General features: G+C 70.9%; 77 protein-coding genes, 1 tRNA gene and 2 pseudogenes. 30 read left to right on the top strand and 50 right to left on the bottom strand.

Features of this window, described 5'->3' with window-relative positions; all coding sequences use genetic code 11:
- Window positions 1-114: 114 nt before the first annotated feature.
- From ACFWP3_RS16740 to ACFWP3_RS16725, 4 genes are all read right to left on the bottom strand, one after another.
- Window positions 115-1815, bottom strand: coding sequence for a methylmalonyl-CoA mutase (locus ACFWP3_RS16740; RefSeq protein WP_384221221.1), 1701 nt, complete (start codon window positions 1813-1815; stop codon window positions 115-117).
- Between the two features lie 97 nt (window positions 1816-1912).
- The gene (locus tag ACFWP3_RS16735) at window positions 1913-2242 is read right to left on the bottom strand and encodes a DUF3817 domain-containing protein (protein WP_384221219.1); all 330 of its coding nucleotides are present in this window, start codon (window positions 2240-2242) and stop codon (window positions 1913-1915) included.
- A gap of 130 nt (window positions 2243-2372) precedes the next feature.
- Entirely contained in the window at window positions 2373-2882 is a 510-nt protein-coding gene (locus tag ACFWP3_RS16730) for a MarR family winged helix-turn-helix transcriptional regulator (protein WP_384221217.1), read from the bottom strand.
- 21 nt (window positions 2883-2903) lie between these two features.
- Entirely contained in the window at window positions 2904-4145 is a 1242-nt protein-coding gene (locus ACFWP3_RS16725) for an MFS transporter (protein ID WP_384221214.1), read from the bottom strand.
- Between the two features lie 147 nt (window positions 4146-4292).
- Between ACFWP3_RS16725 and ACFWP3_RS16720 the strand changes: the two genes are divergently transcribed.
- Together ACFWP3_RS16720 and ACFWP3_RS16715 are read left to right on the top strand one after the other, a co-directional pair.
- Complete coding sequence (locus tag ACFWP3_RS16720; RefSeq protein ID WP_384221212.1) at window positions 4293-5291, top strand: DUF5937 family protein; 999 nt, start codon at window positions 4293-4295, stop codon at window positions 5289-5291.
- A 71-nt stretch (window positions 5292-5362) separates the two neighbouring features.
- A complete protein-coding gene (locus ACFWP3_RS16715; RefSeq protein WP_384221209.1) occupies window positions 5363-6412 on the top strand; it encodes a glycoside hydrolase family 6 protein in 1050 nt (349 codons plus the stop codon).
- Between the two features lie 75 nt (window positions 6413-6487).
- On the opposite strand, the gene ACFWP3_RS16710 is transcribed toward ACFWP3_RS16715, so the two are convergent.
- Together ACFWP3_RS16710 and ACFWP3_RS16705 are read right to left on the bottom strand one after the other, a co-directional pair.
- Window positions 6488-6784, bottom strand: coding sequence for an MTH1187 family thiamine-binding protein (locus ACFWP3_RS16710; RefSeq protein WP_361754958.1), 297 nt, complete (start codon window positions 6782-6784; stop codon window positions 6488-6490).
- A complete protein-coding gene (locus ACFWP3_RS16705; RefSeq protein ID WP_384221207.1) occupies window positions 6781-7125 on the bottom strand; it encodes a DUF3817 domain-containing protein in 345 nt (114 codons plus the stop codon). The genes ACFWP3_RS16710 and ACFWP3_RS16705 overlap by 4 nt, the downstream gene beginning before the upstream one ends.
- Before the next feature lie 226 nt (window positions 7126-7351).
- Here ACFWP3_RS16705 and ACFWP3_RS16700 point away from each other — a divergent pair, with 226 nt between their 5' ends.
- The 5 genes from ACFWP3_RS16700 (at window position 7352) to ACFWP3_RS16680 (ending at window position 10682) form a co-directional block, all read left to right on the top strand.
- On the top strand, window positions 7352-7990 hold the full coding sequence (locus tag ACFWP3_RS16700) for an AIM24 family protein (RefSeq protein ID WP_384221204.1): 639 nt from the start codon (window positions 7352-7354) through the stop codon (window positions 7988-7990).
- Entirely contained in the window at window positions 7990-8640 is a 651-nt protein-coding gene (locus ACFWP3_RS16695; RefSeq protein ID WP_384221202.1) for an AIM24 family protein, read from the top strand. Before ACFWP3_RS16700 ends, ACFWP3_RS16695 begins: the two co-directional genes overlap by 1 nt.
- Window positions 8641-8654: 14 nt before the next feature.
- Window positions 8655-9446, top strand: coding sequence for an AIM24 family protein (locus tag ACFWP3_RS16690; RefSeq protein ID WP_384221230.1), 792 nt, complete (start codon window positions 8655-8657; stop codon window positions 9444-9446).
- 69 nt (window positions 9447-9515) lie between these two features.
- Window positions 9516-9992, top strand: a complete 477-nt coding sequence (locus ACFWP3_RS16685) for a MarR family winged helix-turn-helix transcriptional regulator (protein WP_384221228.1) — start codon at window positions 9516-9518, stop codon at window positions 9990-9992.
- Between the two features lie 132 nt (window positions 9993-10124).
- Window positions 10125-10682 (top strand): PepSY domain-containing protein, encoded by a 558-nt coding sequence (locus ACFWP3_RS16680; RefSeq protein WP_384221200.1) that lies wholly within the window; start codon window positions 10125-10127, stop codon window positions 10680-10682.
- A 70-nt stretch (window positions 10683-10752) separates the two neighbouring features.
- Here ACFWP3_RS16680 and ACFWP3_RS16675 read toward each other — a convergent pair whose 3' ends face one another.
- From ACFWP3_RS16675 to ACFWP3_RS16665, 3 genes are all read right to left on the bottom strand, one after another.
- Complete coding sequence (locus ACFWP3_RS16675) at window positions 10753-10827, bottom strand: 50S ribosomal protein bL37 (RefSeq protein ID WP_099895366.1); 75 nt, start codon at window positions 10825-10827, stop codon at window positions 10753-10755.
- A 66-nt stretch (window positions 10828-10893) separates the two neighbouring features.
- Window positions 10894-11856: a methylmalonyl Co-A mutase-associated GTPase MeaB gene (gene meaB / locus ACFWP3_RS16670; protein WP_384221197.1), complete on the bottom strand. Its 963-nt coding sequence runs from the start codon at window positions 11854-11856 to the stop codon at window positions 10894-10896.
- Window positions 11857-11908: 52 nt separating this feature from the next.
- Window positions 11909-13111 (bottom strand): acetyl-CoA C-acetyltransferase, encoded by a 1203-nt coding sequence (locus ACFWP3_RS16665; protein ID WP_384221195.1) that lies wholly within the window; start codon window positions 13109-13111, stop codon window positions 11909-11911.
- Window positions 13112-13248: 137 nt separating this feature from the next.
- Here ACFWP3_RS16665 and mce point away from each other — a divergent pair, with 137 nt between their 5' ends.
- Window positions 13249-13692: a methylmalonyl-CoA epimerase gene (mce, locus tag ACFWP3_RS16660; RefSeq protein ID WP_384221194.1), complete on the top strand. Its 444-nt coding sequence runs from the start codon at window positions 13249-13251 to the stop codon at window positions 13690-13692.
- A 15-nt stretch (window positions 13693-13707) separates the two neighbouring features.
- Here the strand turns inward: mce and ACFWP3_RS16655 are convergent, their stop codons facing one another.
- On the bottom strand, window positions 13708-14934 hold the full coding sequence (locus tag ACFWP3_RS16655) for an RNA-guided endonuclease InsQ/TnpB family protein (protein ID WP_384221192.1): 1227 nt from the start codon (window positions 14932-14934) through the stop codon (window positions 13708-13710).
- Window positions 14935-15234: 300 nt separating this feature from the next.
- Here ACFWP3_RS16655 and scy point away from each other — a divergent pair, with 300 nt between their 5' ends.
- The 6 genes from scy to ACFWP3_RS16625 all read left to right on the top strand — a co-directional run bounded on the left by scy (window position 15235) and on the right by ACFWP3_RS16625 (window position 24868).
- Entirely contained in the window at window positions 15235-19671 is a 4437-nt protein-coding gene (gene scy, locus ACFWP3_RS16650) for a polarized growth protein Scy (RefSeq protein WP_384221189.1), read from the top strand.
- A 194-nt stretch (window positions 19672-19865) separates the two neighbouring features.
- Window positions 19866-20804: a cellulose-binding protein gene (locus ACFWP3_RS16645; RefSeq protein WP_030386920.1), complete on the top strand. Its 939-nt coding sequence runs from the start codon at window positions 19866-19868 to the stop codon at window positions 20802-20804.
- A 102-nt stretch (window positions 20805-20906) separates the two neighbouring features.
- Window positions 20907-21947, top strand: a complete 1041-nt coding sequence (locus tag ACFWP3_RS16640) for an ABC transporter ATP-binding protein (protein ID WP_384221187.1) — start codon at window positions 20907-20909, stop codon at window positions 21945-21947.
- A 2-nt stretch (window positions 21948-21949) separates the two neighbouring features.
- Entirely contained in the window at window positions 21950-22729 is a 780-nt protein-coding gene (locus ACFWP3_RS16635) for an ABC transporter permease subunit (RefSeq protein WP_384221184.1), read from the top strand.
- Window positions 22730-22874: 145 nt separating this feature from the next.
- Window positions 22875-24002 carry an ABC transporter ATP-binding protein gene (locus ACFWP3_RS16630; RefSeq protein ID WP_384221182.1) on the top strand — a complete coding sequence of 376 codons (1128 nt, stop codon included), beginning with the start codon at window positions 22875-22877 and terminating at the stop codon, window positions 24000-24002.
- Window positions 23999-24868 carry an ABC transporter permease gene (locus tag ACFWP3_RS16625; protein ID WP_384221179.1) on the top strand — a complete coding sequence of 290 codons (870 nt, stop codon included), beginning with the start codon at window positions 23999-24001 and terminating at the stop codon, window positions 24866-24868. The genes ACFWP3_RS16630 and ACFWP3_RS16625 overlap by 4 nt, the downstream gene beginning before the upstream one ends.
- Window positions 24869-24899: 31 nt before the next feature.
- Here the strand turns inward: ACFWP3_RS16625 and ACFWP3_RS16620 are convergent, their stop codons facing one another.
- Window positions 24900-25226: an ATP/GTP-binding protein gene (locus ACFWP3_RS16620; RefSeq protein ID WP_384221177.1), complete on the bottom strand. Its 327-nt coding sequence runs from the start codon at window positions 25224-25226 to the stop codon at window positions 24900-24902.
- A 252-nt stretch (window positions 25227-25478) separates the two neighbouring features.
- Here ACFWP3_RS16620 and ACFWP3_RS16615 point away from each other — a divergent pair, with 252 nt between their 5' ends.
- Window positions 25479-26510: an LLM class flavin-dependent oxidoreductase gene (locus ACFWP3_RS16615; RefSeq protein WP_384221174.1), complete on the top strand. Its 1032-nt coding sequence runs from the start codon at window positions 25479-25481 to the stop codon at window positions 26508-26510.
- 56 nt (window positions 26511-26566) lie between these two features.
- On the opposite strand, the gene ACFWP3_RS16610 is transcribed toward ACFWP3_RS16615, so the two are convergent.
- Window positions 26567-26959, bottom strand: coding sequence for an SCO5389 family protein (locus ACFWP3_RS16610; protein ID WP_069921977.1), 393 nt, complete (start codon window positions 26957-26959; stop codon window positions 26567-26569).
- 220 nt (window positions 26960-27179) lie between these two features.
- Between ACFWP3_RS16610 and nucS the strand changes: the two genes are divergently transcribed.
- Window positions 27180-27851, top strand: coding sequence for an endonuclease NucS (gene nucS / locus ACFWP3_RS16605; protein ID WP_384221172.1), 672 nt, complete (start codon window positions 27180-27182; stop codon window positions 27849-27851).
- Between the two features lie 67 nt (window positions 27852-27918).
- Here the strand turns inward: nucS and ACFWP3_RS16600 are convergent, their stop codons facing one another.
- The 3 genes from ACFWP3_RS16600 to ACFWP3_RS16590 all read right to left on the bottom strand — a co-directional run bounded on the left by ACFWP3_RS16600 (window position 27919) and on the right by ACFWP3_RS16590 (window position 32308).
- Complete coding sequence (locus ACFWP3_RS16600) at window positions 27919-30768, bottom strand: ATP-binding protein (protein WP_384221170.1); 2850 nt, start codon at window positions 30766-30768, stop codon at window positions 27919-27921.
- A gap of 182 nt (window positions 30769-30950) precedes the next feature.
- Window positions 30951-31274 (bottom strand): STAS domain-containing protein, encoded by a 324-nt coding sequence (locus ACFWP3_RS16595; protein ID WP_384221167.1) that lies wholly within the window; start codon window positions 31272-31274, stop codon window positions 30951-30953.
- A 185-nt stretch (window positions 31275-31459) separates the two neighbouring features.
- The gene (locus ACFWP3_RS16590; protein WP_384221164.1) at window positions 31460-32308 is read right to left on the bottom strand and encodes a 3-hydroxyacyl-CoA dehydrogenase family protein; all 849 of its coding nucleotides are present in this window, start codon (window positions 32306-32308) and stop codon (window positions 31460-31462) included.
- A gap of 210 nt (window positions 32309-32518) precedes the next feature.
- Here ACFWP3_RS16590 and ACFWP3_RS16585 point away from each other — a divergent pair, with 210 nt between their 5' ends.
- On the top strand, window positions 32519-33091 hold the full coding sequence (locus ACFWP3_RS16585) for a cob(I)yrinic acid a,c-diamide adenosyltransferase (protein WP_384221162.1): 573 nt from the start codon (window positions 32519-32521) through the stop codon (window positions 33089-33091).
- Here the strand turns inward: ACFWP3_RS16585 and ACFWP3_RS16580 are convergent.
- Window positions 33088-33633, bottom strand: a complete 546-nt coding sequence (locus ACFWP3_RS16580; protein ID WP_384221160.1) for a hypothetical protein — start codon at window positions 33631-33633, stop codon at window positions 33088-33090. The two genes, ACFWP3_RS16585 and ACFWP3_RS16580, sit on opposite strands and share 4 nt — an antisense overlap.
- A 102-nt stretch (window positions 33634-33735) precedes the next feature.
- Between ACFWP3_RS16580 and ACFWP3_RS16575 the strand changes: the two genes are divergently transcribed.
- The 3 genes from ACFWP3_RS16575 to ACFWP3_RS16565 all read left to right on the top strand — a co-directional run bounded on the left by ACFWP3_RS16575 (window position 33736) and on the right by ACFWP3_RS16565 (window position 37678).
- On the top strand, window positions 33736-34986 hold the full coding sequence (locus ACFWP3_RS16575) for a sensor histidine kinase (protein WP_384221157.1): 1251 nt from the start codon (window positions 33736-33738) through the stop codon (window positions 34984-34986).
- On the top strand, window positions 34983-35639 hold the full coding sequence (locus ACFWP3_RS16570; RefSeq protein WP_384221155.1) for a response regulator: 657 nt from the start codon (window positions 34983-34985) through the stop codon (window positions 35637-35639). Before ACFWP3_RS16575 ends, ACFWP3_RS16570 begins: the two co-directional genes overlap by 4 nt.
- Before the next feature lie 185 nt (window positions 35640-35824).
- Window positions 35825-37678, top strand: coding sequence for a glycosyl hydrolase family 18 protein (locus tag ACFWP3_RS16565; RefSeq protein ID WP_384221152.1), 1854 nt, complete (start codon window positions 35825-35827; stop codon window positions 37676-37678).
- Window positions 37679-37753: 75 nt separating this feature from the next.
- On the opposite strand, the gene ACFWP3_RS16560 is transcribed toward ACFWP3_RS16565, so the two are convergent.
- The 26 genes from ACFWP3_RS16560 to ACFWP3_RS16435 form a co-directional block, all read right to left on the bottom strand.
- A complete protein-coding gene (locus ACFWP3_RS16560; protein WP_215148874.1) occupies window positions 37754-38200 on the bottom strand; it encodes a DUF2550 domain-containing protein in 447 nt (148 codons plus the stop codon).
- 164 nt (window positions 38201-38364) lie between these two features.
- The gene (locus ACFWP3_RS16555; RefSeq protein ID WP_030008701.1) at window positions 38365-38736 is read right to left on the bottom strand and encodes a F0F1 ATP synthase subunit epsilon; all 372 of its coding nucleotides are present in this window, start codon (window positions 38734-38736) and stop codon (window positions 38365-38367) included.
- Window positions 38737-38901: 165 nt separating this feature from the next.
- On the bottom strand, window positions 38902-40344 hold the full coding sequence (gene atpD / locus ACFWP3_RS16550; RefSeq protein WP_030008700.1) for a F0F1 ATP synthase subunit beta: 1443 nt from the start codon (window positions 40342-40344) through the stop codon (window positions 38902-38904).
- The gene (locus ACFWP3_RS16545; RefSeq protein ID WP_384221149.1) at window positions 40344-41261 is read right to left on the bottom strand and encodes a F0F1 ATP synthase subunit gamma; all 918 of its coding nucleotides are present in this window, start codon (window positions 41259-41261) and stop codon (window positions 40344-40346) included. The genes atpD and ACFWP3_RS16545 overlap by 1 nt, the downstream gene beginning before the upstream one ends.
- 20 nt (window positions 41262-41281) lie before the next feature.
- On the bottom strand, window positions 41282-42877 hold the full coding sequence (gene atpA / locus ACFWP3_RS16540) for a F0F1 ATP synthase subunit alpha (protein ID WP_266625406.1): 1596 nt from the start codon (window positions 42875-42877) through the stop codon (window positions 41282-41284).
- 129 nt (window positions 42878-43006) lie between these two features.
- A complete protein-coding gene (locus ACFWP3_RS16535; RefSeq protein WP_384221147.1) occupies window positions 43007-43822 on the bottom strand; it encodes a F0F1 ATP synthase subunit delta in 816 nt (271 codons plus the stop codon).
- Complete coding sequence (locus ACFWP3_RS16530; protein ID WP_384221144.1) at window positions 43819-44352, bottom strand: F0F1 ATP synthase subunit B; 534 nt, start codon at window positions 44350-44352, stop codon at window positions 43819-43821. The genes ACFWP3_RS16535 and ACFWP3_RS16530 overlap by 4 nt, the downstream gene beginning before the upstream one ends.
- A gap of 51 nt (window positions 44353-44403) precedes the next feature.
- Window positions 44404-44634 carry an ATP synthase F0 subunit C gene (atpE, locus tag ACFWP3_RS16525; protein ID WP_031039373.1) on the bottom strand — a complete coding sequence of 77 codons (231 nt, stop codon included), beginning with the start codon at window positions 44632-44634 and terminating at the stop codon, window positions 44404-44406.
- 77 nt (window positions 44635-44711) lie between these two features.
- Window positions 44712-45548: a F0F1 ATP synthase subunit A gene (atpB, locus tag ACFWP3_RS16520; protein WP_384221226.1), complete on the bottom strand. Its 837-nt coding sequence runs from the start codon at window positions 45546-45548 to the stop codon at window positions 44712-44714.
- 210 nt (window positions 45549-45758) lie between these two features.
- The gene (locus tag ACFWP3_RS16515) at window positions 45759-46196 is read right to left on the bottom strand and encodes a hypothetical protein (protein WP_384221142.1); all 438 of its coding nucleotides are present in this window, start codon (window positions 46194-46196) and stop codon (window positions 45759-45761) included.
- A gap of 376 nt (window positions 46197-46572) precedes the next feature.
- Window positions 46573-46911, bottom strand: coding sequence for a hypothetical protein (locus ACFWP3_RS16510; RefSeq protein ID WP_384221140.1), 339 nt, complete (start codon window positions 46909-46911; stop codon window positions 46573-46575).
- Between the two features lie 334 nt (window positions 46912-47245).
- Window positions 47246-48580, bottom strand: coding sequence for an MraY family glycosyltransferase (locus ACFWP3_RS16505; protein ID WP_384221138.1), 1335 nt, complete (start codon window positions 48578-48580; stop codon window positions 47246-47248).
- A gap of 116 nt (window positions 48581-48696) precedes the next feature.
- Window positions 48697-49926 carry a serine hydroxymethyltransferase gene (gene glyA, locus ACFWP3_RS16500; protein ID WP_384221136.1) on the bottom strand — a complete coding sequence of 410 codons (1230 nt, stop codon included), beginning with the start codon at window positions 49924-49926 and terminating at the stop codon, window positions 48697-48699.
- A gap of 124 nt (window positions 49927-50050) precedes the next feature.
- Complete coding sequence (locus ACFWP3_RS16495) at window positions 50051-50680, bottom strand: protein-tyrosine-phosphatase (protein WP_384221134.1); 630 nt, start codon at window positions 50678-50680, stop codon at window positions 50051-50053.
- The gene (locus ACFWP3_RS16490) at window positions 50677-51324 is read right to left on the bottom strand and encodes an L-threonylcarbamoyladenylate synthase (RefSeq protein WP_384221132.1); all 648 of its coding nucleotides are present in this window, start codon (window positions 51322-51324) and stop codon (window positions 50677-50679) included. The genes ACFWP3_RS16495 and ACFWP3_RS16490 overlap by 4 nt, the downstream gene beginning before the upstream one ends.
- A gap of 46 nt (window positions 51325-51370) precedes the next feature.
- Window positions 51371-52216, bottom strand: coding sequence for a peptide chain release factor N(5)-glutamine methyltransferase (gene prmC, locus ACFWP3_RS16485; protein WP_030008688.1), 846 nt, complete (start codon window positions 52214-52216; stop codon window positions 51371-51373).
- A 79-nt stretch (window positions 52217-52295) separates the two neighbouring features.
- Window positions 52296-53375, bottom strand: coding sequence for a peptide chain release factor 1 (gene prfA, locus ACFWP3_RS16480; protein WP_384221129.1), 1080 nt, complete (start codon window positions 53373-53375; stop codon window positions 52296-52298).
- A 120-nt stretch (window positions 53376-53495) separates the two neighbouring features.
- Window positions 53496-53714, bottom strand: coding sequence for a 50S ribosomal protein L31 (gene rpmE / locus ACFWP3_RS16475; RefSeq protein WP_362584353.1), 219 nt, complete (start codon window positions 53712-53714; stop codon window positions 53496-53498).
- A 193-nt stretch (window positions 53715-53907) separates the two neighbouring features.
- Window positions 53908-55008 (bottom strand): LCP family protein, encoded by a 1101-nt coding sequence (locus ACFWP3_RS16470; RefSeq protein ID WP_384221126.1) that lies wholly within the window; start codon window positions 55006-55008, stop codon window positions 53908-53910.
- 284 nt (window positions 55009-55292) lie between these two features.
- Window positions 55293-57458 (bottom strand): transcription termination factor Rho, encoded by a 2166-nt coding sequence (rho, locus tag ACFWP3_RS16465; RefSeq protein WP_384221123.1) that lies wholly within the window; start codon window positions 57456-57458, stop codon window positions 55293-55295.
- A gap of 426 nt (window positions 57459-57884) precedes the next feature.
- Complete coding sequence (gene thrB, locus ACFWP3_RS16460; protein ID WP_362584361.1) at window positions 57885-58811, bottom strand: homoserine kinase; 927 nt, start codon at window positions 58809-58811, stop codon at window positions 57885-57887.
- 325 nt (window positions 58812-59136) lie between these two features.
- Window positions 59137-60207, bottom strand: coding sequence for a threonine synthase (thrC, locus tag ACFWP3_RS16455; protein ID WP_384221121.1), 1071 nt, complete (start codon window positions 60205-60207; stop codon window positions 59137-59139).
- A 6-nt stretch (window positions 60208-60213) separates the two neighbouring features.
- The gene (locus ACFWP3_RS16450) at window positions 60214-61503 is read right to left on the bottom strand and encodes a homoserine dehydrogenase (RefSeq protein WP_384221223.1); all 1290 of its coding nucleotides are present in this window, start codon (window positions 61501-61503) and stop codon (window positions 60214-60216) included.
- A 160-nt stretch (window positions 61504-61663) separates the two neighbouring features.
- Window positions 61664-63055, bottom strand: coding sequence for a diaminopimelate decarboxylase (lysA, locus tag ACFWP3_RS16445; RefSeq protein WP_384221120.1), 1392 nt, complete (start codon window positions 63053-63055; stop codon window positions 61664-61666).
- A 19-nt stretch (window positions 63056-63074) separates the two neighbouring features.
- Window positions 63075-64034, bottom strand: coding sequence for an ArgS-related anticodon-binding protein NrtL (gene nrtL, locus ACFWP3_RS16440; RefSeq protein WP_384221118.1), 960 nt, complete (start codon window positions 64032-64034; stop codon window positions 63075-63077).
- A 116-nt stretch (window positions 64035-64150) separates the two neighbouring features.
- A complete protein-coding gene (locus ACFWP3_RS16435) occupies window positions 64151-64648 on the bottom strand; it encodes a response regulator (RefSeq protein WP_384221116.1) in 498 nt (165 codons plus the stop codon).
- A gap of 82 nt (window positions 64649-64730) precedes the next feature.
- Here ACFWP3_RS16435 and ACFWP3_RS16430 point away from each other — a divergent pair.
- The 3 genes and pseudogenes from ACFWP3_RS16430 to ACFWP3_RS16420 all read left to right on the top strand — a co-directional run.
- Window positions 64731-64802 (top strand) — tRNA-Arg (locus ACFWP3_RS16430).
- A 660-nt stretch (window positions 64803-65462) separates the two neighbouring features.
- Window positions 65463-66022 (top strand): annotated as a pseudogene (locus ACFWP3_RS16425) (carbonic anhydrase); the annotation flags it as partial.
- A gap of 74 nt (window positions 66023-66096) precedes the next feature.
- Window positions 66097-66355: pseudogene (locus ACFWP3_RS16420) on the top strand (L-threonylcarbamoyladenylate synthase); the annotation flags it as partial.
- A gap of 177 nt (window positions 66356-66532) precedes the next feature.
- Here the strand turns inward: ACFWP3_RS16420 and ACFWP3_RS16415 are convergent.
- Entirely contained in the window at window positions 66533-67252 is a 720-nt protein-coding gene (locus tag ACFWP3_RS16415) for an MBL fold metallo-hydrolase (RefSeq protein ID WP_384221114.1), read from the bottom strand.
- A gap of 743 nt (window positions 67253-67995) precedes the next feature.
- Here ACFWP3_RS16415 and ACFWP3_RS16410 point away from each other — a divergent pair.
- Window positions 67996-68304: a hypothetical protein gene (locus ACFWP3_RS16410; protein ID WP_384221112.1), complete on the top strand. Its 309-nt coding sequence runs from the start codon at window positions 67996-67998 to the stop codon at window positions 68302-68304.
- Between the two features lie 14 nt (window positions 68305-68318).
- Here ACFWP3_RS16410 and ACFWP3_RS16405 read toward each other — a convergent pair whose 3' ends face one another.
- The 4 genes from ACFWP3_RS16405 to ACFWP3_RS16390 are packed head-to-tail and all read right to left on the bottom strand — an operon-like array spanning window position 68319 to window position 69935.
- Window positions 68319-68729, bottom strand: a complete 411-nt coding sequence (locus tag ACFWP3_RS16405) for a DUF1801 domain-containing protein (protein ID WP_384221110.1) — start codon at window positions 68727-68729, stop codon at window positions 68319-68321.
- Between the two features lie 29 nt (window positions 68730-68758).
- Window positions 68759-69220, bottom strand: a complete 462-nt coding sequence (locus ACFWP3_RS16400) for an SRPBCC domain-containing protein (protein WP_384221108.1) — start codon at window positions 69218-69220, stop codon at window positions 68759-68761.
- Window positions 69217-69558, bottom strand: a complete 342-nt coding sequence (locus ACFWP3_RS16395) for an ArsR/SmtB family transcription factor (protein WP_384221104.1) — start codon at window positions 69556-69558, stop codon at window positions 69217-69219. Before ACFWP3_RS16395 ends, ACFWP3_RS16400 begins: the two co-directional genes overlap by 4 nt.
- Before the next feature lie 8 nt (window positions 69559-69566).
- Window positions 69567-69935, bottom strand: coding sequence for a VOC family protein (locus ACFWP3_RS16390; RefSeq protein ID WP_384221102.1), 369 nt, complete (start codon window positions 69933-69935; stop codon window positions 69567-69569).
- Between the two features lie 143 nt (window positions 69936-70078).
- On the opposite strand from ACFWP3_RS16390, the gene ACFWP3_RS16385 reads away from it, so the two are divergent.
- The 5 genes from ACFWP3_RS16385 to ACFWP3_RS16365 all read left to right on the top strand — a co-directional run bounded on the left by ACFWP3_RS16385 (window position 70079) and on the right by ACFWP3_RS16365 (window position 75378).
- Window positions 70079-70426, top strand: coding sequence for a VOC family protein (locus ACFWP3_RS16385; protein ID WP_384221100.1), 348 nt, complete (start codon window positions 70079-70081; stop codon window positions 70424-70426).
- 128 nt (window positions 70427-70554) lie between these two features.
- A complete protein-coding gene (locus ACFWP3_RS16380) occupies window positions 70555-70767 on the top strand; it encodes a hypothetical protein (protein WP_384221098.1) in 213 nt (70 codons plus the stop codon).
- 98 nt (window positions 70768-70865) lie between these two features.
- A complete protein-coding gene (locus ACFWP3_RS16375; RefSeq protein WP_384221096.1) occupies window positions 70866-72320 on the top strand; it encodes an MFS transporter in 1455 nt (484 codons plus the stop codon).
- Window positions 72317-74770 (top strand): PEP/pyruvate-binding domain-containing protein, encoded by a 2454-nt coding sequence (locus ACFWP3_RS16370; protein ID WP_384221094.1) that lies wholly within the window; start codon window positions 72317-72319, stop codon window positions 74768-74770. Before ACFWP3_RS16375 ends, ACFWP3_RS16370 begins: the two co-directional genes overlap by 4 nt.
- On the top strand, window positions 74767-75378 hold the full coding sequence (locus tag ACFWP3_RS16365) for a TetR/AcrR family transcriptional regulator (RefSeq protein WP_384221092.1): 612 nt from the start codon (window positions 74767-74769) through the stop codon (window positions 75376-75378). The genes ACFWP3_RS16370 and ACFWP3_RS16365 overlap by 4 nt, the downstream gene beginning before the upstream one ends.
- Window positions 75379-75466: 88 nt before the next feature.
- Here the strand turns inward: ACFWP3_RS16365 and ACFWP3_RS16360 are convergent, their stop codons facing one another.
- From ACFWP3_RS16360 to ACFWP3_RS16350, 3 genes are all read right to left on the bottom strand, one after another.
- Window positions 75467-76024 carry a TetR/AcrR family transcriptional regulator gene (locus tag ACFWP3_RS16360; RefSeq protein WP_384221090.1) on the bottom strand — a complete coding sequence of 186 codons (558 nt, stop codon included), beginning with the start codon at window positions 76022-76024 and terminating at the stop codon, window positions 75467-75469.
- A 107-nt stretch (window positions 76025-76131) separates the two neighbouring features.
- On the bottom strand, window positions 76132-77631 hold the full coding sequence (locus ACFWP3_RS16355) for an MFS transporter (RefSeq protein ID WP_384221087.1): 1500 nt from the start codon (window positions 77629-77631) through the stop codon (window positions 76132-76134).
- A 461-nt stretch (window positions 77632-78092) separates the two neighbouring features.
- A complete protein-coding gene (locus ACFWP3_RS16350) occupies window positions 78093-78692 on the bottom strand; it encodes a hypothetical protein (RefSeq protein ID WP_384221085.1) in 600 nt (199 codons plus the stop codon).
- A gap of 493 nt (window positions 78693-79185) precedes the next feature.
- Between ACFWP3_RS16350 and ACFWP3_RS16345 the strand changes: the two genes are divergently transcribed.
- Window positions 79186-81393, top strand: coding sequence for an MMPL family transporter (locus ACFWP3_RS16345; protein ID WP_384221083.1), 2208 nt, complete (start codon window positions 79186-79188; stop codon window positions 81391-81393).
- The last annotated feature ends 50 nt before the right edge of the window (window positions 81394-81443 follow it).

Raw genomic sequence — 81443 nt, 5'->3', positions numbered from 1 at the left:
CGTGCATCGCAAGGCGGAGGGGCGCCCGAGTACTGGACGTACTTGGGCGCCCCGACAACGCGGCGAGGCGCGGTGCCAGGCGGCGCGGGTCAGGCCAGATCCGGAAGAGACGGCCTAGAAGCCCGGCGGCTCGGTGTACGTACCCCACTCGTCGCGCAGGGCGTTGCAGATCTCGCCCAGCGTGGCCTCGGCCCGCACCGCCTCCAGCATGGCCGGGATCATGTTCGACCCGTCCCGGGCGGCGTCCAGCATGGCCTTCAGGGACGCGGTGACCCGGGCGTCGTCGCGCCGGCCCTTGCGGGCCGCGAGCTCCCGCACCTGGACGGTCTCGACCTCGTGGCTGACCCGCAGGATCTCCAGGTCCCCGGTGACCGAGCCGTGGTGGACGTTGACGCCGACGACCCGCTTGTCGCCCTTCTCCAGCGAGCGCTGGTACTGGAAGGCCGATTCGGCGATCTCCCCGGTGAACCAGCCGTCCTCGATGCCGCGCAGGATGCCCGAGGTGATCGGCCCGATCGGGTGCCGCCCGTCCGGGTGGGCGCGCAGTCCGCGCTCCTTGATCTGGTCGAAGATCTTCTCGGCGTCCGCCTCGATGCGGTCGGTGAGCTGCTCGACGAACCAGGAACCGCCCAGCGGGTCGGCCACGTTGGCGACGCCGGTCTCCTCCATCAGCACCTGCTGGGTGCGCAGGGCGATCTCGGCGGCCTGCTCGCTGGGCAGCGCGAGGGTCTCGTCGAGGGCGTTGGTGTGCAGGGAGTTCGTGCCGCCGAGGACGGCCGCGAGGGCCTCGACGGCGGTGCGCACGACGTTGTTGTACGGCTGCTGGGCGGTGAGGGAGACGCCGGCGGTCTGCGTGTGGAAGCGCAGCCACATCGACTTCTCGCTCTTGGCCCCGTAGACCTCCTTCATCCAGCGGGCCCAGATCCGGCGGGCGGCGCGGAACTTGGCGATCTCCTCGAAGAAGTCGAGGTGCGCGTCGAAGAAGAAGGAGAGGCCGGGCGCGAAGTGGTCCACGTCCATGCCGCGCGACAGGCCGAGCTCCACGTACCCGAATCCGTCGGCCAGGGTGTAGGCGAGCTCCTGCGCGGCCGTGGCCCCGGCCTCGCGGATGTGGTAGCCGGAGACGGAGAGCGGCTTGTAGGCCGGGATGCCCTTGGCGCAGTACTCCATGAGGTCGCCGATGAGGCGCAGGTGCGGCTCGGGTTCGAAGAGCCACTCCTTCTGGGCGATGTACTCCTTGAAGATGTCCGTCTGGAGCGTGCCGTTGAGCAGGCCCGGGTCCACGCCCTGCCGCTCGGCGGCGACCAGGTACATGCAGAAGGCGGGCACGGCGGGCCCCGAGATGGTCATCGACGTGGTGACGTCGCCGAGCGGGATGTCCTTGAAGAGGACCTCCATGTCGGCGGCGGAGTCGATGGCGACCCCGCAGTGGCCGACCTCGCCCAGGGAGCGGGGGTCGTCCGAGTCGCGCCCCATGAGGGTCGGCATGTCGAAGGCGACGGAGAGCCCGCCGCCGCCGGCGGCCAGGATCATCTTGTAGCGCTCGTTGGTCTGCTCGGCGTTCCCGAACCCGGCGAACTGCCGGATGGTCCAGGTCCGCCCCCGGTAGCCGGTGGCGTGCAGGCCGCGGGTGTACGGGTACTCACCCGGCCATCCGATGCGCTCGAATCCCTCGTACGCGTCGCCGGGCCGCGGCCCGTAGACCGGATCGACCTCATCGCCGGAGAGCGTGGTGAAGTCGGCGTCGCGCTTGCGGGCCTTGTCGTAACGGGCCTGCCAGCGACGGCGGCCCTCCTCGATGGCGTCTGCGTCCATACCCTCGAATTTACTAGGACGTCCTAGTAAATGTCGATGGGAAACCCGGGGAGATGTCGGCGCATGTCCCCGGGTCGTGGTGGGCGCGAGGCGCGCGCTAGGCCTTCGCGGCCGCGAGGGGGCCCTTGACCAGCGGCTCCACCTCGGCGCGGATCTTGCGCTCGACGAAGAAGGCGGCCAGCGGAATGGTTCCCGATGCCAGGACCCAGAGGAGCTTGCCGAACGGCCACCGCGCCTTGGAGCCGAGGTCGAAGGCGAAGACCAGATAGACCATGAAGAGGACGCCATGCGCCTGCGAGACCGCGAAGGTCAGGTCGGCACCGGTGCCGAAGCCGTACTTCGCCACCATGCAGGCACAAAGGATCAGGAGCATGACCGCGGTCACATAGGCCATGACGCGGTAGCGGGTCAGCACGCTTCGTTTCATGGACACGAGCGTAACCGCCCGAAAAATCCCCGCGGACGCGGGGAGCATGGCATGGTGCCGCTGATCATCACCCACAGCATCGGAGTACCCCCGCAGTGGCGGGGAGCACCATGCCGACCCGGCGCCGAGTCTACGACTCCTCGAAGTCCGCGGCGGCCACCCGCAGCGGGCGCAGCAGCGCGAAGATCTCCGCGCACTCCTCGGCGTCGTAGGCGCCGAGTCCGAAGTCGACCTCCATCAGGTCCTTGGTGGCCGCCTCGACGACCTCGCGGCCCTTGTCCGTGATGGAGGCCAGGGTGCCGCGGCCGTCGTTCGGGTTGGGCCGCTTGTCGACGAGCCCGGACCGCACCAGCCGGTCGACGGTGTTCGTCACCGAGGTCGGGTGGACCATCAGCCGCTCGCCGATCTTCGACATCGGCAGCTCGCCGGCCTTGGAGAAGGTGAGCAGCACCAGCGCCTCGTACCGCGCGAAGGTCAGACCGTACGGCTTGACCACGGCGTCGACCTCGCCGAGCAGGATCTGGTGCGCGCGCATGATCGAGGTGATGGCCGCCATCGCGGGCACCGGCCCCCAGCGCCGCTGCCAGAGCTCGTCGGCGCGGGCGATGGGGTCGAAGGGAAGGCTGAGCGGCTTGGACACGTAGCAGACCCTACCGGTCGGTCATTTGACGGCGAGCCCCGTCTCACTCCTCGGTTGTTCCCGTTCCGGGGCGGTGGCGCGGAGTTCGGCGAGGAGCACCAGGACGACGGCCGTGCCGATGATCCCCGAACCGGTGACGACGTGATGCACCGGCAGGAACTCGGCGGCGAGTCCGGCCAGCGCCATGCCGACGCCCTGCAAGGTCATCAGGCCGGTGCTGAGCAGGGTCATCGCCCGGCCGCGCAGCTCCTCGGGGACGGCCTCGAGGTACCACCGGTCGAGGCCGAGGGTGTAGGCCTGGGCCAGGCCGGCCAGCAGCAGCGCGGTGAGCGCGAGCGGTACGCCGGGGCGCAGGGCGAACAGCAGCAGCGGCAGCAGTCCGGCGGCGGCGAGCGGGACCGTGATCCGCGCCCGGCTCCGCGGGGTGAGCGCGGAGCCCGCCCAGAGCTCTCCGGCGATGGTGCCGACGGGCAGGGCGCACATCAGCAGCCCCAGCACGCCGGTGCCCGCGCCGAGCCCGTCGGTGTACGGCGCGAGCAGCGCCTCCGGTACGACGACGAAGACGGGCGGCAGCCAGAACATCAGGGTCAGCGCCCGGATCCGGCGGTCGCCGAAGACGGCGCGCAGCCCGGCGGCCGGCGAGCGGCGGGAGCCCGCCCGGGCCGGCCGGCGGCGGGTGCCGAGGCGCAGCAGCAGCGCCGAGCCGAGGAATCCGGCGGCGGTCAGGGCGATGGCCCCGCGCGGCGCGAGGACGGTGAGCAGCAGCCCGCCGAGGCCGAAGCCGACCAGCTGGGCGCTCTGGGCCACCATGCGCAGCAGCGAGCGGCCCAGTACGAGGGTGTCGCCGGTGCCGAGGATGTCGGCGAGGGAGGCGCTGCGGGCGCCCTGGAACAGCGGTGCCACGAAGGCCATGGCGCAGCGCAGGACGAGGAGCAGCGCGACGGGGGTGCCGGACAGGGCCATGGCGGCCGCGCAGGCGGCGCAGACGAGATCGCACGCGACGAGCACCCGCCGGGCGGGGTGCCGGTCGGCGGTCCCGGCGAGCAGGGTGCCGCCGAGGGCGTAGGGGAGGAAGCCGAGGGCGAAGGTGAGCGCGCTCATCAGCGGCGAGCCGGTGGCGCGGTAGACGAGGACGGTCAGGGCGATCTCGGCGACGACCACGCCGAGTACGGAGATCAGGTGCGCGGCGAAGACGGGCCGGAACTCCCGTGTCCGGAAGACGGCCCGGTAGCCGGTGGCGGGGGCCGGGATGGCGGTTGGCATGCCCGGCAGCTTCGCGGGAACTACCCTGGCGGCCGTAGAGATTCGGGCCTGGACGAATCCTGGGCGGGTGCGGGGCGGCCTGCGGGAGCGTCCCGGGCCGCTCCGGGGCCGGCGGCGGCCCCTGACGAGGGCGGGGAGGCGGGCGTCGTGGGGTTCCACTTCCGTTTCGGTCCGGGCGACCTGCTGCGGTGCCGGTTCGCGATCTCCCCGCGCTGGGAGACGCAGGAGGCGGTGCGCGCCCTGCTGCGCCCGCACCGCCACACCTACCACCTGCCCTGGCTCCGGCAGGTGCGGGCCGCGGCCGACGGGCTGGACCTGAGGCCCCTGTGGCTGCTGATGCCCCGCGCGGGGCACAATCCGGACTTCCTCAGCCCGCCGCCGCTCGGCCCGTCCGTCACCTTCGAGGAGGAGCTGGCGCGGGTGCGGGCCGCCGACCCGGAGGCGGCGCGCGAGGACCTGCGGCTCTCCCTGGCCTGTACGCCGGGCGCGGCGCGCAGCGCCGCCGGGCAGCGCATGCTGGCGGATCCGGCGCGGGCGGTGCGGGAGTTGGCGGACCTCACCGAGCGGGCCTGGGAGGCCCTGGTCGCCCCGCACTGGCCGCGGCTGCGCGGGCTGCTGGAGGCGGACATCCTGTTCCACTCGCGGCGGCTGGCGGCCGGCGGCCTGGAGGCCCTGTTCGACGGGCTCCACCCCGACCTGCGCTGGCACGGGGAGACGGACACGCTGACCATCAGCAAGACCGGGCACCACGACCGGGTGCTGGACGGGCAGGGGCTGCTGCTGATGCCGAGCGCCTTCGGCTGGCCGGACGTGGTCGGCGGCTACGACCCGCCCTGGCAGCCGACGCTGGTCTATCCGGCGCGCGGCATCGGCGCCCTGTGGACGGCGTCGGCGGGCCCGGCCCCCGAGGCGCTGGCCCGGCTGCTGGGCCGGGCCCGGGCCGAGGTGCTGTGCGCGCTCGACGAACCCGCCTCCACGACGGCGCTGGCCCACCGGCTGGGCCTCGCCCCGTCGACGGTCTCGGCGCACCTGGGGGTCCTGCGGGCGGCGGGCCTGCTCGTCTCGGGCCGCCACGGCCACCAGATCCTCTACGAACGCACCCCGCTGGCCATCGCCCTGACCACGGGTGAGCCCACGGTGTCGTAAGACGGCAGCAACTGACCGTTATGTCACGATATGCCGGTCCGCTGCCCGATCCTTCGTCCCGAGGAAGCCGGATGCGCCCCGCCCTTTCCCGACGCGCCGTCCCCCGACGCCCCGTCACCGTCCTCGGCCTCCTGCTGTGCCTCGCGGCGGCCGCCGCGTGCTCCGGGGAGCCCGAGCCCGAACGGGGCACTCCGGGCGCCCCGCCCTCCCCCTCCGCCACCGGGGCCGGCGCCGGGGCCGGCGAATCCCCGTACTGGGTGGACCCGCGGAGCAACGCCGCCCGGCAGGTCGCCGCCTGGGAGGCGGCGGGCCGCTACAGCGACGCCCAGGTGCTGCGCAGGATCGCGGAACGGCCGGCGGCCCTGTGGCCGCCGGGCGGCGATCCCGGCCCCGAGATCCGCCGGGCCGGGGCCGGCGCCAGGGCCGCCGGGCGGACCCTGGTGCTCGCCGCGCACAACCTCCCGGACCGCGACTGCGGCCTGCGGCCGGCCGGCGGCGCCAAGAGCGCCGCCGCCTACCGGAGCTGGATCGGCGCCTTCGCCGACGCCCTCGCGAAGACCGAGGCCGTCGTCGTCCTGGAGCCGGACGCGATCGGGCACATCGCCGACGGCTGCGTCCCGCCGGAGCGCCGCGCCGAGCGCTACGGGCTGCTCTCCGAGGCCGTCGACCGGCTGAAGCGCAACCCCCGCACCAAGGTCTACCTGGGCGCCGGGCACCCGGCCTGGATCACGGACCCGGCCGACCTGACCGAGCCGCTCCGCAAGGCCGGGCTCGCCCGCGCCGACGGCTTCGCGCTCAATGTCTCCGGCTTCCAGCCCGACGCCGCCACCCGGGCGTACGGCGCCAGGATCTCCAAGGCCGCCGGCGGCAAGCACTTCGTCGTCGACACCAGCCGCAACGGCGAGGGCCCGCTGCCCGGCGACCGCGCCCGGGCCGGCTGCAATCCGCCCGGCCGGGCGCTGGGGGCACCGCCGACGGACCGGACGGGCGACCCGCTCGTCGACGCGTACCTGTGGATCAAGCGGCCCGGCGAGTCCGACGGCCCCTGCCGCGGCGGCCCGCGGGCGGGCGCGTGGTGGCCCGACTACGCCCTGGGCCTGGCCCGCCGGGCGCGGGAGTGACCGTACGGGGAGCGCGCACGCGAAAGCGCCCCCGGCCGGCCGGGCCAGGGGCGCTCGAGGACGACGGCGGGGGCCTCAGCCCCCGGCGAGGTGGCGCTCCACCGTCTCGACCTTCGAGGTGATGCCGTCGCTGACCCCGGGGCGGATGTCGGCCTTGAGGATGAAGGAGACGCGCGGCGCCCGCTCCTCCACGGCCGCCACCGCGCGCCGGACCACGTCCATGACCTCGTCCCACTCGCCCTCGACGGTGGTGAACATCGCGTCGGTGCGGTTGGGCAGCCCCGACTCACGGACCACGCGGACGGCGTCGGCGACGTACTCCCCGACCTCTTCACCGACCCCCAGCGGGGTCACCGAGAACGCGACGATCACGCTTCGGCCGCCTGCCGGGCGCGGGCCGCGATCACGCTGTCGGACTCGTCCCGCTTGAGCAGCCGGTCGCCGTACAGGCCGCCGAAGGGCAGCAGCGCCAGCACGAAGAACAGCGCGACCTTCTTGACGGGCCACTTCGCCTTGTTCCAGACATCCAGCAGGAAGAGCGCGTAGAGGACGAAGAGAACCCCGTGGATGATGCCGAGCGGCATCATCAGGTAGTCGATGTCCGAGATCCGGCTCAGCAGCGAGCCGAAGATCAGCAGAGCCGGGAACGACAGCGCCTCCGGGACGGAGATGAGGCGCAGCCGGTGCAGGGCGGAGGCGGTCTTTATGTCCACGGGGAACCTTCGGGGTGGGCGGCCTGGGGCCGTTCCAGTGTCTCAGCCGCTTTGCGGGATCTTGACCCGGGCCCCCGTCCGCCGCGGCCCGCGGGCGGTGGCGGGTGGCCGGAGGCGTGCGCACATGCCCCGAGTCGTCCCGGATCGCGCCCGAATCCGCCCGGGTGTGGCGTATATCGGCCACGGGACTCTGTTCGGGTCCGCCCGCTGCCGATAACGTCATCCCGTGGCTCAGTTCCGACTCCAAGGCAGCAAGGTGCTCGCCGTCGACCTGACCGGGGACGCCGTGAAAGCGAAGAACGGCTCCATGGTCGCGTACGACGGTCAGATGACCTTCAAGAAGATGACCGGCGGCGGCGAAGGCATCCGCGGGATGGTGACCCGCCGGCTGACCGGCGAGCAGATGACCGTGATGGAAGTACAGGGACACGGCACCTGCTTCTTCGCCGACCGCGCGAGCGAGATCAACCTGGTCAGCCTGCGCGGCGAGAAGCTCTACGTCGAGTCCAGCAACCTGCTGTGCACCGACGGCGGGCTGCGCACCGGCACGACCTTCACCGGCCTGCGCGGGGCGACGACGGGCAACGGCCTGTTCACCACGACCGTGGAGGGCTCGGGCCAGGCGGCGATCACCTCCGACGGCCCGGCGGTGGTGCTGCGCGTCAGCGCCCAGTACCCGCTCTCCGTCGACCCGGGGGCCTACATCGCGCACACCGGCAACCTCCAGCAGTCCTTCCAGTCCGGGGTGAACTTCCGCACCCTGATCGGCGAGGGCTCCGGCGAGTCCTTCCAGATCCGCTTCGAGGGCGAGGGCCTGGTGTACGTGCAGCCCAGCGAGCGCAACACCATCGGGGGCGACGTCTGATGCCGTTCCGCGAGATCAACTCGAAGATGGTCGAGGCCCAGGTGGTGCCCGGGCAGAAGATGTACAGCCAGCGCGGCGCGATGCTCGCGTACCGCGGCGACGTCTCCTTCACCCCGAGCATCACCGGCGGCCAGGGCGGCGTCATGGGCATGATCGGGCGCCGGGTGGCCAACGAGCAGACCCCGCTGATGACGGTCGAGGGCAGCGGCACCGTGATGTTCGGCCACGGCGGCCACCACATCCAGGTGATCAGCCTGACCGGCGAGACCCTGTACGTCGAGGCCGACCGGCTGCTGGCCTTCGACGGAACGCTCCAGCAGGGCACGATGTTCATGGGCTCGCAGGGCGGGGTCATGGGCATGGTCCGCGGCCAGGTGACCGGCCAGGGCCTGTTCGCCACGACCCTCAAGGGCCACGGCTCGGTCGCGGTGATGGCGCACGGCGGGGTCATCGAACTCCCCATCCACCCGAACCGGCCGGTCCACGTGGACCCGCAGGCGTACGTCGCCCACCACGGCGACGTCCGCAACAAGCTCTCCGCCGCGCTCGGCTGGCGGGACATGGTGGGGCGCGGCTCGGGTGAGGCGTTCCAGCTGGAGCTGTCCGGCCAGGGCGCGGTGTACGTACAGGCCTCGGAGGAGAAGCTGTGAACTTTGGCCCCGTGATGGGCGGACCCGGCGGCCCGACGGTCTTCGACCCGTACACGCTGCCCTCCGACGACAACGTGAACGCGTACACCTTCTGCGTGGAGCTCAAGGGGAGCCAGTGGTTCCTGCAGAAGGGCAAGATGATCTCGTACTACGGGAGCATCGAGTTCAACGGCATCGGGCACGGCCGCTTCGACCGGCTGCTGCGCACCAGCTTCCACTCGCCGCTGCACGCGAGCGACTGGGTGGTGGCCGAGGGGCAGGGCAAGATGCTCCTCGCCGACCGGGCCTTCGACGTGAACTCGTACGACCTGGAAAACGGGAACCTGACGATCCGGTCAGGCAATCTGCTCGCCTACCAGCCCTCCCTCGCCCTCAAGCAGTCGATCGTCCCGGGCTTCCTGACGCTGATCGGCACCGGCAAGTTCGTCGCCGCCTCCAACGGGCCGGTGGTGTTCATGGAGCCGCCGCTGCGCGTGGACCCGCAGGCGCTGGTGGGCTGGGCCGACTGCCCCTCGCCGTGCCACCACTACGATCACGCCTACATGTCGGGCGTGATGGGCGGCCTGCGCTCGCTGACGGGCATCGGCGGCACGTCGGGCGAGGAGCACCAGTTCGAGTTCGTGGGCGCGGGCACGGTGCTGCTGCAGTCCTCGGAGATGCTCATGGCGGAGCAGACGGTCGGCACCGTCGGCGCCGGTGCGGCCACGGGCAACGCACAGGGCGTCCCGGGAGCCGGCCATGGTCCGCTGGGCGTACCGCGGATGCCGGGGCAGCTGGGTGATCTCCAGCGCCGCTTCGGACTGTGACGCCCCGAGACGCCCGTTCCGTTTTTGTACGTAATTCAACTTCTTAGGTAGAGTTCATTCATGGAGACCATGGAGACCGAGACGGCAACCCGGTGGCTGACCGACGCCGAGCAGTGTGCATGGCGCACCCATCTGGACGTCAGCAGATTGCTGATGCACCAGCTGGAAAAGGACCTCCAGCCCTTCGGACTCACCAACAACGACTACGAGATCCTCGTGAACCTCTCGGAGTCGCCGGACCTGCGGATGCGGATGAGCGATCTCGCGACCGCCACCCTGCAGTCCAAGAGCCGGCTGTCCCACCAGATCACGCGCATGGAGGCGGCGGGCCTGGTCCGCCGCGTGAACTGCGAGTCCGACCGCCGGGGCCTGTTCGCGGTCCTCACGGACGAGGGCATGGACACCATGCGCAAGGTCGCCCCGCACCACGTGGCGTCCGTCCGCCGGCACTTCATCGACCTGCTGCCGCCGCAGGCCCTGGCGGCGCTGCGCGAGTCGCTGAACCCGGTGGCGGAGCACCTGCGCGACAACCGCGGCAAGGGCTGACCGCCCCGGCAGGCGCCGCCCCGGGACGCGCCGGACCGCCATCGGCACGACAATGGCTGGGAACGCTCGCTGCCGGCCCGTCCGCCCGCCGGGCAACCGCAGTCGGTACGGCCGGCCTGAGGAGGTCAGCCCATGAAGCGCAACCTGTACGTCTCCGCGGCCGTGTCCGTGGTCCTGATGGCGGGAGGCCCGGTGGCGGCCGCGGCAGCGGCAGCCGCCGACACGGCGAGAACCGCCCCCGCGGCCGCGGCCCCGATGGTCGACGTCACCGCGGAGGCCGCGATCGCCGCGGCCCTGAAGAACTACCCCGGCGTGATCCAGTCCCTCGACCGGGACGGCAACACCTGGGACGTCGACGTGATCACCAAGGACGGCAAGGGCCACGCCGAGCTCCAGGTCGACGCCGCGACCGGAGCGGTCACCCGGCAGAACGTCGACACCGACGAGGACGCCGACAAGCACAAGGACCTGCTCGCCGCCAAGGTCACCGCCGAGCAGGCCGCGAAGGCCGCCGTCGCCGCCCATCCCGGGCAGGCCTGGACGGTCGAGTGGGACTCCCAGGACGACGGCAGGGCCGCGGCCTGGCACGTTGAGGTGAGGGGCGCCGACGGCAAGACCTGGGACGCCTCCGTGGACGCCACGACCGCCAAGGTCACCACGCAGTCCGACTCCGGCAACGACAGCGGCTGACCCGTACACGAGAGGAGCCGCGCCCCGTGCGGGGGGCGCGGCTCCTCTCGTCACTGCTCGGGCGGTCCGGTCAGGCGTTGGGACGCTTGCCGTGATTCGCCTTCTTCTTCTTGCGTGCTCGCTTCTTGTTGCCGCGCTTGGCCATGAGCCACTCCCTGAATCGGGGTAATCCGGGCGTTCGCCAGTCTAGGGTCGGCGGGCCCGTCGCGCATCAGGCTTCGGTCAGACCGTCCAGCAGGACATCGGCCGCCGCGTACGGATCCAGCTCGCCCCCGGCCACCCGGGCCGCCAGCGCATCCAGCCGGGAATCCCCGTGCAGATCGGCCATCCGGGTGCGCAGCGAGGTCACCGCGATCGTCTCCACCTCGCGCGCCGCCCGCGCCGTGCGCCGCTCCGCGAGCACCCCGCGCTCGTCCATCCACGCCCGGTGCTTCTCCAGCGCCTCGACGAGCTCGTCGATGCCCTGGGCCCGCGCCGCGACGGTCTTGATGATGGGCGGGCGCCAGTCTCCCGGCCCCCGGGACTCCCCCAGGCCCAGCATGTGGTTCAGCTCCCGGGCGGTGGCGTCCGCGCCGTCCCGGTCGGCCTTGTTCACGACGTACACGTCGCCGATCTCCAGGATCCCCGCCTTCGCGGCCTGGATCCCGTCGCCCATCCCCGGAGCGAGCAGCACCACCGAGGTGTCCGCCTGAGCGGCGATCTCCACCTCCGACTGGCCGACGCCGACCGTCTCGACCAGGACCACGTCGCAGCCGGCCGCGTCGAGCACGCGGATCGCCTGCGGGGCGGACCAGGCGAGACCGCCCAGGTGGCCGCGGGTGGCCATGGACCGGATGTAGACGCCCGGGTCGGAGGCGTGGTCCGACATGCGGACCCGGTCGCCGAGCAGCGCACCGCCGGAGAACGGCGAGGACGGGTCGACGGCGAGGACGCCGACCCGCTTGCCGGCCTTGCGGTACGCGGACACCAGCGCCGAGGTCGAGGTCGACTTGCCGACTCCCGGCGACCCCGTCAGCCCCACCACATACGCGTTGCCCGTCAGCGGGGCCAGCGCCGCCATCACCTCGCGCAACTGCGGGGACGCCCCCTCCACCAGCGAGATCAGCCGGGCCACCGCTCTCGGCCTGCCCTCACGTGCCTGGGCCACCAGCTGGGGGACGTCCACCGCCGTCATACGTGCTGCGCTCCTCGGTTCTCGTACGGCTACGGGCGGGTGCGGTACCCGGTCAGGCCTGGGGCACGCGGACGATCAGGGCGTCGCCCTGGCCGCCGCCGCCGCACAGCGCGGCCGCGCCGACCCCGCCGCCGCGGCGCTTCAGCTCCAGCGCCAGGTGCAGCACCACGCGGGCGCCGGACATGCCGATCGGGTGCCCCAGGGCAATGGCGCCGCCGTTGACGTTCACCTTTTCCGGGGTGACCCCGAGGTCCTTCATTGACTGCACGGCGACCGCCGCGAAGGCCTCGTTGATCTCGATGAGGTCCAGGTCGCCGACCTCCAGGCCCTCCTTCTTCAGGGCGTGCAGGATGGCGTTCGACGGCTGCGACTGCAGCGAGTTGTCGGGACCGGCCACGTTGCCGTGGGCGCCGATCTCGGCGATCCAGTCCAGGCCCAGCTCCTCGGCCTTGGCCTTGCTCATCACGACCACGGCGGCCGCGCCGTCGCTGATCTGCGAGGAGGTGCCCGCGGTGATCGTGCCGGCCTTGGCGAAGGCCGGGCGCAGCTTGCCGAGGGACTCCGCGGTGGTCTCCGGGCGGATGCCCTCGTCCTGGGAGAAGACGACCGGCTCGCCCTTGCGCTGCGGGATCTCGACCGGGGTGATCTCGGCCTCGAAGATCCCGTTCTTCTGCGCGGCCGCGGCCCGCTGGTGCGAGGCGGCGGCGAACTCGTCCTGCGGGGCGCGCTCGATGCCCAGGCGGGTGTTGTGCTTCTCCGTCGACTCGCCCATCGCGATGTTCTCGAAGGCGTCGGTGAGGCCGTCGTAGGCCATCGCGTCGAGCATCTCGACGGCGCCGTACTTGTAGCCCTCGCGGGACTTGGACAGCAGGTGCGGGGCGTTGGTCATGGACTCCTGGCCGCCGGCAACCACGATGTCGAACTCACCGGCGCGGATCAGCTGGTCGGCCAGCGCGATCGCGTCCAGACCCGAGAGGCACACCTTGTTGATCGTGAGCGCGGGGACGTTCATTGGAATTCCGGCCTTGACGGCGGCCTGACGCGCTGGAATCTGGCCCGCACCCGCCTGGAGCACCTGCCCCATGATCACGTACTGCACCTGGTCGCCGGAGATCCCGGCCCGGTCCAGCGCGGACTTGATGGCGAACCCGCCGAGGTCGGCACCCGAGAAGGACTTCAGCGATCCGAGCAGGCGCCCCATGGGCGTGCGGGCCCCGGCGACGATCACTGAGGTGGTGTTGTTCGTTCCGGACATGAGGCACAGCCCCTTGAGGATGAGGAGTGAACGAGGGTTTACCTGAATGTACTGAGCGGTACCGGTGGCGTCACCGGGCTGTAGGTGTGATCGCTGGCACGTTGCGTGACCACCCCTCCCGGCGGTGCACTGGTCCCATGCTGACAAGGATCGACCACATCGGAATCGCCTGCTTCGACCTCGACAAGACCGTCGAGTTCTACCGTGCCACGTACGGCTTCGAGGTCTTCCACACCGAGGTCAACGAGGAGCAGGGCGTCCGCGAGGCCATGCTCAAAATCAACGAGACGTCCGACGGCGGCGCCTCCTACCTCCAGCTCCTCGAGCCGACCCGCGAGGACTCGGCCGTGGGCAAGTGGCTGGCGAAGAACGGCGAGGGCGTCCACCACATCGCCTTCGGCACCGAGGACGTCGACGGCGACGCGGAAGCCATCCGCGGCAAGGGCGTCCGGGTCCTCTACGACCAGCCCCGCATCGGCTCGATGGGCTCCCGCATCACCTTCCTCCACCCCAAGGACTGCCACGGAGTCCTGACCGAGCTCGTCACCTCCAACCCCGACCAGTCAGCGGCCCATCACTGAATGGATGAGCTTGCGTTACGGCACACCACCGGCTGTGGTGTGCCGTCCGCGTCCGGCCACCCGCAGACGCGGGATGGCTGGGGCCGCTGACCGGGCCCCGCTACGCCACATCATCTGCGCGCGTGCGCGGATGATGCGGGAGCCGTTGCGGTCTGCGTGATCGACGAACCCGCAGGACCGGCACGCGAAACGGGCTTGCGACGCCCGGTTCGCCTTGTTCACGTGCCCGCACTGCGAACAGGTGCATGAGGTGTACGCCGGATCGACGTAGACCACTGGTACTCCTGCACGGCGGGCCTTGTAGGCGATGAACTCATTCAGCTGGGCAAACGCCCACGAATGCACCCTGGCCCGTTGGGGCTTCCTCAGCCGTACCCGCTCACGGATTCCGGTCAGGTTCTCCAGACCGATCCCGCGCCCGGTGCGTTCAGCCTCGGCCACGATGCGTTTGGCGATCTTGTGGTTGATGTCCCGGTTGCGCCGGGCCTCCTTGCGGCGATGGCGCTGAGCGCGCCGCTTCGCAGATTTCGTCCCCTTGCGTTGCAGCTTGGACCGCAACCTCAGGTCCCGTTCACGCAGGCGATTGAGCCGGCGCCCAGCCATGATCTCGCCGTCCGAGGTGGTCGCTACGTTGACGATCCCCAGGTCAACGCCGAGAAAGTCCACCGGATCGGCGTTCGGCTCTGCCTCGGGCACCTCGCAGGTCGCCAAGAGGAACCAAGCCCCGTCGCGCCACACCAGGTCCGACTCGCCCTTGCGGTACAGGGCAAGGGTGGCGAGCTGCTCCACACCCCCCGCGAAAGCGACGTCCTTCATGCGTCCACTGACGGTCCAGACGGAAACAGTAAGTGCTTCCATCTGCCACGACAGCATCCGATCGTCGTAGGGCTGCGCAGCAGCTGCACGAAAGAGGATCGGCTTCTCGGTCGCCAGGCGGTGCCGCTTCGAACCGGGCTTGCCCAGAGCCCCGGCACGAAGGTTCGCCTTCAGAGTCATGTATGCGTCGGACGTCTTCTTGATCACATGCTGGGCCGCCTGCGCGCCCAGTCCCCACCTGGTCTTGATCTCGGCATACGTGTGCTCGCGCAGCGCGAAGTTCCGGTGCACCCTCCGCGCGAACCCGACCCTGCTCACCCACGAAGCCGCTTGGTTGCAGGCCCGCAAAGTCGCTTCAAGGGCCTCCGCCTGCGCGGGCGTGGGCGTGGGCGTGGGCAGCAGCTTGACCTGCACCACCAGCTTCACGTCAACGACGCTACGCTCCACCGTCCACAGATGTATTCGAACACCGCAAATCTGCGCACGGGGGCCGAATGGGAATTCCCCGGGAGCCGAGACATGGGATCCCGGTAAGAGCGCACTGATGTCCCGTATCCCCGGCCGGTAGAGTGGCCATGGCTCGGCCGGGGTTCGGTGCGGAGACGGGGTCGGGGCCTGTGACCCCTGCCCCGGTATCTGACACCATTCCCCCGGGGGCGTCGTTCAGCGGGCGAGCGATGCTCATTGGGAGTGAGCTTGCGACCAGGGGACGGATGGGACCGCGCTGTGCGGGGCTACGAAAGCCAGGAGAGCCATCAGGCCGAGGCCGACCATCTCTCGCGCTTCGAGGCCGAGATGGAGCGGCTGAAGAAGGAGCGCGGGAAGGCCGTACAGCACGCTGAGGACCTGGGATACCAGGTCGAGGTGCTGCGGGCCAAGCTCCACGAGGTGCGCCGTTCTCTGGCGTCCCGGCCCGCCTACGACGGCGCGGACATGGGGTACCAGGCGGAGCAGCTGCTCCGCAATGCCCAGATCCAGGCCGACCAGATGCGCTCCGACGCCGAGCGCGAGCTGCGCGACGCCCGGGCGCAGACCCAGCGCATCCTCCAGGAGCACGCCGAGCACCAGGCGCGCCTCCAGGCGGAGCTGCACGCCGAGGCCGTCAACCGGCGCCAGCGCCTGGACCAGGAGCTGGGCGAGCGCCGGCAGACCGTCGAGGCGCACGTCAACGAGAACGTGGCCTGGGCCGAGCAGCTGCGCGCCCGTACGGAGTCCCAGGCGCGCCGGCTCATGGAGGAGTCCCGCGCCGAGGCCGAGCAGTCCCTGAACGCCGCCCGCGCCGAGGCCGCCCGGGTCGCCGAGGAGACCCGGCGCCGGATCGCCGCCGACGCGGAGGCCGCCCGTACCGAGGCCGAGTCCACCCTGCTGCGCGCCCGCAAGGAGGCCGAGCGGCTGCTGACCGCCGCCTCCGCGCAGGCCCAGGAGGCCACCGAGCACGCGGAGCGGCTGCGCTCCACCACCTCCGCCGAGGCGGAGCAGACCCGGCAGCAGACCCTCGACCTCGGCCGCGTCGCCGAGCAGCGGGTCCAGGAGGCCGACGGAGCCCTGCGCGAGGCGCGCGGCGCCGCCGAGAAGGTCCTCGCGGAGGCCAAGGAGAGCGCCGCCCGACAGCTCGCCTCGGCGGAGTCCGTGAACGAGCAGCGCACCCGTACCGCCAAGGAGCAGGTGGCGCGGCTGGTCGGCGAGGCGACCAAGGAGGCCGAGGCCCTCAAGGCGGAGGCCGAGCAGTCGCTGGCCGACGCCCGCGCCGAGGCCGAGCGGCTGCGCACCGAGGCCGGCGAGCAGGCCCGTACGGCCGCGGCCGAGGACACCGCGGCGCAGCTGGCGAAGGCGGCCCGCACCGCCGAGGACGTGCTGAACAAGGCCTCGGAGGACGCCCGGGCCACCACGAAGGCCGCGTCCGACGAGGCCGAGCGGATCCGCCGCGAGGCCGAGGCGGAGGCGGAGCGGCTGCGCGCCCAGGCGGCGGCGACGGCCGACGAGCTCAAGGGCGCGGCGAAGGACGACACCGAGGAGTACCGGGCCCGTACGGTCGAACTCCAGGAGGAGGCCCGGCGGCTGCGCGGGGAGGCCGAGCAGCTGCGCGCCGAGGCCGTCGCCGAGGGCGAGCGGATCCGCGGCGAGGCCCGCCGCGAGGCGGTCCAGCAGATCGAGGAGGCGGCCAAGACCGCCGAGGAGCTCCTCGGCAAGGCCAAGGCCGACGCGGACGAGCTGCGCGGCGGGGCCAGCGCCGAGAGCGAGCGGGTCCGCGCCGAGGCCGTGGAGCGGGCCACCACCCTGCGCCGGCAGGCCGAGGAGACCCTGGAGCGCACCCGCGCCGAGGCGGAGCGGCTGCGCGCCGACGCCGAGGAGCAGGCGGAGGCCGTACGGGCCGAGGCCGACGCGGCGGCGCTGGCCCGGCGCGAGGAGACCGAGCAGGCGCTGGCCGCCAAGCGCGCGGAGGCCGACGAGGAACTCGTACGCCTGCACACGGACGCCGAGAGCCGGCTGACCACGGCCGAGCAGACGCTGCGCGACGCCCGGTCGGCGGCCGAGAACATCCGCCGGGAGACCGGCGAGGAGACCGACCGGCTGCGCGCCGAGTCGGCGGAGCGGATCCGTACCCTCCAGACGCAGGCGGAGGCGGAGGCCGACCAGCTGCGCACCGACGCGGCCCAGGACTCCGGCCGGGTGCGCGCGGAGGCCGAGCAGGTCGCGGTGCGGCTGCGCGGCGAGGCCGAGGCCGAGGCGGAGCGGGTGCGCTCCGAGGCCCAGGAGACCGCGGACCGGCTGCGCGCCGAGGCGAAGGCGGCGGCCGAGCGGGTCGCCGAGGAGGCCGCGGAGGCGCTGGCCGCCGCGCAGGAGGAGGCCGCCCGGCGGCGCCGGGAGTCCGAGGAGACCCTGGCGTCGGCGCGGACGGACGCCGACAACGAGCGGGCGCAGGCCCGCGAGCAGAGCGAGGAGCTGCTGGCCGCGGCCCGCAAGCGCTCGGAGGAGGCCCAGGCCGAGGCGGCCCGGCTGACCGAGGAGGCCGAGCGGCGCGCCTCGGAGCTGGTGTCGGCGGCGGAGGCCACCGCCCAGCAGGTACGGGACTCCGTGGCGGGTCTGCACGAGCAGGCCGAGGAGGAGGTCGCCGGACTGCGCAGCGCGGCCGAGCACGCGGCGCAGCGCACCCGGACCGAGGCCGAGGAGGAGGCCGAGCGGGTCCGCGCCGACGCGTACGAGGAGCGGGAGCGGGCCACCGAGGACGCGAACCGGATCCGCAGCGAGGCGCGGGCCGAGACGGACGCGGCGAAGGCGCTGGCCGAGCGTACGGTCGGCGACGCGATCGCCGAGGCGGAGCAGCTGCGCAGCGACACGGCGGAGTACGCGCAGCGGGTGCGTACGGAGGCCACGGACGCGCTGGCGGCTTCGGAGCGGGACGCGGCCCGTACCCGGGCGGATGCCCGGGACGACGCGAACCGGATCCGCGGCGAGGCGGCGGCCGCGGCCGACGCCACCCGCGCGGAGGCCGCGGGCGCCCTGGACGAGGCCCGCGCCGAGGGCAACCGGCTGCGCACCGAGGCGGCCGAGCAGGCGGACCGGCTCATCACGGAGGCCGCGGCGGAAGCCGAGCGGCTCACCGAGGAGACCGCGGCCGCGAACGCGGCGACGGTCGGCGAGGCCGAGGCCGCCGCGGAGGCACTGCGCGCGAAGGCGGAGCGTCTGACGGCCCAGGCGGCCGAGACCCTGGTGGCGGCCGAGCGGGACGCGACGCGCGTGCTGGTCGACGCCCGCAACGAGGGCGACCGGCTGGTCGACGAGACCCGCGCGGCCAACGAGGCCACGGTCGGCGAGGCCGCGGCGGAGGCGGACCGGCTGCGCGCGGAGGCCGCGCAGGCACTGGACGAGGCCCGTGCGGAGGGCGGCCGGATCATCGGCGAGGCCACCGCGGAGGCGGAGCGCGTCACGGCCGCGGCGAGCGAAACGCTGGCGAGCGCCGAGCAGGAGTCCGCGAGGACGCTCGACGAGGCCCGCGAGGAGGCGAACAAGCGCCGCAGCGAGGCCGCGGAGCAGGTGGACCGGCTCATCACCGAGGCCGCGGCGGAGGCCGACCGGCTCACCGCCGAGACCGCGGCGGAGGCGGACCGGCTCACGGCGCAGACCCGCAAGGACAACGAGCGCACGGTCGGCGAGGCGGCGAACGAGGCGGAGCGGCTGCGCGCGGAGGCGTCGGAGGCGCTGTCCTCGGCGCAGGAGCACGCGACGCGTACCCGCTCGGAGGCCGAGCGGGTCAAGGCGGAGGCCGCGGGCGCGGCCGAGCGCGTGCGCGCGGAGGCCCGTACGGAGACCGAGCGGCTGCTGGACGAGGCGCGCGAGGAGGCCAACAAGCGCCGGACCGAGGCCGCCGAGCAGGTGGACCGGCTCATCACGGAGGCTTCGTCGGAGGCCGAGAAGCTCACCGCGGAGGCGCAGAAGCAGGCGCTGGCATCCACGACGGCGGCCGAGGAGCAGGCCGACGCGATGGTGGACGCGGCCCGCAAGGAGGCCGCGCGGATCACCTCGGAGGCGACCGTCGAGGGCAACTCCCTGGTGGAGAAGGCCCGTACGGACGCGGACGAGCTGCTGGTCGGGGCGCGTACGGACGCGTCGGCCATAAGGGAGCGGGCGGAGGAGCTGCGCGGCCGGGTCGAGGCCGAGGTCGAGGAGCTGCACGAGCGGGCCCGCAGGGAGTCGGCCGAGCAGATGAAGTCGGCCGGCGAGCGCGTGGACAAGCTGGTGCGCGCGGCGACCGAGCAGAGCGTCGAGGCCGAGGCGAAGGCCAAGGAGCTGGTGTCGGACGCGAGCAGCGAGGCGAGCAAGGTGCGCATCGCGGCGGTCCGCAAGGCCGAGGCGCTGCTCAAGGAGGCCGAGCAGAAGAAGGCGGAGCTGGCGCGGGAGGCCGAGAAGGCGCTCGCCGATGCGAAGGCGGAGGCCGAACGGCTCGTCGACGAGGGCCGCCGTGAGCTGGAGGTCCTGGTGCGCCGGCGCGAGGACATTCAGGCGGAGATCTCCCGTGTCCAGGACGTTCTTGAGGCGTTGGAATCATTCGAGGCGCCTTCGGGTGGCGGAAAGCCCGGGATCGGCGGCCAGGGCGCGGGGGGCGTGAAGGCCGGTGCGGCGGCGGGTTCAACTCGTTCGGGTGGCAAGTCGTCAGAGGGCTAGTCGGTGCACAGGACGTGTGCTCCTGATGGAGGTTCAGGCGAACGAGTGACAAGCAATCCGTCGCCTTGCCACTCAAAAGGGGTGTCATTGTCCAGATCAAACGTGGATTGACTCGATGACACGCCGCTCGGGCGCCTAGGATTCCCCTTAACACCTCACGTAGCACCTCATCGGTCTCATTCGACAGGAACCCCATGAGCGACACTTCCTCCCCCTTCGGCTTCGAGCTCGTGCGGCGTGGTTACGACCGCGGTCAGGTGGACGACCGCATTACCAAGCTGGTCTCCGACCGCGACAGCGCCCTTGGACGTATCAACTCTCTGGAAAAGCGGATCGAGGAGCTGCACCTCGAGACGCAGAACGCCCAGGCCCAGGTGAACGACGCCGAGCCGTCGTACGCCGGCCTCGGCGCCCGGGTCGAGAAGATCCTGCGGCTGGCCGAGGAGGAGGCGAAGGACCTGCGCGAGGAGGCCCGTCGCGCGGCCGAGCAGCACCGTGAGCTGGCCGAGTCGGCTGCCCAGCAGGTGCGCAACGACGCCGAGTCGTTCGCCGCCGACCGCAAGTCGAAGGCGGAGGACGAGGGCGTCCGCATCGTCGAGAAGGCCAAGGGCGACGCCTCCACCCTGCGCGCCGAGGCCCAGAAGGACGCGGCCTCCAAGCGCGAGGAGGCCGACGCGCTGTTCGAGGAGACCCGCGCCAAGGCCGCCCAGGCCGCCGCGGACTTCGAGACGAACCTGGCCAAGCGCCGCGAGCAGTCGGAGCGCGACCTGGCCTCGCGTCAGGCCAAGGCCGAGAAGCGCCTCGCGGAGATCGAGCACCGGGCGGAGCAGCTGCGCCTGGAGGCCGAGAAGCTCCGTACGGACGCGGAGCGCCGGGCCCGGCAGACCGTGGAGACCGCACAGCGCCAGGCCGAGGACATCGTGGCCGACGCCAACGCCAAGGCGGACCGTATCCGCAGCGAGTCGGAGCGCGAGCTGGCGGCGCTCACCAACCGCCGCGACTCCATCAACGCGCAACTGACCAACGTCCGCGAGATGCTGGCGACGCTGACCGGTGCGGCGGTCGCGGCCGCCAACCCGATCGTCGACGACGAGCCGGTCACCCGCGGCGTCCCGGCGCAGCAGAGCCGCTAGCCGGACCGCCGGGAGCCGCTCGCACCCGCGAGCTCCGTTCGAGGGCCGTATGTCACCTGTTTGAGGTGGCGTACGGCCCTTCGGCGCTCTAGCGTGGCCCGCATGATCGAGCTTGAGGGCCTTACCAAACGATTCGGCGCGAAGACCGCCGTGGACAACCTCAGCTTCCAGGTCAGACCGGGGGTGGTGACCGGCTTCCTCGGCCCCAACGGGGCGGGCAAGTCGACGACCATGCGCATGATGCTCGACCTCGACAATCCGACCAGCGGTACGGTCCGGATCGACGGGAAGCACTACCGGGACCTGCCGGAGCCACTGAAGTACATCGGAGCGCTGCTCGACGCCAAGTCCATGCACGGTGGACGCAGCGCCTACAACAACCTGCTCTGCCTCGCGGAGTCGAACCGGATCCCGAAGCACCGGGTCGGGGAGGTCCTGGACCTGGTCGGGCTGACGCCCGTCGCGAAGAAGAAGTCCAAAGGATTTTCCCTGGGGATGGGCCAGCGGCTGGGAATCGCCTCCGCGCTGCTCGGTGATCCGGAAATCCTGATGTTCGACGAACCCGTCAATGGTCTGGACCCCGAGGGAATTCTCTGGATCAGGAATTTGATGAAGGCGCTGGCGGCGGAGGGTCGGACGATCTTCGTCTCCTCCCACCTGATGAGCGAAATGGCGCTGACCGCAGACCATTTGGTTGTCATCGGGCAGGGAAAGCTGCTGGCAGACCTGTCGATGGCCGATTTCATCCACCAGAACTCGCGCAGCTACGTCCGGCTGCGCTCGCCCCAGCAAGAGCGGCTCAAGGACGTCCTGCACGAGGCGGGCATCGACGCCATCAGCGTCCCGGCCACCGGTGCGCTGGAGATCGACGGCGTCGGCCCGGAGCGGCTCGGCGAGCTGGCGGCCCAGCACCAGATCGTGCTGCACGAACTCAGCCCGCAACGGGCTTCACTGGAGGAAGCGTTCATGCGCATGACGGCGGACTCCGTCGAGTACCACGCCCACGCGCCGGGCCTGCCGGGTGCCACGGGCACCCCGGGCATCCCGCCGGGCATGGCCGCCGACAACCCGGCCCGGCCGGCCGACGTCCCCGCCTGGGGCGCCGGCTCCGGCTTCGACGCGCAGCGCAAGGGCGGCGAGTGACCATGTCGTCCTTCCCCGCCGTCCTCAAGTCCGAGTGGACCAAGATCCGTACGGTCGCCTCCACGATCTGGACCCTGGCCGCAGCCCTCTTCGTCACGGTCGGCATCAGTGCCGCCCTGTGCGCGCTCGTGAACAGCACCTTCCAGGACATGCCGCCCGAGGAGCGGGCCACCTTCGACCCGACCCTGACCAGCTTCGCCGGGATGACCCTCGGCCAGCTCGCCATGATCGTCTTCGGTGTGCTGGTCGTCGGCAGCGAGTACAGCTCGGGCATGATCCGCACCTCGCTGGCCGCCGTGCCGCGGCGCGGCAGCTTCCTCGTCGGCAAGCTGCTCGTGGCGACCGGCCTCGCGCTGATCGTCGGCCTGGTCACGAGCTTCCTGTCCTTCTTCATCGGACAGGCCATCCTGGGCGACCGCAGCATCGCCATCGACGCCCCGAACGTCCTGCGCGCGGTGATCGGCGCCGGCCTCTACATGGCGATGATCGCCCTGTTCTCCATGGGCGTCGCCGCGATGCTGCGCAGCTCGATGCTCTCGCTCGGCATCCTGATGCCGTTCTTCTTCCTGGTCTCGAACATCCTCGGCCTGGTCGAGGCGACCCGGAAGGTCGCCCAGTACTTCCCGGACCAGGCCGGATCCATGATCATGCAGGTCGTCCCCGGGGCCATGGGCAGCGAACCGCCGCCGTACGGCCCGTGGGGCGGCTTCGGGATCATGGCCCTGTGGACCCTGGCGGCGGTACTCGGGGGCTACCTCGTCCTCCGCAAGAGGGACGCCTGACCTCCTGCCCGCGTACTACGGGTGATCCCCGGGTCGGTCTCAGGGGCGGCTCAGGGATCGGCCCGGGACGGAACCGCGGAGGACTCGATATCCTCTTAATCCTTACGCGGGCGAGAGTCGTCCCGGCCTGGTAAGGGGCAGCAAGATGATCGAGGCAGTCGGCCTGACCAAGCGCTTCGGCGCCAAGACCGCCGTCGACCAGCTGTCGTTCCAGGTCAGGCCGGGTCACGTGACCGGTTTCCTGGGGCCGAACGGCTCGGGGAAATCCACCACGATGCGCATGATCGTCGGCCTGGACCGGCCCACGGCCGGTCATGTCACGATCAACGGCAGCCCCTTCCGGGAACTGCCGAACGCCCAGCGGCACGTCGGGGCCCTGCTCGACGCCAAGGCCATGCACGGCGGCCGCCGGGCCCGCACGCACCTGCTGTCCATCGCCCAGCTCTCCGGGATCCCGGAGAAGCGGGTAGACGAGGTGCTGGCCGTGGTCGGCCTCCAGGACGTCGCCCGGCAGCGTACGAAGGGCTTCTCGCTCGGCATGGGCCAGCGGCTCGGCATCGCCACCGCCCTGCTCGGGGATCCGCAGGTGCTGCTGTTCGACGAGCCGGTCAACGGGCTGGACCCCGAGGGCATCCTCTGGGTCCGCAACCTGATGCGCCGGCTCGCCTCCGAGGGCCGCACCGTCCTCGTCTCCTCGCACCTGATGAGCGAGATGGCGCTGACCGCCGACCACCTGATCGTGATCGGCCGGGGGCGGCTGCTGGCCGACATGGGCACGCAGGAGTTCATCACGCACAACTCGGCCGGATTCGCTCGGGTGCGTGCGGCCGACACCGATCGCCGTGGCCGGGACACGCTGGGTACGGAGCTCACCAAGGCGGGCGGACGCGTCCTCCAGGAGCCCGACGGAGCACTGCGCGTGACCGGCCTGGAGCTCCCCCGCATCTCGGACCTCGCGCACGAGGCCGGCGTACGGCTGTGGGAGCTGTCACCGCACCGGGCCTCGCTGGAGGAGGCGTACATGCGGATGACCCAGTCCTCGCTGGAGTACACCTCCACCGATGACCCGCGGGCCGAGCTGTGGGAGCCCGAGCCGCTGACCGTACCGGCTTGGGAGGACGAGACGGCCGCCCCCGAGGTCCCGCGGGCGGGCTTCTTCGCGCCGCCTCCGCCCGAGGAGGGCGGCCGGCCCTTCCTGATGCCCAGCGACCCCGGCGCGCTCGCGCGGGCCGCCCGGAACACCGCCGCAGACAGCCACGAGGACTCCCGATGACCGCCCCCACGCCCACCGGCGCCACGCCCAGCGGCGCGACGACCACCGCGCAGGAGCGGCCGCGGGACTACAGCTCGCCGCTGCCGACCCCGCGGCCGCACCTGGGGCACGCGCTGGCCTCGGAGTGGACCAAGATGGTCTCGGTCCGCTCCACGCTGTGGACGCTCGGCTCCTTCGTCCTGACCGTCGTCGGCATCGGACTGCTGTTCGTCGCCCAGACCAGCTCCCCGGACTACGTGCAGATCTCCTACACCACCCCGGCCCTGTTCGGCCTGCTCGTCGGGCAGATCGCGATGATGGTCCTCGGCGTGCTGACGATCACCTCGGAACACGCCAGCGGGCTCGTGCGGACCACCTTCACCGCCGCCCCAGAGCGGCACCGGGTGCTCACCGCGAAGTACCTCGTCTTCGGCATCACGGCCTTCGTCACCACCGTCGGCTCGGTGTTCCTGGTCGGCATCGCCGCGGCCCTGGTGCACGGCGGCTCCGGCGCCGGGGTGCACCGGCTCAGCGAGTGGTCCGGCTCGCTGCTGGGCTGTTTCTACGTCACCCTGCTCGGGCTGCTCGCCCTGTCCGTCGGAGCGCTCGTACGGCATTCCGCCGGGGCCATCGCCGTGATGCTGGGCGTCGTCACCCTGCCGCCGGTGATAGGCGCGATGCTCAGCTACTGGGAGGCGTCCGAGCCCCTGGGCCGGGCGATCGTCGAGCACAACGTGCCGGCGGCGCTGATCCAGCTGTTCGGGATGCAGGAGGGCCCCACGGGCGGGCCGATGCCCAGCATCGTCTCGCACATGGTGATCATCCTGCTCGTCACCGGCGGCGCGGTGACCGCCTCGTACATGACGGTCGCCCGCCGGGACGTCTAGTGCGCCGGCCGGCCGTCCAGTACTTCGGCGTCTAGTACTTCGGCGCGTTGCGGGACCGCTGCACCTTCGAGGTGCGGCGGTCCTTCGCGTTCCAGCAGGCCTTGTGCCAGTGCCGGCGGTCGTCCACGCCGCCGTACTCCGGCCAGGCCACCAGGTGCGGGGTGCCGGAGGGGATCTCCTGGTCGCAGCCCGGGCAGCGGTAGCGCTTGCCCGCCGCGCTCGCGCCCGCGACGTGCCGGACCTTCCACTGCTCGCCCTGGTACTCCTCGGTGCGCTCCAGCCCGTAGCGGTCGAAGCCGGTGCTGGGGCGTTCGTCCGGAGTCTCGCCGCCCCTGGGGCGGTTGTGGCGCGGTGACACGTATACCTCACGGAAGGGCGGACGGCAGTGACTTTCTCCCAGACTACGCGCAGCGAGGCCGGGTACCCGCAGGGTGTCTGAGGAAGGGGCGGCCCACCGCAGGGGAGCCGCCGGGCACCCGAACGGGAATCGCCCGACAATCCCAATAACTTTCCTGTCAGCCCGTGCCTTTGGCACGTGTCAGACGTTGTTGCCATAGGAAGAACCGGTCCACCTGGGGAGGCCGCGTCAGCCGCGAGGAGGGTAAAGGCGATGCGCGTAGGAGCGTTTGTACTGGCGGCCCAGTTCCCGGGTCAGGGACAGGGAGAGGCACTGCACCGGGCGGTGCGGACCGCCGAGGTGGCCGAACAGGCCGGGCTCGACTCGGTCTGGCTCGCCGAGCACCACTTCGTCCCGTACGGGGTCTGCCCCTCGGCGGTGACGCTGGCGGCCCTGCTGCTGGGCCGCACCAGGCGGCTGCGGGTGGGCACGGCGGTCAGCGTGCTGCCGAGCACGCACCCGGTGGCCCTCGGCGAGCAGGCGGCCCTGCTGCACCTGACCTCGGGCGGGCGGTTCAGCCTCGGTGTGGGCCGGGGCGGGCCGTGGGTCGACCTGGAGGTGTTCGGGGGCGGCCTGGACGCGTACGAGAACGGCTTCCCGGAGGCCCTGGACCTGCTGCGCCGCTGGCTGACGGAGGCGCGGGTGGGGTCCGCGGGCGAGCGGTTCGGCTTCCGCGAGGTGGCCGTCGTACCGCGCCCCGCGGAGACCCTGGACGGGGACGCGGCGGGCCCGGAGGTGATCGTGGCCTGCACCTCGCCCTCGTCGGTACGGATGGCCGCGCGGCGGGGGCTGCCCATGCTGCTCGGCATGCACTGCGGGGACGAGGACAAGGCCGGCATGGTCGCGCTGTGGCGGTCCTCGGCGCTGGCGGCGGGCCACTCCCCCGAGTACGTCGCCGCCGCGGGCCACGTCTCGGCCGGGGTCTGCCAGCTGGCGGACCGTACGGCGGACGCCCGCGAGACGCTGCTGAAGGCACTGCCGGGCTGGCTCAAGCAGGGTCTGGACGCGCACGTGACCGTGGACGGCCGGGTACGCGCGATGCGGGACCCGGTCGCGTACACGGAACTCCTGTGCGACCTGCACCCGGTGGGCACCCCGGAACTGGCGCTGGACCGGCTGGCGGCCACCTCCGAGCGGACCGGCATCACGCGCTTCGCCCTCCTGACGGAGGGCTCGGGCGATCTCGCCGCGACGGAGGAGAACGTACGGCGCCTCGGCGTCGAAGTCCTGCCCCGTCTCGGCTGAGACCTACCGTCCGGCGGTGCCGGGTGCCGTCCGGCCCGATCGACCGGACAGCACTCTTAGCAGTCCCGCAGCTCGGGCGACTGGTTGAGCAGCTGACCACGGATCGAAGTGAACTTGGCCAGCCGGTCGTCCACCGAGGAGTCCAGCGGGAACACCGCTACCCGGTGACAGTTCTGGAACGCCAGGCGCACTCCGAAGTGCCGCTGCAGAGCACCGCGTATCGCATCGCTCGCGAGAGCGCGCAGCAGCTGCCCGCGCGCCTGCTCGTCGGGCGGCGGCGTCTGGTTGTCGGCGAACTGTCCGCCGTCCACCTTCAACTGGGCCACCAGCGAGCTGATCATCTCCCATGCGTAAGGCAGGGAGGTCCGGACGCAGTCGACGAAAGCGGCTTCATCGACCTCGCCTCGCTCGGCCTGTTCGAGTAGGGCCGGTGAGACGTCGAGCGACATGGGTTCTCCTCTCGTGACCCCGGCCGTTTGGGTTGCCGGAGTCTGACGGGCAGGGAAGGAGGCCGCGACGCAGCGTGCACGCTCCGCAACCTCCCGCTCACCACGGTAGGCGCCCCATGGGTGACGCACCAGGAGAATGCGCATACAACGCGCCATCGGCGAAGGGGGCTTTCAGGGGCGAATCGCGTGGAGCGCCGTCCGTCGAGTAGCGTTGCCGACCATGCGTCTCGTCATTGCCCGCTGCTCCGTCGACTACGCGGGCCGGCTCACCGCCCATCTGCCCTCGGCACCCCGTCTGATCCTCGTGAAGGCCGACGGCAGTGTCTCGATCCACGCGGACGACCGGGCGTACAAACCGCTCAACTGGATGTCGCCCCCGTGCACCCTCAAAGAGGGGAGCGGTGACGGCGCCGGTGTGTGGACCGTCGTCAACAAGGCGGGTGAGAAGCTCATCATCACCATGGAGGAAGTCCTCCACGACTCCTCCCACGAGCTCGGCACCGACCCGGGGCTCATCAAGGACGGCGTGGAAGCACACCTCCAGGAGCTCCTCGCGGACCGCATCGAAACGCTGGGCGAGGGCTACACGCTGATCCGCCGCGAGTACATGACGGCGATCGGGCCGGTGGACATCCTGTGCCGCGACGCCTCCGGCGCGACGGTGGCCGTGGAGATCAAGCGGCGCGGCGAGATCGACGGCGTCGAGCAGCTGACCCGCTACCTGGAGCTGCTCAACCGCGACCCGCACCTGGCCCCGGTCCGCGGTGTCTTCGCGGCCCAGGAGATCAAGCCGCAGGCCAAGGTGCTGGCGACGGACCGCGGGATGGACTGCGTGGTCCTGGACTACAACGCGATGCGCGGCATCGAGGACGACAAGCTGCGGCTGTTCTGACCCGCCGCGCCGCCCCGCGCCCTCCCCCTCACGATGGCTCCGTCCCCCGGGACGGAGCCATCGGCGTTCAGGGGCCGGTGGCGGTGGCCGACGCCGTGCCCGTACCCGTGCCCGCGGTGGCCGTCGGAGTCGGCTGGGCGGTCTCCGTCGGCGACGGCGAGGGGGACGGATCCGCCGTGGTCGGCGTCGGCGAGACCGGCGAGGAGGCCGGGGGCTGCGGCGGGGTGGACTGCGGGCGGCGCGAGGGCGTACGGGACGGGGTGCGGCCCGGGGTCGCGGCGGCGCTCTCCCCCGGGGCGGTGGACTGCGACGGCGGGGCCGCCGGGTCGGAGGGCTCGGTAGCAGGATCGTTCCCGCTGGCCGCCGGCACCACCGGCTGGGTCGCCGACCGGGTCGGGGTGACCGACACCGCCGGGGTCTGCGTCGCGGGCGGGGCCGAGGAGTCGGAGGAGCTGAGCGCGAGGCTCACCGCCGTGCCGAGCGCGACCACGGTGAGCGCGCCGGCCCCGGCCAGCAGCACCCGGCGCCGGCGGGCGGCCCCCTCGTCGGGAGCCGGTGCGGCGGCGGGCCGGGGGGCCGCGACGGGCTCGGGCTTCGGCGATATCGGGAAGGCGTCCTCGAACACCTCGGACAGGGTCGAGGGCGTCTCCTGACGCCGGATCACGGGCACCACCGGGGACACCCGCGTCACGGCCTCGGAGGACACGGCCCCGGGCACACCGGGAACCGCCATGCCCTTGGTCGCCCCCAGGCCACCGCCGCCCCCCGGCCCGGTCCCGGTCCCCACACCAGGCCCGCCGAGCCCGGCCCCCGAGGCCGGCCCGGCCCCCGCGAACGCCCCTCGCCCGGCCCCGGTGCCACTACCCGCGCCGGGCCCGGTCCCAGCGCCCAAGCCGGTCCCCGCGGCCAGGCCGCTGCCCGCGCCCGTGCCGTTCCCGGCGGACCCGTCACGCCCGGCACCCACGCCGCTCCCGGCGCCCAGGCCGGACCCGGCACCCGTGCCAGTCCCCGAACCCAGACCGCTGCCCGCACCCAGGCCGGACCCGGCGCCCACGCCGATCCCCGCGCCCAGGCCGGAGCCCGCGCCCGTGCCGGTCAGTGCGGACGGGCCCGTCTTGGCGGCGGGGCCGGCGGGGCCCGCAGGGGCGGCGGGCGCGGGGGTGGCCGGGGGTGTGCCGGGGCCCGAGGCCGCGGGCAGGATCGCGGTGTCCGCCTCCGCCGTCGCGGCCGGCGGCTCCAGCCGCAGCGGCGGCGACACCGCCACCCCCGCGGCCTCCTGGTCCACGACCAGCGCCAGCGCCCTGCGGCCCGCCACGGTGCCCCGCTTGTCGGCCAGCGCCCCGCGCAGCCCGATCGAGGTCTCCAGCTCGGCCCGCGCCCGGTCCAGGCGGCCCTCGCACAGGGCGAGCACGCCGAGTTCGTGGTGGAAGTACGCCTGCTCGGCGACCTCGCCCGCCTTGCGCGCGGCCTCGGCGCCCGAGCGCAGCACCCGCTCCCACGCCTCCCAGTGCAGCGAGGCCGCGAACGCCGGGGCCGCCGTGCGCGCCAGCAGCACGGCCGCCACCACGTCCGCGCCGGACAGCGCGCACAGCACCGCGTCGGCCTCGGCCGCGACCCGCTCCGGTGTCACCGACGAGTGCCCGGTCCACCAGGCGTAGTGCCGGGCGGCCGTACGGGCCTCCTCGGCCGCCGTGTCCCCGTACCCGACCTCCTCCAGCTGCCGGGCGACGCCCGCGGCCAGCCGGTAGCGCGTGCCGACCGGGGTGATCAGCCCGCACTCCAGCAGTTCCGCCACCGCCGAGTCGGCGTGGGTGTCCCCCACCAGCGCCGGCAGGTGCGCGTGGTGCGGCAGCTCCCCGCCCAGCGCGCAAGCGATCCGCAGGGCGGCGCGGGCCGACTCGCTGACCCGGGAGGCCAGCAGCTCCGCGGGGGCCGCGCCCTCGGCGAGCGTCGGCAGCGGCACCTCCACGGCCTCGCGGGGGCGCTCGTCGAAGACGCCGGGCTCTTCCTCGTCGTCGTCCTCGGGGGTGCGGTTGAGCTCGTCGCGCTGCCGCAGCATCGCCGCGGCCTGTACGAAGCGCAGCGGGAGCCCTTCGGAGGCGAACCGCAGGTCGGTCGCCCAGGCGGTCTCCGCGTCGGTCAGCGGCCTGCCCAGGCCCGTCTCCAGCAGCTCCAGGCAGTCGGCCTTGCCCAGTCCGGCGAGGAAGACCTCCTCGAGGTGCGAGTCGTCCGAGGGCGACCGGGTGTCGGGGGTCGCGGCCAGCAGGTAGGCGCACTCGGGGGTGGCGTGCAGCAGCTCGTCGAGGGCGGGCCCGCCCATCTCCAGGTCGTCGAGGAGGACGATGGCGCCGATGTCCCGTACGCGGGCCAGGAGTTCGATCCGGTCGGGCCGTCTGCCCGGGGCCTCGTACACGGCCGCGTACAGCGCGTGGAGCAGCTCGCCGGGCTGCTGGTGTCCGTGGCCGGAGAGGCGTACGACTCCGTCGGGGGCGAGGCCGGCGCAGCGGGCGGCGACCGCGTCCAGCAGGGCGGTGCGGCCGGAGCCCGAGGGTCCGGTCAGCCGTACGGAGCGGCCCCGGCCCAGCAGCCGTACGAGCCGCTCCCGCTCCTCGTCGCGCTCCAGCAGCGGCCGGGCGGGGGCGGGGACGCCGGGCAGGACGGGCGGGCGGGCGGCGGCGTCGCGGGCGGCGCGGGCGGCCGCGTCGCGCTTGGCGGGGCGGCCGGGGCGGGTGCCGGGCCGGAGCGGCTCGATCTCGCTGCCGTCGACCGGGTTGACGGTGAGCGTGAAGTCGCCGGCGGTGAGCGTGACGACCCGGGCGGGCGCCGTGGGCGCGGGCGGGGATCCGGGTATCGCGGGCAGCGCGGCGGCGCCCCCGGGCTGCTCTTCCGGATGGGCCTGCCGCTGTATGTGGTCCATGACCATGTCCCCCGATCGCGCCGTGCGCCTCGCCGCCGTACCGCCCGGCCTTCGCACACGCCGCTGTCGCTACTGGTCCGGTTTCCGCCCGAACCCTAGACGGTGGCCGGTCGTGCGGGGAACCGTGGGGGTGCCATCACCACCGGACCGTTACGTTTCAGCAGGAAAACGGAACGCTTAGTTCACGCGCGGGGCAGGGACTCCGCTTCCAGCCCGCCCTCGATCGAGAGGATCCGGTGCAGACGGGTGGCCACGAGCAGCCGCTGCATCTGGGGCGGCACCCCGCGCAGCACGAGGCGCCGTCCGGTCCGGCCGGCCCTGCGGTGTGCGCCCATGATCACGCCGAGGCCGGTCGCGTCCCAGGAGTCGAGCCCGGTGAGGTCGAGCACGAGGTCGCCGTGGCCGTCGTCGAGGGCGGTGTGGAGGACCGTACGGGCGTCCGCCGCGCTGCGCACGTCGAGGCGGCCCCCGACGACGAGTTCGGCGTGGTCGCCCCTGATGTGCATGTGTACTCCCGGCGGTACTGCGTACGTGTGGTCCGACTGGTCCGTGGTCGGCAACTCTCACTGCAACTGACTGCCGCACGGGCAGGGAAGTTGCCGACCGTGAGCGAACCGATACCTAATTCACCCCGAGGGGTGAAGGCATTCGAACAAAGGTGCTCGGTGGCAGGGCCTTGCGGCCCGACGCGTCAGTGCTTGTAGAAGCCCTGGCCGCTCTTGCGGCCGATGTCCCCGGCGTCCACCATCCGGCGCATGAGCTCCGGCGGCGCGAACTTCTCGTCCTGGGACTCGGTGTAGATGTTGCTGGTGGCGTGCAGCAGGATGTCGACGCCCGTGAGGTCGGCGGTGGCCAGCGGGCCCATCGCGTGCCCGAAGCCCAGCTTGCACGCGATGTCGATGTCCTCGGCGGAGGCCACGCCGGATTCGTACAGCTTGGCGGCCTCGACGACCAGCGCGGAGATCAGACGGGTCGTCACGAAGCCGGCGACGTCGCGGTTGACGACGATGCAGGTCTTGCCGACGGACTCGGCGAACGCGCGGGTGGCGGCCAGGGTTTCGTCGCTCGTCTTGTAGCCGCGGACGAGCTCGCAGAGCTGCATCATCGGCACGGGCGAGAAGAAGTGCGCGCCGACGACCCGCTCCGGACGCTCCGTCACGGCCGCGATCTTGGTGATCGGGATGGCGGAGGTGTTGGAGGCGAGGATGGCGTCCTCACGGACGATCTTGTCGAGGGCCCGGAAGATCTCGTGCTTGATCTCGATCTTCTCGAAGGCGGCCTCGACCACGATGTCGACGTCGGCGACGGCGTCGAGGTCGGTCGTGGTGGTGATGCGGGCGAGGGAGGCCTCGGCGTCCTCGGCCGACAGCTTGCCCTTGGAGACGAACTTGTCGTACGAGGCCTTGATCCCGTCCGTGCCCCGGGTCAGCGCGGCGTCGGTGACATCGCGCAGGACGACGTCCCAGCCCGCCTGAGCGGAGACCTGAGCGATCCCGGACCCCATCAAGCCGGCACCGATGACGGCAAGCTTCCCAGCCACTGCACACCCCACGTTCTCGAAATAGCCACGGTCTCGGAGGCCCGGCCCCGGAAGGGCCCGGTCTCACAGCCACTCCGGCGGAGACTAGCGTCCGGCCGGTGCGGTGTGACCGTGAAGTAACACGCGTCACGTCTCAGATGACGGACATCACACCGGTACGGCCCAGCAGTGCGGCGGATGCCCGCAGTTGACCCGGACTACCCTGGCGGCATGGTGAACCTCACGCGCATCTACACCCGTACCGGCGACAAGGGCACGACCGCCCTCGGCGACATGAGCCGCACGGCCAAGACCGACCTGCGCATCTCCGCATACGCCGACACCAACGAGGCAAATGCCGCGATCGGGACGGCGATCGCCCTCGGCAGCCTGCCGGCGGAGGTCGTGAAGGTCCTGGTCCGGGTACAGAACGACCTCTTCGACGTCGGCGCGGACCTGTGCACCCCGGTGGTCGAGGACCCGCAGTACCCGCCGCTGCGCGTGGAGCAGTTCTACGTCGACAAGCTGGAGGCGGACTGCGACGTCTTCAACGAGGAGCTGGAGAAGCTGCGCAGCTTCATCCTCCCCGGCGGCACCCCCGGCGCCGCCCTCCTGCACCAGGCCTGCACGGTGGTCCGGCGCGCCGAGCGCTCCACCTGGGCGGCGCTGGAGGTGCACGGAGAGGTGATGAACCCGCTGACCGCCACCTACCTGAACCGCCTGTCCGACCTCCTGTTCATCCTGGCCCGTACGGCCAACAAGGAGGTCGGGGACGTGCTGTGGGTGCCGGGCGGCGAGCGCTAGGAGACCTGGCCCGCAGGGGCCTTCTTCGGCCACACCGTGTAGGCGACGGCGATCAGCGCGTGGATGCCCACCACGCGCAGGGCGCCGTACTGCCAGGCCTGAAGCGAGCTGACGTCGCCCGCGTCGCCCACGTACCAGATGGCGGCCTGGAGGAGGCCGAGGGCGACGGCGGCCGCGATGACGGTCCGGATCCACAGCCGCCACTCGTGGGCGGCCCGCGCCTTCCCGTATCCGGCACCGGGCGGCTTGGGGCCGCCGGCCAGCCGGTACGCGGCGTGGCCGTCGAGCCACTTGATCGTGTAGTGGCCGTAGGCGACGGTGTAGCCGATGTACAGCGCGGCGAGACCGTGCTTCCAGTCCGGCGAGGCCCCGTTCTTGAGGTCGAGCGTGGTGACCACCAGCAGGACCAGCTCCATCACCGGCTCGCACAGCAGGACCGCCGCGCCGAGCCGGGGCATCTTCGCGAGGTAGCGCAGGGCCAGGCCTGCGGCCAGCAGCACCCAGAAGCCCACCTCGCAGGCGATGATCAGCGTGACGATCACGGGACTCTCCGTTCCACTCGGGACTGACGCTTCCCTTACAGGCTCCCGTCCGGTCCGGCCCGTTTCGTCGTCGCCGGTGAGGAAAGGCCGCTGCATCCTTCGATGTACCGGCAACTCGGCCTCTCCGCCGAGGTCGGCGCCGCGCGCACCCTGTTGGATGGGACCGTGACCAAGAAGAGCCTGCGCCCCCACCGCCACGACGTCCTCCTGGCCGTGGTCGGCGTGCTCTCGGGCCTGGTGATGTGGTCGCTGGGCGTCTACAGCAGCAGCCAGCGGACCTACCTGCCCGCCTGGGCCGCCCTGGTCCCCCTCGCGGTCCTGGGCGCGATGGAGCTGCTGCGCCGCTCCAGGCCGTCGGTGGCGCTGACCGTCGGCACCCTCGGGGTGATCGCCAACGAGTTCACGGTCGGCAGCCTCATCACCGTCCTGATCTTCACCGACCTGATGTACGCGGCCGTCGTGTACGGATCGCCCGCGACGGCCCGGCGGCTCCCGATCAGCACCGGCCTGGTCACGGTGGCCGTCACCATCGGCTTCCTGGCCTGGCTGCGCACCCCGCAGGCCCTGCTGATCGGCGTGGTCACCGGCCTCGTGAGCTTCGCCCCGGCGCTGACCGGAGCCACCCTGCGCAATCATCGCGAGGCCGCGGAGGCCGCCCGGCTGCGCGCCGAGCAGACCGCACTGCTGGCCGAGATGGACCGCAGCCAGGCGGTCGCCGCCGAACGGGCACGGATGGCCCGGGAGCTGCACGACATGGTGGCCAACCACCTGTCCGCGATCGCCATCCACTCCACCGCCGCGCTCTCCATCGACCGGGCCGACACCAGTCGCGAGGCGCTCGGGGTGATCCGGGAGAACAGCGTGCAGGGCCTGGCCGAGATGCGGCGCCTGATCGGGCTGCTGCGGGACGCCGGAGCCGGGCAGGAGGCGGTGGCCCTGCCCACGCTGGACGGCCTGGACGCCCTGCTGGGGCAGGCCCGTACGAACGGTTCGGGGAGCGGGCTGGACTTCGTACTGCACGACGACCGGCCACCGGGGGAAGGGGCGCTGCCGGCCCCGGTGGACCTGGCCGCGTACCGGATCGTGCAGGAGTCGCTGACCAATGCCCTCAAGCACGCCGTCGCCGGCACGGTCACCGTCCGCGTGGCCCGGGCGGACGGCCTGCTGACCGTGGCGGTGGACTCCCCCTACGGGCACCGCACCGGTCCGCGGGCACCCGGCTCGGGCGCCGGGCTGATCGGCATGCGGGAGCGGGCGGAGCTGCTGGGCGGGGAGTTCTCCGCGGGGCGGACCGGCGGGACGTGGCGAGTGCGGGCGACCCTGCCCGCCGAGGAGAAGGCGGTGGAGGCATGAGCATCAAGGTGCTGGTCGCGGACGACCAGAGCGCGGTACGGGCCGGGCTGGTCCTCATCCTGCGCAGTGCGGGCGGTATCGAGGTGGTGGGCGAGGCGGCCGACGGGGAGGAGGCGGTGCGCCTGGCCCGTGAGCTGCGGCCGGACCTCGTACTGATGGACGTGCAGATGCCGAGGCTCGACGGGGTGTCCGCGACCCGGCAGGTGGTCGCGGAAGGGCTGGCCGACGTCCTGGTGCTGACCACCTTCGACCTCGACGAGTACGTCTTCGGGGCGCTGCGGGCCGGGGCGGCGGGCTTCCTGCTGAAGAACGCGGAGGCCGCGGAGCTGGTCGAGGCGGTACGGACCGTCGCGCGCGGGGAGGGCCTGATCGCCCCGGCGGTGACCCGGCGGCTGATCGCGGAGTTCGCGGCTCCGGCGCGACCGGTACGCGGCACGGTGCCGCCGGAGCGGGTGGCCGCGCTGGAGTCCCTGACCCGGCGGGAACGGGAGGTGCTGGGGGCGCTCGGCGAGGGCCTGTCGAACGCGGAGATCGCCGTCCGGCTGGAGATGGCCGAGGCGACGGTCAAGACCCACGTCAGCCGCCTGCTGGGCAAGCTCGATCTGCGCAGCCGGGTCCAAGCGGCCGTCATGGCACAGGAGTTGGGGCTGTAGCGCAGGCCCGCCGAGGGGCCGGACACAACCGGTCTGGACCTCTTGACGCTTGGTCCAGACCTTTCTACGCTCACCGCAACAACTGTGGTGAGCGTGCCATGACAAAGCGTGCTCACGGGCGGCGCAGGTCCCACCCCCATGTCGAAGTCGGCCCCACGACACGACGGACCTACGGAGGATCACCCTTGAGCACAGCATCCCCACCCCGCACCAGGCGTACCCGGTTCTTCACGCGCGTCGCGGCGGTCGTGGCCGCCCTCGCCCTGCCCGTCACCGGGCTCGTCGCGCTGGCCGGCCCCGCACAGGCCGCCACGTCCGCGACCGCGACGTACACCAAGGTGTCCGACTGGGGCACCGGCTTCGAGGGCAAGTGGACGGTGAAGAACACCGGCACCACCACGATCACCTCGTGGACCGTCGAGTGGGACTACCCGGCCGGCACCGCGGTCACCTCCGCCTGGGACGCCACCGTCACCAGCTCCGGCACCCACTGGACCGGCAAGAACGTCGGCTGGAACGGCACCCTCGCCCCCGGGGCCACCGCCAGCTTCGGCTTCAACGGCACCGGCGGCGGCTCCCCCAGCGGCTGCAAGATCAACGGCGCCTCCTGTGACGGCACCACCCAGCCCGGCGACGCTCCCCCCTCGTCCCCGGGCGCCCCTTCCGCCTCCAACATCACCGAGACCTCGCTCACCCTGAGCTGGGGCGCCGCCACCGACGACAAGGGCGTCAAGAACTACGACGTCTACCGCGACGGCGTCAAGATCGCCACGGTCACCGGCACCACCTACGCCCAGACGGGCCTCACCAAGGGCACCACGTACAGCTACCACGTGGTCGCGCGCGACACGATCGACCAGACCGGCGCCTCGTCCGTCACCGTGTCGTTCACGACGTCCGGCGGCACCCTGCCCCCGGACCCGGGCGGCAAGGTCAAGCTCGGCTACTTCACCGAGTGGGGCATCTACGGCCGCAACTACCACGTGAAGAACCTGGTCACCTCCGGTTCGGCCAGCAAGATCACCCACATCAACTACGCCTTCGGCAACGTCCAGAACGGCCAGTGCACCATCGGTGACGCCTACGCCGACTACGACAAGGCCTACACCGCCGACCAGAGCGTCGACGGCGTGGCCGACACCTGGGACCAGCCGCTGCGCGGCAACTTCAACCAGCTGCGCAAGCTGAAGAAGGCCTACCCGCACATCAAGATCCTGTGGTCCTTCGGCGGCTGGACCTGGTCCGGCGGGTTCCCGCAGGCCGCCGCCAACCCGGCCGCCTTCGCCCAGTCCTGCTACAACCTGGTCGAGGACCCGCGCTGGGCCGACGTCTTCGACGGCATCGACCTGGACTGGGAGTACCCGAACGCCTGCGGCCTGTCCTGCGACACCAGCGGCCCGGCCGCGTTCAAGAACCTGATGCAGGCCACCCGGGCCCGGTTCGGCGCGAACAACCTGGTCACCGCGGCCATCACCGCCGACGCCTCCAGCGGCGGCAAGATCGACGCGGCCGACTACGGCGGCGCCGCGCAGTACGTCGACTTCTACAACGTCATGACGTACGACTTCTTCGGCGCCTGGGCCGCGCAGGGCCCGACGGCCCCGCATTCCCCGCTCACCTCCTACACCGGCATCCCGCAGGCCGGCTTCAACTCGGCCGACGCCATCGCCAAGCTCAAGGCCAAGGGCGTGGCCGGCTCGAAGCTCAACCTCGGCATCGGCTTCTACGGCCGCGGCTGGACCGGCGTGACCCAGGCCGCACCCGGCGGCACGGCCACCGGACCGGCCCCGGGCACCTACGAGCAGGGCATCGAGGACTACAAGGTGCTCAAGAACAGCTGCCCCGCCACCGGCACCATCGCCGGCACGGCCTACGCCAAGTGCGGCAGCAACTGGTGGAGCTACGACACCCCCGCCACCATCGCCTCGAAGATGACCTGGGCCAAGCAGCAGGGCCTCAAGGGAGCGTTCTTCTGGGAGTTCAGCGGCGACACCAGCAACGGTGAGCTCGCGAACGCGATCCACACCGGGCTCCAGTAGAAGACCGAAGCCGGGGAGAACGGGTCCGCCCCCGTCTCCCCGGCTTCTTCACGTCCGCGGCGCCCCGGGCCCGAGTCAGGCCACGTTCACCCTCTGCCCGGGCGGCGCCGCCTCGAGCCACGCCAGGAAACCGGTCAGCGCGTCCTCGCTCATCGCCAGCTCCAGGCGCGTGCCGCGGTGGACACAGCCGAGCACGACGGCGTCGGACAGCAGGGCCAGCTCCTCCTCGCCCTCGGGGGCGCGGCGGGCGACGACCTCGATGGAGGAGCGCTCCAGCAGCCGGCGCGGGCGGGGGGAGTACGAGAACACCCGGAACCACTCGATGCGGTCGCCGCTGTAGCGCGCGACCCCGTAGACCCAGCCCTTGCCGGAGGTGTCGGTCTCCTCGGGCACGCCCCAGCGCATGCTGCAGTCGAAGGTGCCGCCGGACCGCTGGATGAGTCTGCGGCGCAGTCCGAAGACAAACAGCCCGATCACCACCAGGGCTACGACCAGGCCGCTCACAAGCAGAGCGAGGAGCATCTTCACCGACCTCCTCGCTCATCGAATACCGCATGCCAAAAAAACGACCTGCATCGCCTCAGCCGCGACCCGGTCTGGAAAATTCCAGAACGGACCGCGGCTGAGGTTTGCCGGGTCCCGGAGGTCGCCCTCCGGAACTCAGCGGTTCAAACTCCGACGGGTGTTCAGCCCGTTACGGCGCGCAGCCGGACATCCGCGCGACGCTCGGCGGCCGCATCGGCCTCCGCCTTCGCGCGCTCCAGTGCCCGCTCCGCACGCTGGACGTCGATCTCGTCCGCGAGCTCGGCGATCTCGGCCAGCAGGGACAGCTTGTTGTCCGCGAACGAGATGAATCCGCCGTGCACCGCGGCGACGACGGTGTTGCCGTCGCTGGTGCGGATGGTCACCGGGCCCGATTCCAGCACACCGAGAAGCGGCTGGTGACCGGGCATGACGCCGATGTCGCCGGACGTGGTGCGGGCGACAACAAGGGTGGCCTCGCCGGACCAGACATTGCGGTCCGCCGCGACCAGCTCGACGTGCAGCTCAGCAGCCAAGGTGGCTCCTCGGGTCACCACCCGGCGGGTCAGCCGGGTGTTGGGTCAAATTCTAATGGGCGTGAGGAGAGGGACGGGACACACCCGCCCCTCTCCGTCTGCAAACCGTGTCAGCGTTCGCTGGTGGCCTGCGAACCGGATGCGCCCCTCGCGGAGCGCGCCGGATCAGGAGACGCCCAGCTCCTTGGCGTTCGCCTTCAGGTCCTCGATACCACCGCACAGGAAGAACGCCTGCTCGGGGAAGTGGTCGTAGTCACCGTCGCAGATCGCGTTGAACGCGGTGATCGACTCGTCGAGCGGAACGTCCGAACCGTCCACACCGGTGAACTGCTTCGCCACGTGGGTGTTCTGCGACAGGAAGCGCTCGACGCGACGGGCACGGTGGACAACGAGCTTGTCCTCCTCGCCCAGCTCGTCGATACCGAGGATCGCGATGATGTCCTGGAGGTCCTTGTACTTCTGGAGGATCCCCTTGACGCGCATCGCCGTGGCGTAGTGGTCCGCCGCGATGTACCGCGGGTCGAGGATGCGGGACGTCGAGTCCAGCGGGTCCACGGCCGGGTAGATGCCCTTCTCGGAGATCGGACGGGAGAGAACCGTCGTCGCGTCGAGGTGGGCGAAGGTGGTCGCCGGCGCCGGGTCGGTCAGGTCGTCCGCGGGGACGTAGATCGCCTGCATCGAGGTGATCGAGTGACCACGGGTCGAGGTGATGCGCTCCTGGAGGAGACCCATCTCGTCGGCCAGGTTCGGCTGGTAACCCACCGCGGAGGGCATGCGGCCGAGCAGGGTCGACACCTCGGAACCCGCCTGGGTGTACCGGAAGATGTTGTCGATGAAGAACAGCACGTCCTGCTTCTGCACATCGCGGAAGTACTCCGCCATGGTCAGACCGGCCAGGGCGACGCGCAGACGGGTGCCCGGGGGCTCGTCCATCTGGCCGAAGACAAGCGCCGTCTTGTCGATGACGCCCGAGTCGGCCATTTCCTCGATGAGGTCGTTGCCCTCACGGGTGCGCTCACCGACGCCCGCGAACACCGACACACCGTCGTGGTTGTTGGCGACGCGGTAGATCATTTCCTGGATCAGAACGGTCTTGCCGACACCGGCACCACCGAACAGACCGATCTTTCCACCCTTGACGTACGGGGTGAGAAGGTCGATGACCTTGACGCCGGTCTCGAACATCTCGGTCTTCGACTCAAGCTCGTCGAAGCGGGGCGCCTTGCGGTGGATCGGCCAGCGCTCGGTGACGTTGGCGTTCTCCTCCGGGTAGTTCAGCACCTCACCGAGGGTGTTGAAGACCTTGCCCTTGGTGAAGTCACCGACGGGGACGGTGATGCCCTCGCCCGTGTCGGTCACCGGGGCCTGGCGGACCAGGCCGTCGGTCGGCTGCATCGAGATGGTACGGACGAGGCCGTCACCAAGGTGCTGCGCGACCTCGAGGGTCAGGGTCTTCAGTGCGCCGTCCTCGGCCGGGTCGGAGACCTGGACCTTGAGGGCGTTGTAGATCTCGGGCATGGCGTCGACGGGGAACTCCACGTCGACGACCGGGCCGATGACCCGGGCGACGCGGCCCGTGGCGGCGGCCGTCTCAACAGTGGTCGTCATTACTTGTCACTCCCCGCGGTCGCGTCAGCCATGGCGCTCGCGCCACCGACGATCTCGCTGATTTCCTGGGTGATTTCGGCCTGGCGGGCCGCGTTGGCAAGCCGGGAGAGGCTCTTGATGAGGTCCCCGGCGTTGTCGGTGGCCGACTTCATCGCACGGCGGCGGGCGGCGTGCTCGGAAGCGGCCGACTGGAGCAGTGCGTTGTAGATGCGGCTCTCGACGTAGCGCGGCAGCAGGGCGTCGAGGACGTCCTCCGCCGACGGCTCGAAGTCGAACAGCGGAAGGATCTCGCCCTTCGCGCCACTCTCCTCCTCGGCCTTCTCAAGGCTGAGCGGCAGCATCCGGCCGTCGACCGCGTTCTGCGTCATCATCGACACGAATTCCGTGTAGATGATGTGCAGCTCGTCGACGCCGCCCTCGGCCGTCTCCGTCTGGATGGCCTCGATCAGCGGCCCGGCGACGCGCTTGGCGTCGGCGTAGGCCGGGCTGTCGGTGAAGCCGGTCCACGAATCCGCGACCTTGCGCTCGCGGAAGCCGTAGTACGCCAGACCCTTGCGGCCGACGATGTACGTGTCGACGTCCTTGCCCTCAGCGCGCAGCCGCTCGGTGAGCCGCTCCGCCTGCTTGATGGCGTTCGAGGAGTAGCCGCCGGCCAGACCGCGGTCGCTCGTGATGAGCAGAATCGCGGCACGGGTCGGCGTCTCGACCTCGGTCGTCAGGGCGTGCTTGGTGTTCGAGCCCGTCGCCACCGCGGTCACCGCACGGGTGAGCTCGGTCGCGTACGGCATCGATGCCGCCACCTTGCGCTGCGCCTTGACGATGCGCGAGGCGGCGATCATCTCCATCGCCTTGGTGATCTTCTTGGTCGCCGTGACGGCACGGATGCGACGCTTGTAGACCCGGAGCTGCGCTCCCATGAGTCAGGTCCCTTCCGTCGTCACTTGGAGACGTTGACGGCCGGCGCGTCCTCGCCCAGGAGCTTGCCGTCCGAGGTCTCGAACTGCTGCTTGAAGCCGGCGATGGCGTCCGCGATGGAGGACAGGGTGTCGTCCGACATCTTGCCGCCGTCGGCGATGGAGGTGAGGAGGTCCTTGCGCTCGCGGCGCAGGTGCTCCAGCAGCTCCGACTCGAAGCGACGGATGTCGTTGACCGGGACGTCGTCCATCTTGCCGGTGGTGCCGGCCCAGACGGAGACGACCTGCTCCTCGACGGGCATCGGCTGGTACTGGCCCTGCTTCAGCAGCTCGACCAGGCGCTTGCCGCGCTCCAGCGAGGCCTTCGACGCGGCGTCCAGGTCGGAACCGAAGGCGGCGAACGCCTCCAGCTCGCGGTACTGGGCGAGGTCCAGGCGCAGACGGCCGGAAACCTGCTTCATGGCCTTGTGCTGGGCGGAGCCACCGACGCGGGAGACCGAGATACCGACGTTCAGCGCCGGGCGCTGGCCCGCGTTGAACAGGTCGGACTCCAGGAAGCACTGGCCGTCGGTGATGGAGATGACGTTGGTCGGGATGAACGCCGACACGTCGTTCGCCTTGGTCTCGACGATCGGCAGACCGGTCATCGAACCGGCACCCATGTCGTCGGACAGCTTCGCGCAGCGCTCCAGCAGACGGGAGTGCAGGTAGAAGACGTCACCCGGGTAGGCCTCACGGCCCGGCGGGCGGCGCAGCAGCAGCGACACGGCGCGGTAGGCGTCGGCCTGCTTCGACAGGTCGTCGAAGATGATCAGGACGTGCTTGCCGGCGTACATCCAGTGCTGGCCGATGGCGGAACCGGTGTACGGCGCCAGGTACTTGAAGCCGGCCGGGTCGGACGCCGGGGCGGCGACGATCGTCGTGTACTCGAGCGCACCGGCGTCTTCCAGGGCGCCGCGAACGGACGCGATGGTCGAGCCCTTCTGGCCGATGGCGACGTAGATGCAGCGGACCTGCTTGTTCACGTCGCCCGAGCGCCAGTTGTCGCGCTGGTTGATGATCGTGTCGACGGCCAGCGCGGTCTTGCCGGTCTGACGGTCGCCGATGATCAGCTGACGCTGGCCTCGGCCGACCGGCACCATCGCGTCGATGGCCTTGTAGCCGGTCTGCATCGGCTCGTGGACCGACTTGCGGACCATGACGCCGGGGGCCTGCAGTTCGAGGGCGCGGCGGCCTTCGGTCGCGATCTCGCCGAGACCGTCGATCGGGTTGCCGAGCGGGTCGACGACGCGGCCGAGGTAGCCCTCGCCGACGCCGACGGAGAGCACCTCACCGGTGCGCTGCACCGGCTGGCCCTCCTCGATACCGCTGAACTCGCCGAGGACGACCGCACCGATCTCGCGCTCCTCGAGGTTGAGGGCGAGACCGAGGGTGCCGTCCTCGAACTTCAGCAGCTCGTTCGCCATGGCGGAGGGCAGGCCCTCCACCTTCGCGATGCCGTCGCCGGCAACGCTGACCGTTCCGACCTCCTCGCGCGAGGCCGCGTCCGGCTGGTACGACTGGACAAAGTTCTCCAGTGCGTCCCGGATCTCCTCCGGCCGGATCGTGAGCTCCGCCATCTGGGTTCCCTGCTCTCCTTGTTGGGCCTGAAGCTTCTTAGGGGTCTGGGGGCGACCCCCAGGAATCTTCTGCAAGTTCTGCACGGCCCAACCGGGCCGCTAGGAATGCGTTGTTCTATTGGTGGCTGGTCAGCCGGCCATGCGGCGGGACGCCTCTGCGAGGCGGTCCGCGATGGTGCCGTCGATGACCTCGTCGCCGACCCGCACCGTGATCCCGCCGAGGACCTCGGGGTCCACGTCGAGGTTCAGGTGCATCTGGCGGCCGTACAGCTTGGCCAGCACCGCGCCGAGACGCGCCTTCTGCACGTCGCTGAGCGGAACCGCGCTGGTCACGGTGGCGACCATGCGGTTGCGGCGCTCGGCGGCGAGCGTGGAAAGGGACTCGAGTCCCGCTTCCAGGCTACGTCCACGCGGCAGCGAGACAAGACGGATCACCAGGCGCTCGGTGACGGCGTTCACCTTGCCGCCGAGCAGGCTGCGCAGCAGCTCGCCCTTGGCGGTGTTGGTCGCCGCACGGTCGGTCAGCGCGGCACGCAGCTCGGTGTTCGAGGCGACGATCCGGCCGAAGCGGAAGATCTCGTCCTCGACGTTGTCGAGCGCGTCTGCCTGCTGGGCCGCGGTGAGGTCGGCGGTGTTCGCCAGCTCCTCCAGCGAGTCCACCAGGTCGCGGGACTGCGACCAGCGGGACCGGACCATGCCGGACACCAGGTCGAGGGTTTCCCCGCCCACCTGGCTGCCCAGCAGCCGACCGGCCAGCTCGGCCTTGGCCTCGCCGGACTGCGCCGGGTCGGTGAGGACCCGACGCAGCGAGACCTCACGGTCGAGCAGCGCGGTGACGGCAGCCAGCTCACCGGCGAGCTTCGCCGCGTCGACGGACGTGTTGTCCGTCAGCGCGTCGAGACGCTCGCGCGCGGAGGCCAGTGCCTCGCGGCTCGCTCCGTTCATCGGGCGGCCTCGGCCTTCTCCTCGAGCTCGCTGAGGAAGCGGTCGATCGTGCGGCTCTGCCGGGCGTGGTCCTCGAGGGACTCGCCAACGAGCTTTCCGGCCAGGTCGGTGGCGAGCTTGCCCACGTCCTGACGGAGCGCCTGAGAGGCGGCCTTGCGGTCGGCCGCGATCTGGGCGTGGCCGGCAGCGATGATCTCCTCACGCTGCCGCTGGCCCTCTGCGCGCAGTTCTTCCTTGAGCGCAGTGCCCTGCTCCAGCGCTTCCTGGCGCAGGCGCGCGGCCTCGTGCCGGGCTTCGGCGAGCTGGGCCTTGTACTGCTCCAGGACGCTCTGAGCCTCGGTCTGAGCGGCTTCTGCCTTTTCGATACCGCCCTCGATCGCCGCGTGACGCTCGTCCAGAACCTTGTTGATGTTCGGGAGGAGCTTCTTCGCGAGGAAACCGAAGACGATGACGAAGGCGATCAGACCGATGACGAGCTCGGGGATCGGCGGGATCAGCGGGCTCTGGATTTCCTCGGCCGCGAGAACCATGAGGTTCACATCAGTGCCTTTCGTCTAGTGGACTGGTCGTGAGTCCGAAGATCACACGCCGTAGACGAACGGCATGACCAGACCGATGAGGGCGAGCGCCTCACAGAAGGCGAAGCCGAGGATCTGGTTGGCGCGGATCAGACCGGCAGCCTCGGGCTGACGGGCGAGAGCCTGGGTGCCGTTACCGAAGATGATGCCGACGCCGACGCCGGGGCCGATGGCCGCGAGGCCGTAACCGATGGAGCCGAGGGAACCGGAGACGGCAGCAAGGGTCTGGGACATGCCAGTTCTTCCTTCTCTTTCACGGACCGGTGGGGGTTGGCCACCGGACGACTGGGGGGATTGCTTAGCGGGCTGGCTCAGTGGTGCTCGGCGAGCGCGCCCTGGATGAAGCTGCAGGCCAGGAGGACGAAGACGTACGCCTGGACGGCCTGGATGAAGAGCTCGAAGGCGGTCATCACCAGGACCATGACGAACGAGACACCCGCGTAGGCGATCCCGATGCCGTTCAGCAGGTACCAGCTGGCGATCGTGAAGAGCAGCAGCAGGGTGTGACCGGCGAACATGTTCGCGAACAATCGGACCGCGTGGGTGAAGGGGCGGACCAGGACGTTCGAGAAGAACTCGATGACCATGACCATCGGCAGAACCGGGCCGAGCGATTTGTCGTAGCCGGTCAGGTTCTTGAAGCCCCCGACGAAGCCGTGACGCTTGAACGTCACGCTCATCCAGATCACGTACACGATCGCCGCGAGACCGGCGGGGTACGCGATGATCGCCGTCACCGGGAACTGTGCGATCGGGATGATCGACCAGAGGTTCAGGATCCAGACGAAGAAGAACAGCGAGACCATGAAGGGGACATACTTCTCGCCCTCCTTCTTGCCCAGCGTCTCGTACACGATGCCGCGGCGTACGAAGTCGTAGCCGGCCTCGGCGACCATCTGGAGCTTGCCCGGGACAACCTTCGGCTTGCGGAAGGCCAGCCAGAAGAAGCCGACGATGACGACCGTGCCGAGCAGGGCCAGCAGCATCGTCTTGTTGAAGTAGGTGTTGCTGTCCGCGTTGCCGAAGATCGGCTCGAACAGGAACGAGTGCAGACCGGGAGCCGGGAAGCCACAACCGTCGAAGATGTGGCAGTCGGTCTCGAAGGCGAGCACCGTCGTCGGGTCAGCACTCACCGCGGGCTCCTTCAGCGTGGCGCATAGGTACGGCAACCTCGTTGTGTCGGCGCGGCGAGCAGCCGCGGTTCGGCACTGGACTGGTGTTACGGATGGTGGGGCGGCGATCAGGCATCGAGCCTCGCGATGGAACAGGCGTCAGCTCAGATGCCCGCGCCCGCAGTGCCGCAGTTGGCACCGGACGATAGCAGGATCTCGAACGCACACTTATCCCGGCCCTACCCTTCACGCCTTCGGCCCCTGATTGTCGGGCTTGTCGCCCTTCATCGAGTCCGGTTCGACGTAGAGAATCTTGGCCTTCATGTGAGCACGCGTCTGTGCGCCGATCCACACGAGGGTGGTGGCGAGGAGCGTGATCGCGAAGGCCTTGGGGTGGAACAGAGTGGTGTTCTTGAACGCGGCGAGAAAGACGAAGAGCAGCAGAATCTGGGCCGCGTAGAGCATGAGCCCCATGGCCTGGAAGAGATGCGGGAGTGATTTCGCCGTGCGCTGCAGAACGAAGAATCCGATGCCCATGAACAAGATCACCAACAGCGTCGCGACGACGGCGCCGATCGCACCTTTACCGCCGACGACCAGCGCGCTGATGACGGCGGCGAGAGCGCCGGCGGCAGCGGTGGGTACGGCGGCTTGCAGGAGAGATCGGACGTCATCAGACCGCATGGCGGGTTGCTCCGCGTGGTGGTGGGGGCACGGGACTCGTACGGGACGAGCGTAAGCCCGGTCCGAGTGTGATCCTCGGGCCAATGGACCGTCGCACTACGGTCCTTCGGCTCTGTCGCCGGGTTTAGTGAACGGTATCACAAACTATTTGATGAGAGCTTTACCTGCCGGGTGTGCCGACTGTCACACATGAGGGCTAACGCGCCCGTGTGTGCACGGCAGCAAGGGTGATTGTCTGGTAGAGGGGCTTATCGCCTGCAATGGACGCCAGCGCGCTCGCTCGATTGGGGATGCCGGACTCGCGACCTTGACCGTACACACGGCCATGGGCCCCGCTTGTCTCGCGAGGCCCACGGCACCGACTCAGCACATCAGCTCAGCACCCGATGTTCTTGATCCCGGAACCTTCCGTCCACAGCGCCCCGCCGTAGCGGAAAGTCTGCTGCCGGCTGCCGCCGATCGAGAACTCCGGGTCCGCCTTGGCTGCCACAGTGACGCTGAAGCATGCGGTGTACCCGCAGGTGTTACTGACCGTGACGTATCGGCTGGGCCAGTCGGTGTGGAAGTTCACAAGCTGCACGCACGCGGCCGCCGATGTCGCGACAGGCTCGGCCGCCTGGGTGGAACCGGTAGCTGCCGTCGCGCTCGGGCTGAGCACGCTCAGCGATGTAAACGCGGCAGCGGCCGCTAAACCGGCTGTAATGGACTTACGCATGGTGGGTCTCCCTGAAATCGAGACGGTGTCAGTCGGCCGCCGCGAACGCGGGCAGCGGCAGCCAGGTCGAGATAGACCGTAGGTCGCCCGCCGCTCATGTCCCGATAGGGAAATCCGTCATCCCGCAACTGCGTCAGCTCAACCGTCCGACCGATCCCTTGCCCCGCCATCCTCTTCATGGACGGAACGCGCACCTCCTGTTCCCCACCAGGAAGGGAAGGCTCAACGGTCACACCCGGGCGGCATGGTGTCACTCTGCGCTCCGTCCCCCTGGCGGCCAAACAGGCGTGAATACCCAGCAACCTGGAGCAGCCCAGCTCGAATACCGGGCTCTTCAGCGGGTCGATTCCGCCTTACGCCGGTCGGGGAAGCGCGAACGGGGGCCGATGGCGGTCGCCCCGTTGACGCCCGAGACCCCCGCCGCGATCGGCCTCGCGGGCTCCGGCTCGGTGCCCGAGGCGTCCCTGGCGGCCGCTTCGGCAGCGGCCTCGGCGGCCCGTGAGGCGTGCCGGTAGCGCGGCGGCACCAGGCTCTCCGCCCAGCGCGGGGTACGGGGGGTGAAGCGCGGCAGGAGCAGCAGGATCAGCCCCACCGCACTGAGCGCGGCGATCGCGAGCACGATCCACATCGAGGCGGAGTTCACCGAGTACGCCACCGTGCCGAAGGCGATCAGCCCCGACCAGAAGTACATGATCAGAACGGCGCGGCTGTGCGAATGTCCGAGCTCGAGGAGCCGGTGGTGCAGGTGCCCGCGGTCGGCGGCGAACGGCGACTGGCCCTTCCACGTGCGCCGGGCGATGGCCAGGACCAGGTCCGCCATCGGGATCGCGATGATCGTCAGCGGCAGGATCAGCGGGATGAAGACGGGGAACATCGCGTGCGTCGCGTTGCGCTCACCACCCGCGAACAGGGCCAGCGCGTCCGGGTCGACCTGCCCGCTGATCGAGATCGCGGAGGCGGCGAGCACCAGGCCGATGAGCATCGAGCCGGAGTCCCCCATGAAGATCCGCGCGGGGTGCATGTTGTGCGGCAGGAAGCCCAGGCACATGCCCATCAGGATCGCGGCGAAGAGCGTCGCGGGCGCGGCCGCCTCGATGCCGTAGCCGAACCAGATCCGGTAGGAGTACAGGAAGAACGCGGTGGCGGCGATGCACACCATGCCGGCGGCCAGGCCGTCCAGGCCGTCCACGAAGTTCACCGCGTTGATGGTGATCACGACGAGGGCCACCGTGAGCAGGTTGCCCTGCCACTGGGTGAGCGCGACCGTCCCGATCCACGGGACCGGGATCCACAGGATCGTCAGACCCTGCATCACCATCACGCCGGCGGAGATCATCTGGGCGCCGAGCTTGATCAGGGCGTCGATCTCGAACTTGTCGTCGAGCACGCCGACGAGCCAGATCAGGGCGGCGCCGGAGAGCAGCGCGCGCGGTTCGTTCGAGAGCTCGAAGACGCCGTTGAGGTTGCGCAGGTGGTCGGCGACCAGCAGGCCGGCGCACAGACCGCCGAACATGGCGATGCCGCCCAGCCGCGGCGTGGGCTCGCGGTGCACGTCGCGGGCACGGATCTCCGGCATGGCCCCGGCCGCGATCGCGAACTTCCGCACGGGCCCGGTCAGCAGGTAGGTCACCGCGACCGTGACACAAAGTGTCAGCAGATATTCACGCACGGGCTGCCCCAGATGTATCGCCGGCCATCTCAGCCCCACACATTAGCTGTGATGTCCCCTCCGCCGAGGACGCGAGGGGACGGTATCCCGGTTCCCCTACGTCCCGCTTGTCCCGCTTACTCCCCGTAAGGGGGAAATCCCATCGTCAGTTCCTTGACCTCCGTGCGGGTCCGCGCCGCATCACCGTGCAGCGCGGCCGCGAACATCGCAGCGATCTGCGGCATCTGCTCCTCCCCCATCCCCTGGGTGGTCACCGCGGCGGTGCCCAGCCGCACCCCGCGCTGGTCCCCGTACGGGAGGGCGCAGGTGTCGAGCACGATCCCGGCGGCGGCCAGCCGGCCGCGTGCGGCCGGTCCGTCCACGCCCAGCGGGGCCGGGTCCGCGGTGATCAGGTGGGTGTCGGTGCCGCCGGTGGTCACGGTGAAGCCGTGCCCCTCCAAGGCCTCGGCCAGTGCACGGGCGTTGGCGACGACCCGGTGCGCGTACGTGGTGAAGGCCGGGCCCGCGGCCTCCCCGAAGGCCACGGCCTTGGCCGCGATGGTGTGCATCTGGGCGCCGCCCTGGGTGAAGGGGAACACCGCCCGGTCGATCCGCTCGGCGAACTCGGCGCCGCACAGCAGCATGCCGCCGCGCGGACCGCGCAGGACCTTGTGCGTGGTGGCGCAGACGACATCGGCGTACGGGACCGGGCTGGGCGCGGCACCGCCCGCCACCAGCCCGATGGGGTGCGCGGCGTCCGCGATCAGGTACGCGCCGACCTCGTCGGCGATCTCCCGGAAGGCCGAGTACTCGGGGTGGCGCGGGTAGGAGATGGAGCCGCAGACGATCGCTTTCGGCCGGTGCGCGTGGGCGAGCTGCTGCACCTGCTCGTAGTCGATGAGCCCGGTCTCCGCGTCCACCCCGTACCCGACGAAGTCGAACCACCGCCCGGAGAAGTTCGCGGGCGAGCCGTGCGTGAGGTGGCCGCCGTACGGGAGCCCCATCGCCAGCACCGTGTCCCCGGGCCGCAGCAGCGCGGCGTAGGCGGCCAGCACCGCGGAGGATCCGGAGTGCGGCTGCACGTTGGCGTGCTCGGCGCCGAACAGCGCCTTCGCGCGTTCCACGGCGACCTGCTCGGCCACGTCGACGTACTCGCAGCCGCCGTGGTAGCGGGCGCCCGGGTAGCCCTCGGCGTACTTGTTGGAGAGCGGGGAGCCCAGCGCGGCGAGCACGGCGGGCGAGGTGAAGTTCTCGGCGGCGATCAGCTGAAGGGTGCTCGCCTGGCGCTGCCGCTCCCCCTCGAGCACGTCGGCCATCTGCGGGTCCTGCCGTCGCAGGACGTCCGTGGGCTGGGTGATGACGCTCATGGCGCGACTCCATGGGTACCGGGTACCAGCCACTGTAGGCCGCGGCCGCACATCGCGCTCTGCGACGGGCCGCCTGCCGGTGCCGCTCCCGGACGCGGGCCGGGCGGGCGGCCCGGCGGCGGGCTCAGCGGGAGGCCGTCACGCCCGTCAGGGCCGTGACCACCGGGTCCAGCGCCTGGTTGATCTCGTCGCCGATCGAGCGGAAGAAGGTGATCGGCGCCCCGTACGGGTCGTACACCTCGTCCGCGTCGGGCGAGGGGGCCAGCAGCCAGCCGCGCAGCGCCGCCGCGGCCCGCACCAGGGCCCGCGCGCGCTCGGCCATGCCGTCGTCCAGTGGCGGCAGGGTGGCCGGATCTATCGCCCGCACCAGCCGGGTGAACTCCTTCAGCGTGAAGGTGCGCAGCCCCGCCGAGTGACCCATCGAGATGACCTGCGCCCGGTGGTCGCGGGTCGCGGTCAGCACCAGGTCGGCGCGGATGACGTGCTCGTCGAGCAGTTCCCGCCCGGTGAAACCGGAGGCATCGGCTCCGAAGTCCGCGAGCACGGCGGCCGCGTTCGCCTCCATCGGCGCGCCCTCGTGGCCCCAGGTGCCGGCGCTCTCCACGATGAGGTCCGCGGTGACCGGGCCCCCCAGGCGGTGGGCGAGGGCGTGCCGCGTCAGCCGCTCGGTGATGGGCGAGCGGCACACGTTCCCGGTGCTGACGTGGAGTATGCGGAAAGATCCCTCAGCTATGCCACGCCCGTCAGGGCTCACGGGGCGACCTCGAGGTCGGGTACGACCTCCCGCAGCTGCTCCGCGGTGAGCGCCCCTTCGCGCAGCAGGACGGGAACCTTCCCGGTGACGTCGACGATCGACGACGGCTGGATGCCGGGCGTCGGACCGCCGTCCAGGTACACGGACACGGAGTCGCCGAGCATCTCGCGGGCCGCGTCGCAGTCCTCGGGCGCCGGCTGCCCGGACAGGTTGGCCGAGGACACGGCCATCGGGCCGACCTCGGTCAGCAGCTCGATCGCGACGGGGTGCAGCGGCATGCGCACGGCCACGGTGCCGCCGGTGTCGCCGAGGTCCCAGGCCAGCGAGGGCTGGTGCTTGGCGACGAGCGTCAGCGCGCCCGGCCAGAAGGCGTCGACGAGCTCCCACGCCTGCTCGGAGAAGTCGGTGACCAGGCCGTGCAGGGTGTTCGGGGAGCCGATGAGCACCGGGGTGGGCATGCTGCGGCCCCGGCCCTTGGCGGCGAGCAGGTCGTGGACGGCTTCCGGGCTGAAGGCGTCCGCGCCGATCCCGTACAGGGTGTCGGTGGGCAGCACGACGAGCTCGCCGCGGCGCACGGCGGATGCGGCTTCACGCAGACCCGTCTTGCGGTCCGTCGCGTCGTTGCAGTCGTATCGCCGGGCCATCAGCGGGACTCCTCGTGCAGCAGGGGGGTGGCAGGAACGGGGGCGGTCACGGCAGAGCCTTGCGGGCCGTCGCGAAGCGCGGGCGGTTGTTGAGGTCCGGGTGGTCGGCCGCGTCGGCCCAGCCCCGCTCCTCGGCGAAGATCCACGGGACCTGGCCGCCCTGGGTGTCGGCGTGCTCGATGACGACGATGCCGCCGGGCCGCAGCAGCCGGTGGGCGGTGCGCTCGATGCCGCGGATGGTGTCGAGGCCGTCCTCGCCGGAGAAGAGGGCCATCTCCGGATCGTGGTCGCGGGCCTCGGGCGCCACGTACTCCCACTCGGTGAGCGGGATGTACGGCGGGTTGGAGATGACCAGGTCGACCTGTCCGTCGAGCTCCGGCAGGGCGCTCAGCGCGTCCCCCTGGTGGACGGTGACCCGGGAGCCCTCGGCGTTCTTGCGGGTCCAGCGCAGGGCGTCCTCGGACAGCTCCACCGCGTGCACGCGCGAGCGCGGCACCTCCTGCGCCATGGCCAGCGCGATCGCGCCGGAGCCGGTGCACAGGTCGACGATCAGCGGCTCGACCACGTCCATGGCCCGCACGGCGTGTATGGCCCAGTCCACGACCGACTCGGTCTCGGGCCGGGGCACGAAGACCCCGGGCCCGACCTGGAGCTCCAGGTAGCGGAAGAAGGCGCGGCCGGTGATGTGCTGGAGCGGCTCGCGCGCTTCGCGGCGGGCGACGGCCTCCCAGTAGCGGGCGTCGAAGTCCGCGTCCTTGACGTGGTGCAGTTCCCCCCGCTTGACGCCGTGCACGAAGGCCGCGAGCTCCTCCGCGTCGAAGCGCGGTGAGGGCACGCCGGCGGCGGCCAGCCGCTGGGTGGCCTGGGCCACCTCGGCAAGCAGCAAGTTCACGCTGGTCCTCCGGGCTGCTGTCGTACGGGGGGTGGTACGGGTGGGACGTACTGTCTTGCGGCTCGGCTGCCGCAAGGCCTTACTGGGCGGCCGCGAGCTTGGCGGCGGAGTCGGCGTCGACGCAGGCCTGGATGACCGAGTCGAGGTCGCCGTCGAGCACCTGGTCCAAGTTGTACGCCTTGAATCCGGTGCGGTGGTCCGAGATGCGGTTTTCCGGGAAGTTGTACGTACGGATCTTCTCGGACCGGTCCACGGAGCGCACCTGGCTGCGGCGCACGTCGGAGGCCTCCTGCTCGGCGGCTTCCTGGGCGGCGGCCAGCAGGCGCGACCGCAGGATGCGCATGGCCTGCTCCTTGTTCTGGAGCTGGCTCTTCTCGTTCTGGCAGGAGGCGACCACACCGGTCGGCAGGTGCGTGATGCGCACGGCCGAGTCGGTGGTGTTGACGGACTGGCCGCCGGGGCCGGAGGAGCGGTACACGTCGATGCGGAGGTCGTTCATGTTGATCTCGACCTCGACCTCCTCGGCTTCCGGGGTGACGAGCACGCCGGCGGCGGAGGTGTGGATGCGGCCCTGGGACTCGGTGGCCGGAACCCGCTGGACGCGGTGCACGCCGCCCTCGTACTTCAGGCGGGCCCACACGCCCTGGCCGGGCTCGGTGGCGCCGTTGCCGCCCTTGGTGCGCACGGAGACCTGGACGTCCTTGTAGCCGCCGAGCTCGGACTCGGTGGCGTCGATGATCTCGGTCTTCCAGCCCACGCGCTCGGCGTAGCGCAGGTACATGCGCAGCAGGTCGCCGGCGAACAGGGCGGACTCGTCGCCGCCCGCGCCCGCCTTGACCTCGAGGAGCACGTCCTTGTCGTCGCTGGGGTCGCGCGGGACCAGCAGCAGGCGGAGCTTCTCGGTGAGCTCCTCGCGCTGCTGCGTCAGCTCCTTGACCTCGGCGGCGAAGTCCGGGTCGTCGGCCGCGAACTCCTTCGCCGTCTCGATGTCCTCCGCCGACTGCTTCCACGCCCGGAAGGTCGCGATGATCGGGGTCAGCTCCGCGTAGCGCTTGTTGAGCTTGCGCGCGTTGGCCTGATCGGAGTGGACCGAAGGGTCGGCGAGCTTCTTCTCAAGATCGGCGTGCTCGCCGACCAGTTCCTCGACCGCCTCGAACATCGGGGTACTCCTGGGGTAAAAGTGCGAAGGACTGCAGGGGGTGCTGGACGACGACAAAGGCGCCGGTCCGGCCGCCCCCGAGTGGACAGGGGGCGGCCGGAGACCGGCGCCTGGGTCGCGCTACTTCTTGGCCGCACCCTTGCCGAAGCGAGCCTCGAAGCGGGCCACGCGGCCACCGGTGTCGAGGATCTTCTGCTTGCCCGTGTAGAACGGGTGGCACTCGGAGCAGACCTCGGCACGGATGGTGCCGCTGGTCAGCGTCGAGCGGGTGGTGAACGACGCGCCACAGGTGCAGCTGACCTGGGTCTCGACGTACTCGGGGTGGATCTCGCTCTTCAAGGTGTCTCCTAGATTCGGGAGGGCGCCGGGTCGCAGGAGCCGAATTGCGCACTGCGTGAACCGGGGCCGACAGACCAGTCTGCCAGGACCGGGCTGCCTGTCAAAATTCTGAGGACGCCTCCCTCAACGGCGGGGGGCCGGCATCTATTCCGGCCCTGCCCCGCCCGGCCCCCACCCGGTCCCCACCGGGCCCTCACTGCACGATCGAACCGGCCGTGCCCTTGTCGCCCGCGGAGTTCGCGGTGGCCTCGGCGGGGATCGGCCGGTCGGCCAGCAGGGCGTCCCAGACCAGCTGGGACTCCTTCTTCAGCGGGGCGACGCGGTTGGCGTCGATCGCGTCCGTGGTCACCGGCAGGGTGATCATGTGCATGTCCTGGGCGTTGATGCTCTGGAGGCTCTGGGCGAAGCCCATGAGGGATTTCACATCGCCGAGCGACTTGTCGGTGGTGATCGACTTGGTGCCGGTGTCGGCGAGGTCGAGCAGCTGCTTGGGGTTGTCGAACAGCCCGATGCTCTTGACCTGCTTGATCAGCGCCTTGATGAAGGCCTGCTGGAGCTGTATTCGGCCGAGGTCTCCGCCGTCCCCGACCGCGTGGCGGGTGCGGACCAGGCCGAGGGCCTGCTCGCCGTTCAGCTTGTTCGGGCCGGCCGGGAGGTTCAGGTGGCTGTATTCGTCCTTGATCGGCTTCGCCGTCGTGACCTGCACCCCGCCGAGGGTGTCGATGATCTTCTTGAAGCCCGTGAAGTCGACCTCGATGTAGTGGTCCATGCGGATCCCCGACATCTTCTCGACGGTCTTGACCGCGCAGGCAGCCCCGCCGACCGTGTACGCCTCGTTGAACTGGGCGCGCTGACCGCCGGGGTCGGTCTTGCCCTTGGCGGTGGTGCAGGCGGGCCGGGCGGTCATGGTGTCGCGGGGTATGGAGACGATGCTGGCCTTGGTGTGGCCCTCGTTCAGGTGGACGATCATCGCCGTGTCGGAGCGGGCGGAGCCGCCGTCGTCCGGACCGTAGTCGGCGTTGGCCCCGCCGCGGGAGTCGGAACCGAGGACGAGGATGTCCATCGAACCGTTGTCGATGTTCTGCGGGCGGTCGGTGCCGAGCGCCTGGTCGATGTCGACGGTCTTCAGGTTGCCGTTCAGCTTGAAGTAGAAGTACCCGAGGCCCGCCCCGCCCAGCAGGACCACGCCCGCGGCGCTCCACGCGGCGATGACGAGGCCCCTGCGGCGCTTCGGCGCCTTGCGTCGACGCCGTCCCGCGGCACGATGGCCGCCGCCGTTGCTGTCCTGGCTCATGCTCTCCTCAGTCCTGAACGCGATCCCCCGTCCCTTTGACACAGACGGACCAACGTCCCTCAGGGTTCCACGGCCGCCGGGACCTCCGGACCGGGCCGGTGCGGGGCGCGCTCCGGACCGAGGGCCGCGCCACCCCGCCGTCACCTGCGTGTTTCCGCTGGGACGCGAGAGGCGCGCCCGAGGTTCAGCCGGTGCCGGCGTGTGGCGAAGGTCGCACCGTACGAACACGGCCGCCCCCGTCGCGGAGGCGACGGGGGCGGCCGTGTCGGTGCGTTGCGCGGGGACTAGTCGTCGTTCTTGCCCGACGGGGTCGTCTTCGCGATCTGCATCAGGAACTCGGCGTTCGACTTCGTCTGCTTCATCTTGTCGAGCAGCAGCTCGATCGCCTGCTGCGAGTCGAGCGCGTGCAGCACCCGGCGCAGCTTCCAGACGATGGCGAGCTCCTCCGCGTTGAGGAGGATCTCCTCCTTGCGGGTGCCCGACGGGTCGACGTCGACGGCCGGGAAGATGCGCTTGTCGGCGAGCTTCCGGTCGAGCTTGAGCTCCATGTTGCCGGTGCCCTTGAACTCCTCGAAGATCACCTCGTCCATGCGCGAGCCGGTGTCGACCAGCGCGGTGGCCAGGATGGTCAGCGAGCCGCCGTCCTCGATGTTGCGCGCGGCACCGAAGAAGCGCTTCGGCGGGTACAGCGCGGTCGAATCGACACCACCGGACAGGATGCGGCCGGAGGCGGGCGCCGCGAGGTTGTACGCGCGGCCCAGGCGGGTGATGGAGTCCAGCAGGACGACCACGTCGTGACCCAGCTCGACGAGGCGCTTGGCGCGCTCGATGGCCAGTTCGGCGACCGTGGTGTGGTCCTCGGCCGGGCGGTCGAAGGTCGAGGAGATGACCTCGCCCTTGACCGACCGCTGCATGTCGGTGACCTCTTCCGGACGCTCGTCGACCAGGACGACCATCAGGTGGCACTCGGGGTTGTTCGTGGTGATCGCGTTGGCGATCGCCTGCATGATCATGGTCTTGCCGGTCTTCGGCGGGGCCACGATCAGGCCGCGCTGGCCCTTGCCGATCGGCGACACGAGGTCGATGATGCGGGTGGTCAGCACGCCCGGGTCGGTCTCCAGACGGAGCCGGTCCTGCGGGTAGAGCGGGGTCAGCTTCTGGAACTCCGGGCGGCCGCGGCCGGATTCGGGCGCCATGCCGTTCACCGAGTCCAGCCGCACAAGGGCGTTGAACTTCTCGCGGCGCTCGCCGTCCTTGGGCTGGCGCACGGCACCGGTGGTGTGGTCACCCTTGCGCAGACCCGCCTTGCGGACCTGGGCGAGGGAGACGTACACGTCGTTGGGGCCGGGCAGGTAGCCCGAGGTCCGGATGAACGCGTAGTTGTCGAGGATGTCGAGGATGCCCGCGACGGGGATCAGCACGTCGTCGTCGGCGACCTGCGGCTCGTTCGGCGCGAACTCGTCGCGGCCGCGACGGCCACGGCGGTCGCGGTAACGGCCCCGGCGGCCGCGGCGGCCGCCCTCGTCGTCGAAGTCGTCCTGCGGACCGTTGTCCTGGCGGTCCTGACGGTCCTGACGGCCCTGCTGACCCTGGCCGCCCTGACCCTGGCCCTGACCGCGGCCGCCCTGCTGCTGCCGGTCGCCGCGCTCGGCACGGTCCTGACGGCCGCCCTGGCCGCCCTGGCCGCCCTGGCCCTGGCCGCCCTGGCCCTGCTCGTCGGCCTTGGCACCGCGCTCGCGACGGTCGCGCTGGCGGTCGCCGCGCTCGGCGCCGCGCTCACGGCGGTCGCGACGGCCGCGGCCCTCGCCCTCCTGGGCGGGGGCGGAGACGGCGGTGGCGGCCTCGGCCCTCGCGTCGGTCTGCGGCGCGGTGGCGGTCGCCGTCGCGGCCTCGGCCTTGACGGTCTCGGTCTTCTGCTCGACCTGCACGGCGGCGGGGGCCGAGGCCTCCGGGCTGCCGGACGGGGCGGTGGCCCGACGCCGACGGCGCTCGCCGGCCGGCGCATCTTCTCCCCCACTCTCGGCTGCGCTCGAGCGGGAGGGGCCCCCAGCCGGCTGGCCCGGAATCTCGATCTGGGCCTGCGCGGCAGGCTTCTCGGCGGGCGCCGCGGCGGCGTCCTCGCCCGTCTGCGCGGCGTCGGCGGCAGCCGTACGGGCCTTGCTGGTGGCACGGCGCTTCGGCTTGGCCTCGGCGGTGTCCGCGGAGGCGGCGGCCTTGGGCGCGGCGGCGCCGCCCGCCTGCGTCTCCTTGATGACCTCGATCAGCTGGCTCTTGCGCATCCGCGCGGTGCCCCTGATCCCGAGGCCCGACGCGACCTGCTGCAGCTCGGCCAGGACCATGCCGTCAAGGCCGGTGCCGGTGCGGCGCCGCTTGGGGGCTGCGCCTGCGGCGGAGGCACTGGTGTCGACAGAGGTGTCGGCAGCGCCCATCAGATCGGTGGTGTCGCTCACGAAGGGTCCTTCCCTGGAGCGGACGTCGGCCTGTCTGGCTCGGCGACCGGTTGTGCTGTCCGACAACAGTCCGTGACCTGAGTGGGTTGGACTGTGCCGGGGCGGTGGTCCGCCGGTAAGAGATACGGCGGAGAGAAAACGTGCATGGGTGGTTCCGGCGAGAAGCCCCCGAGCTGGAAGCGTGGGAATGTCACGCCGATTCCGGAGCGTGCTCGAAACTGCTGGAAGTGATCAAAGCAGTCGGGGAGGCTCCCGGAAGAAAGGTGGTCCCGGATGGGGACACTGAGCACCGAGCCATGGCGGCTTCGGTTGCGCACTTGAGACTAACACTACCGGATCCAACAGACATTCCCCCTCTCAATCACCGGCAATCACGCCTTCCGCACGGGCGGCCTGCCCCGGCCGCCCGCCCCTGACCGGCCCGGATCAGCCGCCCTGGGTTCCCAGCGGAAGCACGCTCGCGCCCGCGGCGTCGAGGGCGAGCCGGTTCGCGGCCCACCCTTCGCCCGCGAGCTGCGCGACCTTGTCGGCCGCGTCGTTGTCGACCAGCGCGAGGACCGTGGGGCCCGCGCCGGAGATGACCGCGGGGATGCCGTCCGCCCGCAGTCGGTTCACAAGGGCGACGCTCTCGGGCATCGCAGGGGACCGGTACTCCTGGTGGAGCCGGTCCTCGGTGGCCGGCAGGAGGAACTCGGGACGCCTGGTCAGGGCCTCCACGAGCAGTCCCGCGCGCCCCGCGTTCACGGCCGCGTCCACGTGCGGGACGGTGCGCGGCAGCAGGCCGCGCGCGGTCTCCGTCAGGACGGGCTTGGAGGGGACGAAGACCACCGGAACGATGGAATCGGCGGGCTCCATACGGATCGCCTTGGCGCTGCCGCCGTCCATCCAGGCCAGGGTGAAGCCGCCGAGCAGACAGGCGGCGACGTTGTCGGGGTGGCCCTCGATCTCGGTGGCGAGCTCCAGCAGCGCCGCGTCGTCGAGCTTGGCCTCGCCGCCTATGGTCACGGCGCGGGCGGCGACGATGCCGGCGCAGATGGCGGCGGAGGAGGAGCCGAGGCCCCGGCCGTGCGGGATGCGGTTGGCGCAGACGACCTCGAGGCCGCGCGGCTGCCCGCCCAGCAGGTCGAAGGCGGTGCGCATGGAGCGTACGAGCAGGTGGCTCTCGTCCCGCGGGAGGGTGTCGGCGCCCTCACCCGCGATGTCGATGTTCAGGCCGGAGTCGGCCACCCGGACGACTACGTCGTCGTAGAGCCCCAGGGCCAGGCCCAGGGCGTCGAAGCCCGGGCCGAGGTTGGCACTGCTGGCGGGGACGCGCACCCGTACGGCGGCGGCGCGGAACGCTGGACCGGCCATCGTCCGATGACACTCCTTGTGACTGTGCGAGATCTTCGCTCTTCGCTGGCTCGCTGCGAATGTACTGGAGAACGTACGACACCCGAAGGCCCGCTGGGCAGCACCACGGTCATATGCGCGGTGGCGGATGTAAGTACAGCGTATCGAAGGAAGGTTCTCTCGCGACATAGGGCGCACAGGAGGCGCACGATGCGTGTCGCGCCCTTCGGCCGACCCCACCGCACTTACGCGGCGCTTTTGTTGTCGTACGGGGCGAGTTGCCGGGTTCCGGGGGACGTGGAGACCCCCGGAACCCGGCTCGCGGAACTGCTGTCCGGCCGGCGCCTCAGACGAGGCCGAGGCGGATGGCCGCGGCTTCGGCGTCCACCGGAACGGTGACCGGCTGCGGAGCGCCGGCGATCGCCCAGTCGGGGTCCTTCAGGCCGTTGCCGGTGACGGTGCACACGATCTTCTGACCGGGGTCCACCAGGCCCAGCTCGGCGGCCTTGAGCAGGCCCGCCACCGAGGCGGCCGAGGCGGGCTCGACGAAGACGCCCTCCTGTGCGGCCAACAGCCGGTAGGCGGCGAGGATCTGGCGGTCCGTCACCTCGTCGATGAAGCCGCCCGACTCCTCGCGCGCGGCGAGCGCGTAGTCCCAGGAGGCCGGGTTGCCGATCCGGATCGCGGTGGCGATGGTGTGCGGCTCCTTGACGATCTCGCCGCGCACGATGGGCGCGGAGCCGGAGGCCTGGAAACCCCACACACGGGGCGTACGGGAGGCCAGGCCGTCGGCCTTGTACTCCTTGAAGCCCTTCCAGTACGCGGTGATGTTGCCGGCATTGCCGACGGGCAGCACGTGGATGTCGGGGGCGTCGCCGAGCGCGTCGACGATCTCGAACGCGGCTGTCTTCTGACCCTCGATGCGCACCGGGTTGACCGAATTGACCAGCGCCACCGGGTAGTTGTCGGACAGAGCGCGGGCGAGATCCAGACAGTCGTCGAAGTTGCCGTCGACCTGGAGGATCTTGGCGCCGTGCACGAGCGCCTGGCCCATCTTGCCGAGCGCGATCTTGCCGCGGGGTACGAGGACGGCGGAGACCATGCCCGCGCGCACCGCGTAGGCGGCGGCGGAGGCGGAGGTGTTGCCGGTCGAGGCGCAGATGACGGCCTTGGCGCCCTCCTCCTTGGCCTTGGTGATGGCCATGGTCATGCCGCGGTCCTTGAAGGACCCGGTGGGGTTCGCCCCCTCGACCTTGAGGTGCACCTCGCAGCCGGTGCGCTCGGAGAGCACCTGCGCGGGGACGAGCGGCGTGCCGCCCTCACGGAGTGTGACCACGGGAGTCGTTTCCGTGACCGGCAGGCGGTCCCGGTACTCCTCGATGATGCCGCGCCACTGGTGGGTGCGATTGCTGCTCATGGGTCCTTACTCCCCTTCAACACGCATGATGCTGGCGACACCGCGCACGGTGTCCAGCTTCCGCAGCGCCTCGACGGTCCCGGAGAGGGCCGAGTCGGGTGCGCGGTGAGTGACGACGACGAGGGAGGCCTCGCCGTCCTTGCCCTGCTGCCGCACGGTGTCGATGGAGACCCCGTGCTCAGCGAAGGTCGTCGCGACCTGGGCGAGTACGCCCGGCTTGTCGGCCACATCGAGGCTGATGTGGTACCGCGTGACGACCTCGCCCATGGGGCTGACCGGCAGCTGGGTGTACGCCGACTCGCCCGGCCCCGTTGCCTCGGCGAGCTTGTTGCGGCAGACGGCGACGAGGTCGCCGAGGACCGCGGACGCGGTCGGCGAACCGCCCGCACCGGGCCCGTAGAACATGAGCCGCCCGGCGGCCTCCGCCTCGACGAAGACCGCGTTGTACGCCTCGCGGACGGAGGCGAGCGGGTGGGTGAGCGGGATCATCGCCGGGTGCACGCGGGCGGTGACGGACTCGCCGTCGGCGGCGCGCTCGAGGATCGCCAGGAGCTTGATGGTGCAGCCCATCCGCTTGGCGGAGGCGAAGTCGGAGGCGCTGACCTCGGTCATGCCCTCGCGGTACACGTCGTCCAGGCGGACGCGGGTGTGGAAGGCGATGCCGGCCAGGATCGCGGCCTTGGCGGCGGCGTCGTAGCCCTCGACGTCGGCGGTCGGGTCGGCTTCGGCGTACCCGAGGGCCGTGGCCTCGTCGAGCGCCTCCTGGTAGCCGGCGCCGGTCGAGTCCATCTTGTCGAGGATGAAGTTCGTCGTGCCGTTGACGATGCCCATCACCCGGTTGATCTTGTCGCCCGCGAGGGACTCGCGCATCGGGCGGACCAGCGGGATCGCGCCGGCGACGGCGGCCTCGTAGTAGAGGTCCAGCCCGTGCTGCTCGGCCGCGGCGTGCAGCGCGGCGCCGTCCTGCGCGAGCAGCGCCTTGTTGGCGGAGACGACGGAGGCGCCGTTCTCGAACGCGGTGGTGATCAGCGTCCGGGCCGGCTCGATCCCGCCGATGACCTCGACGACCACGTCGATGTCACCGCGTTTGAGGAGGGCGGTCGCGTCGGTGGTGATGAGCGCGGGGTCGATGCCCTCGCGCACCTTGGACGGCCGGCGCACCGCGACGCCCGCGAGCTCCACGGGCGCGCCGATCCTGGCCGTCAGATCGTCGGCGTGCGTCGTCATGATGCGGGCAACTTCCGAGCCGACCACTCCACAGCCCAGCAGCGCCACCTTCAGCGGACGCGTACGCATCATTCGACCTACGCCTTTCGATCTTCCATCAGTACCCCGTGCGCGGCTTGCGCGCGGGGTGAGAACCAGTCTCACTCAATGGACAACAGTTTCCACCCTCGGTCCATTGAGTGAGACACCTATTTTGGGGGTCTGGGGCCTTCTCCCCGAAATAACCAGATCATCCCAGGTCGAGACGCAGGAGATCTTCCTCCGTCTCGCGCCGGACGATCACCCGGGCCTGTCCGTCGCGCACGGCGACGACGGGCGGGCGCAGGGCGTGGTTGTAGTTGCTGGCCATGGAGCGGCAGTACGCGCCCGTGGCCGGTACGGCGAGCAGGTCGCCGGGGGCTAGGTCGGCCGGCAGGAACGCGTCCTTCACGACGATGTCGCCGCTCTCGCAGTGCTTGCCGACGACGCGCACGAGCATCGGCTCGGCGTCGGAGGTGCGGGAGACGAGGGTGACGGAGTACTCGGCGTCGTAGAGCGCGGTCCGGATGTTGTCGGACATCCCGCCGTCGACGCTGACGTACGTCCGCAGCCCCTCGAGCGGCTTGATGGTGCCGACCTCGTAGAGGGTGAAGGCGGTGGGCCCGACGATGGCGCGGCCGGGCTCGACGGAGATCCGGGGCGCGCGCAGACCGGCGCTCTCGCACTCCCGCGCGACGATCTCGGTGAGCGCCTTGGCGATCTCGTGCGGCTCGCGCGGATCGTCGTCGGAGGTGTAGGCGATCCCGAGTCCGCCTCCGAGGTCGATCTCGGGAAGCTCGACCCCGTGCTCGTCCCGTACGGCGGCCAGCAGCCGCACGACCCGCTTCGCCGACACCTCGAAACCGGCCATGTCGAAGATCTGCGAGCCGATGTGGGAGTGGACGCCGAGCAGCTCGAGCGAGTCGTGCCCGAGGGCCCGGCGCACGGCCTCGGCCGCGGAGCCGTCGGCCACGGCGATGCCGAACTTCTGGTCCTCGTGGGCGGTGGCGATGAACTCGTGGGTGTGCGCCTCCACCCCGACCGTCACACGGATCTGGACGGGCTGGCGTACGCCCAGCTCACGGGCGATGTGCGCGACCCGGGCGATCTCCTGGAAGGAGTCGAGCACGATCCGCCCCACGCCGGCCTCGACGGCCCTCCTGATCTCGGCCTCGGACTTGTTGTTGCCGTGGAAGGCGATGCGGGAGGCGGGCATTTCGGCGGCGAGGGCGGTGGTCAGCTCCCCGCCGGAGCACACGTCGAGATTCAGCCCTTCTTCCTTCAGCCACTTCACGACGGCCTTGGAGAGGAACGCCTTGCCGGCGTAGAAGACATCGGCGTCCTTGCCGAAGGCGTGCGCCCAGGCCCGGCACCGCGCCCGGAAGTCCTCCTCGTCGAGGAAGTAGGCGGGGGTCCCGAACTCCTCAGCGAGCCTGGTCACTTCGATGCCGCCCACGGCGACGACCCCGTCGGCCGTGCGCGTGACGGTCCGGGCCCAGACCTTCTCGTCGAGGGCGTTGAGGTCGGCCGGCGGCGGCGAGTAGTGCCCCTCGGGCAGGACATCGGCGTGACGGGGCCCGGCGGGATGCGCGGAACGGCTCATCGGTATCTCTCTTCACAGGTCACAGGTGTTCGGGTGCGTCGATGCCGAGCAGGGCGAGGCCACCGGCCAGCACCGCCCCGGCGGCTTCGGCAAGAGCCAGCCGGGCACGGTGGGCGGCCGAGGGTTTCTCGTCCCCGTGGGGCAGTACGCGGTACTGGAAGTCGAGCAGCGCGTCCGCCAGCTCGACGAGGTACCGGGCGAGCCGCTCGGGCGCCCGGTGGTGTCCGGCGGCCTCAAGGACGAGCCGGTGCTCGGCCAGCACGCGCAGCAGCGCGGGGGCGTCCACCTCGCCCGGCTCGGGCCCGAACCCGAGCCCGGCGGCGTTCCTGAGCAGCGCCCGGCTGCGGGCGTGGGCGTACCGCACCCGGAAGAACTCGTTCTCCTCACCCTGCACGAGGAGCCGCTCGGAGAACTCGGGCGTCTCCCGGACGGGCACGCAGAGCATCGCCCACCGGGCGGCACCGAGCCCGTACCGGCGGACGACGTCACCGTCCCGCTTGGCGAGGGGCGCGACGGGGAACCGCCCGGGCCCGTCCTGCCGATCACCGCCCGCCTGACCGCGCAGGATCCGCAGGACGCTCTCCCGCACGACGCGCTCGCGGAGCTCGATGTCGAGGTCGAGGGCTGGGGCAGCGGTGGGACGGGCGGCACCCTGACCCACGACCTCCGAGACGATGCGGGGTGCGGAGGGCGGCGGCAGCAGGAAATTCACGAACCCGGGGCCGGTGACCTCGACACTCTCGATCCCCGGCTCCCCGCCGAGCCGACGGGCCAGCACCCCGGCCACCTCACCCGGCGCGCGTCCGGCGGCCTTGGCGATCTGGAAGGCGACGGGCGTGGCGTAGTCCCCCACCCCACCGGGCCGGGTCCGCTCGACGACGACCCGCTCGGGCACGACCACATCCGCCCCGAGCTCCCCACTCTCGACGGCGCAGCGCACGGCGCGCACGACGGCATCGGGAAGATCGGCGGGATTCACGACACCCAGCCTAGGGGAGACGACCGCCCACCCCGCGAAGGGTTTCGCCATGTGAAATGGCCCGGCTCAGAACCGGCGGAGGCACCCGGGTGACACGGAGGAAGGCGAGGGCTCGCTCATCCCCTCCCCCTCCCGGCGGGAGCCCCTCTCCTCCCGTCGCGCCGGCCCTTCCCCTCGGCCAGCCGCCGTACGACCCGTACCAGCTCGGCGGGCTCGAAGGGCTTGGCAACGAAGGCATCCACCCCGGCCGCGATCCCCGCCTCCACCTCGTGCTGCGTACAGGCACTCACGATCGCGACGGGCACCCCACTGGTCCGCGGATCGGCCCGCAACTGCGCGGCGGCCCCGAACCCGTCCAGCCGCGGCATGACCACATCAAGGGTGATCACATCGGGACACACGTGGTGCACGACGTCCAGGCACTCGGCACCATCATTCGCGGTCACGACCTCGAAGCCCTCCAGCTCGAGATTGACCTTGATCAGCTGCCGGATGACCTTGTTGTCGTCGACAACAAGCACCCGGCCCGAGACGCCTGGCACAACTCGAGAGTAGGTCGGCCCGGGGCCCCGCGTCCGGGTTTTTGCCACTTCCACCCCCTGCGGGCGACCCATGTCCCCCTCCCCCGCAAACCGGTTCCTGATCACCCCCGCGAAGCTGGTAGTGTTCAACCCGTCGCCGCACAGCGAACGACACGCCCCCGTAGCTCAGGGGATAGAGCAACGGCCTCCGGAGCCGTGTGCGCAGGTTCGAATCCTGCCGGGGGCACTTCCGGAAAGAGGGCCTGACCAGCAAAAATGTCGGTCAGGCCCTTTCTCGTACATGCCAAAACATAAACGGTCTTTCGACCGTTGCTGTTTCCCTGGTGCTTCGGGTCCCGACCGGCGAATCCCGCCTCCCTCGTGGCGCGTCGCCGCAGGTCAGAGGGCTTTCGCAGAGAGCCACCGACTCCGCTCACCGCAGGATCCCGACTGTGCGGCGGGCCAGGGGTCTGAGCATTGACGCTTCCCGGACACCGTCTATGACCTGCACGAATGCTGTCGACGGTACGTCAAAAGGCTAACGGTCTGGTGGGTCGTTGCACCAAGGAGGGATATGGCATCTGCGCCCAACTCCCGGTAAGGCGCTCCCGCTCGTATCCCATCACGGCAACACCATTGCTTCACTGTCGGCAGCACGGTTGCCGTCGGCATCCGCCTCTCATCATCGCGGGCGACTCCCCAGCCTGAGCACGGAATTGGCCGGTCTCATGCCCTGCGGCCGCCCCGTAACGCCACGGCGTTACTCAGCCGGGCGCCAGTGTGGTAGCTACAGCAGGGGTGGCGGGCCCGGACGGCATCGCCAACTGGCGCAGCTGCGGGCATTGGTCGCCGGCCCGGGAAACGCCCCGGGTACGCATGTCGGGTAGCCGGTTCATACGCTGCAGCCATACCCGGAACTTCGCCTGCCGTCGCCTTCCACGCCCTGCTGTCCGGCAACAAGCGCTTCATAGCTGGGCACGCCCGAACATCCCAACCAGGACGCTGCCCGCCATACGGAACTCGTCCCGGGACAAACCCCCTTCACCGTACTCCTCGGATGCTCCGACTCGTGGCTCGCTGCCGAGATCATCTTTGACCAGGGCCTCGGGGACCTGTTCGTCGTGCGGACCGCCGGACACGCCCTGGGGGGAGGAGGTACTGGGGAGCGTCGAGTACGCGACCAGCGTCCTCGGTGCCCGCCTGGTCGTCGTCCTGGGGCACGACTCGTGCGGCGCCGTCTCGGCTGCCCGCACGGCGGTGGAGGAGGGCTTCTCCGTCGGCGGCTTCGTCCGTGACATCACCGAGCGCGTCTCCCCGAGCGTCCTCCGCGCCCGCACGGCCGGTCTAGCCTCCGACAGCGACATCGTGGACGAACACATCCGTCACACCGTCGTCCTGCTGCTCGACCGCTCCCGTCTGCTCTCGGGACAGGTTGAGGCGGGGCAAACCGCCGTCGTGGGCCTGGGATAGCAACACGCCGGGGGCCATGCCCGCCAGGTGACCTCCCGCGGCGACATCACTGGACGAGAGCAGGCGAGCTCATGACGCAGCGCTACGACTGCTCGGATCGGGCAGCCCGTTCGGCAGGCCTGCGGGAAGCGGCTTCCGCCGTGCGGCGGGGGCGAACTCGTCGTCCTGGCGACGAATACCGTCTACGGATTGGGGGCCGACGCGTTCGAACAGAGGGCCTTCGCCGCGCTGCTCGCCGCGAAGGGGCGCGGCCGGCACAAACCCTCTCCCGTGCCCCTCGACTCTGCCGAAGCCCTGCGCGAGCCGGTGGACAACCTCCCCAGCCAGGCGCATCGTGGCGAGACGGGGGTCTGTCAATTGAGCGATTTAAAGTCCCAGCCCTGGCTGGCAGGCAAGCTCGGTCTGCAGGTCTGGCCACCAGCAGGGCCCGTGCTGCAGTCCGTCGGCGGCGGCCGCTCGGGCCGGAGCCGATCGCGGGAGCGCGGGTTCCAATCACGCCCGAGGAACTCACCTCCGCAGCGACGCCGTGAACCGTTCCTCGTACGCGTCCGCGAGGTCGTGCAAAGCCTGGCTACAGTCGCCCGTGTAGGAGGGGCCGTGCATCAGCCCCAGCGCGGTGGGGGCGAGGCCGGCCAGTCGGTGCATGGCCGGTGCCGTCCCGGCCGTCAGGCATGACGCCCCGAACACGTCTTCGGCGGCGAGGGCCGGAGAGACGATCTCGCTCTCCGTCAGGGCCGGGGCGTTGCCCATGGCGGTGAAGAGGTCGCCGCATAGGAGAGTCCCGGTCGTCTCCTCGTACATCAGCCCGGCGTCCCAGCCGTGGGGCACATGCGGGGTCTCCAGCCTGCGCACCCGCCTTCCGCCGAGGTCGAGCACCTCCCCGTCGCTCAACGGACGCGGCGGACGGTCTGCCATGTCGTTCACCGACACCACACAGCCCATCGCAGTGTGCGCGACCTCGGCCCGCGGGGCGGCGGCCAGCCAGGAGTTCATGGCACCGCACTCGTCGGCCTCGACATGACCGAAGGTGATCCAGCGCAGCCCCTCCACCGGTGTCACGCGAGCCACAGCGTCCGACACCAGGGGGAACAGCGCCCGAAGCCCGCAGTGGAACAGCAGGGGCTCCTCGGCATCGATCAGGAACTGGTTGAACAAGAGATTCGCTTCACCGATGTATGTGGACATCCGGTAGATGTCCGGTGCGATCTCCGTGACGGTCGTCTCCACGCTGCGCCATCCCTCTCGTCCCCCGCCATCCGCGCCCAGTATCACTCCCGTTCCCCTGGCAGGCGGACCGGCCACCCCCGGCCGCTCCGGAGGCGGCGTCCCGGTTCCCTCCAATGGCCCACGGCGGCTATCGACGCCCATGCATACGGCACAACGCCGACCCAGTACCCCAACGGCTGGGGCGCACCGACGCCTCGCGACAAGTCCAGGGCCAGGAACGGAATAGCCACAGGTCAGGGGCTACTCCGTTGTTTTTCCGCGAGGACTACCGAAACCCCGCGGTCAACTGAGCTGCGGGCCTGCTGGCGGCTCGGCAGGAGCGGCCCGTGAGCGTCATGGGTTTCACGGTCGTGAATGGGAGAATCGCAGAGATCGACATCCTCGCCGACCCCTCCCGCCTGCCCCACCTTGATCTACCCGATGCATGAACCACCGTCCCCGGCGCCGCCGGTTCCCCGTGGCCACCTGTACCGACATCGTCTTGCCGGTTCATCCCCGGCGGCGGGCAGCGGGTCGCGCTCGGCGACGTGCCGGGCGACCGCGTCAACGCCGGGGGCGTCAGGAACATGAGCCGGCCCAGACGGCGGGCCCGGGGCCGCTGGTCAGGAATCTGAAAGGCCCCCGGCCAGCCGACACGGGATCGCCTGAACCAGGGAGGCGTCAGTGACTCAGGCCGTGTGGCTCCACCGGCAGGCGGCTTCCTGGCCGGACACTTGCCTCGCCCAACCGGACAAGGGGAGCCCATGCCAGAGGATCAAAGCGACGACACCGGCAGCGAGCGTCTGGACACTCTGGAACGCCTCGCCATGAAAGAGCTGCTTGACCAGACCAAAACGGACACGCTGGAGAAGCTCTCCGGTGTCCCGGGCAAGCGCGGCGAGGGCCTGACGGCCTACCACGCATCGCTGTTCCGGCTTGAGGAAGGTCAGGCCCGGATGCGGGAGACGGCCGCCCGGCATCAGCAGGAACTGGCCAGCGTGAGTCAGATGGTCACCGAGATCTTGTCAGCCCTCTGCAGGACCGGCCAGCGGCCAGGAGAATCCGCCTATTGAGCGTGACCGGATGGTCAGTCCCGGACCTGGACGGGGGGAACGCGGTGCGTGGTCGCGGCGCCGACCAGGTTACGCAGGGCCGGGTTGGCGAGGTCGTCAAGGGTGCGGATCTTCACGTGGCGCATGTTGGCGCCGGTGCCTTCGAGGAGCCCGTCGGGGTCGGGCAGGCCGGTGCCGTAGTAGAAGCCGAAGACGACGTGCTGGGTGAAGGGCGCCAGCCAGCAGAATTGCTCGCTCATCTTCTTCGGGCCGGTCCCGTAACCTGCGCTTCTCTGGCTGGTCCAGACGACCTCGACGGTCTGGGGCAGCACGTCGAAGATCAGGGTGCGGCAGCCCGCGGCCAGGTTCCGGATGCCCTCGGGTGACGCCTGGGTCATCTCTCGGAAGACGCTGTCGTCGGTGGTCACGATGCCCTTGCCGGCCATGAAGTCGCTCTTCCTTCTGTGTTGTGGGGTCACATGTCGTCGAGTACCGCTTCCAGGCCGCGCATGACGTGGGATCGCCAACCACCGCCCATCATGGTGCGGGCGCGCTGCTGGATGGGGTTGTCGGGGTCGAAACCTTCATGGTCGAGGAACAGGCGGGTGCCCCGGCCCTCCGGCTCCAGTGTCCAGGTGATCGTCCAGTCCACCTCGGCACTCCCGTCGCCGGACGGTGCGGCGTCCTGCCAGCCGATGCGGAGCATCCTCCCCGTCTCGAACGCGAGGACCTCGGCCCGGACCGTTCCGGAGAAGCCGGTGGCCTGCACCGGCACGCCGTGCATGGTGTAGCGGTGGCCCACCCGGAGCCGGAAGTCGCCCGGCATGAGCCACCGGGCGATCAGTTCCGGCTCCGTCAGAGCCCGCCACACCTTCGAAGGCGGGTGGGGAAGGAACTGCTCCACCCGTACCGAGGTCAGGTCGTCATGATCGGTCATGCCTCATCGTCGTCCATGGTGTCGAGCACATCCCGAAGGCCGGTGAGCCTCTCGCGCCAGAATCGCTCGAACGGCCCGAGCCAGTCCTGGACATCGTGCAGCGGGGTGGCTTGCAGTCGGTAGATCCGCCTCCGGCCCTCTCTTGTCTCGCTTACCAGCCCGGCTTCCCGGAGCACGCGCAGGTGCTCCGAGAAACTCGGCCGCTCCATGTCGAAGCGGGCGGCCAGGAGCGAGACCGGCTGGGGGCCCTCGTCGCGCAGCAGGCTCAGCACTTGGCGGCGGACCGGGCTGGCCAGGGCCGCGAAGATCCGGTCCTGCGCCGACAGGTGGGTACGCATCGGACCGGTCAGGGGGCCTTGGTGGTCGACAGGACCAGGCCGTTGCCGTCCGGGTCCTTCAGCGTCGCCTGGCGGGCCCACGGGTAGTCCACCGGTCCTTCGACGGTGATGCCGGCCTCCGTGAGCGCGGCGCAGTCGGCGTCGACGTCCGAGGTCTCCAAGACGATGCCCTGTGCGTGACCAGGGGTGAAACCCATCTCCGGGGTGGCGAGGGTGAAGGAGGTCTGCGCGCCCTTCGGGGCGATCTGGAGCCACCGCATGGGGCCCATCTCCTGGTCCAGCAGGACCTCGAACCCCAGAGTGCGGACGTAGAAGTCTCTGGCCCGGTCCTGGTCGGCCACGGGCAGGGTGACGATCTTCGCGTGCGTGATGTTCATGCACCCACCATACGTAGGTAATTTCCTACATGTCACGTCGATCTTGCAACGTGACGACTACGACGACTCGCGGTGATCGGCGCTCCGGGACGGCCACCGCGTCCGGCGGGCAGTCATCCCCCGTGGCACCTAGGATCAGAGTCGTGGAGGTTTCACACATCCATCTCACCGTGCGTGACCTGGAGGCGGCGGTCAGCTGGTTCCGCAGCGTTCTGGAGGTCACGCCCGGTTTCCGGGACGAACGGATGGCGGAGTTGGAGCTGGGCGGGCTGGGTGTCGTCCTCGATGAGGGACCGGCGGACAGTCAGGCCACCATCGCGCTCGCGAGCAACGACTGCGATGCGGACTACGCGCGCCTCCTGGATCGGGGCGCCGACACGCGGGAACCACCCTCCGACCGGCCCTGGGGCACCAGAGCGGCCTACCTCAAAGGGCCGGCCGCGATCACGATCGAGATCGACCAGCCGCTGAGCGGACGAAGCCCAGACTGACTCGGCTGCCGCCACACTCCGAGACCAGCTCCACTCATCACGCCACCCGCCAAGTCCCCTACCGCCTCGACATCGGCAACTGCCGGCTGACTATCGCCGGACAAGCACGCCCGCTCGATGACCTCACCATGAAACTGCTGCTGGACTGGCTGGAGCACCGGCGACGCCAGCGCCCGAACACGGCGAATCTCCACCTGCTGATCAACAACCAGACCGCCACCAAGACGAGCCGCGCCAGCAACCACTGGATCAGCGCCTCGATACGCGGGCAGGTTCCGGATGCCGTCGGGCGGCTGCACGGCCGCGGCGGCGACGGCGGCGTTGAAGTGCCTTTGGGTTGATCTGCGGGTAGCCTGAAGTTAGAGAACGTTACGTTCTCTAACTTCTCCGGCTCAGGGAGTGGTGATGACCGCCAGTTCCGCCGTCCCGCGGTGTGGTGATGCTGCTGGGGGCCATGGACCAGACGACGATGACCCCCGCCCTCCCCGCCGTCGTGGGTGATCTGGGCGGCGTGGCCGAGATTCCCGTCGTGGTGACCGCCTATGTGGTAGCCGCCACCGTCGTGATGCCGGTGTACGGAAAGCTCGGCGACCGGTACGGCCGCAAACCCGTGCTGCTGGCCGCGATCGGGGTGTTCGTCACCGGTGCCATCGGATGCGCACTCGCCCAGTCGATGCCGGTCCTGATCCTCTTCCGTGTCGTACAGGGCGCCGGCGGAGGCGGCTTGATGATCGGGGCGCAGGCCGTCATCGGCGAGATCGTGAGCCCTCGCGAGCGGGGGCGCTACCTGGGCCTGCTGGGTGCGGTCTACGTCATCGCGGCGGTCGGCGGCCCGCTGTTCGGCGGGCTCGTGGTGGACCATCTCAGCTGGCGGTGGATCTTCGCCCTCTACCCGCCGCTCGGGCTGATCGCCGCCCTCGTGGTGATCCGTACGCTGCACCTTCCCCGGTCCCGCGGCCGGGCGCCGATGGACGCGGCCGGTGCTCTCGCCCTCTCGGTCGCGGTGGTGTCCCTCGTCCTGCTCGCCGGAGAGGCCGGACAGGTCGGACAGGCTGGGGCGGGGCCGACGTGGAGGGTGCCCGTACTGGCCGGGGCGGCGGCTGCCGGTGCCCTCGCCTGGCTGGTCAGCGCTCGCCGCACGGCCGATCCGATCCTGCCGCTCCGGCTGTTCAGGGAGCCGGCCTTCGCGATTCCCGTCGCGATCAGCTTCCTCGTCGGCTTCGCGCTGTTCGGGACGATCAGCTACCTGCCGTCCTTCCTCCAGATCGCCCTGCGGGCCTCGGCGACCTCGGCCGGCCTGGTGGTCGCCGTGCTGATGGGCGGCGTCATCGTCACCATGACGCTCTCCGGCCGGATGATCGCCCGTACCGGCCGGTACAAGCTGTTCCCGGTGATGGGCACCGCCATCACCGCGGCGGGGCTGGGCCTGCTGGCCCTTCTGCACGCCGGCAGTCCGACCGGCCTCGTCATCGCCTTGGTCCTGGTCATCGGGCTGGGGCTGGGGCTGGTGATGCAGGTGATGATGACCATCGCGCAGAACGCGGTGGACCACAGCGACCTGGGCGCCGCCACCTCGGCCGTCGCCTTCCTGCGCCAGATCGGCGCGTCCGTCGGCGTCGCCGTGACCGGTGCGCTGATCACAGCACGGTTCTCCGCACGCCTGCCGGCCGATGCCGGAAACCAACTCGACCTCCGGGAAGGCGCATGGGCCCCAGACCGGCTCGCGGCGCTCCCCGAGAGTCTGCGCGCCGCGGTCGCGGACGCCTTCGGCGAGGCCGTCCCCCCTGTGTTCGCCCTGACGGCGCCGCTGCTCGCGCTCGGATTCGTCCTCGCGCTCGCCACGCCCCGCCGCCCGCTGCGGACCACCGCACATCTCAAGGAGGAGACAGCATGACGTTCATCGCGGAACTCGCCTCGCTGGGCCGGGACGACCTCGCCCTCGCCGGCGGCAAGGGCGCGAACCTCGGGGAGTCGCTACGCGGCGGGTTTCGCGTTCCTGACGGGTTCGTCGTCACGACCGACGCCTACGCGGCGGCACTCCGGGCCGCCGGCCTCGACCCCGCGGGCCTGCTGACAGGCGACGACGGCGCGCGCCTGCGTGCGGCCATCGAGGCGATCGATATCCCCGAGCGGCTTGAGGCCGAACTCATCGAAGCCTACGTCCGGTTGGGCGGCGGACCGGTCGCCGTGCGCTCCAGCGCCACCGCCGAGGACCTGCCCGGCGCCGCGTTCGCCGGACAGCAGGACACCTACCTCGGCGTGCTGGGAGAGGCGCACGTGGCCGACGCGGTGCGACGATGCTGGGCGTCGCTGTGGACCGACCGGGCCATCGCCTACCGCCGCAAGCGCGCAGTCGCCGAGGACGGGGTGCGCATCGCCGTCGTCGTGCAGCGGATGGTCGACGCGCAGACGGCCGGGGTCATGTTCACCGCCGACCCGGTCAGCGGCGCCCGCGATGTCCTCGTCGTCGACGCGAGCAGCGGACTCGGCGAGGCGGTCGTGTCCGGACTGGTGACCCCCGACCACTACGTGCTCGGCGCCGACGGCCGCGTACGGGAACGCACCGCCGGCCGTCACGAGGTGGTCCTGCGCAGCGGCACGGACGGCGGGGTGACGCGAGCGCCCGGCGCCCCGCACGCGTTCCTCCCCGATGTGGTGCTGGCCGAGCTCGCCCGGCTGGGCACCGACGTCGCCCAGCACTTCGGGCGCCCTCAGGACATCGAATGGGCTTACGCAGACGGACAGTTGTGGCTGCTGCAGGCCCGGCCGATGACCGCGCTCCCGCCGCCCCCGGTGCGGCTCAACCGCGCGCAGCGGCTGATCGGTTCGATCCTGCTGGAGATGCTGCCCTACCGCCCGTACCCGATCGACATGACGACCTGGCTGCCGCATGGGCCCGCCGGTCTGATGGCCGAGATGATGAACCGCTTCGGCTTCCGGGGCGGGTTCCAGGGCTTCCTGACCGAGCAGGACGGTGTCGTGGACCGTATGATCCCGAAGCCGCCGCAACCGACCCCCCGCGCCGTGCTGGCCCCGTTCCGCCTGGTCCGTCTGGCCCGCAGATACGACGCCGGCGAGTGGACGAACGACCCGCGCTACACCCGCTTCGTCACGGACATCGCCGAGCTCTCCGGCCGGGATGTGACCGCCCTGGAGTGGGCGCGGTTGGTCCGCATGCCCCGCCGGACGCTGGAGCTGGGCAAGCCGATGGCCCTGCTCCGTGGCGACTACCTGCCCCGGCTGGCGGTGACTCTCGCGCGGCTCTGGCCGATCCTGGCGGTGCTGCGCCGGACGTCCCTCCTGGGCGATCTGATCGGCGGTGGCCGCACCCGCACCGAGGACGCGAACCGCATGCTGGAGGCCCTCGCCGAGCAGGCCCGCCGGGAGCCTGCGCTGGCCGAGGCGGTGGACCGGCTCGACCCGGCGGCCCTGGATCCCTTCCCCGAGTTCCGCGCACGATTCGAGACCTTCCTCGCCGAGTACGGAAGCCGCGAGACTGAGACCGTGCTGCTGGTCACCTCACCGACCTGGGGGGAGTCCCCGGAGGTGGTACTCGGTCTGATCTCCGCGCTCGCTTCGGCGCCGAAGGCCGACGCGCCCACGTCCCGCGCGGACGCGGCGCTGCACCAGCTGCTACCTCACCCCCTGCTGCGCGGACGCCGGGCCCGCGGGCGGATCGAACGACTGGTCACCACCGCACGCACCGGCCTGGCGTTCCGGGAGGACAGCCACTTCGCCATGACGGCGAGCCTGCCCGTCCTGCGGCGGGCGCTCCTGGAGATCGGGCAACGGCTGCGCGAAGCCGGCGTCCTCGCCGACCGCGAGGACGTCTACCACCTGCGCCTGGAGGAGATCGAGGCACTCGGCGACCCCGCCGCTCTGACCGAGCCGCAGAAGGAGCGGCTGCGGGCCACCGTACGAGCCCGGACGGCGCGCCGCGACGAACTCGACGGAGTGCGGCTCATCGACCCCGCCGCGGTCTTCCCCCGCAAAGACGGCGGAGACGCGCTGGTCACCGGCACCCCGGCCAGCAGCGGCACGGTCACCGGCCCGGTCCGGATCGTGCGCGGGCCCGCCGAGTTCGCGCGGCTGCGCAGCGGCGACGTACTCGTCTGCCCGCAAACCAACCCGTCCTGGACGCCCCTGTTCCAGCGGGCGGCGGCGGTCGTGGTCGACTCCGGAGCGGTCGCCTCGCACGCGGCGATCGTCGCCCGCGAGTACGGCATTCCCGCGGTCATGGGCACCGCGAACGGGTGCAGCGTGCTCACCGACGGCCGACGCGTCACGGTCGACGGCGGCACCGGCCGTGTCACCGCAGCGCCCGAACCGGGGCAGACACCATGACAGGCGACCACCGGGCGGCCGACCACCGCACGATGCCCCGCCGCCGCGGCAAGGCCCTCGACGACGCGATCCTGCACGCCACCCTCGACGAACTCACCGAGGTCGGTTACGCCAACCTGACCATGGAGCGCGTCGCCGAACGGGCCGGCACGGGCAAGGCCTCGCTCTACCGCCGCTGGCCGAGCCGGATAGAGCTGGCCTACGACGCCGTACGCCACGCCCTGCCCGACCTCACCTCGCCACCCGACACGGGAAGCCTGCGCGGTGACCTCCTCGCACTGATGCGCGCCATGGCGCACGCCATGGACGGGCCGACCGGCGAGGCGATCCGGGGCCTGCTGAGCGACGCACTCGCCGACGGGAAGCGGCTGGCCGAACTGCGGCGGAACTCGCAGAGCTCGAGCCGCCGGGCCATGCACGAGATCGTGCGGCGTGCGGTGGAGCGGGGCGAGATAGAGGAGCGGACCGTCACCCCGAGCCGTCTCGACGTCGCTCCCGCACTGCTACGCCACCACTTTCTCTTCAACGCAGGCCGGGTTCCGGACGGCGTGATCCTCGACGTCGTCGACGACATCGTGATCCCTCTCCTCCACGCGCCCGCACCCTGACGGAGACCCGAAGCTTCTGACCAAGGTCTCCGAGCGGGCACGACGGTAGCGCTGCTATCCCTTTCGGCCGTACCTCGGCTGACCCTCCTCAGGTGAGGCGCAGCGCGGGGAGTACTACCGCGTCGATGTAGCGGGTCATGTAGGCGGCGTCCGGGGGCTGGTGTTCCACGCGTGGGCGGGCGGTCGCGGCGCCGACCAGCATGTGCGGCAGGAGGGCCACAGCCGGCGTGTTCGGATCGACCTCACCGCGCCGAAGCGCGCGGTCCAGAGCCGCCTCGAAGGCGTACAGCGCGGGCTCGAAGATCAACTCATGGAGTGCCCGGTCCAGATCGGGGTTGTTGGCGGCGGCCTGGGTCATGGCGCGGACGATCGCCGCGTCCCGCTCCACGTCGTCGCGAGGACGTGCGGTCAGTGCGAGCAGGTCGCCCCGCAGGGAGCCGGTGTCGACGTCCGCGGTCGGGACGGGGCCGGCGTGCCGAAGGGCGCTGGCCACGAGTTCCGGCTTCCCGTTCCACTGGCGGTACAGGGTGGTCTTGCTGGAGCGGGCACGGGCCGCGACGGCGTCCATCGTGAGCGACTCGTAGCCGACTTCGAGGAGCAGATCCATCACCGCCCCGTAGACCTCGCCGACCCGCTCGGGGGGCATGCGGGAACTGCGTAGGGGGGCTGTCTCCGGTGGCATTGTCTACGTCTCCTCGTCGGTGCCAAACAGTTTCGCTTGCCGATCAGTACACACGACCGCCGACGGCGGTGTCAGTGAGTGAGGGCTCTGGCCGGCGCACCTTCCACAGTCTCGCCCCCGATGGGTGTCGACCCGCCCTCAGGGCCCGCGTTGATCAAGGTGACGGCTGCCGCGGCGGCGATGATGAGGGCGCCCGCGCCCCACCAGAAGGCGGTGCTGAAGCCGTGGACCGCAGCCTGGTTGGTGAACTCCCGCTGCCCCAGGACCTGAGCCGAGGCTGCATATGTGGCGGCCCACGTGGCGGTGGCGCTGGCGGCGAGGGTGTTCAGCAGGGCGGTGCCGATGGAGCCGCCCACCTGCTGCGAGGTGTTGATCATTGCGGAGGCGACCCCTGCGTCGCGCGGCTCGATGCCGGTGGTGGCGAGGTTGGTCGCGAGCATGAAGGCCGTGCCCAACCCCAGGCCCATAAGGACCAGTCCGGGAAGGACCACCGTCGCGTACGAGCTGTCGGTCTTCATCTGGGCCAGGATGACAAGGCCGAGGGCCGCGACGAGGAAGCCCGGGCCCATCAGGAGACGTGGCGGGACCCGCAGTGCCAGCCGGGCGCTGATCTGGGTGGAACCGATGACCATTCCCGCCACCATCGGCAGGAAGGCGAGGCCGGACCTGAGCGCCGAGTACCCCATCACCAACTGCAGGTAGTAGGTGATGAAGAGGAACCCGCCGAACATGGCGATGACCGCCATCCCGAGCGACAGGTACACGCCGCCGCGGTTTCGGTCCGCTAGTACCCGCAGTGGCAGCAGGGGCGCCTTGGCCTTGGACTCCACGAAGATGAACGCGGCCAGCAGGACTACGGAGACGCAGAACAGGGCGACGGTCAGACCGGCACCCCATCCGTCGGACTCAGCGCGGGTGAAGCCGTAGACCAGTGCGACCAGTCCCGTGGATGCCAGGAGCACGCCGGGTATGTCCAGGCGGCTGCGGTTGCGGTCCTGGGCGGAGTCGTGAACGAACCTCCAGGCGCCGGCGGCCGCGACGACGGCGAAGAGGATGTTGACGTAGAGCACCCACCGCCAGTTCAAGTACTCGGTGAGCACGCCGCCCAGGAGCAGGCCGACCGCCGCACCCGCGCCCGCGATCGCGCCGTAGACACCGAAGGCCTTGGCCCGCTCCTTGGCGTCGGTGAACGCCAGGGTCAGCAGCGACAGCGCGGCCGGCGCGAGCAATGCGCCGAAGACGCCCTGCAGCGCACGTGCCCCCAGCAGCATCCCGGTGGTGACGGCCGCGCCTCCCAGCGCGGACGCGCCGGCGAACCCGATCAATCCGACGAGGAAGGTCCGCCTGCGTCCCCACAGGTCCGCCACCCGGCCACCGAACAGCAGGAGACCGCCGAAGGCGAGCGTGTAGGCGGTGATCACCCACTGCCGGTCGCCGTCGGAGAAGCCCAGGTCCCGCTGGGCCGAGGGCAGCGCGATGTTCACAACAGTCGCATCGAGCACCACCATCAGCTGGGCGACGCAGATGAAGACGAGCGCCTTCCAGCGCCCAGGGTCCGCCTTGGGATTCATGGGATTCCTCCATATGGCCGGTCGCGGCCGGTTCTGCCGCTGTGTGGAGCGGTCACCTCGCTCGATTCTCGCATACGATACTGTTTCGTACACTTGCGGTGGGCGAAGCGGCGCGGAACAGGGTCGGGCAGCCCTTGCCGAATTCGGCGGCGGCCCGGCGTCCTGCGGGTGGGGTGCTCGCAGACGTACAGCTCAGCACCGGCACGATCGGGTCAGTGGCCACTGCTGGAGGGCGAGGCGGAAGGGGACACTCTCTCTGCGGCATGCCCGCCCGGGCCCGCCCCGTGCGCCTGCCGCTGCCGCGTGCATCCGGTTGGCCTCAGCGCCACCACTGATCAACGAGCCTCGACGGCCTCTCGCTTGTCGCGTCCATCGGACGGCGCTGCACCGCCATCGGCGTTCGCTGCGAACTGAGGACCGGGGCGTTCCCCGTCTCACATGCCCCCATGGTTGGCTGCCGGTCAGCCCGGCATGCCTTCGTTCGTGTGCGGAGCCGGGGCGCGGCGCAGCCAGTCCCCTGCCGCCATCGAGTCGGTCGGCCATGGCGCGAAACCGAACGGAAGCAGCAGCTCTGTTTGGAAGCAGGCGAGCGTTGAGGCATAGGTGGGCAGCCGTGCGGCGTCCGCCCACCGGAGGACGGGGGGCAGCAAAGCATCGAGGACCGCGTCGTCGGCGGTGGGAGCAACTCCTACGGCGGCCAGCCGCACGTGTTCCTCGCGCGGCGTCCGGCCGTCGCGTTCTCCCAAACGGATCATGTTCGGGGGCTCGAGTCCGTGCAGCCCCAGGAGCGACCTCTGTTCGTCCTCGCCGAAGACAACGCCAGGAGGTATCCACACCGCGGCCGCCGCCAGCGTGCCGAAGCCGGATTCCGCCACCCACACCTGCCCTGCCTCCAGACCGAAATGAGCGAGAGTCAGCCGAAGTTGGGACTGAGACCTAGAGAGGAAGGCGGCTTGGTCGGACGTCAGCCGATGGTCGCCGGACAGCAGCCGGACGATCGCATTGACGTCCTGGAGCGATGCGCGGCGTGCGGTGACCTGGTGTACGTGGATCAGTGTCATGACTAGTACGCCTTTCGGTATGAATGGGACCGAAGATACGGCAAGTGGCTTAAGTTCTATGTTCATCCAGCGGCATGAGCGTGGATCCCATCCCGTGACATGACAGCCGCCTCCTACGGGAGTTGACGCGGGTAGCGCGCCCTACTGTCTCGACTCGACGAACGGCTGCCCGCAGGCGGACGACGGCTCATCAACCCCCTTGCGGACGGGCCGAAGGCAGGGCGGACCGCGCCTGGCCGACGCGTGCTGCCGATCGCCGTGCCGGGCAGCTCGCGGCGGGGATGGGCGGTGTCGAGGGCTATCTACTGCGGGCGTGGTACGGGAGAGGCTCCGGTTGTATGTGTGAGCGTGACGACCGCAGGGTGCCGGGCGGGCAGGGTTGAAAGGCGTTGGGAGCGCCGGATCACATCGGGTCGACGACCGTCTTACGGGAGGTCACGGCTCCGAGGTGCTTTCCCCGATGTCATCGCGTTCAACAGCTCTCGGAGGTTTGATGTCCGCCCTTGCCCGCTGGTGCCACCGGCACCGGCTCGTGACCGTCCTGCTGTGGGTGGGGCTGCTGGTGGGCCTCGGCGCCGCGTCCGCAGCGGTCGGTACGAGCTACAGCAGCAGCATGTCGTTGCCCGATACCGAGTCGAGCAAGGCGATGGGCCTGCTCAGGCAGAGCATGCCGGCGTCTTCGGGAGACACCGAGACGGTGGTGTGGCAGGTCCGTGACGGGTCGGTGAACGATCCTGCGGTCAAGGACCGGATGGGCGCCACCCTGGAGGAGATCGCCGGCGCCCCGGGAGTGGCCTCGGTGGTCAGCCCGTACAGCACGCAGGGCGCCGCCCAGATCAGCGAGGACGGCACCATCGCGTACGCGCAGGTGAACCTCGACAAGGACGCCGATACGGCGGATCCCGAGCAGGTCCAGCATGTGATGGACCTGGCCAGCGACGCCCGCACCGACGGACTGGACGTCCACATCGGTGGCGCGGCCGTCCAGAACGCGGACTCATCCATGAGCACGACCAGCGAACTGATCGGAATCGCCGCCGCGCTGCTGGTGATGGGACTCGTCTTCCGCTCGGCGTGGGCGGCCGCGCTGCCCATCCTCACGGGGGTGGCGGGCGTAGCAACCGGGGTCCTGGCCACCGGCCTGGCCAGCCACGCCATGAGCATCACCTCCATCGCGCCGACCCTGGCCATGCTGGTGGGCCTGGGTGTGGGCATCGACTACGCGCTGTTCATCGTCAACCGGCACCGCAAGGGACTGATGTCGGGCCTGAGTGTGGCGGACTCCGTCACCCGGGCCCTGGACACGTCCGGGCGCGCCGTGGTCTTCGCCGGTCTGACCGTGATGATCGCCCTGCTGGGCATGTTCGCGCTGGGGATCGATTTCCTCAACGGCATGGCGATCGCGGCCGCCGCGACCGTGGCCCTGACGGTGCTGGCCGCGATCACGCTGCTGCCGGCCCTGCTCGGCCTGCTGAAGCTCAGGGTGCTCAGCCGGGCCCAGCGCAGGCAGCTGGCCGAGCACGGACCGGTCGCCCTGGAGCCCGTCGGGATGTGGGGACGGTGGGCGGCCAGGCTGCAGGCCAGGCCCACCGGCAAGGCCGTGCTCGCGGTCCTGGTCATGGTCGCGGTCTCGCTGCCGCTGTTCTCGCTGCGGCTGGGTTCCTCCGACGCCGGCAACGACCCGCAGACCACGACCACCCGGCAGGCCTACGACACGATGGCCCAGGGCTTCGGACCCGGTTCCAACGGTCCCCTCATACTCGTCGCCCAGGCCCCCGCGGCCGCTGACCGCGCGGCGCTGACCGCGCTGGCCGGCAACCTGCGCTCGGTGGACGGGGTGGCATCGGTATCCGCGATGCCCATGCGGCCCGGTGACACGACCGGCATGGTCCGCGTGGTCCCCACCACCTCCCCGCAGTCGGTGGAGACCTCCAACCTGATCACGCACCTGCGCGACGACGTGATCCCCCAAGCGGAACAGGGCACCGGACTACAGGTCCACGTCGGAGGGGCGACGGCGATGGCCGCCGACTTCGCCGACGTACTGATCGGCAAGCTGCCCGTCTTCCTCGCCGTCATCGTCGCCCTCGGCGGGCTGCTGATGATGATCGCCTTCCGCAGTGTCCTGGTCCCGCTGATCGGCATCGGGATGAACCTGCTGACCATGGGCGTGGCGTTCGGTGCGATCGTCGCCGTCTTCCAGTGGGGCTGGGGAGTGGAGGCGCTGGGTCTCGGCGCCGCCGGACCGGTGGAAGCCGCAGCACCCATCCTGATCATCGCCATCCTGTTCGGGCTCTCCATGGACTACCAGGTCTTCCTGATCAGCCGCATGCACGAGGAATGGGAGCACACCCGCGACAACCGGCGTGCCGTACGCGTCGGGCAGGCCGAAACCGGACGGGTCCTCGCCGCTGCGGCGGTCATCATGGCCTTCGTCTTCGGCTCCTTCGTCTTCAGCGGCGAACGGATGATCGCCGAGTTCGGCCTCGGGCTTGCGCTGGCGGTCCTCCTCGACGTGCTCGTCCTGCGGATGGTCCTCGTCCCGGCTCTCATGCACCGCTTCGGCCGGGCCAACTGGTGGCTGCCACGGTGGCTGGACAAGGTACTGCCGCACCTGTCTGTGGAGGGTGCACCCGACCGCGGTCCCGGGCAGGTCCTCGTGCCGGATGCGGCGGAGCAGTACGCGGATTCCCGCCACTGACCGTCGCGCGAACCACCGTCGGGAGGGGACCGGTGCACACACCGGTCCCC

The sequence above is a fragment of the Streptomyces sp. NPDC058525 genome, from assembly GCF_042719495.1.
Classification (GTDB): Bacteria; Actinomycetota; Actinomycetes; order Streptomycetales; family Streptomycetaceae; genus Streptomyces.
Note: the sequence above shows the minus strand (reverse complement) of the source record. Positions and strands in the feature narration are given on the sequence as shown.

What these genes read in the sequence shown, in the direction of transcription:
- thrB (WP_362584361.1), bottom strand. Translation starts at nt 58,811, where the DNA reads ATGGCCGGTCCAGCGTTCCGCGCCGCCGCCGTACGGGTGCGCGTCCCC.
- lysA (WP_384221120.1), bottom strand. Translation starts at nt 63,055, where the DNA reads ATGAGCCGTTCCGCGCATCCCGCCGGGCCCCGTCACGCCGATGTCCTG.
- ACFWP3_RS16390 (WP_384221102.1), bottom strand. Translation starts at nt 69,935, where the DNA reads ATGAACATCACGCACGCGAAGATCGTCACCCTGCCCGTGGCCGACCAG.
- ACFWP3_RS16490 (WP_384221132.1), bottom strand. Translation starts at nt 51,324, where the DNA reads ATGGCCCGGCGATACGACTGCAACGACGCGACGGACCGCAAGACGGGT.
- atpE (WP_031039373.1), bottom strand. Translation starts at nt 44,634, where the DNA reads ATGTCCCAGACCCTTGCTGCCGTCTCCGGTTCCCTCGGCTCCATCGGT.
- ACFWP3_RS16635 (WP_384221184.1), top strand. Translation starts at nt 21,950, where the DNA reads ATGTCGTCCTTCCCCGCCGTCCTCAAGTCCGAGTGGACCAAGATCCGT.
- ACFWP3_RS16645 (WP_030386920.1), top strand. Translation starts at nt 19,866, where the DNA reads ATGAGCGACACTTCCTCCCCCTTCGGCTTCGAGCTCGTGCGGCGTGGT.
- ACFWP3_RS16405 (WP_384221110.1), bottom strand. Translation starts at nt 68,729, where the DNA reads ATGGCCGGCAAGGGCATCGTGACCACCGACGACAGCGTCTTCCGAGAG.
- ACFWP3_RS16665 (WP_384221195.1), bottom strand. Translation starts at nt 13,111, where the DNA reads ATGTCCGGAACGAACAACACCACCTCAGTGATCGTCGCCGGGGCCCGC.
- thrC (WP_384221121.1), bottom strand. Translation starts at nt 60,207, where the DNA reads ATGAGCAGCAATCGCACCCACCAGTGGCGCGGCATCATCGAGGAGTAC.
- ACFWP3_RS16600 (WP_384221170.1), bottom strand. Translation starts at nt 30,768, where the DNA reads ATGGACCACATACAGCGGCAGGCCCATCCGGAAGAGCAGCCCGGGGGC.
- ACFWP3_RS16435 (WP_384221116.1), bottom strand. Translation starts at nt 64,648, where the DNA reads ATGGGTCGCCCGCAGGGGGTGGAAGTGGCAAAAACCCGGACGCGGGGC.
- ACFWP3_RS16625 (WP_384221179.1), top strand. Translation starts at nt 23,999, where the DNA reads ATGACCGCCCCCACGCCCACCGGCGCCACGCCCAGCGGCGCGACGACC.
- atpD (WP_030008700.1), bottom strand. Translation starts at nt 40,344, where the DNA reads ATGACGACCACTGTTGAGACGGCCGCCGCCACGGGCCGCGTCGCCCGG.
- ACFWP3_RS16740 (WP_384221221.1), bottom strand. Translation starts at nt 1,815, where the DNA reads ATGGACGCAGACGCCATCGAGGAGGGCCGCCGTCGCTGGCAGGCCCGT.
- ACFWP3_RS16410 (WP_384221112.1), top strand. Translation starts at nt 67,996, where the DNA reads ATGCCAGAGGATCAAAGCGACGACACCGGCAGCGAGCGTCTGGACACT.
- ACFWP3_RS16510 (WP_384221140.1), bottom strand. Translation starts at nt 46,911, where the DNA reads ATGCGTAAGTCCATTACAGCCGGTTTAGCGGCCGCTGCCGCGTTTACA.
- ACFWP3_RS16395 (WP_384221104.1), bottom strand. Translation starts at nt 69,558, where the DNA reads ATGCGTACCCACCTGTCGGCGCAGGACCGGATCTTCGCGGCCCTGGCC.
- ACFWP3_RS16595 (WP_384221167.1), bottom strand. Translation starts at nt 31,274, where the DNA reads ATGCACATCAGGGGCGACCACGCCGAACTCGTCGTCGGGGGCCGCCTC.
- glyA (WP_384221136.1), bottom strand. Translation starts at nt 49,926, where the DNA reads ATGAGCGTCATCACCCAGCCCACGGACGTCCTGCGACGGCAGGACCCG.
- ACFWP3_RS16370 (WP_384221094.1), top strand. Translation starts at nt 72,317, where the DNA reads ATGACGTTCATCGCGGAACTCGCCTCGCTGGGCCGGGACGACCTCGCC.
- ACFWP3_RS16360 (WP_384221090.1), bottom strand. Translation starts at nt 76,024, where the DNA reads ATGCCCCCCGAGCGGGTCGGCGAGGTCTACGGGGCGGTGATGGATCTG.
- ACFWP3_RS16615 (WP_384221174.1), top strand. Translation starts at nt 25,479, where the DNA reads ATGCGCGTAGGAGCGTTTGTACTGGCGGCCCAGTTCCCGGGTCAGGGA.
- ACFWP3_RS16735 (WP_384221219.1), bottom strand. Translation starts at nt 2,242, where the DNA reads ATGAAACGAAGCGTGCTGACCCGCTACCGCGTCATGGCCTATGTGACC.
- ACFWP3_RS16365 (WP_384221092.1), top strand. Translation starts at nt 74,767, where the DNA reads ATGACAGGCGACCACCGGGCGGCCGACCACCGCACGATGCCCCGCCGC.
- ACFWP3_RS16450 (WP_384221223.1), bottom strand. Translation starts at nt 61,503, where the DNA reads ATGCGTACGCGTCCGCTGAAGGTGGCGCTGCTGGGCTGTGGAGTGGTC.
- ACFWP3_RS16695 (WP_384221202.1), top strand. Translation starts at nt 7,990, where the DNA reads ATGCCGTTCCGCGAGATCAACTCGAAGATGGTCGAGGCCCAGGTGGTG.
- ACFWP3_RS16350 (WP_384221085.1), bottom strand. Translation starts at nt 78,692, where the DNA reads ATGACACTGATCCACGTACACCAGGTCACCGCACGCCGCGCATCGCTC.
- ACFWP3_RS16375 (WP_384221096.1), top strand. Translation starts at nt 70,866, where the DNA reads ATGCTGCTGGGGGCCATGGACCAGACGACGATGACCCCCGCCCTCCCC.
- nucS (WP_384221172.1), top strand. Translation starts at nt 27,180, where the DNA reads ATGCGTCTCGTCATTGCCCGCTGCTCCGTCGACTACGCGGGCCGGCTC.
- ACFWP3_RS16570 (WP_384221155.1), top strand. Translation starts at nt 34,983, where the DNA reads ATGAGCATCAAGGTGCTGGTCGCGGACGACCAGAGCGCGGTACGGGCC.
- ACFWP3_RS16400 (WP_384221108.1), bottom strand. Translation starts at nt 69,220, where the DNA reads ATGACCGATCATGACGACCTGACCTCGGTACGGGTGGAGCAGTTCCTT.
- ACFWP3_RS16610 (WP_069921977.1), bottom strand. Translation starts at nt 26,959, where the DNA reads ATGTCGCTCGACGTCTCACCGGCCCTACTCGAACAGGCCGAGCGAGGC.
- ACFWP3_RS16575 (WP_384221157.1), top strand. Translation starts at nt 33,736, where the DNA reads ATGTACCGGCAACTCGGCCTCTCCGCCGAGGTCGGCGCCGCGCGCACC.
- ACFWP3_RS16515 (WP_384221142.1), bottom strand. Translation starts at nt 46,196, where the DNA reads ATGCGGTCTGATGACGTCCGATCTCTCCTGCAAGCCGCCGTACCCACC.
- ACFWP3_RS16680 (WP_384221200.1), top strand. Translation starts at nt 10,125, where the DNA reads ATGAAGCGCAACCTGTACGTCTCCGCGGCCGTGTCCGTGGTCCTGATG.
- ACFWP3_RS16585 (WP_384221162.1), top strand. Translation starts at nt 32,519, where the DNA reads ATGGTGAACCTCACGCGCATCTACACCCGTACCGGCGACAAGGGCACG.
- ACFWP3_RS16690 (WP_384221230.1), top strand. Translation starts at nt 8,655, where the DNA reads ATGGGCGGACCCGGCGGCCCGACGGTCTTCGACCCGTACACGCTGCCC.
- ACFWP3_RS16530 (WP_384221144.1), bottom strand. Translation starts at nt 44,352, where the DNA reads ATGGTTCTCGCGGCCGAGGAAATCCAGAGCCCGCTGATCCCGCCGATC.
- ACFWP3_RS16355 (WP_384221087.1), bottom strand. Translation starts at nt 77,631, where the DNA reads ATGAATCCCAAGGCGGACCCTGGGCGCTGGAAGGCGCTCGTCTTCATC.
- atpA (WP_266625406.1), bottom strand. Translation starts at nt 42,877, where the DNA reads ATGGCGGAGCTCACGATCCGGCCGGAGGAGATCCGGGACGCACTGGAG.
- prfA (WP_384221129.1), bottom strand. Translation starts at nt 53,375, where the DNA reads ATGTTCGAGGCGGTCGAGGAACTGGTCGGCGAGCACGCCGATCTTGAG.
- meaB (WP_384221197.1), bottom strand. Translation starts at nt 11,856, where the DNA reads ATGACGGCGGTGGACGTCCCCCAGCTGGTGGCCCAGGCACGTGAGGGC.
- ACFWP3_RS16715 (WP_384221209.1), top strand. Translation starts at nt 5,363, where the DNA reads ATGCGCCCCGCCCTTTCCCGACGCGCCGTCCCCCGACGCCCCGTCACC.
- ACFWP3_RS16560 (WP_215148874.1), bottom strand. Translation starts at nt 38,200, where the DNA reads ATGCTCCTCGCTCTGCTTGTGAGCGGCCTGGTCGTAGCCCTGGTGGTG.
- ACFWP3_RS16685 (WP_384221228.1), top strand. Translation starts at nt 9,516, where the DNA reads ATGGAGACCGAGACGGCAACCCGGTGGCTGACCGACGCCGAGCAGTGT.
- ACFWP3_RS16535 (WP_384221147.1), bottom strand. Translation starts at nt 43,822, where the DNA reads ATGAACGGAGCGAGCCGCGAGGCACTGGCCTCCGCGCGCGAGCGTCTC.
- ACFWP3_RS16470 (WP_384221126.1), bottom strand. Translation starts at nt 55,008, where the DNA reads ATGAGCCAGGACAGCAACGGCGGCGGCCATCGTGCCGCGGGACGGCGT.
- ACFWP3_RS16725 (WP_384221214.1), bottom strand. Translation starts at nt 4,145, where the DNA reads ATGCCAACCGCCATCCCGGCCCCCGCCACCGGCTACCGGGCCGTCTTC.
- ACFWP3_RS16640 (WP_384221187.1), top strand. Translation starts at nt 20,907, where the DNA reads ATGATCGAGCTTGAGGGCCTTACCAAACGATTCGGCGCGAAGACCGCC.
- ACFWP3_RS16630 (WP_384221182.1), top strand. Translation starts at nt 22,875, where the DNA reads ATGATCGAGGCAGTCGGCCTGACCAAGCGCTTCGGCGCCAAGACCGCC.
- ACFWP3_RS16545 (WP_384221149.1), bottom strand. Translation starts at nt 41,261, where the DNA reads ATGGGAGCGCAGCTCCGGGTCTACAAGCGTCGCATCCGTGCCGTCACG.
- mce (WP_384221194.1), top strand. Translation starts at nt 13,249, where the DNA reads ATGCTGACAAGGATCGACCACATCGGAATCGCCTGCTTCGACCTCGAC.
- ACFWP3_RS16380 (WP_384221098.1), top strand. Translation starts at nt 70,555, where the DNA reads ATGAAACTGCTGCTGGACTGGCTGGAGCACCGGCGACGCCAGCGCCCG.
- ACFWP3_RS16345 (WP_384221083.1), top strand. Translation starts at nt 79,186, where the DNA reads ATGTCCGCCCTTGCCCGCTGGTGCCACCGGCACCGGCTCGTGACCGTC.